The organism is Amycolatopsis sp. NPDC033938 (genome assembly GCF_055575975.1).
The window spans coordinates 143,010-226,819 of the sequence record NZ_JBVIRO010000011.1 but is presented as its reverse complement, the minus strand read 5'-3'; the positions used below and the strand labels follow the sequence as shown (position 1 = coordinate 226,819).

Here is an 83,810-nt window from a genome sequence, read left to right as displayed (position 1 = left end):
GGCGGGGGGGGTGGGGGGGGTGGGGGGGGTGGGGGGGGGGGGGTGGGGGGGGGGGGGGGGGGGGGGGCGGGCCGGGTCTCACCCCCCCCCCCCCCCCCCCCCACCACCTGTACCGACCGCTCACCGGAAGCCTCTGCCCTATCTCTCGATAATTCGGTTGCGGACGCGGAAGAGCGTCCGCCATGATCGTGCGCGATCCGGCAGGAGCCGGTGGATGCGATTGGGAGGTGCCTCGTGCTGATGACTGTCCGGGGCCTTTGCCGCCCCCATCCACTCGCCCCTCGAGGCTGAGCGCGACCACGCTCGCCCGGTGGGGCATCCTGACTAGGAGAACCCACCAGTGCGCAAGCACGAACTCGAAGAATCCCACGCTTACGAAAAGACCGGCCGTCCTCGTCGTGCCCGGCGCGGCCGGTTCGACGACGAACCCGCACCCGAGCGCGGCGGCCGGCTCACCGAGGCCGAACGCGTCCGGCTCGCCAGGCTGCGTGAAGACGCCTACACCGAAACCGCCATCCCCGGTGGCGGCGACCGCTGGAGCACCTGGGGCGAAGCCGAGCACGGGCCGTATCCGCGGCCGGACTGGGTGATCACCGAACTGGCGGCGGTGGACACCGAACTCGGCATCCTCAAGACCGGCAAGGAGGCCGACGTCCACCTCGTGCGCCGCGGCCTGCCCGACACGCCCGGCACGGTGCTGGCCGCCAAGCGGTACCGCAGCGGGGAGCACCGGCTGTTCCATCGCGACGCGGGCTATCTCGAAGGCAGGCGGATGCGGCGGTCGCGCGAAATGCGGGCCATGGAGTCGCGCAGCAGCTTCGGCCGCAACCTCATCGCCGAACAGTGGGCGGTGGCCGAATTCTCCGCGCTGAGCAAACTCTGGGCGGTCGGCGCGCCGGTGCCGTATCCGGTGCAGCGCGACGGTACCGAACTGTTGCTGGAGTTCCTCGGCGACGGCGAGACGGCCGCGCCGCGGCTGGCGCAGGTCCGGCCGGAGCCGGAGCAGCTGCGGGAACTGTGGTTCCAGACCTCGGCGATGCTGGAACTCCTGGCGTCGCAAGGGCTCGCGCACGGCGACCTGTCGGCATACAACCTGCTCGTCCACCGCGAGCGGATCATGGTGATCGATCTCCCGCAGGTGGTCGACATCGTGGCCAATCCGGGCGGGCTCGAGTTCCTCGCGCGTGACGTGCGGAACATCGCCACCTGGTTCCACTCGCGAGGACTGCCGGAGCGGCTGACGGCCGTTCCGGAGCTGATCGAGGAACTGCGGGAGATCGCCGGACTGCGCTGACGTGTCATGAGGGGTCCCCATGGGACCGATTTCGTCCCACGGGGCTCCTCATGACCCTCTCGCTGTGCCGGTCACGACCGGCGGCTGTGCGACTTGCCGAGACCCTGTTTCGAGACAGCTGAAAGCTCTTCCGCACCACCCGGAAGTGGCTTACCCTCGTTACTGGGAGCGCTCCCATACGCACCGGCCGCCACCGTCAGGCGGCCATGTCCGCATGGGAGAAGGGCGAAGCCGACCGTGACGAAACAACGAAGTACCGTCCTGGCCGTCGTGACCGTGCTACTGGCGAGCGTGTTCGCCGTGGTGCTGAACACCGGCACCGCCGCCGCGCACGGCGCGATGATGAAACCGGGCAGCCGCACGTTCCTCTGCTGGAAGGACGGCCTGTCCCCGACCGGCGAGATCGTCCCGCACAACCCGGCGTGCTCCGCCGCCGTCCGGACGAGCGGCGCGAACTCGCTCTACAACTGGTTCGCCGTCCTGCGTTCCGACGGCGCCGGGCGCACCCGCGGCTTCATCCCCGACGGGCAACTGTGCTCGGGCGGCAATCCCGGGTACGCCGGTTATGACGGCGTCGGTGACTGGCCGCTCACACATCTGACGGCGGGCGCGACGTTCGACTTCTCCTACAACGCGTGGGCAGCGCATCCCGGCTGGTTCTACACCTACGTCACCAAGGACGGCTGGGATCCGAACCGGCCGTTGCGCTGGGACGACTTCGAGGACCAGCCGTTCCTGACCGTGGACCACCCGCCGGTGACCGGTTCCGTCGGCACGGTCGAAGGCCAGTACAAGTGGAGCGGCGCGCTGCCCGCGAACAAGACCGGGCGGCACGTCATCTACTCGGTGTGGAAACGCTCCGACAGCGCCGAGACGTTCTACGGCTGCTCCGACGTCGTCTTCGACGGCGGCAACGGCGAAGTGACCGGCATCAACGAACCGGGCACGCCGCCCTCGTCGACAACGCCCACCTCCCCGCCGCCCACCGGCGGTTCGTGCATGGCGATGTTCGCCGTCACGAACTCGTGGTCGGGCGGCTACCAGGCGACCGTGACGATCATGAACCACGGCACGGCCGCTTACGGCGGGTGGCTGGCGGGCTGGGTGCTGCCCGCCGGGCAGCGGATCGCCAGTGTGTGGAACGGGACGCTGAGCCAATCGGGGAACGTGGTGAACGTCCGGAACGCGAACTGGAACGGCGTGGTCGCGCCGGACGGCGAGACGACGTTCGGTCTCGTCGTCGAGTCGGCGGGCACGAATCCGGTGCAGCCGTCGGTGACCTGTCAGGGAAGTTGAGCGACTGTCCACAATGTCATGAAGGGGTCTTTCAGGACGGAATCCGTCTTGGGAGACCCCTTCATGGCGTCTACTGGACGAGCACCGTCGTGGAGACCCTGCCCACAATCGGTCCCTCCCGTTGGGAGCCCGGATAACGGTCCGGTACAGTAGTGCTAGACCGCAACCGGCGGCGTGGATGAGTGGTGTCCGTCGCCTCCAAAGCCAACCGAATGGCTCGCGGTATCCGTATCAACCAATTGGCGCGCGGTGTCATGCAGACGCGGTGTGCCGGGTTCGTCCCTGTGAACGCCCATCTGTGCACACCATCTTGCCCTGCCTTGCGTGCGGGCAGCCCCGGGCCTCCTTGTGACGTACCACGTCCGAGAGGCATTTGTGACAGTCACGTTCAACTCCGGCCCCACCTCACCGTCGGCAAGGCAGCACCGCAAGCCGCGTACCCGCCCCGCGGGTGACGCCATGCTGCACAACGACGCCGTCGAGAGTGTCAAGGCCACGACCTGGGCGGAGCTCGGGCTTCCCGACCCGCTGCTGAAGGCCTTGGCCGAGGGCGGGATCACCACCCCCTTCCCGATCCAGTCGGCGACCATCCCCGACGCGCTCTCCGGCCGCGACGTGCTCGGCCGCGCGCAGACCGGTTCCGGCAAGACCCTGGCCTTCGGCCTGGCGATGCTGACCCGGCTCAACGGCGGCAGGGCCCGCCCGAAGCACCCCCGCGCGCTGATCCTGGTGCCGACCCGTGAGCTGGCCATGCAGGTCGCCGACTCGCTGACCCCGCTGGCCAAGTCGCTCGGCCTGTGGTGCCGCACCGCCGTCGGCGGCATGGCCTTCACCCGTCAGGCCGACGCGCTTTCCCGCGGCGTCGACCTGCTGATCGCCACGCCGGGCCGGCTGTCGGACCACGTCCGCCAGGGCACCGCGTCCCTGTCGGAGTGCACCTTCATCGCGCTCGACGAGGCCGACCAGATGGCCGACATGGGCTTCATGCCGCAGGTTCGCGAGATCCTCGACCTGACCCCGCGTGACGGCCAGCGCCTGCTGTTCTCCGCCACCCTCGACGGGGACGTGGACCGCCTGGTCCGCGCGTATCTGACCAACCCGGTCACGCATTCGGTCGCCCCGTCGACCGCGAGCGTCACCACCATGGACCACCACGTGTTCCAGGTGTCGCACCAGGACAAGCAGGACGTCATCACCGAGATCGGCGCCCGTGAGGGTCGCACGATCATGTTCGTCCGCACCAAGCACCACGTGGACCGCCTCACCGAGCGCCTGCGCGAAAAGGGCGTCCACGCGGCCGCACTGCACGGCGGCAAGACCCAGGGCCAGCGCAACCGGGTCCTCGCGGACTTCAAGGAAGGCTTCGCCCCGGTCCTCGTCGCCACGGACGTCGCCGCGCGCGGTATCCACGTCGACGACATCTCGCTGGTGCTGCACGTGGACCCGGCCGCCGACCACAAGGACTACCTGCACCGCGCGGGCCGCACCGCGCGCGCCGGGGCGTCCGGTGTCGTGGTCACGCTGGTCACCCACGACCAGCGCCGCATGGTGCGCCGGATGACCGACCGCGCCGGTGTCCGCGCCGAGCAGACCACGGTCCGCCCCGGTGACGCCGAGCTCATCCGCATCACCGGTGCGCAGCAGCCCAGCGGCGAGCCGGTCATCGAGCGTCGTCGTGAGTCCCCGCGTCGCGGCGGTGGCCGTGGCTACGGTGGCGGCGACCGCGGTGGCTACCAGGGTTCGCGCGAGGGTCACGGTCACCGCGAAGGCGGCCGTCCCGGCGGCTTCCGCGGCCGCCCGCGTCGTGGCGAGTCCGGCGGCGGCAGTGGTCGCCCGCAGCGTCCGAGCCGCGGCCCGCGTCGCAGCTTCGACAGCTGAAGTAACTGAAGCCGGTCCACCCGGCGGCTAGTGCCATGAAAGGTCCTTTCCTTGCAAATTTTGCAAGGAAAGGACCTTTCATGGCGTTCGGGGTCGTCCTGGGTTCCAGGGGTCGTGAGCTGAAGGGGACTTTCCCCGCATCTCACGCGGCGAAGGGCGCTTTCGCCGCATGCGATGCGGGGAAAGCGCCCTTCAGCCGCGAGCCCGTTCGCTGTGGGGACCACCACGCCCGGCGCCGAAGCTCGGATGGGAGACTGCGGGACGTGAACTCTCCCGCCTCCGCTCCGCAGAACCTCCCTCCCGACCAGGTCTTCGACTGGCTCGACGTGGAGGCGGAGAAGCGGGCCGAGGCCGGGCTGGTGCGCAAGCTGCGCATCCGGCAGGCGCAGGAACCGGAGCTGGATCTCGCGGGCAACGACTACCTCGGGCTCGCCCGTGACAAACGCGTCGCCGGTGCGGCCGCGGCCGCCGCGTTGCGCTGGGGCGCCGGGTCGACGGGATCCCGTCTCGTCTCCGGCACCACCGAGGTCCACGTCGAACTCGAGCACGAACTCGCCCGCTTTTGCGGCGCGCAGGCCGCGCTGGTCTTCTCGTCCGGTTTCACCGCGAACCTCGGCGCCGTCACGGCCCTGTCCGGCGCGGATTCCGCGATCGTCACGGACAAGTACATCCACGCCTCGTTGATCGAGGGCTGCCGGCTGTCCCGCTCGGACATCGCCGCGGTCGCCCACAGCGATCCGAACGCTTTCAAACACGCCCTCGCGACCCGCCGCAAACCGCGCGCGCTCGTCGTCACCGATTCCGTGTTCTCCGTCGACGGCGACATCGCGCCGCTGGAGCGACTCTCGGCGGTCTGCCGGGAACACGGCGCGTCACTGCTCGTCGACGACGCCCACGGCTTCGGTGTCCTCGGCGAGGGCGGCCGCGGTGCGGTCAACGCGGCGGGGCTCTCCGGCGCACCGGATGTCGTCACCACGATCACGCTGTCGAAATCCCTTGGGGCGCAAGGCGGAGCGGTACTCGGGCCGCGTCGCGTGATCAAGCATCTCGTGGACACCGCGCGCAGTTTCATCTTCGACACCGCGCTCGCGCCCGCCAGTGCCGCCGCCGCGCTGGCCGCGCTCAACGCGTTGAAGGCCGAGCCGGAGCTGGCCACCAAGGTGACCGACGCGGCCGGAAACCTTGCTATGCAACTGAAAGCGGCGGGGTTCCGGGTCGGTCTCCCGGACGCCGCGGTGATCTCCGTGCAGGCGCCGTCCCCCGAAGCGGCCGTCGCGTGGGCCGCCGCGTGCGCGGATCAGGGCGTCCGGGTCGGCTGTTTCCGCCCGCCGTCCGTACCCGACGGCATCTCCCGCCTGCGCCTGACCGCGCGGGCCGACCTCACCGAGGCCGATGTGGACCGCGCGGTCGGGGTGATCACGGCTACCGCACCTCCCGGCGCCACATCGTGATGTGCGGGATGCCGTCCTCCAAGAACTCGTCGCCTTCGGCCACGAAGCCGTACTTGGCGTAGAAGTCCTTCGCGTACGTCTGCGCGTCGAGGACGCACGGCGCGTCCCCGATCCCCGCGAGGGCGGTCTCCATCAGCCGTCCCGCGAGTCCCTTGCCGCGTGAGCGGACGGCCGTGCACACCCGGCCGATGCGGAAGGTGCCGCCGGCGTCCTGCAACACCCGAAGGTACGAGTCGACGGCGACGGAACCACCGATCCAGAGATGCCTCGTGCCGGGCAGGAGATCGCGTCCGTCGATCTCGTGATAGGCGGTGTTCTGCTCGACGACGAACACGTCCACACGCAGGCGGAGGATGCCGTGCAGCTGTGCGGCGGTGATCTCGTCGCCGGCGACGGACAGCGGGAACGACGTGGTCTCGGTGATCGGGGTGTCGGTGCTCACGTCCCACTTGTTAGCACATCGGACGTGAAGAAGGCATCGATCAGCCGATCAGCCCTCGGCTGTTCTGCTGGGAGATCTCGTTGGCGTAGTGCGAGACACGGGTGTAGACGCCCGGCTTGTTCGGCTTCGCGCAGCCTTCGCCGAACGAAACGATCCCGATCAGCGTGTCACCCACGACGAGCGGGCCACCCGAATCGCCCTGACAGGCGTCGATCCCGCCTTCGGGGTACCCGGCGCACACCATGTCGCTCGGGTCGTAGCCCGAGTACGCGTTCCGGCAGGTCTTGTCGCTGACCACCGGGACGACCGCGCTGCGCAGGTAGTCCGAACGCGCGCCGCCGTCGGCGACGCGGCCCCAGCCGAGGACCGTCGCCTTCGTGCCTTCGCTGTACAGGTCGGCGTCACCGTTGTCCGCGACCTTCGCGGGCCGGTACGGCAGCTGGCCGCTGACCGTCATCACCGCGATGTCGTCGCCCTTGCCGGGATCGCCGCTGTAGTCGGGGCTGACCCAGACCCGGGAAACCCGCAGTTCCACGCCGTCCCGCGAACGCTTGTCCTGCCGTCCCGCGATCACCCGGACGTCGGAGCGTTTGACCGCGACCGCGCAGTGCGCCGCCGTCGCGACCGTCGTGGAGCTGACGATCACCGCCCCGCAGTACTGGTTACCGCCGCGGTCGGCCAAGTAGACCGCGTAGGGGTACTGCGAGACCGAAGCCTTTTCGCCGCCCACGATCCTCGGTTCGGCGGCCTTGTCCGGTCCGCTCACCGCACTGTCGTCCGCCGACGCGCTGGTGAGGCCGATCGGCACTATGACGGCCGTCGCGAGCACCGCTCCGACAGCGAGCAGCAGGGTGCGACGTGACTTCTTGGGCATGTTCTGTCCCTTCACCGGGGCGTACGTGCTGCCATCTGGTGGCAGGGGCCGGGGCGCCGCGGCACTGGGCCATCGCGATCATCGTGGCCGTGATCAAACGACTCCAGCGCGTACACAAGCGATCGCGAATACCCTAATCGGAGAAGGCCCGATGCGGTGTCACTGAAACGGGTGGACCTTCGTTCGCGACCGGGAACAACCGGTCACCGTGACAGGTTGGCTAGAGTCGGAACCACCCGCTCCCGCCGCAAAGGAAGACAGCGTGCCCCACTACGACCTGGTGATCGTCGGTACCGGATCGGGCAACTCGATCCTCGACCCGCGTTTCGCGGACTGGAACACGGCGATCGTGGAGAAGGGCACGTTCGGCGGCACCTGCCTGAACGTGGGCTGCATCCCGACGAAGATGTTCGTGCACGCCGCCAACGTCGCGGCCACGCCGGCGTCGTCGGCGAAGTTCGGCGTCGACGAGGAACTGACCGGGGTCCGCTGGCGCGACGTCCGCGACCGGATCTTCGGGCGGATCGACCCGATCGCCGCCGGCGGCCGCGAATACCGCGTCGAGCACGAGGACAACAAGAACGTCACCGTGTACGAGGGCGAAGGCCGCTTCACCGGCCACAAAGAACTCCGGGTCAGCTACTCCGACGGCCGCCCGGCCGAGACGATCACCGCCGACCGGTTCGTGCTCGCCGCCGGCGGCCGCCCGGTGGTCCCGGACATCCCCGGTCTCGCCGAAACCGGCTACCACACCTCCGACACGGTGATGCGGCTCGACGAACTGCCCGCCGGCATCGTGATCCTCGGCGGCGGCTACATCGCGGCCGAGTTCGCGCACGTCTTCGCCTCGTTCGGGGTGAAGGTGACCGTGGTCAACCGGTCCGGCGCGCTGCTGCGTTCCGAGGACGACGACGTCAGCGCCCGGTTCACCGAACTGGCCTCGCAGCGGTTCGACGTCCGGCTCGACCGGAAGACCGTCCGTGCCCGCAAGACCTCGTCGGGGATCGCCTTGGACCTCGAAGGTCCTCAGGGCGCCGAGACCGTCGAGGCCGAGGTGCTGCTGGTCGCCACCGGCCGCACGCCGAACTCGGACCTCCTCGACGTCGCCGCCACCGGCGTGACCACCGGCGAACGCGGGCACGTCGTGGTCGACGAGTACCAGCAGACCGTGGTCGACGGGATCTACGCGCTCGGCGACATCTCGTCGGCTTTCGAGCTGAAGCATGTCGCGAACCACGAACAGCGCGTCGTGCAGCACAACCTGCTGAATCCGGACGAGCGGATCGAAGCCGACCACCGGTTCGTCCCGCACGCGGTCTTCACCTCACCGCAGGTCGCTTCGGTCGGCCTGACCGAACGCGAAGCGCGCGAGCGGGGCGTGTCGTACGTGACGTCGCACCAGGACTACGCCGGTATCGCCTACGGCTGGGCGATGGAGGACACCACCGGCTTCGCGAAACTGCTCGCCGACCCGGCCACCGGGCAGCTGCTGGGCGCGCACATCATCGGCCCGCAGGCGTCGTCGGTGATCCAGCCGCTGATCCAGGCGATGAGCTTCGGTCTCGACGCGAAGAGCATGGCGCGCGGGCAGTACTGGATCCACCCGGCGATGCCGGAACTGGTCGAGAACGCGCTGCTGAACCTGCCGCTGGACTGAGGTCCGGCGTGAGATGAACGGGACTTTCATGGCAAATTTTGCGATGAAAGTCCCGTTCATCTCATCCTCCGGGCCTCAAACGACGCGTTCGCAGCTGCGGGCCCCGTGCCGCACCGCGAGGTCGCTCACCGCGTTCATCTCGGTGTCCGAGGCACCCATCAAGGCGGCCGAGCGGGCCCCGTCCTTCAGGAACCGCTCGCCCGCCTCGACGTACCGGTGGACGGCCGCCAAGAACTCCTCACGCGCCGATGCCGCTTCTCCCGGCACCGTGCGGACCCCCGTCGCCCCCTTGAGGACGTCCTTGGCGTCGTCCACCTTCGTCGCGAAGAAGTGCTGCCACTTGCGCAGCTCCGTCGCGACGTCCCCCTCCGGGTCCGGCCAGTAACGCTCGATCGCCGCGCTGCTGTCCTCCCCCACCCGTACGCACACCCGATCCACGGCGCGGTAGAACTCGAACGACGAACCAACGGGTGCCGTCCGGGCCGGTGCCACCGCCACGCACACGGCGGCGAAGCAGGCCAAAGCCGTCCCCAACGCCAGTTCCTCCACCACGCCGACCCCCAGAACCGAGTTTTTGAACAGGTTCAACTCGCTCAGCGTATGGCTCCGCCAGGCGTGGGGTCAAGAAGTTTTTTGAACGCGTTCAGACGAAGCGGCGACGTCCGGCGAAGGCACCGAAGGTCATCTGCGCGGCGAAGACCACGAGCATCATGATCCAGGGAACGGTCCAGTCGTGGGTGAGGTCGTGAAGCAGCCCGAACAGGAAGGGCCCGACGGCCGCCATCAGGTAGCCGATGCCCTGCGCCATCCCGGAAAGCCGCGCGGTGTCCGCTCCGGTGCGCGCCCGCAGCGCGATCACCGTCAACGCGAGGGAGAAGACGCTCATCCCGAGGCCGATCAGGATGCTCCAAAGCAGCGGCGAGGCGCTCGGCGCGAGCATCATGCCGACCATTCCGGCGAAGCCGAAGACACCCAGCCCGACGATCCACGCGCTCTGGCTGCGGTGCCGCGCGGCCATCGGCGCGACCACGAGGCTGATCGGGACGGCGATCAGCGAGATCAGCCCGAGCAGCAGGCCGGAGTCACCCTTGCTCACCCCCGCGTCGATCATCACCTCCGGCAGCCAGCCCATCACGACGTAGGCCAAAAAGGCCTGAGTGCCGAAGAAAAGCGTGACCATCCACGCAAGCGGGCTACGCAACAGCGATCGCCCGCTACCCTGCTTGCCTGCCTCGTCGACGGTCGCACGCCCCGTACCGCGGGCTGCGAGAATCCAGACGAGGAGTGCGAGCACCGCCAGAACCGACCAGGCGCCGAGACCTTGGCGCCAGCCGCCGAACGCGTTCTCCAAGGGAGGGGTGAGCGCGGACCCCAGTGCGCCTCCGCCCTGAAGAGCGGCGGTGTACACGCCGGTCATCATGCCGACACGCGCCGGGAAGGAGTCCTTGATGACGACTGGGATCAGCACGTTCGCCAAGGCGATTCCGGCCGTGGCCACCAGGGTTCCCCCGAGTACGACGTACGGTCCGTCGAGCACCCGCAGCACCAGGCCGACGGCCAGGATCGACAGCGCGGAAGCGATGGCGGCGCCGACGCCGAACCGGCGGGCCAGCACGGGAGCGGCGAGACCGGCGGCCGCGAAGCAGAGGCCGGGGAGCGTGGTGAGCACGCCTGCCCAGGTCGCCGTGGCGCCGAGGTCGGCGCGCATGTCGCCGAGCATCGGGCCGACACTGGTGATCGCCGGGCGCAGGTTCAGCGCGACCAGGATCACCGCCACACCGAGCAGCAAACCGCCGGTGATCACTCCCGGCCGCCATTCCGTTTCGATCGCGCCTTCGAGTTCAAGACGCTCGTCGAACGGGGAAGCGGATTCTCGGGAGTCGACACGCACGTCGGCTAGTATCACATACATAGGATGATTGGATGAAGGGACAACGCTGTGCCATTGGCCACCACGCGCCGTGCCGGCCTGGTAGATCAGGTCATCGAGCAGCTGCGTGACGCCGTCACGCAGGGAGAATGGCCCATCGGGCAGCGGATTCCGACCGAACCGGAGCTGGCGGGACAGCTCGGGGTCGGGCGCAACACCGTCCGGGAGGCCGTCCGCGCGCTCGCGCATACGGGACTGCTCGAGGTCCGGCAGGGCGACGGCACCTACGTGCGGGCGACGAGCGAGGTCTCGGGCGCGATCCGGCGGTTGTGCGGTTCGGAGCTGCGCGAGGTACTGCAGGTGCGGCGCATCCTCGAGGTCGAAGGCGCCCGGCTCGCGGCCGTGTCGCGGACCGAAGAGGAGGTGACCGCTCTCCGGTCGCTGCTCGAACGCCGCAACGAAGAGCTGCGGGAGCGCCGTTGGGAGGAATTCGCCCGGCTCGACGCGGAATTCCACTTCGCCGTCGTCCAAAGTGGACATAACACGCTGCTGACCGAGATGTACCGCGGGCTCACCGAGGTGATCACGGCCAGCGTGGCCGCGACGTCGAACGTGACGCCGGGGCGCGAGTACCTGCCGGAGATCGGCCACGAGGGGCTCGCCGAGGCCATCGCCGACGGCGACGCCGACCGGGCGGCCACCGAGGCGTGCGGTTTCCTGGACGAACTGCTGGCCCGGGTGGAGCGAGACGAGGACTGACGAGGAGCGCGTGAAGGCCCCCTTCCCTCGGCTGAGCCGAGGGAAGGGGGCCTTCACGCGCAAGCCGCAAGACCTACGGCAGGGTGAGGATCTCCGCGCCGTCCTCGGTGACCACGAGGGTGTGCTCGAACTGGGCGGTCCACTTCTTGTCCTTGGTGGTGACGGTCCAGTCGTCGGCCCAGATGTCGTAGTCGATGGTGCCGAGGGTGATCATCGGCTCGATCGTGAAGGTCATGCCCTGCTCGATGATCGTGTCGACCGACGGCTCCTCGTAGTGCAGGACGGTCGGCGCGGTGTGGAACGCCGGCCCGACGCCGTGGCCGGTGAAGTCACGCACGACGCCGTACCCGAACCGCTTCGCGTACGACTCGATGACCCGGCCGATGACGTTGAGCTGCCTGCCCGGCCGGACGGCCTTGATGGCGCGCATGGTCGCCTCACGCGTGCGCTCGACCAGCAGCCGCGCCTCCTCGGAGACGTCACCCGCCAGGAACGTCGCGTTGGTGTCGCCGTGGACGCCGCCGATGAACGCGGTGACGTCGATGTTGCAGATGTCGCCGTCCTCGATCACCGTCGAGTCCGGGATGCCGTGGCAGATCACCTCGTTGAGCGAGGTGCAGCACGACTTCGGGAAGGCGCGGTAGCCCAGTGTCGACGGGTAGGCGTGGTTGTCCAGCAGGAACTCGTGGATCACCTTGTCGATGTCGTCCGTGGTCGCGCCCGGTTTGACAGCCTTGCCGCCCTCCTCGAGCGCCTGCGCCGCGATCCGGCCCGCGACGCGCATCGCCTCGATCACCTCGGGCGTGCGGACCCCGTTGCCCGTGTCGCGTTTCGGCGCCGGCCTGTCGACGTACTCGGGGCGGGCGATGCTGGCGGGGACGAGTCGCCTCGGCGTCTGGACGCCGGGCTTCAAGGGGGAACGAACGGACATGAGCCCAGCCTACGACCTGCTCGCTAGCCGAGTCCCGTCAGGAAGCGCTGCGCCGCTTCGACCGCCGGTTTGGACGTCCCGCCGTCGGTGACCAGTACCGCGAACGCCAGGTCACCGGTGTAGCCGACGAACCAGCCGTGCGCATGCGTCCCGTCGCCGAACTGGGCGGTCCCGGTCTTGCCCCGGACTTCGGGCAGCGGCTTGAGCAGTGTCGCCGTGCCGTCGGTGACGACCTCGCGCATCATCCCGCGGACGGCGTCGAGCACCTCCGGCCGGATCGGCTTTCCCAGGCCGGACGACGTCGCGGCCATCCCCCGCACCAGCGTCGGCACCGGGACCTTCCCGGACTGGACCGTCGCGGCGGCGACCGCCAGCCCGAACGGGCTCGTCACGACGGTCCCCTGGCCGAAGCCGTTTTCGGCGCGCTGCGCGACGGTGTTCGCGGGCGGCACCGAGCCGGTGATCGTGGTCACGCCGGGGATGACGAAGTCGGCCCCGATGCCGAGGTCCCGCGCCGCGTCGGTCAGCGCCGCGGGCGGGAGGTCCGTCGCGAGCTTCGCGAACGTCGTGTTGCACGAATGCGCGAACGCCTTCGACAGCGAGATGACGCCGAGGGCGAATTTGCCCTCGTTCGGCACTGTCCGGTTCTCGAAGGTGGCCGTGCCAGGGCAGTCGACCGGGCTGCCCGGCTGCACCACGCCCGCGGACAACGCCGCGACGGCGGTGGCGACCTTGAACGTGGAACCCGGCGGGAACCGGCCGCTGAGCGAGATCGCGCCCTGCGCGTCGGCCGGGGCGTTCTGTGCCACGGCGAGGAGTTCGCCGGTCGACGGCTGGATCGCGACCAGCGCGGAGGCCGTCGGGAGCGGGGCGAGCGCCCGCTCCGCCGACCCCTGTGTCTTCACACTGAGCGTGCTCACCACCGCGGGTGCCGGTTTGGGCTGTTCGTTGTGCAGATCGATGATCTCGCCGCCGCTCACGTCGAGCGTGACGACGCGCCAGCCCGCCGCACCGTCCACCTGGTCCTCGACGAGCGAGCGGACGGCGGGCAGCACCTGCTTGCCGGAGTTCTTGTCGTCGGGCAGCAGCCTGTCCTGCTGGCTGAACCGGACGCCGGGCAGGTCGTAGATCTCGGGTTTCACCTGCTGGTAGTCGTTCGCCCGCAGGATCATCACCGGATAACCGGCTCCGGGCTTGACCGCTTTCACCCCGTCGCGAATGGATTGCCCGGTCACCGAAGGTTCGAAGCGATTGAGCGCGGCGCCGAGCTTGTCGGAGACCGCGACAAGATCCCCGGCCTTCGCCGGGTCGAGGACCACGCTGACGACGGTCTGCGGGCGCAGCAACGGCAGTCCGTCGCGATCGAGGACCGGGGCGAGATCCGGCGGCTCGGACTTCAGCGCGATGGTCTGCTGCGCGGCCAGTTGCGGGTGAAGCGCCGTCGGCAGCCACCGCACCTTCCAACCGTCCTGAGTGGAATGCACCTGGGCGTCGGCCTGGTAGGTCCAGACCCGGCCGCGGGGGAGGTTCCAGGTGAGCTCGTAGGTCGCCGTCCCGTCGTCCGCGCCGGACGCGTGCTGGACATTCTTGGCCGCGACCTTGATCGACTCGGGGGAAAGCGCTCTCCGCGCCATCTCCAGCGACGACCGCGCGGCGTCCGGCGAATCGGTGAAGAAGGCCGCGGCCGCGGTGTCACCGGAGGCGAGGCCGTCGAGGAAGCCGGTGATGGCGTCTTCGGGGCCGGAATCGGCGAACAGGCCGCAGCCGGCGGCGGCCAGGCCGACCACTCCCGCGAGCATGACGACGGAGACACGACGACCTGCTGGCATGCACCGGATCCTGCCAGCCCCGCCGGTTTCCGACCGGACGAAACGCCGACTCAGAAAAGAACCGTCGCGTACTGCCCGACCTGCTGGAAGCCGATCTTGCGATAGGCGGCGAGCGCCGGGCCGTTGTAGGCGTTGACGTACAGGCTCGCGGTGCGGTTCATCCCGCGGACGAGCCTGGTCACCACGGACGCCGTCCCGGCCGTGCCGAGACCGCCGCCGCGTCGTTCCGGATGCACCCAGACACCCTGGATCTGGCCGACCGTCGAAGACATCGCGCCGATCTCGGCCTTGAAGACGACCTCACCGTCCTCGAACCGCGCGAACGCGCGACCGGCGGCGATCAGTTCCGCCACCCTGGCGCGATAACCGGCGCCGCCGTCACCGTTGCGGGGGTCGACCCCGACCTCTTCGATGAACATGGCGATCGCGGAGGGAAGGTATCGGTCGAGTTCTTCCGGGCGCACCGGGCGGACCAGCGGATCCGAGGCCACGGCCGGGATCCCGTCGAGCGCCATCAGCGGCTGGTCGTGCCGGACTTCGCGGGCGGGGCCCCATTCCGGCTCGAGTTCGTCCCACAGCCCGAGGACCTGTTCGGCCGGGCCCACCAGCGAGGAGCAGCTGCGCTGGCGGCGCAGGGCGCGATCGGCGAAGGACCGCAACGCGGAGGCGTTGCCGCGCAAGGGGATCAGATTCGGCCCGGAAAAGCACAGGCCTTGGAGCCTGCCGGCGCGAACCGGACGGGAATCGGCCGCCCAGAGCTCACCACCGAGCCGCCAGGGGTCGAGACCCGCCGTCTCCACCCTGGCACTGACCATGCAGCTGCTGACCGGGTCTGCGGCGAGCGCGGCACGGACCGCCGGATAGTCCCGATCATCGAGCAGCCGTGCACCTGCAAGCCGCAACACCACTCCAGAGTGCCAGATGAGCGGCTTAAACGGAACGCAAGCTTTACGACACGCTGAGAGAACCTTGGCTGGTGGAGGCCCCCATGCGCCAGGAAAGGTCCTTTCCTCGCAAATTTTGCGAGGAAAGGACCTTTCCTTGCGTGGTCTCGACCACTCAGCCGACGCTGACGATGGGCTCCCCCTCGCCGATCGTCTGGCCCGACTCCTCGGCGATGCGCATGGCCTCTTCGATCAGCGTCTCGACGATGGCGTGCTCGGGCACGGTCTTGATGACCTCGCCCTTGACGAAGATCTGGCCCTTGCCGTTGCCCGACGCGACACCGAGGTCGGCCTCGCGCGCTTCACCGGGGCCGTTGACGACGCAGCCCATGACCGCGACGCGCAGCGGGACCTCCATGCCCTCCAGCCCGGCGGTCACCTGCTCGGCGAGCGTGTAGACGTCCACCTGCGCGCGGCCGCACGACGGGCAGGACACGATCTCGAGCTTGCGCTCCTTGAGGTTGAGCGACTGCAGGATCTGGATCCCGACCTTGACCTCTTCCACCGGGGGCGCCGAGAGCGACACCCGGATGGTGTCCCCGATGCCCTGCCGCAGCAGCGCGCCGAAGGCCACGGCCGACTTGATGGTGCCCTGGAACGCTGGGCCGGCCTCGGTGACACCGAGGTGCAGCGGGTAGTCGCACTGCTCGGCCAGGATCTCGTACGCGCGCACCATGACCACCGGGTCGTTGTGCTTCACGGAGATCTTGACGTCGTGGAAGTCGTGCTCGGCGAACAGCGACGCCTCCCACAACGCCGACTCCGCCAGCGCCTCCGGGGTCGCCTTGCCGTACTTGTCCATGATCCGCTTGTCCAGCGAACCCGCGTTGACCCCGATCCGGATCGGCGTGCCGTGGTCCTTCGCCGCCCGCGCGATCTCTTTGACCTGGTCGTCGAACTTGCGGATGTTGCCCGGGTTCACCCGGACCGCCGCACAACCGGCCTCGATCGCGGCGAAGACGTACTTCGGCTGGAAGTGGATGTCGGCGATCACCGGGATCTGCGACTTCTTCGCGATCGCGGGCAACGCTTCGGCGTCGTCCGCCGACGGGCACGCGACGCGGACGATGTCACAACCCGCGGCGGTCAGCTCGGCGATCTGCTGCAGCGTCGCGTTGACGTCGGAGGTGAGCGTGGTCGTCATCGACTGCACCGAAATCGGGTGCTCGCTACCGACGCCGACCGGCCCGACCTGCAGCTGTCGGGTCTTGCGACGCTCGGAGAGGACGGGAGGGGGAAGCGCTGGCATACCAAGAGCGACAGTCACGCCTTCAAGCGTACCTACCCCGATCGGCGGACACGCACGACGTCAGCCGTCACGGTGAGCAGCATTACCTGGGCAGCCCAACGGTACTGACAGCGCGCTCCGTAATCGACGGCCGCCGTCACTGGAACAGCTTGACCGGGTTCACGATGTCGGCGGTGACGGTGAGCAGAGTGACCGCGCCGCCGATGAAGACGAGCACCATCGTGACCGCGGAAAGCTTCGTGTAGTCGACCGGACCACCCGCCGCCTTGCCCCGCATCTTCCGGAACCAGTCCCGGACCCGCTCGTACCAGACGACCGCGATATGCCCGCCGTCGAGCGGGAGCAGCGGCAGCAGGTTGAACACACCGATGAAGAAGTTCAGGCTCGCCAGCAGGAGGACGAAGATCTCCCACAGGCCGCGCTCGGCGGCCTCGCCACCGATCCGGCTGGCGCCGACCACGCTGACCGGGGTGTTCGGGTCGCGCTCGCCACCGAAGATGGAATCCACCACAGCGGGGATCCGCGAGGGGAACTCGATCAGCCGCTTGGCGGTCTCCGAGAACATCGTGCCGGTGAAGCTGAGGGTGCCGCCGATGGCGTCGACCGGGCCGTAGGTCAGCAGTGCCGGTGCGGTGTTCTGGACCGGCGAGGCACCGATCATGCCGACGTCCTTGACCGTGGTCTTGTTGGTGCCGTCGGCGACCAGCCGCTGCACCCTCGGCACGTCGACGGTCAGATCGATCCGCTGCCCGTTGCGCTCGACCACGAACGGTGTCGGGCCACTCGCGACCTGGACGGCCGCGAGCATTTCGCGCCAGGTCTTGATCGGTTTGCCCGCGACGGAAACCACCTTGTCGCCTGCCTGCAGGCCGGCGGTCTTCGCCGGCGTCGGGGCGCCGGGCGGGCAGGACGTGTCGTTGAGCTGTTCCATGGTCGTCGCGGCGCGGGCGCACGACGTGGCGCTGATCACGGCCTCGGTGGGGGCGGCCTGCGCGGCCGGGTTCGGCAGGCCCATGGTCACGGCCATCAAGTAGAGGATGATGAAACCGAGGATGAAGTGCATCGCCGAGCCCGCCGACATGACGACGGTGCGCTTCCAGGTCTTGAAGCGCCACATCGCGCGCTTCGACTCGTCCGGGGTGACCTCGTCGAGCGCGGTCATCCCCGCGATGTCGCAGAAGCCGCCGAGCGGGATCCACTTGAGACCGTATTCGGTCTCGCCACGCCGGAAGGAGAAGATCGTCGGCCCGAAGCCGATGAAGTAGCGCCGGACCTTCATGCCGAAGGCCTTGGCCGCCCACATGTGACCGGCCTCGTGCAGCGCGACCGACAGGCAGATGCCCAGCGCGAACAGCACGATCCCGAGAATGAAGACCACGCGCTACTTCCCCTTACCGATCAGCGCACCGGCACGCGCGCGAGCCCAGCGCTCGGCAGCAAGTACGTCATCCACGTCGCGAGGTTCGCGACGCCATTCGTCGGCGGCTTCCACCACCTGGGCAATAGTGTCCACAATCGAGGTGAAGCCGGTGTTCTGTGCCAGGAAAGCGGCGACCAATTCCTCGTTCGCCGCGTTGTACACCGCCGGGACGCAGCCACCGACGGTCCCGGCGTGCCTGGCCAGCTCGACGGCGGGGAACGCCTCGTTGTCGAGCGGCTCGAAAGTCCAGCTCGCGGGCTTGTCCCAGACACACGCGGCCGCGGCGCCGGGGACGCGGTCCGGCCAGTGCAGGGCCAGCGCGATCGGCAGCCGCATGTCCGGCGGGCTGGCCTGGGCGATCGTGGAGCCGTCCACGAAGGTCACCATCGAGTGAATGATCGACTGCGGGTGGACGACCACGTCGATGCGGTCGGTCTCGATGTCGAAGAGGAGCTTCGCCTCGATCAGTTCCAGGCCCTTGTTGACGAGGGTGGACGAGTTGATCGTGATGAGCGGCCCCATCGACCAGGTCGGATGCGCCATGGCCTGCTCGACGGTGACGTCGGCCAGCTCGGCGCGCTTGCGGCCACGGAACGGCCCACCGGAGGCGGTGAGGACCAGCCTGGCGACCTCGGCCTCACGACCGGCACGCAGGGCCTGGGCGATCGCCGAATGCTCGGAGTCGACCGGGACGATCTGGCCGGGCTTGGCCGCGGCCAGCACGAGCGGCCCGCCCGCGATCAGTGACTCCTTGTTGGCGAGCGCCAACGTGGCACCGGTGGCGAGCGCGCGCAGGGTCGGCGGGAGCCCCTGTGATCCGGGGAGCGCGTTGAGGACGACGTCGACCGGGGTGGTGTCGATCATCTCGATGACCGCGTCGGCCCCGGCGAAGATGCGCGGGAGCTTGAAGTCGCCGCTGGAGTAGCCGCGTTTCTGTGCCTCGGCGTACAGCGCGAGCTGCAGGTCTTCCACGGCCGTCGGCCTGCTGATGGCCACGGCGTCGACCTGGTGCGCCAGGGCCTGCGCGGCCAGCGCGGCGGGGTCGGAGCCGCCCGCGGCGATCCCGGCGACCCGGAACAGCTCCGGGTTACGGGCCGCGACGTCGAGGGCCTGGGCGCCGACCGAACCGGTCGAACCGAGCACGAGCACACTTCGCGAGGTAGTCATCGGGTGTCATTGTCGCGCGGGCCCCGTCGGGCGCGTGCAGCCAGGTGTGGGATCATTCGCGAGCAAGCGAACCATCGGGTTTTGAGGAGTTGATCGTGGCGAGCAAGGCGGTCGAAAAGCGCGGCCGGGTGGGCGTCGACACCGTTGACCCCCGCGACGAGCCGTCGGCCGAGTGGGGCTGGCACGGTTCCTTCCCGAAGGCGACGCGGGTCGCGGGCTGGCTGACCGCGATCATCCTGCTGGTGATGCTGTACGGCAACCACCACGGCTGGACCGAGAACCTGTGGCTGATCGGCCTGTCGCTGACGGTCATGTTCGCGCTGGTGCTGGACATCCGCAAGCGGCGCACGGCCTGGCGCAAGTAGGTCCGACGCGGCTTCAGCGGCCCCCGCTCTCCTTCGAGGACGGGGGCCAATTGCCGTCCTGGGCCCAAAGTTCGTTGACGATCACGACGGCGTCGGGCGCCTCGACCCCGTAGCGGTGACGGTACTTCGGCGCCGGTCGCTGCACCGCCGCCGCGACGTCCCCGATGGAGGCGGCCTTCCACGAGTCGTTCGGGTAGAACTGGCGCATCACCGCGAGGAACTTTCCGGTCGCCCAGACCGGGTCGGTCCGCTGCGCGAAGGAACCCCAGCTCGCACGCTGCTGGAAGAGCCCGACCGAGTCGCCCATCCCGCCGTCGAGGTTGGCGATACTCGATTCGACGATGACCGTGGCGATCGCGATGGCCGCGGCGTGGTCGTCGAGGCCCGCTCTCCGGACGGATTCCACGACGACTCTGGCGCACGAAGTGTTGTAGGGGTTCATGTAGCCACGCATCTTGGTGCCGAGTTGCTGGTTGAGCGCTTTGGCGGTGTCGCCGTCGTCTGCCGACGGGCCTGCCTGGACGCAGGGCAGGGCGACGTGGTCGACCTGGTCGGGCCGGATCTCGGTGGGCGGGAGCAGGACGAGCGTGAGGGCGAGGCAAGCGGCGGTGATCATTGGGCTCCGTTGGTCGTGAGTGGCGATTCGGGTTCTAGCCCGAATCGCCGGTCACGACCACCTGGACCGATGGCTCACGGCTACCCTCACCCGCACGAAGTACAGGAAGGTCCTCCCGTCGGGGCGTTGTGGCGATCGCCGAGGTCGTGAAGGCCTCCTTCACTACCTTCAGGGTAGGCAAGGAGGCCTTCACGGACCGACCACGCGGCAGGTCCAGCGCGACCCGCGTGAAGCGCTACCCGATGACCACCCTTTTGGGTTAAGTTCCCCCTCATGAAGCTGCGCTGGGGTGTCACCGCTGTCGTTTCCGCACTCGCCGCCGTCCTGCTGCCCGGCGTGGCCACCGCCGCGCCCGCCCCGGCGTCTCTGCCGATCGTGCGTTGCGAGTTCACGCCGACGCCGGAAAACCCCGCGGCCCGCCCGGTCCTGCGCCCGCTCCCCTTCGCCTTGACCCGCGGCACCGTGGACGTCACGTTCCGCTTCAACTACGGCCCGGTGACCGTGCGCCTGAACCGTGCGGGCGCCGCTCCGTGCGCCGTCCACAACCTGGCGAGCCTGGCGCTGCAGCGCTTCTACGACCACAGCCAGTGCTGGCGGCTGACGAACTCCGCGCGCCTCGGCGTCCTGCAGTGCGGCGACATCTACGAAGCCGAAAAGGGCGGACCGGGCTACAAGTTCCCGGACGAGGTCGACGGCACCGAGACCTACGAACGCGGCACCATCGCCATGGGCAACCAGGGGCCGGGAACCAACGGCAGCGAGTTCTTCATCGTGCACTCGTTCGCGAACATCCCGAAGAACTACTCGGTGATGGGCAAGGTCGTGCGGGGCATGGAGGTGCTGGACCGGATCGTGGCGAACGGGATCATCCCGACGGATCCGAACGGGCCCGCGGATGGGCTGCCCGCTAAGCCGGTGAAGATCCAGAAGGCGACCGTGGGTTTCTGATCTGGAACTGGAGTTGAGTGGCCGACGGTAGAGCGTCGAGTGGCGGTGGTCGTGAGTGGCGATTCGGGTTAGAGCGAACCCTCTCTTAGGTACCTACTCGTGTCCTGCGGCCTTGCTGACGTGAGGTACATGATGGCCCCCTTCCTTGCGCTAGGCGCGGGGAAGGGGGCCATCATGTACTGGGGAAGGTGTGAAGGTCGAGTTTCCTCGGCTGAGCCGAGGGAAGGGGTCCTTCACGCGCAGCTGTTGTGTCTGGTGGTGCTGCTGAGGCTCGTGATGGTCGTCCGCGACGGGTGAGGGGAACTTTGAGGGACTCTGGGTCCCTCAAGGAGTCCTTCACGGCCCGGCCGTCACCGGACCCACCCGCCGCAGGTACCTAAAACACCCTTGGCCAGAACCCGAAACGCCACTCACGACCCCGGCCTCGCGAATTCAGGACCACGCCGTTGCCGAAATCCGGTAACGGCACCACCCGACGCTTCCGTTTGGCGACCAGGGCACGCTTCCCGTCACATCAAGCCGTTCCCGCGAACTCGCTTTAGGCACATCGAGTGCCACACATCCGGGTAGTTCGCAAATCTCCAACAGGCATGGTCGATCGACACCGGCGAATCCATAGCCCCCTCACAGGTACCAGAAATTCACCCTTTAGAGTGGCGTGTCCTTGCCGGTCAGCAGCCGGTGACGTTCCTGGGGGTCCAGTGATGATGACTCATGAGCAGTATCTCGCCACAAAGAGATTTCCGGCCCTCGACGGCCTGCGCGCGATCGCCGCTCTCCTCGTGGTGGTGTACCACTACGGAGGGCCGACCTGGGCCATGGCCAACGGGTGGATCGGCGTACACCTGTTCTTCGTCCTGTCCGGCTTCCTGATCACCACGCTGGCCCTCCGCGAAGAGGACCGAAACGGCAAGATCTCGCTCGCCGACTTCTATATCCGTCGCGCGTTCCGCATTCTCCCGGTGTATTTCGCCGTGCTAGCCATCGTCGTGGTGTTCACGTACTTGCGTGGCCAGTACACCTCGAGCGGGCTTTCCAATGCGATGCCGTACTTCCTGACCTTCACGAACGAATTCGCGCAAAACGGAACATTCGGTCAGTCGTGGACGCTGGGTGTCGAGCAGAAGTTCTACCTCGTGTGGCCGTTCCTGGCCTTCGGCATCGCCGCATTGAGCTTCCCGAAACGACTGGGCCTGGCGATCGGCCTGAGCGCGCTGATGATCGCGCTGATCCCGGTGGTGCCGTACGCCGGTGCCTATTCGCCGATCCTCATCGGCTGCGCTCTCGCCATCGGTCTCCACCACCGCAAGGGTTTCGCGATCCTGCGCGTCTTCACCCACCCCATCGCCGGCTTCGTGCTGCTGGTGGCGCTCGTCGTACTCCAGACCCACGTCACGGACGTGGAAGCCTTCCTCCAGGACGGCGGCACGGTCGGCGGCACCACCTACGCCGTACTGGTCGCCTTGTTCATCACCTCGCTGATTCCGCGCGGCCCGATCGCCTGGCTGTTCTCGACACCGCCGATGCGGTTCATCGGCGAACGGTCGTACTCGGTGTATCTCCTGCAAGGGGTCGCCGCGTCGGTGGTCATGCTGTCGATTCCCCAGCTGGGTACCCACCGGACACTGACCGCGCTCGCCGTGACCGTCGTCGCCCTCATCGTTTCCGACGTCCTGTACCGCTGGGTCGAGGTGCCGATGATCGACGTCGGCCGCAAGGTGGTCACCTGGCGCAGGACCCGCGGTCGCGGCGAGCCCGAGCCGTCGAATCCCACAGTCCGGGAGGCCGAACCCGTTCTGGCCAGCGGCTGAGCAATTCCCGCGAAGGCCCTTGTGTGAGTCCGGTAAGCTCGTCGCCAAGGTCGAGAGGCGCTGCAACGGACCACGGGTCCGCCACGCTCGGCCCCGGACTTCATCGCAAGGGCGCCTCCCACCACATGGGAGGAGCGCTGGATGGAAACGACCGCCCTGCGAAAGCTGCTGGATGAGCGCATCGTCGTGCTCGACGGCGCGTGGGGGTCGATGCTCCAGAACGCCGGTCTCAAACCCGAGGATTACCGCACCGCGCGGTTCCAGGATCACCCCCGCGACATCACCGGCGACCCCGACCTGCTGAACATCACCCGGCCGGACGTCGTGCGCGACATCCACCGCCAGTATCTCGACGCCGGCGCGGACATCACGACCACGAACACGTTCACCGCCACCACGATCGGCCAGGCGGATTACGGGCTCGAGGATCTCGCGTACGAGATGAACCTCCGCGGCGCCCAGATCGCGCGTGAGGCCGCGGACGCGGCGGGCGGGAAGTTCGTCGCCGGGTCGGTCGGGCCGCTGAACGTCACGTTGTCGCTGTCGCCCAAGGTCGAGGATCCCGCGTTCCGCGCGGTGACCTTCGACGAGGTGTACGCCGCGTATGCCGACCAGATCAAGGCGCTCGCCGAGGGCGGCGTCGATCTGCTGCTGATCGAGACGATCTTCGACACGCTCAACTGCAAGGCCGCGATCTCCGCCGCGCGCGACGTCGCGCCGCATCTGCCGCTGTGGATCTCGGTCACGATCGTCGACCTGAGCGGCCGGACGCTGTCCGGGCAGACGGTCGAGGCGTTCTGGAGTTCCATCGAGCACGCGGAACCGTTGCTGGTCGGCGTCAACTGTTCGCTGGGCGCCGAGGAAATGCGCCCGCACATCGCCGAATTGTCCCGCCTGGCTGGGACCTACACCGCTTGCCACCCCAACGCGGGTCTGCCGAACGCCTTCGGTGGCTACGACCAGACGCCCGAGGAGACCGGCGGGCTGCTCGGCGACTTCGCCACGGCGGGGATGGTCAACGTCGTCGGCGGCTGCTGCGGTACGACTCCCGCACACATCAAGGAGATCGCCGACGCCGTACGCGGGATGGCGCCGCGGGTGGTCCCGCAGCCGCGGCCGAGTACCCGGTTCAGCGGGCTCGAGCCGTTCGAAATCGGCAAGGACACCGGGTTCGTCATGATCGGCGAGCGGACCAACGTCACCGGATCCGCCAAGTTCCGCAAGCTGATCGAGGCCGACGATCATCAGGCCGCCGTCGACGTCGCACTGGAGCAGGTCCGAGGCGGGGCGAACCTGCTGGACGTCAACATGGACGCCGACCTGCTCGACAGCGAAAAGGCGATGACCACGTTCCTCAACCTCATCGCCACCGAACCCGAGGTCGCGCGGCTGCCGATCATGATCGACAGCTCGCGCTGGACGGTGCTCGAAGCCGGGCTGAAGTGCGTGCAGGGCAAGGGTGTCGTCAACTCCATCAGCCTCAAGGAAGGCGAGGAGCAGTTCCTCCAGCAGGCCCGGCGCATCCGCGACTACGGCGCGGGCGTGGTCGTGATGGCCTTCGACGAACAAGGCCAGGCCGACACGGCCGACCGCAAGGTCGAGATCTGCGGGCGTGCCTATGACCTTCTGACGCAGAAGGCCGGTTTCGCCGCCGAGGACATCATCTTCGACCCGAACGTGCTCGCGGTCGCGACCGGCATCTCCGAGCACAACGGGTACGCCAAGGCGTTCATCGACGCGCTGCCCCGGATCAAGGAACGCTGCCCCGGGGTGCGCATCAGCGGCGGTATCTCGAACCTCTCGTTCTCCTTCCGCGGCAACAACGTCGTACGCGAGGCGATGCACTCGGCCTTCCTCCTGTACGCGGTGCGCGCGGGACTGGACATGGGCATCGTCAACGCCGGCCAGCTCGCGGTCTACGAGGACATCCCCAAGGATCTGCTGGAACTGGTCGAGGACGTGCTCTTCGACCGCCGCGAGGACGCCACCGACAGGCTGGTCACGTTCGCGGAAACGGTCAACGGCAAGGGAACCCAGCGGGTCGTCGACCTTTCCTGGCGGGAGAAGCCGGTCGCGGAGCGGCTCAGCCACGCGCTGGTGCACGGCATCGTCGACTTCATCGAGGAGGACACCGAGGAGGCGCGGCAGCTGCTGCCGAAGCCGCTCGAGGTCATCGAAGGTCCCTTGATGGACGGCATGAAGATCGTCGGGGACCTGTTCGGTTCCGGCAAGATGTTCCTGCCGCAGGTGGTCAAGAGCGCGCGTGTGATGAAACGGTCGGTGGCCTACCTCGAACCGTTCATGGAGGCCGAGAAGGAGAAGGCTCGCCTCGAAGGCCGCGTCGAAACCCGCCAGGGCAACGGAAAGGTCGTCCTGGCGACGGTCAAGGGCGACGTGCACGACATCGGCAAGAACATCGTCGGCGTGGTACTCGGCTGCAACAACTACGAGGTGATCGACCTCGGCGTGATGGTCCAGGCGTCGGTCATCCTCGACACCGCCGTCGCCGAGGGCGCCGACGCCATCGGACTTTCCGGCCTGATCACGCCGTCGCTCGACGAGATGGTCAACGTCGCCACCGAAATGCAGCGGCGCGGACTGAAACTGCCGCTGCTGATCGGCGGCGCGACCACGTCACGCCAGCACACCGCGGTCCGTATCGCGCCCGCGTACGAAAGCACGACGGTGCACGTCCTGGACGCCTCGCGCGTCGTAGGCGTGGTCGGTGACCTGCTCGACGCGGACCGCGCCGAGATCCTCGACAAGAACAACCGCGAGGACCAGGAGAAGCTGCGGGAGCAGCACGCGAACAAACAGCGGACGCCGCTGCTCACGGTCGAGCAGGCGAGGGCCAACCCGGAGAAGGTCTCGTTCGACGAGATCCCGACGCCCGCCTTCACCGGTGTCCGGTACGTCTCGCCGACCCTCACCGAGCTGCGCGAGATGGTCGACTGGACCTTCCTGTTCCTGGCATGGGAGCTGAAGGGCAAGTACCCGGCGATCCTCGAGAACCCGGTGGCGCGGGAGCTGTTCGACGACGCGAACACCCTGATGGACCAGATCATCGCCGAGGAACGGTTCCAGGCCAAGGGCGCGTACGCCTTCTGGCCCGCGCACTCCGAGGGCGACGACATCATCCTGGAGTCGGGCGTCAAGTTCCCGATGCTGCGCCAGCAGACGAAGAAGCCACTGTCCCGGCCGAACCGGTGTCTGGCGGACTACATCGCCCCGGCGGGCGCGGGCGACCACCTCGGTGGTTTCGCGGTCACCATCCTCGGCGCCGAGGACTTCGCCGCCGAGTTCGAGGCGAAGCAGGACGATTACCGCGCGATCATGGTGAAGGCCCTCGCGGACAGGCTCGCCGAGGCGTTCGCCGAGTACATCCACCTCAAGGCGCGGCGGGACTGGTTCGAGCCGGACGCCCAGCCGAAGCTGGAGGATCTGCACGCCGAGAAGTTCCGCGGTATCCGTCCCGCGCTCGGCTACCCGGCGAGCCCGGATCACAGCGAGAAGCAGGAGCTGTTCGACCTGCTCGACTCCGACCGTCTCGGGATGTCGCTGACCGAATCGTTCGCGATGACACCGGCGGCGAGTGTCAGCGGCCTGATCTTCGCCCACCCCGACTCGCGGTACTTCACCGTCGGACGGCTGGGCAAGGACCAGGTCGAGGACTACGCCGCCCGGCGAGGCCTCGAACTGTCCACTATGGAGCAATGGCTGCGCCCGAACCTCGCCTACGAGCCCGAGTGACACAATGATCAGGTGACTGCCGAGGGCTCGGACTTCCTGCAGCTGGACATCGGGGACGCACCACCGGGGCGCCGGTCGGACTGGCTGGCGTCGCGGCTGCGGCACGCCATCTCCGACGGCCGCCTGCCGGTCGGCAGCAGGCTGCCCGCGACCAGGGCGCTGGCCGCGGACCTGCGGGTTTCCCGCGGCGTGGTCACCGAGGCCTACCAGCGCCTGGTCGAGGACGGCCACGTCGCCGGGCGTGGCCGGGCGGGCACGGTCGTCGTCGCCGCGCCCGCGCGGACGAAGGAACAAGCGACGCCCGGACCGCCAGCGGCGGGCACGATCTTCCAGCCCGCCCCGGGGATCGGCGTCTTCGACTCGCTGCGGTCGACCCCGGCGAGGATCGACCTGTCCCCCGGCGTACCGGATCTGACGGCGTTCCCGAGGACGGCTTGGCTGCGCGCGGAACGCACCGTGCTCAACGACCTTTCGGCGGCCGCCTTCGGCTACGGCGATCCGCGGGGCGCGCCCGCGCTGCGGCTGGCCATCGCGCACTGGATCGCGCGCACCCGGGGCATCACCGCGGACGCCGACGACGTCCTGATCGTCGCCGGGGTCGCGCAAGGCCTCGGACTGCTGGCACAGGTGCTGTGCGACAACGGGATCTCCGAGATCGCCGTCGAGGATCCGAGTTCGCTGGGCGCGCGGCAGCATCTGCACGACCGGCGGCTGGCGACGCCGCCGATCCGCGTCGACGACGAGGGCATCGACGTCGCCGAGCTCGTCCGCAGCGGCGCGCCCGCCGTGCTGCTCACGCCCGCGCACCAGTTCCCGACCGGCGTGGTGCTCGGCGGGGAACGCCGTCGCGAGCTCATGCGCTGGGCCGCGGACGGCGGGCTGATCATCGAGGACGACTACGACGCCGAGCACCGCTACGACCGCCCGCCGGTTCCCGCGCTGCGCTCGATGCTCGCCGAACAGGTCTGTTACGCGGGCAGCGTGTCGAAGTGGCTCGCGCCCGCGCTCCGGGTGGGCTGGATGCTGGTGCCGCCGCGCTACCGGGACGAGGTGGTCGCGGCCAAACGGTTCGCCGACCTCGGCAACGCCGTCCTCCCGCAGCTGGTGCTCGCGCATCTCATGGAGTCCGGCGAGATGGAGCGGCAGCTGCGGTTCGTGCGCAAACGGCACCGGAGGCGGCGGGACGCGATGATCGACGCGCTCCGGACGCATCTCCCGGACGCCGTCGTGCACGGCGCGGCCGCCGGGCTGCACCTGACGATCACCTTCGACGGCGAGTTCTCCGACCTCGACTTCGCCGCCGCAGCGCTGGAGGAGGGCGTGAAGGTGCAGCCGCTGTCGTGGCACTGCCAGCGGCCGATGAATCCCGGACTCGTCCTCGGCTACGGGGCGAGCCCGGCGAGCGACATCGCCGAAGGCATCGCCGTCCTGGGCCGCATCCGGCGCTAAAGACTCCCCGCGTTCAGAGGACGAATTGCCGGAGGAAGGCCAGCAGCACGGCGGGGTCTTCGACATGGGCGTTGTGGCCCAGCCCGGGAAGCTCCGCTGAAGCCGGGCTGAGGGCGCGAAGCTGGTCCACACTGCTCATCGGGTCGTGTGTCCCGGCGGCGAGGGCGACCGGGCAACGCGCCGCGCCGAGCAGGCCGGGCATGTCGGGCGCGCCGACGGCGAACGCGCGAGGGTCCAGGGTCAGCCGCCACCCGCCTTCGGTTTCGACGATGCCGTCGGGGTCCGCTTCGGCCAGCCCGGTCAGGCCGGCGATCTTGAGAAACGCTCGTTCGGCGTCCTCACGGGTCAGGAACACCCTGGGCGGTTTCGCCGCCATGTCGGCGGCCTTGGCGAGATCGGACTCGCTCCATTCGACCTTGACCCCGATCGCGAGCATCCCGTCGATCCGGAGCCCGAACCAGCCACTGGCCAGCGCGAGCCCGACCACTCCGCCAAGGGAGTGACCGATCACCAGCAGCGGACCGCGTTCCGGGAGCGCGTCGGCGACCGCCCCGGCGAGGCTGCCGAAGGAATAGTGCGCCAACCGCGGTGAGGCGCCGTGCCCTGGCAGATCGGGTGCCAGCCAGCGGTAGCCGGGCTGCAGCATCAGGCCGTCCCACACCGCGCCCGTCGCGCCGAGGCCATGCAGCAGCAGGACGGCGGGGCCGTCGGTTCCGGCGGTGCGCATCTTCAGTGTCTCCACAACCACTGATCTTTCCCCAGCCACCCGGCCGCGAGCTAGTCTCGGGGTCGTGATCACCGATCCGGACACCTACACCCGGGGCGTTCCGTACGAGCACCTCGCGTCGCTGCGCCGGGGGTCACCGGTGGTGCGCGTGGACGATTTCTGGGCCGTACTGCGGCATTCGGACGTCAAATACGTGCTGAGGAACCCACAACTGTTCTCCTCGTACCTCGGCGGGACGCAGATCCGGGATCCGGCGACCGGACCGGACCTCGAGTACGTCCGCCGGATGATGCTGAACATGGATCCGCCGGAGCACGCCCGGCTGCGTGGCCTGCTCACCAAGGCGTTCACCCCGCGCGCGGTCGGCAGGCTGACCGCGCGGATCCACGGCTGGGCAAGGGAGCTGATCACCGCGGTCGCCGCGGACGGCCGATGCGACTTCGCCGCCGTCGCGGCCGATCTCCCGCTGCTGACGCTCGCCGAGGTCTTCGGGATCCCCGAACAGGACCGGCGGCTGATGTACGACTGGAGCAATCGCGTGATCGGCTACCAGGACGCCGACTACGCGGTGAGCGCGACCGTCGAGGCGGACCAGGTCACCGATCTCGCGCGGGAGGCGCTGGCCGTGCGACCGGTTCCGGGGCCGGACGGCGCGATGCCCGATCCGCGCACCCGCGCCGGGATGCCGGACCTCTACGCCTACGCCACCGCGCTCGGCGAGTACAAACGGCGTCACCCCGGCGACGACGTGATGAGCAATCTCATGAGCCACGTCGACGACGGCGGACGGGTGTCGATCGCGGAGTTCGAGAACCTGTTCTGGCTCTTTTCCGTGGCGGGCAACGAAACGCTGCGCAACGGCATTCCCGGCGGGATGCTCGCGCTGCTGTCGCATCCGGAGCAGTACCAGCGGCTGTTGGCCGACCGCTCGCTGCTTCCCGGTGCGGTGGAAGAGATGTTGCGCTGGTGGACGCCGGTCATGCACTTTCGCCGGACCGCGACCGAGGACGTCCGGCTGTCCGATGTGGACATCCGGGCTGGGGACAAGGTCGTCGTCTGGTTCTCCGCCGCGAACCGCGATGAGGCCGTTTTCCAGGATCCGGACCGTTTCGACATCGGCCGTACGCCCAACGACCATCTGACCTTCGGGCACGGCCCGCATTTCTGCCTCGGCGCCCAGCTCGCGAGGGTGCAGCTGCGGGCGATGTTCGAAGCGGTACTGGACCTGCTCGGCGAGGTGGAGCTCGCCGGTACTCCGGTGCGGTTGCGGTCGAACTTCCAGAACGGGCTGAAGTCCTTGCCGATCCGCTGGTAGCGATGAGCCCCTTCCCGCGCCCCCGAGCGCGGGAAGGGGCCGATCACCCCTCGATCATTCGGCCGCGGCGAACTCCGGCTCGGCGACGGCGGAGCGGGCTTCGGCCTTGCGCAGGCCGATGACTCCGGACAGCGCCACCAGGAGGCTGATCACGGCGATACCGGTGACGACGGTCAGCGCGGGCGCCAAACCGTTCAGCAGTGCGGCCGGGCCGGTCGCCCCACCCGAGTTGCCGGTCAGGACGGCGGTCACCACGGCGAGGCCGATCGCGCCGCCGACCTGGATCGACGTGTTCAGCAGACCGCCGGCGAGACCCTGCTCGTCATCGGAGATGCCGTTGGTCGCCTGGATGTTCAGCGAGGAGAACGCCAGCATGAAGCCGAGACCCAGCAGGAGCATGCTCGGCAGTACCGAACCGGCGTAGCTGGAGCTCTCGTCGATCCGCAGGAACAGCGCGTAGCCGATGACGTGGGCGACGACGCCGGCGAGGATCGTGCGCGGGGTGCCGAGGCGGTCGATCAGCGGCTCGATCCTGGGTGAACCGAAGGCCACGATCAGCGCGGCCGGCAGGAAGCCGAGCGCGGTCTGGAGCGCGGACCAGCCCAGCACGGTCTGCAGGTACAGCATGACGACGAACTGGAAACCGATGTAGGCGCCGAAGAACGTCGCGCCACCGAGGTTGGCGCGGGCCAGCGGACCCGAGCGCAGGATGCCGAGGCGGAGGAGCGGGTGCTTGCTGCGCTTCTCGATGAACACGAAGGTGGCCAGCAGGGCGAGCGCGAGCGCGAACGAGATCAGCGTCCGCGGCGCGGCCCAGCCGATTTCCGGCGCCTCGACCACGGCGAAGACCAGCAGGAGCGAACCGGCGGCACCGGTGATCGCACCGGGGAAGTCATAGCCGCCACCGGTCTGCGGCTGGTAGGACGGGATCAGCTTGATCGCGGCGGCCAACGCGGCCAGCGCGATCGGCACCGGCAGCAGGAACGTCCAGCGCCAGCCGACCTGGGTGAGCAGTCCGGAGAAGACGAGGCCCGCGGAGTAACCACTGGCACCGAACACGGCGAAAATGCTGATCGCGCGGTTACGGGCGGGGCCTTCGTGGAAGGTCGTGGTGATGATCGACAGCGCCGCGGGCGCGGTGAACGCGGCCGCGAGACCCTTGATGAAGCGGGTGGCGATCAGCAGCGCGCCGTCGTCGACGAGGCCGCCGAGCAAGGAAGCGACCGCGAAGACCGCGACGGCGACCAGGAAGACCCGGCGCCTGCCGAGCAGGTCGGCGGTGCGCCCGCCGAGGAGCAGCAGCCCGCCGTAGCCGAGCACGTAGGCGCTGATGATCCACTGCAAGGCACCGGTGGAGAGGCCGAGTTCGGCCTGGATGGACGGGAGGGCGACGGCGACCATCGACACGTCGAGCGCGTCGAGGCCCACGACGACGGACACAGTGAGCAGGACACCCCAGAGGCGCGCGTCCCACCTTGTCGAGCTGGTGGACAGCTGCACGGAAGAACTCATGATCCGTACACTACATGCACGCGCATCTAATGCAAGTGCATTTAATGTCTTTGCATAAAATTCATGTGCATGCTATATTGGGCCGCGTGAGCGACGTCGCCGAGCAAGACCTGCTGCAGGAGTGGCACGCCCTGTCCGCGCGGCATGCGGCGGTCTTCGGTCTGCTCGAGTGCCGTCTCCAGGAGCGCCACGGCCTCGGCGTCACCGAGTTCGAAGCCCTGGAACGCCTGGTGACCTGCGTCGTCGGCAAGTGCCGCGCGGCGGATCTGACCGAGGTCGTGCACCTGAGCCAGAGCGCCACGTCGCGACTCGTCGCCCGCCTCGAACGGGAAGGGCTCGTCCAGCGCGCGCTCTGCGAGTCGGACAGGCGCGGGATCTTCGTCGTCGTGACAGACGAAGGGCGCCGCCGCTACGAAGAGGCGAAGCCGACCCATCGCTCGACTCTCGAAGAGACCCTCGCCGTCGACGCCTGATCCCCACGAGTCCGTGAAGGCCTCCTTCCCTGCGCTCAAGGTCAGGGTGGCGGCGAAGTCGAGACCTTGCCATAGGTCCGGTTTCGGAGGAAGGCCGTGAGTGGCATTCGGGTGAGGGCCACTCGTGTCCAGACACCTATTCGGACGCCACGCGTGATCAGACAGAGGGCACGCGTGATTGAACGGAGAGCACGCGTGTCCAGCCGGACAACTCATGCGCCGTCCATCCAGCCACGCGAAACCACCCACTCGGCCCAGGCCTTCACGGACCGTCCACTGTGGTCAGTCGCGGGCGAGTGCCTCACGGACCGCCGGGACGATCTCGTTTCCCCAGCGGCCGAGCGCGGAGTCGGTGGACGTGCCGTCGTCGACCGGGAAGTAGATGAACCCGGCCGCGGCGTGGTCCCGCACCGCCGAGGTGAGCTCCTCCACCCATTGCGCCACCGAACCGCCGACCCAGCGGCCGTCGTCGTCCCGCGTGGCGGCCAGCGGGTTTTCCGTTATCCGGCCAGGGAAGTTGTAGATGGTCGCGATCTCGCCCGGGTCCCGGCCCGCCTCGACGGCAGCCTTGTCGATGATCGGGCGGGATTCCGCGAACCGGGGGCTCAGCCAGTCCGCCGCGTGGCCGGGGAGCCAGCCGTCCGCCAGTTTTCCCGTCACCGCGAGGGATTTGGGCCCGACCGCGCCGGTCCAGACCGGCGGAGCCGCCGCGGCGGCAGGCTCCAGGCCGGTGACGGAATAGAACTCGCCCTCGAAGGTCACCGGCGCTCCCCCGCCGGAAAGCGCCTTGACCAGGGTGATCGCCTCGGCCATCGCACGGACGGCCTCCCCCGGAGTCCGGTGCGGGACACCGAGTTTCTCGATCTCCCGCCAGAGCCCGCCCGCGCCGATACCGAACGCGACCCGGCCACCCGACAGCACCGAAAGCGAGGTGAGCGTCCTCGCCAGCATCGGCGCGGGGCGGCTCGGCAGATTGGTGACGTTGACCGCGGCCGTGACGTTCGACGTCCTGCCGAGGATCACGCCCAGTGCCGCGTAGGCGTCCAGCCGGTCCGCGAAGTACGGGTGGTCGGACAGGCTGACCACGTCGAGCCCGGCGCGATCCGCCTGTTCCGCGTGCCGCAGGAGCTCGTCCACCTCACCGACGCCGATCTCCAGCCCGAATCCGAACAGTGTCATCATCACTCCCCAAGTTCGTAGTACGTACTATTCATATCACGAACTAATTGCCCGTGTCGAGGTAAAGAATATTTGACACGGTGTCTAAATATCTTTACTTTGAGCAGGTCAGCTCGATCCGAACCGAGAGAAGACGACGTGGCACTGGAAGAAAAACGCGCGTGGATCATGGCCGTGGTCACGATCCTCGCCTACGCGGTCTACCTGGTCGTCATCCTCGGCCGTCCGGATTCCGGCCCGCTCGTCGACGTCGCCTACGTGGCGCCGTTGCTGTGGACGGTCGGCGCGGCCATCGTGGCCTCGATCGTGCTGCATATCGCCGCGTCGCTGCTTTCACCGGAGGACGCGGGCCGCAAAGACCAGCGAGACCGCGAGATCGGCCGGTTCGGCGAGCACATCGGACAGTCGTTCGTCGTGATCGGTGCTGTCGCGGCACTGGTCATGGCGATGGCCGAACTCGACCACTTCTGGATCGCCAACGCCGTGTACCTCGCCTTCGTCCTCTCGTCCCTGCTCGGTTCGATCGCGAAGATCGCCGCGTACCGCCGGGGATTCCAGACATGGTGAAACCGACCAAGGTCACGAACTCCATCCGCGCCCTGCGGTTCGCCACCGGCGAGATGACGCAGGCAGAACTCGCGGACCGGATCGGCGTCACCCGCCAGACGGTCATCGCCATCGAACAGGGCCGCTACTCGCCGTCCCTGGAGATGGCCTTCCAGATCGCCAGGGTGTTCGGCGTCGGGCTCGACGACGTTTTCCAGTACCCAGACTAGAAAAGAGGCCGCCGTGAAGGCGATCGTCCAGAACGAGTACGGCACGACAGCTGTCCTGGCGTTGAACGACCTGCCGGAACCCGAAGCCGGACCGGACGGCGTGGTCGTCCGGGTACGCGCGGCAGGCGTCGATCCCGGCGTCTGGCACCTCATGACAGGAACCCCGTACCTCGTGCGGCTGATGGGATTCGGGGTCCGCAGACCGAAAGCACGTGTCCGCGGGCTGGACTTCGCCGGGATCGTGCACACGGTCGGCGAGAACGTCACCGCGTTCCAGCCTGGCGACGAGGTTTTCGGCACCTGCCAGGGTTCCTTCGCGGAGTACGCACTGACCACAGTGGACAAGATCGCCCGCAAACCCGGGCGGCTCGGATTCGAAGAGGCCGCGGCCGTCCCGATTTCCGCGTTCACCGCACTCCAGGCACTTCGCGACAGAGGCGGCGTCCAGCCCCGGCAGAAGGTCCTCGTCATCGGCGCGGGCGGCGGCGTGGGCACCTACGCCGTGCAGATCGCCAAGGCGTTCGGCGCGGAGGTGGACGGCGTTTGCGGCCCCGGCAAGGTGGACCTGGTCCGCTCGCTCGGCGCGGACACCGTCTTCGACTACACCCGCGAAGACATCACCGGAAGCTACGACCTCATCCTCGACACCGCCGGGAATCGGCCGCTGAGTTCGTTGAGGAAATCCCTTACCCCGCGCGGAACCCTCGTGATCGTCGGCGGTGAAGGCGAGGGGAAATGGATCGGACCGGTCGGCCGTAACCTGCGGGCGCTGCTCATCGGCCCGTTCGTGAAGCACCGGCTCCGCGGCCTGTTCTCCACCGAGAATCACGAGGATCTCGAAGCGCTGCGTGCGCTCATCGAGGAGGAGAAACTGACCCCGGTCGTCGATCGGACTTACCCGCTCGTCGACGTTCCCGAAGCCATCCGCTACGTGAGCGAAGGCCACGCGCGCGGCAAGGTCGTCATCACCGTCTGAACTCGGCCGACAAGAGTTCGCCCGCGTGTTCACCGCCGGCCATCTCGGCGGTGTTCGGTGTCGGAGAGCGATCCGCCGAACGCCGAGGAGACCACCGATGTCCGTCAACCGCCGGGACCTGTTACGAGGCGCCGCCACCGCCGGTGCGCTGGGGCTGGCCTGGCCGTTGAGCTCGCGGATGACCGTCGCGCAGGCGGAGGAGGCCGCCGCGCGACTGGGCGCGAGCTGGGACGAAGCGCCCTTCACCCTGGGCGTCGCGTCCGGCGACCCGGTCCCGTACGGCATCGTGCTCTGGACGCGGCTCGCGCCGAAACCGATGGAGTTCGAGCAGCCGCTGGACGACACCGTCGAGGTCGGCTGGGAGCTCGCCACCGACCGCGGTTTCCGCCGCCGGGTGGCGAGCGGGACCGTGGCGGCCACCGCGGGGCTCGGGCACAGCGTGCACGTCCCGGTGTCCGGGCTGGAGCCCGGTTCGCAGTACTACTACCGCTTCCACGCGCTCGGCAAGGTCAGCCGGATCGGCCGGACCCGGACCGCCCCGGTCGGGCCGGTCCGGCGGGTGCGGTTCGCGTCGGCGAACTGCCAGGCCTTCCACGACGGGTTCTACGCGGCGCATGCCGGGATCGCGCGGGAGGACCTCGACTTCGTCGTCCACCTCGGTGACTACATCTACGAGCACGGTCAGGTCGGCGGGAACCCGCTGCGCGATCACGAAGGCCCCGAGGTGCTGACCCTGCCCTCGTACCGGCGGCGGCACGCCCTCTACAAATCCGATCCCTCGCTGCGGGACGCCCACGCGGCCCACCCGTGGTTCATCACCTGGGACGACCACGAGGTGGCCAACGACTACAGCGGCACCACGCCGTCGCTGCGGGCGCGGCGATCGGCGGCGTACCAGGCCTGGTTCGAGCACCTGCCGGTGCGGCCGGACCACCCCTCGACGCCGAGGATCCACCGGCAGCGCCACTGGGGCGACCTGCTCGATCTGTCCATTTTGGACCTCCGGCAGTACCGGTCGGCACAGAATCTGCCCGACGGCACGATCCTCGGCGCGGACCAGAAGGCGTGGCTCAAGGACCAGGTGACCGGGGCAGGCGAGGCGTGGCATTGCTGGGTGAACTCGATCATGCTGAGCCAACTGGCGAAGCCGGGCGGCGGCTACATGTTCACCGACCAATGGGACGGCTTCCTCGCCGAACGCGAGGAGGTGCTGACCCATGTGGCCCACAGCGGTCTCGAAGACTTCGTGGTGATCACCGGCGACTGGCATTCCGCGTTCGTCGACGACATCCGCCCCGACTTCGCGGATCCGGCCACGCCGGTGATCGGGACCGAGTTCACCGCGCATTCGGTCTCCTCCGGTGCCTACTCCCCCGAATGGAACGCCACGAACGGGCCGAAACTGGGCGCGGCGAACCCGCACCTCAAGTACTTCGAAGGCAACCGGTACGGCTACGACGTCTACGAGGTCACCCCACGCCGCTGGAGTACCCACATGCGGGTGATCGGCGACAGGCGCGACCCGCGTTCACCGGTGAGCACCCTGACCACCTTCCACGTCGACCGCGGCAGGCCGGGGTCCTATGAGGACCGGGCGACGATCACGTCTCCGGCGCACTATCGGCGGCACTAGGCCAAAAGAGTAGACAGGGAACTCAGAAGAGGGGCGGGGGACGCTCTTTTGGAGCAGCGCGGTTCACCGCACGCGTTTTCGTTTCACCTGCCCGATGAATTCACGGCAATTCTTCCGTGCGGCTAATCTGAGCTTTCCATTGGGAACGATCCCCGGGAGAAAGCAATGAAGAAGAAAATCGCCGCTTTAGTCTTGGCCGCCTTTTCGGCGGCCGGATTCCTGGCCGCGACACCGGCCTCCGCGGCGACCGACAGCCAGTTCCCGCCCTACGGCTGTGACAGCGGTCGCTACGGACTCGTCTTCGGCGAGGGGATTTCCATGACCTGCTTTTCCCTGCCTCACCCGTCACAGACCTACCGGGTGGTCGCACACTGCGCGTCGGGATCGTCCTATTGGTACACCGTGGGACATTGGGTTCCGCTCGGCTTCGGCCCGTCGAGCGCGGAATGTCACGGCGGACTTCTTTCGAGCGCCTACGTCGCCGGATATCACGTAGACGATTACTAATATTTCAATGACACGATGTTGATCTTTCCCAGCGTCCGCCGGTCCAGCTGAAAAGCGCCCTGGTGGTGCCGCGCCACGATATGCCGTGACGCGGCACCACCAGTGCGCCTTCACCGCTCACTCGGGCAGATGCAATTCCGTATGCCGTTTGGACAGCATCTCCGCCAGTTCCCGGAGTTTGACGTTCATGTTCTGCGACGTATGCCGCAGGACTTCGAACGCCTCGGCCGCGTCGATCCCACGCCGCGCCATCAGGATGCCCTTGGCCTGCCCGATCGCGTCCCGGCTGTCCAACGCCTGCTGGAGCTGCTCCTCCTGGAGCTGGCCGCGCGTGACGGCCTGCGTGGTCGCCAGTGCCAGCGACGCGTGCGTCGCCAGCAGCAACAGCACGTCCCGGTCTTCTCTCGCGATGCCGTGCGGACGCCGCGAGTAGACGTTCAAGGCTCCCGACAGCTGCGAACTCGACGCTTCCGGCAGCAGCGCCGTCGAAACCAGCGAGTGGAACCCGAGCGTCGCGGCGGCGGGCCCGAACCGCGGCCAGCGGGCGTCTTCGGCGAGGTTGTCGCTGAAGGCCGCCGCCGGTCCCGAAACCCGCGCCGCTTCGACGCAGGCACCTTCGCCGTACTGATACTGCAACTGGTCCAGTTCACCGGCGATCTCGTCGGTCCGCACCGGCGTGTGGAACCTGCCGTCGGGATCGAGGAGGGTGACACTCACCAGATCCGCCCCCGGAACCAGGTCCCGGGTCGCGAAAACCACGCGCTCGAGCACCGCCGCGACCGAGCCGGAATCCAGCAAAGCCCTGGTCAGGGATACGAACTGCGTTACCAGTGGCCCGGCGACGAGCCGGGGACCGTTCTCAGGGGTCACTGGCAGTTCGCCGACATCCTCGACGAATCGGTTCTTGTCCTGCTGCCAGTCGATTTCATTGGCCAAAGCCCGCCTCTCCCACTTCTGCACATCGGCGTGATGCACCGCGGGAGCCGCCGGCGGGAACCGGCGCCGAGCGCGCACCATCAACCGCCGCAACCAACCCGGTTACCGGCGGATCGGCGCTAACTTCTCAACGCTCAGAACCGCTTCTGCAGCCGACCTTACCGAATGCGATCACCCCGCCTACCGCGACCCACGTGCCGGCCACCTCTCGTGAGTGGTAATGACGGTTATCCGAGGGGTAAACCAAGCGTGTCGTGATGGCGGGCGGCCTGTTCGCAGGCGTAACTCGCGTGTCTGAGCACGCGAGTGCGGAGACCCGCGGGTTACGCTGGCCGGGTGGAAGCTGGGGAGTTCGTCCACTACCGGTGTCATCCGTGCTCACCCGAACTGGGTGTCCTGCACGCCCGCTATCGCCGCCACGTCTTCGGCAGGCACGCCCACGCGACCTACACGATCGGCGTGGTCGAACACGGGTCGGAGGAACTTTCCTACGGCGACGATCGCGAGTACGTCGGCCCCGGCGACGTCGTCCTGATCAACCCCGAGACGATCCACACCGGTCGGGCGATGACCGGCGAGGGCTGGACCTACCACGCGTTTTACGTGCCCGTGGAGTTCGTGCGGTCCAGTCTCGGCGGAGCCCCGGCACTCACCAGGAGAATCGCGGACGATCCCGTGGTCCGCAACGCGCTCCGCACGGCGGTCCGGGCGATGGACGAGGACGTCTGCACGGCGGACACACTGCTGTGCGCCGCGCTCGCCCACGTCTTCGGCCGGTACGGCGGGCTCCCGAGCGAGCGGGTTCCCGCGCGGCCGGTCGCCGCCGCGGCCCGCGACATCCTCAGCGACGAACACCTCGCCCCACCGAGCCTCGGCGAACTCGCGGAACTCCTGGGCACGACCCGGTTCGCGTTGTTGCGCGCCTTCCGCGCGACCTACGGCCTCCCGCCGCACGCGTATCTGACCCAGTACCGCGTACGGAAGGCCTGCACCCTGATCCGGCGCGGAGCCGGTCTCGCGGGAGCGGCCACGGCCGTCGGCTTCGTCGACCAAGCGCATCTGAGCAGGCATTTCCGCAAGACGCTCGGCATCACCCCCGGCCAGTACCGCCGGGCGGTGCAAGAACGTACAAGAACGGCGGGCCGGACATCGCTTGACTGCGGGACATGCTCCCTCTCGAACCCTCCGACGCCGAACTGCGCGAACTCGGGAACGCGGCGCTCGAGTTCGTCTCCTCCTTCGTCGCCGGGCTAGCCGACAGGCCCGCGCACGATCCCTCCGCCTTCGAGGGCGACGTCTCCATCACCGACGACGCCCGGCCGCTGGGCGAACTGCTCGACACCGTGGGCGCGGCGGCCGCGCTCGGTGTCGAGACCGCCGGACCGCGCTACCTCGGGTACATCCCGGCGGGTGGGCTGGTCACTTCCGCGATCGCCGGGCTGCTCACCCTGACGATGAACCGGTTCGGCACGGTCGCCGACATGGCACCCGGCCTGGTCGCGATCGAGGAAAGCGTCCTGCGGTGGCTGTGCGCGGAGTTCGGCCTTCCCGCCGGTTCGGGCGGGGTGCTGACCTCCGGCGGTTCACTGGCGACGCTCACCGCCGTCGTCGCGGCGAGACGCACACCGGACGGCACGCTGTACGTCAGCGAGCACACGCATGTCTGCGTCGCCAAAGCCGCGTCGATCGCCGGACTGCCCCCGGAAAACGTGCGGGTCGTCCCGGTGGACGACGAGCTGCGGATGGATCCGCTCGCCACCGCCCGCATGATCGCCGAGGACCGGCGTCGTGGACTGACTCCCTTCCTGATCGCCGGAACGGCGGGAACCACGGATACCGGCGCCGTCGACCCGCTGGCCGAACTCGCCGACCTCGCCCACCGCGAAGACCTGTGGTTCCACGTCGACGGCGCGTACGGCGGCGCGTTCCAACTGACCGAACGCGGACGTGCCCGCTTCGCCGGGATCGAACGGGCCGACTCGATCACCCTCGATCCGCACAAGGGCCTGTTCCTGCCCTACGGGATCGGCGCGGTGCTGGTGCGGGACACCACGACGCTCGATCGCGCGTACCACCGGCAAGCCGCCTATTACCAGGACCTCGGACAGCGCGAGGGACTGCCCGACTACGCCCATCGCGGCCTTGAGCTGACCAGGGAGCATCGAGGGCTCGGCGTCTGGCTTCCGTTGCGGCTGCACGGCGTCCAATCCTTCCGGGACGCGTTGGACGAGAAACTCGACCTCGCCAGGCGGGCTTACGAGGAGCTTCTCCGCATCCCCGGGCTCGAACTGCCCTGGCCGCCACGACTGTCCACTGTGGTCTTCCGATCGAAAGCGGGCGACGGTCCCACAGAACGGCTTTTCGACGAGATCCGCGCGCGGGGACGGTACCTGCTCACCAGTACCAGGATTCGCGGGCGGTTCTTCATCAGGCTTTGCGTGCTCAGTCACCGCACGCACGCCGAACACGTACTGGGCGCGGTCGAGGAGATCCGGTCCCTCAGCTGAACACCGCCAGCCCGTCGAGCAACCTGTCGACGTCCTCGGCGCTGGTGTACGGCGCGAGCCCGACCCGGAGTGCCGGGTCCTCCAGTTTCAAGGCCGCGAAGAGTTCGTGGGCGTAGAAGGATCCCACCGGGGCGACGACGTTCCGTTCGGCGAGCCGCCGTTGGGCCTCGCGTTCCCGTCCGCCGAGGCTCATCAGGATGGTCGGGGTCCGGTCGTGCGCCTTGCAGTGGACGGTGATGGCGCCTCCCAGTCCCTTCTCCAGCCTGGTGCGGAGCGAGAGTTCGTGGTCGTGCAAGGAGTTCAGCGAACTCGTCAGCCGGTCCCGCCGCGATCCGCCCGCTCCCGGGTCGACGGCGGCGAGGAAGTCCACCGCGGCGGTGGCGCCCGCGAGGATCTCGTAGGGCAGGGTGCCGAATTCGAACCGTTCGGGCACGGTGGTGGGCGCCGGTACGAGCTTGTCCGGTTCGACGGTTTCGAGTATCGCGGGCGACGCGCCGAGCACTCCGCAGTGCGGGCCGAGGAACTTGTACGGCGAGCAGACTAAGAAGTCCGCTCCCAGCGCGGGAACATCCACCTGATCGTGTGCGGCGTAGTGCACGCCGTCGACGAACACCAGCGCCCCGACGTCGTGGGCGAGATCGGCGATCCGGCGGATCGGCGGTTTGGTGCCGAGGACGTTCGAGGCGGCCGTGACCGCGACCAGCCGCGTCCGCTCCGTGAGGACGAGGGAATCGAGGTCGAGACCGGTGGTTTCGGGATCGACCTCGATCCAGCGGACGGTCACCCCGGCCCGTTCGGCGGCCTGGATCCAGGGCCGGACGTTGGCGTCGTGGTCGAGGCGGCTGACCACGATCTCGTCGCCCTCCCGCCAGGTTTTGGCCAGGTGCCGCGAAAAGTCGTAGATCAGCTGGGTGGCGCTGCGGCCGTGGACGATCCCCTCGGCCGGAACGCCGAGGAAGTCGGCGTATGCGGCGCGGAAGCCCGCGACCACGTTCTCGGCGTTGAGTTCGGACGGGCTGACCGTGCCACGGTTCGACAGCGGACCGGTCAGCGTCGCGGCGATGGCGTCGCCGACTTGCCGCGGGGTCTGTGTGCCCGCGGGTCCGTCGAAGAAGGCGGTTCCGGTGGCGAGAGACGGGAAGTGGGTCCGGAGAGCGGCGACGTCGATGGCCATGTCCTCGACTCTGACATCCGGTGGTGGACCGAGCAAACGCTTCGTGGCCGGAACCTTCTCCGGCCACGAAGCGCCTCGGCTCAGTACAGCGTCAGGCGGTACGCGCCGGACTGCGCGGTGCCGGCGAACAGGTACCGGCCGTCCGAACTGGACGTCAGGGAGAGCACCCTGGCGTCGGGAAGGGCGCCGGGCATCGGCGACCAGGTGCGGCCGGAGTCCGTGCTGCGCAGCACGCCTTCCCCGGTGGAGCTGCCGGCGAACCACACCCGGAAATCGAACGGATGCGGCAGGATCCGGCTGATCTCGCGCGGATCGTCACCGTCGCGGACCCGGCGGAACGTCCGGCCGTTGTCCTCACTGAGCAGCAGGCCCGCCCCACCGACGAGAACGCGGCCGCCGCCCCAGCGGCTCACCGAGATCGAACTGACCGGCTCGTCGGACACGTGGGTCCAGGTCCTGCCGCCGTCGTCGGACCGGGACAGGCCACCGGAGTCCCCGCCCCAGACGCGATCCGCGTTCCACGGGTCCCCGGCGAAGGCGATGAAGCCGTTGTCGGTGGGAAGCTTTTCCCAGGTCTTCCCGGCATCGTCGCTGCGGTACAGGACGTAGCCGCTGGGGGCGAAAGCCGAGACGAGCAGCCTGTCCGGGGCCGCCGGGTGGGCGAAGATCGTCCTGGGGAGGCCTTCCTTCGCCTTCGCCGCGAATTGCCAGGTGCGGCCGCCGTCGCCGCTGCGCAGCACGTCGAGCGCGAAACCGTTCCGGGTGACCTGCCAGACGACGTCCGGACGGCTCGGCGAGACGGACAGGCGCGCGTCTTCGTGCAGCCGGTCGGTGGGGTGCGACTGCCAGTTCCTGGTCGTCGCGGTGACCTTGCCGCGCGGCAGCGGGGTGTTGTAGATCTCCTGCACCCCAGCGGCCACGACGTGCTCGCGAAGAAGGTTCCCGGTGGTCACGAGGTCGCGGATGGACTCACCGGGCACGCCGATCTGCTGGTAGCCGTTCCTGCCGCCGTCGGCGTACACCCCTCGGTAGACCGAGGAGATCAGGGTGGTGGCGGGTTTGCCCGCCACGGCCGGGAGTTCGGCCATGTCGCTGACCCCTTCGCCCGGCGCGGGCACCGGCTTCCGGGTCCAGGTACGACCGCCGTCCGAGCTGACGTCTATGTCGTCATACGTCGCGACGTACAGGCGGCCGCCGACGAAGTGCGGTTCGCGCAGCGGCTGCCCGCCGGGATCGCGGCGCAGGACCGTCCAGGTCTTCCCGCCGTCGGTGGAACCGTGGAGTTCGGGGCCGACCGTGACCACGAACCGCTTGCCGTCCGAAGCGACCTGCCCGATCTCGCCGTTGACGCGGTAGACGAGTTCGGCCTTCGGCTCCTTGCCGCTTACTCCGCGGACCACCCACAGCGAGTACTCCGGGTAGACCGTCGTGAAGTACGCGTCGTCGCCGACCATGGTGAGCTTGAGCGCGCCGACCGGGGCGGCGAGGCCTTCGCGTGGCCACGTCCTCGGTACGTCGTTCCAGTTCACACCGCCGTCGGTGCTGACGCTCAGCGAGTCGAGGTTCTGCACCACGACGACGCGACCGGTCGGGTCCGTCGCCATGCCGAACGCGCCGTCGGGATACCACTCGCGCAGGGTCTCCCAGGTCTGGCCGCCGTCGGTGGTGCTCAGCAGCAGGCCGCGCCACTCGCCCTGCACACCCGCGGGTTTGTTGCCCACCGCCAGCATCCGGGCGGGGTTCACCGGATCGGCGAAGAACCCTTGGATGGCGGTCTCCGCCGGGAGCCCTCGGCGCGCCGTCCACGAGGCGCCGCGATCGCCGGAGAGCCACAACGCCGGCGGGCTGGGCTGCATCATGAGGAGGCCGGCCGGGGAAACGGCCAGCAGCCCGCCGATGCTGTTCGGACCGACCGGTTCCCAGCCGCCACGCGGCAGGCCGGTCGCGTTCACCTCCGGGGAGCCGGGCAGCGGGTCGGCGGTGGCCGCGGACGGGATCCCGGTGGTCCCGGTGGTCCCGAGAACCGTCAACAGCCCGAGAACGAGCATGCGTTTGGTGATCGATCTCAGCTTCATGCGGAGAATCTTGGCGCAAGACGCGGCAAAGGGGTAGAGGATTCATCGGACCTATTTTCCGCGAGGCTCGCTTTTGTCCACCAAGACAGCACGTTTGAGACCGACTCATCGGATCACTAGCGGAGGACGATCGCGATCAACGCGGCGGCGAGCAGGGTGAGGTACGCGATCGCGTGTCCGCGGTCCGGGATCCGGCCGACCACCCGGCGGGTCACGGCGATCGCCGGCAAGGACCCGCACAACAGCGTGGCCGCGGCCACCAGATCGATGTATCCGAGGTGAGCGGCGCCCAAAGAAGCGCCCGTCGCCGCGAAGGCGTAGACGGCGGTGCCGATCACCGCCACCGGCAGGCTCAAGGGGTTCGCCAGCGCGGCCGCGTCGGCCATCGGCAGCCCCTTGCGCCGCATCAGGGGCACGGTGAGCACGCTGCCGCCGACCCCGAGAAAACTCGCGACGGCGCCGATCCCCGTTCCGCCCGCGGTGGTGGTGAACCCACCGAGCGCACGGGGTCGCGCGTCGTCTCCCCTGCTCACGAACCCTTTCCGGAGCACACTGTCGGCGATGGTCAACGCGAGGTAGGCGACGAAAAGCCAGCGCAGGACACCTTCGTCGGCGACGGTCGCGGCGAAGGAGCCGAGCACGGCGCCCAGCCCGATGAAGGCGATGAGCGGCCACAGGTAGTCGCGGCGAAGCCGCCCCGACCGCAGTTGCGCGAGGGTCGCGCTGCCGGCGTTGACCACCATCACCGCGGTCGAAGTGGCCACCGCCACGTGCATCGCGCCCGACCCGTTTCCCGGTCCGGCGAGCGCGAAGGAGTAGACGACGGGCACGGTGACGAAGCCACCGCCGAATCCGAAAAGGACGGTGGTGACGCCGCTCAGGCAACCGAACCCGAGCAGCAACAGGATCTCGATCAGCACTTCTTCGACGGTAGGCGTTCCCAGGGCGGCGGGCATTCGAAGGGACGCCACTTTCTTTCGCGTATCGGACAAGCTCGGGTAGCCTCGGTGACGTGCGTGACATCCCCATCGACCAGGTCGACCACCTCGACCGGGCGGTGGTGGCGATCCGCACCGATTACCCGCCGGGGCACCGGATTCCCCGCCACCGGCACCGGCGGGCACAGTTCCTCTACAGCGCGACGGGGTCGATGCGGGTCGAGACGGCCGACGGCACCTGGACCATCCCGACCCGGCGCGCCGTGCTCGTCCCGCCGGAGACCGATCATCAGGTCTTCACCACGACCGTGAGCACCAGGAGCCTGTACATCGAGCCCAAGGCGGTGCCGTGGTTCCCCCGACGTTGCCAGGTCGTCGAGGTCTCGGCGCTGCTGCGGGAACTGCTGCACGAGGCCGTCGACGTGCCGTCGCTGTACTCCCCGCGCGGCCGGGACACCGCGGTCATCGGCCTCACCCTGCACGAGATCCGCCGATCCGCCCCGATCCAGCTCGATCTCCCGCTGCCGAGGCACGAACGGCTACGAGCCCAATGTGAGTCCTTTTTGGACGATCCGGACATCCACGATCCGATCGGCGACTGGGCTTCCCGGCTCCATGTGAGCGAGCGGACGGTGAACCGGCTCTTCACCGCCGAGACCGGGCTGAGTTTCGCCCGCTGGCGGCAACGGGCCTGCGTCCTGCATTCCCTGTCGCTGCTTTCGGACGGCCGGCCCATCGCCGGGATCGCCGCCTCGCTCGGCTATGAGAGCCCCGCCGCGTTCTCCACCATGTTCACCCGGCTTCTGGGCACCTCGCCGAGGGACTATCGCGCGGCGTCCGCGCTCTGAACGCGGTGGGCCTCGTCAGTTCCGCAGCCAGCGGTCGAACCAAACGAGGTTCTGGTTCATCGCCGCCGCCCGGTGCCGCGGCTGATGGAAGACATGCGTCTCGTCGCCGAAGAGCACGAATTCCGCGGGCACGTTCTTCCCCTTGACGAACTGGTGGATGCTCAACGTGAGCGAACCGGCGGCGGGTCCCACCTGCTGCAGCACCGGGCCGTTGACGCGCTCCGATGTCTGCCCGGAGCCAGGGATCAGCGACGGGCTGCCGCCCTCTCCGGCGGACGCGGCCTTGAACACGGTCGAGCGCGCGATCGCCTCCTCACTGACGAAAGCGCCCCGGCTGTAGCCCATGATGCCGACCTTGCCCTGATCGGCGGTCCCACCGTCCACTTCGGACTTGACCGCGGCTTCCATGGCCGCGACGGCGTCCCCCGGATCCTGCGTCGACCGCGACTCGTTGACCAGCAGGACGACATATCCCTTGGCGGCGAAGACCTGTGACGGATACTGCCATTCGTTCTCCTCCGCCATGAACCGCTCGGTGGCGTCGTAGCCATGGGTGATCACGACGGCCGGGCAGCGGCTCTCCCGGCCACAACGCTCGGGAACGAGGCGATAGCCCGTCGCCCGATTCCCGGAAGGCAGGGTCCACTCCGCGCGCTGCGGGCGGGTCAGCCGGACACGGGTGGCCCAGCCGTTCGGGTCGTGACCTTCGCGCACGGCCCCGGTCGAGGCGTCCACGACGACGAGCCGGGGCGGCGAGGCGACGTCCTCCCGGACGCAGAGAGCGAGACTCCTGGCCGTGTCGAACGAGCAACCGGACAACGTACCGTCAGCCGGGGAAACGGGCGCCAAGGTGCCCGGACGGGTTGCCGCGTAAAGGGTTTCGCGCCGATCGTCACTCGCCATGGCGAACACCCGGTCGCCCGTCGCCGCCCACCACGCGCTGCCCGACGACGACATCCGCGTTCCGGCGGGCAAGGTCGCGACCGGTTCCGGAGTCCCGCCGCCGACGGGGACGGCCAGCAGCTTGTCGTCCTTCGACGCGAGGAGGGAACGTCCGTCCGGAGACCAGGCGGACGGCAGCGGACGCGCCTTCGCGGTGTCCACAATGGTCACTTGGCCGGTTACCGCGTCCAGTATCCGCGCCGTGTCGAGATTGTCGGTGGGCCGCTGGCTCTCCCTGGTCACGAACGCGAGCCGGGTACCGTCGGGGGACCACGCCATTCCCGGTTTGCCAGGGACGGCGAGCGGGCCCATCACGAAGTCGGCGATATGCCGCTGCTTCCCGGTCGCGGTGTCCAGCAGCCAAAGCCCGTTCCGGGTCAGGTCGTACTCCCCCGTCTCCAAGGTCCGCAGATCCATCGTCCGCTCGTCGAAGACGACACCGTCGGCGGTCGGCCTGCCGCCGGGCCGCGGCGTGGTGAACGCCAGCCGCCGCCCGTCCGGTGACCATTCGAACGCGAGGATCCTCGCCGGATGCGGCGGCACGTTGGCCAGCCGGAACGCCTCGTGCTTACCGCCGATCAGGACGGCGGGACCGGCGAAATCGAGCGGTTTCGCCGGTTTCCCGCCTCGCGCCGGCACCTGCCAGATCTCGTCCGCGCCGTCGACGGCCGCGAGGTAGGCCAGCGAGGTCCCGTCCGGCGACCAGCGCAGGTTCGTGATCCGGGCGGTCGTCCCGGTCACCGTCGCGACCGTCCTGACCTCCGCCGGTTTCGCCAGCGGCAGCACGAGAACCCGGCTGGTGACGGTGTTGTCCGCGACCGAAGGCTCGGTGACGACGGCGGCGCCGGACCGGCCGTCCGGAGAGATCCGGAGTTCGCTGATCCGACGGGTCTGCACCACGTCCGGCACCCCGATATCGGGTATCGCCGCCACTCCGGGCGTCGAGCCCGCCACCACGATCGTCGTCGCCACGGCCAGCGCCGTCGCGGCCTTGCCCAGTCTTTTCCCCATCGCCGTTCCCCTTCGCCCAGTGGAAGATCACTGCGACGTCAGGCTAGGAACGGCGCTCCTGCGCGCACATCGTCCGGCGGGGCCGGGCGGAGTCGACTTCAGGAGGAGGGTGTGCTGTCCCCCAGAGCGGACTCAACCGCGCTGTGCCCGTGCCGCTCCGCCGCAATAGACACCGAAAGCGGCGACTCCCACCGCCACCACGAAGAGCAGCGCCGTGCCGAACGGCTGAGCGGCCAAGGTGCGCAGGGCGGCGTCGAGCCCGCCCGAGCGCGACGGGTCATGCGTCAGCGCCGCGTAACCGAGGAGTACCGAGACCACGCCGAACACGACACCCCTTGCCACGTAACCGATCTGCCCCAGCCGCTCGACCCAGCGCCGGGTACCCGACGGCAAGGACGAGAGGTCGAGATCCTGCACGAAGGTCCGCCGTACCCCCTTCACCACGGAAGCGACGGCGACCCCGAACACGATGACGGCCACCACGATCACCAGGAACGGGCCGGCGGGCAACGCGAGCAGCCGCGCGGTGAACTCCTGCTGCTTCTGGTCACCGCTCTGCTCCCCCGCCCCCGCGGCCAGCCTCGCCGCGTACAGGCCCAGCCCGATTCCCACCACGCAGCGCACTCCGGACGTCACCCGCTTGACGGTGCGGCGCCATTCCTTGTCGATCCAGGTGTATCCGACCGCGGCCAGCAGCGCCTGCCACAGCGCGTACGCCACCAGCCCGGCCGCGAGCACCCACAACAGCCCGCCACCGAGCGGCGTCGAGCCGACCTCGGTGATCGCGCCGCGCCCGTCGGCCTCCTGACCGCCGCCGCCGACGGCGATCCGCACCGCCAGGTACCCGATCAGCAGGTACACCAACCCATAACAGCCCATCCCGATCCGCCCGAGCACCTGCACGGTGCCGCTGTGGCGGACCTGTCTCGCCTTCGTCCCGGACATCCTGCTCACCTCCGCCGTCGACATCCTCCGAGTGTCGCGGCCGACGGCCGGATCCGCCGCGCGACTGGGCCATCCGGCCCAGTGCGGTGAGAACGACGCCGAACGCCGGTCAGGGCTCGAGGGCGGTCATTCCTTTACCGCTCGCGATGTCGAGCGGGACCGAAACCTGATCGTGGACGATCAGCCAGCGCCCGTCGATCTTCCGGAAGCCGAAGGTCCCCCGGACCCACATCCCGCCGACCGCGGTCCCGTCGTTCGTCGCACCGCTGAGCCGCCCGAAGCAGTGTCCGAACGCGACACTTTCGTCCACCGTCAACCGCAGATCGCGAACCTCGTAGGTCACGTCGTGGAAGAACACGAACACCCTCGCCCAGTTCTTCAACTTCGCGTCGATGCCGACATGCTGCAATGGCGGGTCGATGTCGAAGGACACGACGTCCTCGGAGTAGAGCCGCCGGAGACGATCCAGATCCTTGGCCTTGATTCCTTCGACGATTTCGCCGATGTGCCGCCTGAGCTCGGCTTCGTCCATTTCCCGCATCATCAGTCCTTTCCAGGGAGTCAAGCCACCGCGACCGGGGTCACGGCACGCAGCGGCGCGAGGGCGGTGCTCCAGGCGACGACCTGGTCCAGCATCTTGTCCAGCGAAGCGACGTTGTACTCGCCCGGCCGGAAGGCCTCGAAGTTCTCGAACTCGGTCACCAACGACAGCGTCACCTGTGCGGTCACGTCCGCCATCTCCAGCGCCCCGCACATCAGCCGCAGCTGCTCGACCGCGCGGGCGCCGCCAACGCCGCCATACGACACGAACCCGATCGCCTTGTCCCGCCACTCCGCGTGCAGGAAGTCGATCGCGTTCTTCAGCGCCCCCGGCGCCGAGTGGTTGTACTCGGGCGTCACGACCACGAACCCGTCGAACGACGCGATCTTCGCCGCCCAGGCCCGGGTGTGCTCGTTCTTGTACTCGCCAGGCAGTTCGTCCAGATGCGGCAACGGGTGGTCGAGCAGGTCGACCACCCCGAACTCCGCGTCCTGGCGCAGCCCGGCCCGCTCCTCGACCCACCGGGCCACCTGCTCGCCCCGGCGCCCCGGACGGGTGCTGCCGAGGATGATTCCGATCCTGATCATCGGTCTCCTTGACTCGTAGTGTCCACTTCCGAGCACTACGACGACGCAGCCCTGGAAAACGTCAGGCTCCATCCCACCCTGACAATGCGACACGGTGTCTCGTCGAACAGAGCGGAGACACCGGACCGACGGGAGCACCGATGACCGACGCGATCCTCAGCGAGCGCCGCCACCTGATCAACCTCGCCTACCGGCTGCTGGGCTCCCTCGCCGAGGCCGAGGACGCTGTTCAGGAGGCCTACGCTCGTTGGTACGCGCTGACCCGGCCACGGCAGGACGCGATCGCCTCGCCCGGCGCCTGGCTCACCACCGTGACCAGCCGCATCTGCCTCGACCTGCTCGGCTCCGCACGCGCCCGGCGCGAACGCTACGTCGGCGAGTGGATCCCCGAGCCGCTACCCGGCCACACCGAGGGGCGCACTGCCGATCCGGCCGACAGCGTCACCCTGGACGAGTCGGTCAGCATGGCCTTCCTCGTGACACTCGAAGCGATGACTCCGGCCCAGCGCGTCGCGCTCATCCTGCACGACGTCTTCCATTACTCGTTCGCCGAAATCGCCGAGATCACCGGCCGCACCCCGGCCGCCTGCCGTGAGCTGGCCTCCTCGGCGCGTCGCCGGGTCCGCGCGACCAAGCCGACGGCGGCGCCGACCGTCCATCAGGCCGATCTGGTCCGCGACTTCAAACAGGCTTGGGAAGCCAAGGACATCACCGCGCTGGTCGGTCTCCTCGATCCGGCCGCGACCTTCACCGCGGACGGTGGTGGTCTGGTCACCACCGCGCTGCACCCGATCGAGGGTGGCGAGCGGATCGCCGAGTTCATCGTCACCGTCGCCACCCGGGTGCCCGGCGACTTCACGATCCTGGAGCGGACCGTCAACGGCCAGCCCGGACTGCTGATCCAGCTCGACGGCGCGATCTCGTCGGTCTACGCGTTCGACGTCGCGGACGACCGGATCACGCGGATCTGGGCGATCCGCAACCCCGAGAAGCTTCGCCCGTGGGCAGGCGAATGATCAGTTTTCTTCGGCCGCGAGCTGCCCGCAGGCCGCGGCGATCTCCTGGCCGCGCGTGTCCCGCACCGTGCAGGCGACCCCGCCGGCGTTGACCAGGCGGACGAACTCCCGCTCCACCGGCTTCGGCGACGCGTCCCATTTGCTGCCCGGAGTCGGGTTCAACGGAATCACGTTCACGTGCACCAGCTGGCCGAGGTGCTTGCGAAGCCGCTTGGCGAGCAGCTCGGCACGCCAAGGCTGGTCATTGATGTCCCGGATCAGCGCGTACTCGATCGACACGCGGCGGCCGGAGGTATCCGCGTAGTACCGAGCGGCCGACAGAACCTCGTCCACCGACCACCGCTCGTTCACCGGCACGAGCGTGTCCCGCAGCTCGTCGTCCGGCGTGTGCAACGACACCGCGAGCCGGACCTGCATCTTCTCGTCCGCCAGCTTACGGATCGCGGGGGCGAGACCGACTGTCGACACCGTCACCGAACGCTGGCCGATACCGAGACCCGCCGGCGAAGGATCCGTGATCCGCCGCACCGCCGCCACCACCCGCTTGTAGTTCGCCAGCGGCTCACCCATGCCCATGAAGACGATGTTCGAGAGACGACCGGGGCCGCCGGTCATCGCACCGTCGCGCATCACGGCGGCGGCCGCGCGGACCTGGTCGACGATCTCGGCGGTCGAGAGGTTCCGGTCGAGGCCGCCCTGTCCGGTCGCGCAGAACGGGCACGCCATACCGCAGCCCGCCTGGCTCGAGATGCACAGGGTCGCGCGGTCCGGGTACCGCATCAGCACGCTCTCCAGCAGCGTCCCGTCGTGCGCGCGCCACAGGGTCTTGCGGGTGGCACCGTCGTCGCAGGCGAGTGCCTTGATCTCGGTGAGCAGCGTCGGCATCAGATCGGCGACGAGCTTCTCCCGCGACGCGGCCGGGATGTCGGTCATCTCCTCCGGGTTCACCGTGAGCCGCGAGAAGTAGTGGTTCGACAGCTGCTTCGCGCGGAACGGCTTCTCACCCAGCTCGGCGACGGCCTCGGCCCGCTCGGCGGCGGTGAGGTCGGCGAGGTGGCGCGGCGGGAGGCCGCGCTTGGGCGCGTCGAAGACGAGAGGGAGGGCAGTCATAGCCCACTCAGTCTCCCATGTCCACCTCCGACGCGCCCGGGCCGCCCTCCATCGCTGTTCCCCAGGTCACGTGACCTCCGCACAGCCCAGGGCGGGTGGATCGCATACGAGGAGACGCCCGCACGTCACGGCTCGTCCGAGACTTGGCCACGTCAGGGCCCGAGTGAACGCACGGCGGCGCGGAGGTGGTGGCAGATCATTCCCGGAACGGCTGTTCTCCTCACCGGATCCCCGGCGCTCACCGAGCCGCTCGGCGAAATCCTCGCCGTCAGCGGATACGCCGTCGTCGAAACCGTCCCGTCCGCACCCGATCTGTCCGAAGTGGACAGCGAGAACACCGTCGTGGTCGCGGCTTTCGACCACCCCGCCTACGCCGAGCTGATCGACCTGGACGCCCGGTGCGCCGCGGCCCGGGTGCGCTGGCTGCCGATGCGCCGGGAACACGACCGGGTGATCGCCGGGCCCGCGTTCACGCCCGGCGGGATCGATTTCGCCGACGTCGTCGCCCGCCGGCGTTCCGCCGCCTCGGATCCTCATTCGATCTACGTGCCCGGGAACGGACCGTCGCTCGCGCCTGGCGACGTCCGCTGGGTACTGGCGACTCTCACCGCCCATCTCGAACGCTGGCTCTCCGGCGGAAGCTCCGCCATCACCGGTGGCGAAATCGACCTGAATCCGGCGGACCTGACCGAGACCCGCCATCCGGTCCTCCCCGTTCCCGACCGCGCCCGCCCCGTCCCCGCCCTGACCGACCCCGCCTGGCTGGTCGACGATCAGACCGGGATCGTGACCGGAATCGAGGAAATCCCGACGGCGCCGGGGATGCCCGCCCGGCTGCGCGCCTGCGCGGTCGACGTCGCGGACATGCGGCGCGTCACGAATTGGCCCAACGACCGGCAAGCCTTCGGCACGTCGTGGCACGACTTCGACCTCGCCCGCCAGTCAGCCATCGGAAAGGCCGTGGAGCGCTACTGCGGCAGCTGGCTCGCCCCGGAACGCGAAGTGCGCTTCGGCAGCTACGAGCAACTCACCCGCTACGGCGTCCCGGCACTCGATCCTCGCCGGCTGAACCTCTACTCGGCCGGCCAGTACCGGTCCTCCGGCTTCCCCTTCGAGCCGCTGACCACGGGGACGGACTGCTCGTGGGTCGAGGGCTTTTCCCACACCACCAAGGATTCCCTCTGGATTCCGGCCTTCCTGGTGTCGCACGAACGACAAGCGGGGGAAGCCCGCTTCGCCGATCCGCCGAGCACGGGCCGCGCCGCGGGAATCTCCGAAGAGCACGCAGTCACCTCAGGCCTCGAAGCGGTTCTCGAAGGCGACACCACCATGCTGTGGTGGGCGAACACACCTCGACTCGCTCGACTCCCGATCCCCGAGGAGATCCGCTCGCTCATCGCCGACACCGTGGACGGCTACGAGGTCACGCTCATCCATCTGGACAACGAATTCGAGGTCCCGGTGATCGCGGCGGCGGTGCTCGACCGGGTGACGCGCTGGCTGTCCCTCGGTTTCGCCACCCGTCCGGACGCACTCGAAGCAGCCAAGAAGGCGCTCGCCGAAGGGTTCACGCTGCAGCGCACCTGCCGCGCCCTCGACAACGAGCGCGAACTGGCCGCCCTGCGACAGGAGTGCGGCGTTCTCAAGCCGTATCGAGCCGACCGGCGCTACCTCGGCTCCTACCGCGACGACTTCGCCGACGTCACGGATTTCCCGTGCCGGCAACAGATCTACCTCGATCCCCGGGCCGCGAAGCGGGTGACCCCGTGGGTCCGCGACCTCCCGGAGGGCAGCTGGGCCGTCCTCCCTTCACTCGGTGAGCGAGGACTGAAGGCCTACCGGGACCGGGTCGAAGCGCGCGGGTTCGAGGTGATCAGCGTCGACCTCACCACCTGCGACGTCGCGGCCGCCGGATTCCACGTCGCCCACACACTGGTACCGGGGCTCGTTGCGGGTTCCCCCGCCGGATTTCCGTTGTGGGGCAACGGAAGGATCTCCGACGCCGCCGTCGCGCTCGGCTGGCGCGACGAACCGCTCGCCGAGCGGGACCTCAACGCCTTCCCTCTGCCCCGCGCCTGAGGGAGGCGACGCCGGGCTGTGGCGTGGCGCCCGCGGTTCTGCCGGAATGGCTGCGTGACGAAGCGACCTTCTACGTTCGCTCTCGACCTGAGCTGAGACCTACGTCACGAAGATTCGGTTGCCGTACGACTGGTTCCGATATATCGTGAACGTGTCGGAACATTACGTAGAGAGGATTCACATCATGCGAGGACGACCTTTTCCTCCAGAACACGGCCGACCCGCCTTCGGGCCATGGGCACGCGGCGGCTTCGGCGAATTCCCCCCGCCGCCCGGCTGGGGACCCGGCGGACCCGGGCACCGGCATCGGCACGGCCGTCGCGGTGGCCCCGGTGGCCGTCGCGGTAAGCGCGGTGACGTCCGCGCCGCGATCCTCGCGCTGCTTTCCGAGCAGCCGAGGCACGGTTACGAGATCATCCGCGAGATCGGCGAGCGCAGCGGCGGCTTCTGGAAGCCGAGCCCCGGCTCGGTCTACCCGACGCTGCAGATGCTGGCCGACGAAGGCCTGGTGACCAGCAAGGACGAGGGCGGCAAGAAGCTGTTCGAGCTCACCGAATCCGGTCGCGCCGCGGCCGAGCAACAGGACGCCGTCCCGCCGTGGGAGCAGATCGCCCACGACGTCGACCCGGTCGAGGTGAACCTGCGCAAGGCGGGGGCGACCCTGGCGGCCGCGGTCATGCAGGTCATGCACGCCGGCAGCGAGGCACAGCAGTCCCGCGCCGTCGACGTGCTCAACGAGGCACGCCGGACGATCTACGGCATCCTCGGCGAGGCCGACGACGACACCGCTCCGGACGAGGCGTCCCCCGGGGACGCGGAGTGACCTGGTACGACGAGGCCGGTGGGCTTGGTGCGCGTATGCACGCGATAGCCCACCGGCAACGTCATCCGCTTCTCCCCGGCTCCTGACGAAACCTCGTTGAGGCGCCGGACCTCCGCGATCGCCTTCGCCGCGACCGGAGCGCTGAACTCGATCTTCAGCACCGCTTCCATCACGGCGGCGTCGTCGAACAGCCACCGCGTCATCACCTTGCGGCAGCCGAATCCCTGACGGGCGAAGAACTTCTCGACGCCGGGCGGGTCGTAGTGCGGCAGGTCCTCTCGCATCCAGCGTCCGTAGGGCTCACTCGTCACATCGAGATCCACGATCATCAACGTCCCGCCGGGTCGCAGCACCCGCTCCGCCTCACGGAGGCCGGGTTCGCAGCCGGGGCCGAAGAAGTACGCCGTCCGCGCGTGGACGACGTCGAAAGCCGCGTCCGGCACCGGAAGCCGCTGCGCACGGCCTTGCCGCACCTCGACGTTGCCCAGTTCCCCGACGCGGTGCCGCGCGTCACGGACGAGCGGCTCATGGGGTTCGACCCCGAGCACCGACCGCGCCGTCGCGGCGAAGCGGGGCAAGTGGAAACCGTCACCGCAGCCGATGTCGAGCACGTCCGCCCCGGACCAGTCGCGATACCCGGCGAGGACCCGCCAGATCTCGTCGTCGGCGTCTTGCGCGCGGTTCTCGATCTCGTAGGCCTTTTGGTAGTACCAAATGTTCGGGCTCGGCAGCACTTCCTCGCCACCGCGGCGGAAGGAGGAGACGGATCGGGGAAACCAGCGCACGGAAACTCCAACGACGGGACACCGGGCCGGGTTCCTGATCACCGGGTCCAAATCTTTAACGGAAACAATGCGGAAAGCGACTAGACTTTACCCCCACCGGTAAGGGAGAACCGCATGTCGCTTGGCTCGGCCGCTCACACTTCCGTCATCCCTTCAGGAATCCCGTGCTGGATCGAACTCGCCTGCAGAGACGAAGCGGCCGCACAAGCCTTCTACAGCGGGCTTTTCGACTGGGAGTTCACCGTCCAACGTGATCCCGCGACGCCGACCGGACGGTACTCGATCGCGACATTGAACGGTGCCCCGGTCGGTGGTCTGTACCGCTCGGGCACCGGCGGGCCGAGCGGATGGAGCGTCCACCTGTCGACCCATTCGGCGGCCGCGGCGGCCGAATGGGTCGACAGCCTCGGTGGGCGGGTCACCCTCGGGCCGGTGGCGATTCCCCAGCGCGGCACCATCATCCACGCCATCGACGCTTGCGGGGCGCACGTCGTCTTCTGGGAACCGCCGGTCACCTGGGAGTTCGCGACCGGTATCCCCAACACCTTCAGCGGCGCGGATCTCAACACCCACGACGGCGCGGCGGCGGACCACTTCTACTGCCGCCTCTTCAACTACACCAGCCACCAGATCGGTGACGGCACCTCGCTCGACTACGCCGAATGGCTCATCGAGCACGAACCCGTGCTGTACCGGTACGTGATGGGCACGGAATACCGGCCGGACACTCCCCCGCACTGGATGGTCTATCTCGCACTGGATCCCGCCCGCGGCACGGACGCCGCCGCGGGACAGGCGTTGATGCTCGGTGGCGCCGTCGTGGTCCAGCCCTACGACACCCCGTACGGGCGCGTGGCGATCCTCGCCGACCCCGACGGTTCCGTGTTCGCCGTGATCGACCACTCCCGGGTCGTCGAAGGCTGGGGTACCGCCGAAGTCGACGATCCTTACGACGACTGAGCCGGGGTGAGGAGGTCCGTCACCCCGGCCCTTTTCGTCAGAGACCTGCCCAGAAACCGCAGTTGTGCTCGGCGGCGTAGCCGACCAGACCGATCCTGTCCGGTGCCAGCGACTGCACCTTCGGCGCCGGGCGCCACTTCGGCAGCGCTTCGCCGTTCGGATCGCCGGTCCTGGCGAACCGGGTCCAGTACTGAATCATCCGCGCCGCGAGTTTCTTCTGCGCGGGCGTCAACTTCGCCGGAGAACCGGCCAAATCAGACAAGTACACCAACTCTGAACCGTGGGAAGCCCCCGGGTCGATCCCAGGCGGGAAGGGGAACAGCGGCGGAGCGCCGCGGTCGGCGAATTCGTAAGCGAACGTCCGTGTCCTGGCGGCGAGGTGACGCTGAGCCTCGACCTCCGAGCACGCCCACACCCGATCGGTCATGACGTCGGCGAAGGCGTTGCCCGGACTACCGTGCGCGGCCGACGGATACTTGGCCGCGACGGTGGATGCCTTGTCTCCGAAGGCTTCACGCAGCAGCTGCTGATAGCGCGCTTCGGTGATCGGCTGGTCCGGGAAGAGCGCCGCGAACAACCTGCCCTCGTCACGCGTGGTCCCGGTCATCACCGGCACCTTCGCGAACCGGCCCGCCCGGAACGCCTCCGCCGGATCGGTCGGCAGGAGGCCGGTGTCGAAGGCCGGGGCGTTGAACGGCAACGGCAGCAACGTGCCGGCAGGCAAGCGGCGCAGGCACTCCACGTCGGCACAGCCGAGCTTCTGCCCCTCGGCGCGGCCGAACGCCTCGACGTCCGAGCGGTGTTGGAAGAGCTTCCCCTCGGAAGCACCGGGGAAGATCCCGTTGGCAGGCCAGTCGATCGTGCAGGGGCCGCTCTGGATGATCGCGCGGGTGACCAGGCCCGCCACCGAGGGCGAGGTCAGCTGGGCGCAGGTGCTCATCGCGCCCGCGGACTCACCGAACAACGTGACGTTCCCCGGATCTCCCCCGAAGGCGCGGGCGTTGCGCTGAACCCAGCGAAGGGCGGCTTGCTGGTCCTGGAGGCCGAAGACGCCGGAGTTTTTCCCGAGTTCGGGATGACCGAAGAAACCGAACACACCCAGCCGGTAATTCACGGTCACCACGACGACATCCCCACCGAGAGCGAGACGTTTGAAGTCGTAGTCACTGCCGGCGCCGGAAGTGAAACCGCCGCCGTGGACCCAGACCATCACCGGGCGCGGTTCGGGCGCCGGTTCGGCCGGGCTGATCACGTTGAGATACAGGCAATCCTCGTCGACGCTCGGGGCTGAGCCGATACCCGCCCCCTGCGCGCACCGCGGCCCGGGTTTGCTCGCGTCCCGCACGGCGGTCCACGGTTCAGGTCTCCGCGGTGGCGCCCAGCGCAGTTCGCCGACGGGTGGCGCGGCGAACGGAATGCCTTGGAAACTCCGGTATTCGCTGGTGCTCACCCCGCGAACGGGGCCGGAATCAGTGCGGACGACCGGGCTTTCGCCCGCCTCCGCCACGGATGTCGTCAGGGCACCGAGCGTCAGGACGCTCAGCGCCAGGGTCAGAAGCCGCTTACTCATCCTTTGAGTTCGCATACTCCGACCTTGGCCCAACGGCGAAGGCTTGTCACATGGCTTTCGCCGCTGTCTAAACAGGGACGAAGGCGGAGAGCAGCAGCCAGGAGACGACGGCGGAGGGGAGCAACGAATCGAGCCGGTCCATCAGGCCACCATGCCCCGGCAGCATGTTCCCCATGTCCTTGACGCCGAGATCGCGCTTGATCAGCGACTCGACGAGATCGCCCAGTGTCGCGGTCAAGACGATCGCCGCCCCGAACAGCACACCCTGCCAGGCGTGGCCGTCGAGCAGGAGGCTCAGCGTCAAGGCTCCGGCGACCACACCTGCCACGAGCGAACCGGCGAAGCCTTCCCAAGTCTTCTTCGGGCTGATGCTGGGCGCCATCGGGTGCTTGCCGCCCAGCACACCGGCGATGTAGCCGCCGGTGTCCGAGGCGACGACCCCGATCATGAAGGCGAGGACGCGGCCGACCCCGTCTTCGGGCGGCACCAGCATCGCGGCGAAGGCACCGAAAAGCGGGATGTACGCGGCGGCGAAGACCGACGCGCTGATGTCCCGCAGATACCCTTCCGCCCCGCCGGGCAACCGCCACAGCAGGCAGACCAGCACCGTCAGCACGAACGCCGTCAGCGCGCCCTCACGACCGAACGGCCACGCCAGCCAGATCATCGCCTGACCGCCGACGAGCACCGGGACCAGCGCGATCCGGATGTCCGCCGCACGCTTCAGCGCCCCGGCCAGCTCGATCGTGCCGACCGCGATGGCGATCGCGATGATGCCGATGAAAAGAAACCGGACGGTGAGCAGGGACGTGATGATCGCCGCCCCCAGCAGCAGCCCGACCCCGATCGCGGCGGGCAGGTTGCGGCCGGCGCGGGAAACCTTCCGCGCCGGTTCCGGCACGGTCTCTGGATCCGGCACCGTGGCCGGAACCGGTTCCGGGTGCTCCACCCGGTCCTCGCGTTCCTCGCTCACCTGGCTCATCAGACCTCGAGTAGCTCGGCTTCCTTGTGTTTCACCAGCTCGTCGACCTTGTGCGTGTAGGTGTCGGTGAGGTTCTGGAGTTCCTTCTCGGCGTGGACGACCTCGTCCTCGCCTGCCTCGCCGTCCTTCTTGATCCGGTCGAGCTCTTCCTTGGCCTTGCGGCGGACGCTGCGGATCGAGACGCGGGCGTCCTCACCCTTGGCCTTGGCGACCTTCACCATTTCCTTGCGGCGCTCTTCGGTGAGCTGCGGGATGACGATGCGGATCACGTTGCCGTCGTTGCTCGGGTTCACACCGAGGTCCGACTCGCGGATCGCCTTCTCGATGGCGTTGAGCGAGGTCTGGTCGTAAGGCTTGATCAACGCCATCCGGGCCTCGGGCACGTTGACGCTCGCCATCTGGTTCAGCGGGGTCGGCGCGCCGTAGTACTCGACGACAATGCGCGAGAACATCCCCGGGTGGGCCCGGCCGGTGCGCACCGACGACAGGTCCTCCTTGGCGACGGACACCGCTTTTTCCATCTTCTCCTCGGCGTCGAGGAGGGTCTCGTCGATCACGGCAACTCCCGTTGTTGTGTATTCGTACCGGTTGCGAAGAGCAGAGCAGGACTACGCGGGCACCCCGTCGGCGGGGGTGTCGACCAGGGTGCCGATCCTCTCACCACTGACCGCACGAGCGATGTTCCCCTCGGTGAGCAGATTGAACACGATGATCGGCATGTTGTTGTCCATGCACAGGCTGAACGCGGTGGCGTCGGCGACCTTGAGGTCCCGTTCCAGCACCTCGCGGTGGCTGATCTCGTGGAACATCTCCGCGGTCGGGTCGCTCTTCGGATCCGCGGTGTAGACGCCGTCGACGGCCTTCGCCATCAAGACGGCTTCGCAGCCGAGTTCGAGCGCGCGCTGCGCCGCGGCGGTGTCGGTGGAGAAGTACGGCATGCCGACCCCGGCACCGAAGATGACGACGCGCCCCTTCTCCAGGTGACGCTCGGCGCGGCGCGGGATGTACGGCTCGGCGACCTGTCCCATGGTGATGGCGGTCTGCACGCGGGTGGGCAGGCCCTCCTTCTCCAGGAAGTCCTGCAGTGCCAGGCAGTTCATGACGGTGCCGAGCATCGCCATGTAGTCCGCGCGATCGCGGTCCATACCGCGTTGCGACAGTTCCGCGCCGCGGAAGTAGTTGCCGCCGCCGATCACGACGGCGATCTGCACGCCTGTCCTGGCGACGTCGGCGATCTGCTGAGCGACCGAGTGCACCACATCCGGATCAACCCCGATGGAACCGCCGCCGAACATCTCGCCGCCCAGCTTCAGCAGCACCCGCCGGTATCCGCCTTCGACCCGGACACCCATGTCGCCCTCCCTAATGCTCTGGACCCGACTGTGCCCCGTCCCCGATGGACGGAGACGGGGCACAGTGGTGACTCTTGTGTTCCGCGGCCTGGATCAGGCCTGGCCGACCTCGAACCGGGCGAACCGGCTCACGGTCACGCCGGCCTCGTCGAGCAGGGCCTTGACGGTCTTCTTGTTGTCCTTGACCGACGGCTGCTCGAGCAGGACGTTGTCCTTGTAGTAGGCGTTGACCTTGCCCTCGATGATCTTCGGCATGGCCTGCTCCGGCTTGCCCTCTTCGCGGGCGGTGGCCTCGGCGACGCGACGCTCGTTCTCGACGACGTCGGCCGGGACCTCTTCACGCGTGAGGAACTTGGCCTTCAGCGCGGCGACCTGCATGGCGGCGCCACGGGCGGCCTCGGCGGCGGCCTCGCCCTCACCGGTGTACTCGATGAGCACGCCGACGGCGGGCGGGAGGTCCGCACCGCGACGGTGCAGGTAGGTGGTGGTGGTGCCCTCGAAGACGGCGACGCGGCGCAGCTCGAGCTTCTCGCCGATACGGGCGGCCATCTCCTGGACGGTCTCGTCGACGGTCTTGCCGTCGAGCGAGGCGGCCTTCAGCTTCTCGACGTCGCTGGTCTTCTCGGCCTTCGCGACCTCGACGATCTTCGCGGCGAGCTCCTGGAAGTCCTTGTTCTTCGCGACGAAGTCGGTCTCGGAGTCGAGCTCGATCAGCACGCCGCCGTCACCGGCGACGAGGCCCTCGGCGGTGGCGCGCTCGGCGCGCTTGCCGACGTCCTTGGCGCCCTTGATGCGCAGGAACTCGACGGCCTTGTCGAAGTCGCCGCCGGTCTCTTCCAGCGCCTTCTTGCAGTTCATCATGCCGGAGCCGGTCAGCTCGCGGAGACGCTTCACGTCTGCGGCGGTGTAGTTCGCCATCGTGGGTGTGTCCGTCCTTTTTCAGGTACGAGAAAAGTCTTTGGGGAAGTTACCCGTGGGGCCGCCAGGAGGCGGCCCCACGGGCGGGGTGCATCAGGAGGAGGCGGTGGCCTGCTCGGCCTGGGCCTCGGCAGGCGCCTCGGTGGCGCTCTCGGTCGCGGCGGCGGCTTCCTTGGCGTCCGCGGCGGCGGTCTCGGAGCCGGCGAGCAGCTCCTTCTCCCACTCGGCCAGCGGCTCGTCCGTGGCGACGCCCGCCTCGGGCTTGGCGTCGGCGGAGGAACCGTTGCGGCTGGAGCGGGCCATCAGACCGGCGGCGGCGGCCTCGGCCACGACCTTGGTCAGCAGCGCGGCCGAACGGATCGCGTCGTCGTTACCCGGGATCGGGTAGTCGACCTCGTCCGGGTCGCAGTTGGTGTCCAGGATCGCGACGACCGGGATGTTCAGCTTGCGAGCCTCGCCGACGGCGATGTGCTCCTTCTTCGTGTCGACGATCCACACGATGCTCGGCACCTTGGCCATGTCGCGGATACCGCCGAGGGTCTTCTCGAGCTTGTCCTTCTCACGGGTGAGCGTGAGGATTTCGCGCTTGGTCAGGCCGGCGAAACCGCCGGTCTGCTCCTGCGACTCGAGCTCCTTCAGGCGGAGAAGACGCTTGTGCACCGTCTGGAAGTTGGTCAGCATGCCGCCGAGCCAACGCTGGTTCACGTAGGGCATGCCCACGCGCGCGGCCTCGGAGGCGATGGCTTCCTGAGCCTGCTTCTTCGTGCCGACGAACATGATGGTGCCGCCGTGCGCGACGGTTTCCTTGATGAACTCGAACGCACGGTCGATGTAGGTCAGCGTCTGCTGCAGGTCGATGATGTAGATGCCATTGCGCTCGGTGAAGATGTAGCGCTTCATCTTCGGGTTCCACCGACGGGTCTGGTGCCCGAAGTGCACGCCGCTGTCGAGCAGCTGCTTCATGGTGACGACGGCCATTGCCGGAATCAACCTCTTCTGTGTCGTGCGCGCCCGGCTCCGCCGGGACGCGCTTGCTCGGTTCGTCGCTCTCGGCCGGGTGGCCGATCGCCCTGGTGCAGATGCTCGGGCCCGGACCCGGAGGCGAAGTGACCCCAAGGACCGCCGGACCGTGTGCCCCCGGTTGTCCTGACCCTCCGTGAGGAGATCGGCCATCGGAAGCGCGCACGTGCACGCGAAGTCAGCCCGCTGCCGCGGACCGCGCAAAAGAGTCTACTCCCTGTCGCCGCCGCCTACCGCACCGGCAGCCCCTGATGAGAGCGGTTGTCCACAACCGCCTCGGTTATCCACAGATTCCCCCGGCGCGTCCCACGCGCCACGCCGGTCGCCCAGGCTGGAACGCATGACCATGACGAGCTGTTCCCGCCCTGTCACCAGGCATTCCTTCGCGATCGACCGCACCGGCGGCAGGCATCGCCGTCCCGGACGGCCGAGGCGCCTGCCCCGCGTCGCGATCCTCGCGGCCACGTTCGCGCTCGTGGCGTCGTTCGCCGCGCCGGGCACCGCACGGGCCGCCTTTTTCCCGCAGGGGCGCCTTTCTTGGCCGCTCTCACCGACACCCAGCGTCACCAGGTACTTCGAGCCGCCGGCGACGCCGTACGGCCCCGGGCATCGCGGTGTCGACCTCGTCGCCGCACCGGGCACGAACGTGCTCGCCGCCGCCGAAGGAGTGGTGATGTTCGCCGGGCAGGTGGCGGGCCGCGGGGTGGTTTCGATCGATCACGAAGGCGGTCTGCACACGACCTACCAACCCCTCGCGCCGACGGTCACCGCGGGTGACCAGGTGTACCGGGGTCAGGTACTCGGGACGCTCGCGCCGGGACATCCGGGCTGTCCGGAGACGGCATGCCTGCACTTCGGCGTCCGGAAAGGGGACGAATACGTCGATCCGCTCGCACTGATCGGTGAACCGTCGGAGATCCGCCTCAAACCGTGGGAGGGAGGCTAGCTTTTCAGGCCTGCTCGACCAGCTTCGCGCGCAGCCGCATGACGGCGCGGGTGTGCAACTGGCTGACCCGCGACTCGGTGACGCCGAGGACCTTGCCGATCTCGGCCAGCGTCAGGCTCTCGAAGTAGTAGAGGCCGACCACGATCCGGTCGCGTTCGGTGAGCTGGGCGATCGCCTGTGCCAGCTGGCGGCGGTTGTCCTGGTCGACCAGGACGGCCACCGGGTCGACGGCGCCGTCGTCGGGCAGGGTGTCGACCAGCGAACCGCTGTCCTTGCCCGCGGCGACGAGGTCCTCCAGCGCGATGACGCTGGTGAGCTGCAGCTGTCCGTAGAACTCGCGCAGGTCGTCGACGCTGATTTCGAGCTCGGCCGCCAGTTCGGCGTCGGTCGGCGTGCGGTTGAGCCGGGCGCCGAGGCGTTCCAGCGCGCGTTCGGCCTCACGGGCCTTGCTGCGCACCGCCCTCGGGACCCAGTCCTGGGAGCGGAGGTCGTCGAGGATCGCGCCGCGGATGCGCTGCATCGCGTAGGTCTCGAAGCGCAGGCCCCTGGCAGGCTCGAACTTCTCGATGGCGTCGACGAGGCCGAAGATCCCGGACTGGATCAGGTCGCCGACGTCGACGTGGGTCGGCAGGCCGGTGCCGACCCGGCCGGCGACGTACTTGACCAGCGGGGCGTAGTGCAGCACGAGCCTGTCGCGCACGACCTGGTCCGGGGACTCGGTGAACTCACGCCACAACGCCTGGATCCCGGCGTCCACCTCGTAACTCGTCCGCGCTTCGGGCGCGACGGCAGGACCGTCCCCGCCGGAACGGTGTTTCCCGGCGGCTTCGGTGACATGTGGGTCGGCGGTCATCGGACCGCCGTTCTCAGCATGCGACTCAGGATGGTCTCCGTGCTCGTGCGGATGCGCGTGCGCCGTCGGTTCGGGCCGCCGGGTCACCTGCCGAGTCTTCCCCGGCATCATCGGGCCCGGGGGTGCGCGCGGTCGTGGATCGCCTTCAGCCGATCGACGGTCACATGAGTGTAGAGCTGCGTCGTAGCCAGCGTAGCGTGACCAAGCAGTTCCTGAACGCTCCGAAGATCGGCGCCGCCTTCGAGCAGATGGGTGGCCGCCGAATGCCTCAGGCCGTGCGGTCCCATGTCGCTCGCGCCCGGCACCGAGCCGACGGCGTCGTGGACCACCCGGCGGGCCGCCCGCGGATCGAGCCTGCCGCCTCGCGCCCCCAGGAAGAGCGCGGCTTCCACCCTGCCCTTCGCTTCGACGGCGAGCTTGCCCCTGCCCTCGTCCAGCCAGGCACGCAGCGCGGCTTCGGCCGGGACGCCGAAGGGCACGACGCGTTCCTTGCCGCCTTTGCCCAGCACGAGCACGACCCGGCGCGAGAAATCGACATCGTCCAAGTCCAGCCCGCACAGTTCGGAGACCCGCACACCGGTCGCGTAGAGCAGTTCCACGATGGCACTGTCCCGCAACGCCACCGGGTCCCGCTGTTCGGCACCGGCGGCTGAGGCCCGCATGACCTCACTCGCCTGCTCCGCCCGGAGGACCCCGGGGAGCTTGCGATGCGCGCGCGGCGCCACCAGCCGCCCGCCGGGATCGGTCGCGAGCGCCCCGCCGCGGTGCGCCCATGCGGTGAACGTGCGGGCCGCCGCCGCTCGTCTGGCCAGCGTCGTCCGGCTGGCCCCTTCCTCGCGTTGCCGGGCCAGCCAGCCGCGCAGCGTCGCGATGTCGAGGTCGGCGAACCGGCCACCGTTCCCGTCCACGAAGCCCATCAGCGACACCACGTCGCCGACATAGGCGCGCACCGTATGCGCGGACAGCCCGCGTTCCAGGGAAAGGTGCCGCTCGTAGTCGTCGATCAGCTTCCGGACAGGTTCCGGCAGCGCGGCACGGGCGGCGCGCAGATCGGGCCTGCGGGCGCGTTTTCCCGTGCCGTGGGGACCTTCGGTCGACGGCATGCCGATCACGCTGCGCGATGTACGGCGGATGGTCAAGTATCGCCGCACCCTGTTGCGGTGTCCGTGGTCGGATCGTGCCGGGATGGCGTCTCAGGTGTAGGCCAGTCAGGTCTTGGCTATCCGTCTTCGCCACCCTGAGTCACCTCTTTCCGCGAAGCCGTCGAGTTCCAGCTCGGGCAGCAATGAGCGGATCCGCTCCACCGGAACGCCGGACTCGACCGCGATCCGTTCCTCCGGTTTCGCCGATCGTTCGGACAGCGCGTCGTGCACGCGCAGTGCCTCCGGGCCGAGCCGGTCGGTGCGGCGGCTCGGTTTCCGCGGCTCCTCGCCCTGCTGCCCGAGCCGTCCGGCGGTCTCGAGGATCTCGTCCACCGAGGTCACCAGCGTGGCCTCACCTTCGCGGATCAGCGCGTGGCAGCCGGCGGACATCCCCGACGAAACCGGTCCCGGCATCGCCATCACGACCTTGCCCAGTGCTCCGGCCGTACCCGCGGTGTTCCGCGCACCGCTGCGCCTGCCCGCCTCGATCACGACGGTCCCTTCGGTGAGTGCCGCGATGAGCCTGTTCCGGACGAGGAAGCGATGCCTCGCGGGCGGGGTTCCTGGCGGATACTCGCTGACCACCGCGCCTGTCTTCCCGATGGTGCGCAACAAGGTCGTGTGCTGGGCCGGGTACCCGGCGTCGATCCCGCAGCCGAGCAGGGCGACCGTCGTGCCGGACGCGCTCAGCGCACCCCGGTGGGCCGCGCCGTCGATGCCGTACGCCGCCCCCGAGAACACCGGGATCCCCCGGCTCGCGAGGTGATAGCCCACCTCGGCCGCGTGGTGCTCGCCGTACTCGGTCGCCGCGCGGGCGCCGACGATCGCGATCGCCTGGTCCACCGCCTCGTCGAGCCTGACCGGCCCGCGCACCCACAGCGCCAGCGGTGATGCCACTCCGGAGACGCCCCTGCCTCGGGCGACGGCCAGCGAAAGCAACGGCCAAGCTGGCCATTCACTGTCTTCCGGGATGACGAGCCGGGTCTCGCTTTCCGCCGCGCGCTCCAGATCCCGCTCGGCGTAGTCATGCGCCCGCCGCGCGGCCGTCTCATCGCGCACCTTCGGCGGGCAATCGGCTCGGCGCACCCGTTCCGCGGCGACGACCGGTCCGTGTTCGCCGACGAAGTCGGTCAAAGCGGGCGCCGGCGGCTCGGCCACCCGCACCAGATACGACCGGGCGATCCGTTCAGCCTCGAATTCACCCATCAGGATGACCTCTCCCGGAAGTTCAGGGCCGCCGCGACCTCGTCGGTCTCGGGTCTTTCGGCGCCCTTCAGATCGGCCAGCGTCCATGCGATACGAAGACAGCGGTCCGCGCCGCGCGCGGTGATCGCGCCCCGCTCCAGCGCCCGGTCCAGCAACGCCGTGACCTGCGCGGGAAGCGCGAATTCGCGACGCAAAGCCGGACCCGGCACCTCCGCGTTCGTCGGCCAGCCATGGTCCGCCCAGCGTTTCCCGGCTCGTTCGCGAGCTTCCAGCACCCGTTCCCGGACGGCCGCCGACGCCTCGGGCACCTCGCTCAGGTGTGCGCTCAGCGCGGAAAGGGGCCGGAGCCGAACCCGCAGATCCACCCGATCGAGTAACGGTCCGGACAATCGCCCCAGGTACCGTCTCCGCGCGGCCGCCGAACACGTGCAATCGGCGTCTTTCGTCGGCGCGCAAGGGCAAGGGTTCGTCGCGAGGATCAGTTGGAAGCGGGCCGGGTAGCAGACGGCGCCCTTGACCCTCGCGATCCGCACTTCGCCCTCTTCGAGCACCGTGCGCAGCGATTCCAGCCGTTCCGGTCCGAATTCACAAACTTCGTCGAGGAACAAAATGCCCCGGTGCGCCCGGCTGATGGCGCCGGGTACGGCCAGGCCGCTGCCGCCACCGATCAGGGCGGGCACGCTGATCGAATGATGTGGTGCGACGAACGGCGGCACGGTGACCAGCGGCGCGGACCTGGACAGTGAACCGTCGATCGAATGGATCGCGGTGACCTGCAACGATTCTTCCGCGGTCAGGCGCGGGAGGAGGCCTGGCAGCCGTTTCGCGAGCATCGTCTTGCCGACCCCTGGAGGCCCGGTCATGAGCAGGTGATGCCCGCCCGCCGCGGCCACCTCCAGCGCCCACCGCGCTTCCGGCTGTCCCACGACGTCGGCGAGATCAGGCACCTTCGCCGGCTCCTGGACCACGGACGGCTCCGGCCGGGCGAGTTCGCCTTCACCTTTGAGCCAGTCCACGAAGTCGCTCAGCCGGGCGACCCCGCCGACTTCCAGGCCGTCCACGAGAGCGGCTTCGAACAACGACTCGGCGGGGACGACTGCCCGCCGGTATCCGGCGTTTCGCGCGGCCAGCAGTCCTGGCAGGACCCCTCGGACGGCCCGTACCCGGCCGTCGAGGGCCAGTTCGCCGAGCAGCACGGTGTGGAGCAGCTTCGTGGCCGGAACCGACCCCGTCGCGGCCAGGACCGCCGCCGCGATGCCCAGGTCGTAGCCGGAGCCCACCTTCGGCAGGTTCGCCGGGGACAGCCCGAGGATCACGCGTTCGTCGGGCCAGGTCTGCCTCGAATTGCGGACGGCCGAACGGACCCTGTCCTTGGCCTCCTTCAATCCCGCGTCGGGCAGGCCGACCATCGTCACCCTCGGCGAGCCACCGCCGATATCGGCCTCGATCTCGATCATCTTGCCGTCGACGCCGAGCAGCGCGACGGACCACGCTTTCGCCAGTGCCACTCAGAACGCCGCCTTGATATGCCGAACCTGCGGCCGGGCGCCGGGCCGGGCGACGATCGCGATGATGTCGTAGCGGACCGGGCACCAGCGGAGCATGAACGCGCGCTGCCACTGATGCGCGAGACGGCGGATGCGGTCCGCCTTGTCCGGGGTCACGGCCTCGGCCGGTGTGCCGAAGCCGAGGCCGGTCCGGGTCTTCACCTCGCAGAAGACGAGACGCTTCTTGTCGGTCGCGACGAGGTCCAGCTCCCCGTCGCGACAGCGCCAGTTACGGCTCAGGACGACATAGCCCGCCTTCTCCAGATGCCGGGCCGCGAGGTCTTCTCCCCACCGCCCCAGCTCGATGTGCGGTGCGCCGGTGGACGGCTTTTCGGTCGTGTCCATCATCTCGATCCCCCTCAGCGATCGTCACGGTGCGTGTGCGATTAACGCTGCCAGGGTGATCGGGCGCCGACCAGGCTCGATTCGCCCGCCTGTGGATAACCGGGGTGTTGTGGATGATTCGACCGCGACCGGGCTCCGGCGACCACGATCCGTCGGAGTCTCGTGCTAGGGGCCTCGCCACAGCGGCCTGACGCCTTTCACGACCATCCCAAAGGCCGCTTTTCACGGGGAAGCTGTCCGTCGTGAGTGTTGATGACGGTTCTCTGGAGGGGTAAGGCGAAGGTGGCGTGTCCGGGCGAGACGGTGGCCTGGGCGGCTTGGCACACCGCACTCACGTGCCCAGAGCCGTAACTCGCGCGTGAAGGCCCCCTTCACTGCGCTAGACGCAGTGAAGGGGGCCTTCACGTAGTTGGGAGAAGACGGCTCAGCCGGAGAACGGACCGTCTTCCGGCAGGCGGAGATCCGGCTTGTCGAGCTCTTCGACGTTGACGTCCTTGAACGTGATGACCCGGACGTGCTTGACGAACCTGGCTGGCCGGTACATGTCCCAGACCCACGCGTCGGACATGCGGACCTCGAAGTACACCTCACCGCCACCGTCGCGCACCTGCACGTCGACGGCGTTGGCCAGATAGAACCGCCGCTCGGTCTCCACCACGTACGAGAACTGGCCGACGATGTCGCGATACTCGCGGTAAAGCGAGAGCTCCATCTCGGTCTCGTACTTCTCGAGATCCTCTGCGCTCATGAAATCCGCGCCCCTCCTCGCGATTCTGCTGCTACTCCAGCGGCGGAGCGTTCATTGTTACCCACGTAGGGGCTGAGGGCACGTATCGGCACGCTCGGGTTTTCCAGCGCCGCGACGGTCAGCACGACCGGGTGAGGCGGCCGCGCCCGGTGCGCGGCGGCCGCGGTGGCCACATTCGCGTACGACCAGCGATGGACCGGGCTCGGGCCGTGCGTGTTCAGCGCCGCGCTGTGCTCCGTGGTGCTGTAGCCCTTGTGCACGTCGAAGCCGTAGTGCGGGTGGACGTCGTGCAGATCGCCCATGATCCGGTCCCGCGTGACCTTGGCCAGCACGGAGGCCGCCGCCACGCACGCGACGGCCTTGTCCCCCTTGATCACCGGCACGCTCGGGGCGGGAAGCCCGGAGACGCGGAATCCGTCGGTCAAGACGTAGCCCGGCGTGCTTCGCAACGCCGAAACAGCGCGCCGCATGCCTTCGAGGTTCATGACGTGGATACCGAAGAGGTCGACCTCGGCCGCCGGGATGACGATGACCGAATAGTCGAGCGCGCGCTGGACGACCCTGTCGTAGACCCGGTCGCGGGCTTTGGCCGTGAGCACCTTCGAATCGGTGAGCTCGGGCAGCCGGGCGGCGTCTCCGGAACGCAGGACGCACGCGGCGACGACGAGCGGGCCGGCGCAAGCACCGCGCCCTGCCTCGTCGACTCCGGCGACGGGTCCGAGCCCGCGCCGGTCCAGCGCACTCTGCAACCCCCAGAAGAGGTCGCCACGCACCACTGCTCTCGGCGGCCGAAGCGGCTCGGCCGGTGTGAGCGGTACAGGAACTCTCAAGGCCTTACCGCCTCCGGTCGACCGCCTTGCGCACTCCGGACGACATCCGCCTGCCGAGGAAGACCACGGGCCACGCCGCGGCGACGCCGACACCCAGGGGAAGCCCCTGCTGCCACGCCGGCGCACCGAGTGCCACCGGCTGAGCGGTCGCCTGCGGGTTGTGGTCCGAAACGCCACCCCAGCGGCCGGGCGGGAGCACGATGACGCGCGCCTTGCCGATGATGTTGTCGACCGGGACGGCGCCGTTCACGCCACCGCCGCCCTGGAACCGGGAGTCGCTCGAGTTGTTGCGGTTGTCGCCCATCACCCAGACGTAGCCGGCGGGCACCTTGACCGGGTCGAACGTCTTTTGGGTGGGGGGCATGCCCTCTTCCCAGTGGATGTACGGCTCGTCCAACGCCTTGCCGTCCACGACGACGCGGTTGTTGTCGCAGCACTGCACCGTCTGACCGCCGACCGCGATGATCCGCTTGACGAAGTCACGCTCGTCCGGCGGCGCGAAGCCGATCAGGGATCCCAGTGCGCGGAAACCGCTGACGAAGATGTTGCTGGACTCCGGCGTCTCGATCTCGCCCGCCCAGGCCGGCGGTCCCTTGAAGACCACCACGTCACCCGGGCCGGGATCGGTGAAGTCGTAAGTGATCCGGTCGACCAGGATCCGGTCGCCCGTGCATCCCGAGCAGCCGTGCAGGGTGGTCTCCATGGATCCCGAGGGGATCATGTAGACCTTGGCGAGGAACTGCTGGATCAAGATCGTCAGCACGAGTGCGACGACGATCAGGATCGGCAGTTCCTTCCAGAACGACCGCTTTTTGTTGACCTTGCCGAATTTCTTGGCTCCGGATCGGCCCCGGCGGGAGGCCCGGGTAGGGCGCTCCTCTTCGGGGCGATCGGGCTCGTCTTCGGAGGTGTTCTGGGACACGGGTTCGACCACGACGCCAGGTTACCTGTAACCGTGTGACTACCTACTTGGCGGAGGTCGTCTCGCGGTTTTCGCGGCGTTCCTTGATCTTGGCGGCCTTGCCGCGCAGCTCGCGGAGGTAGTAGAGCTTCGCCCGGCGGACATCGCCGCGCTTGAAGACCTCGACCTCGGCGATGTTCGGCGAGTGCACCGGGAAGGTGCGCTCCACGCCGATACCGAACGACACCTTGCGGACCGTGAAGGTCTCGCGGATGCCGCCGCCCTGGCGACGCAGCACGACGCCCTGGAAGATCTGGTTACGCTCGCGGTTGCCCTCGATGACGCGGACGTGAACCTTGAGCGTGTCGCCCGGTCGGAAGTCCGGGATGTCGGAACGCAGTGACTGCGCGTCCAGCGCGTCCAGGGTGTTCATCGGTGGTCCGTCCTCGTCTTCGTATGGCTTACGTGCAGCTTGGGCGCGCAGTGTCGGGCACTGCGACCTACCCGGGGGCTGATGGCGTTCCGGCGGACCTCGCGGCTTTTACAACGGACACTGGCCGGTGTAAAAATTCGCGCGTCTGCTCACGCCAACCTGTCAAGTATTGCAGACCGGGACTCAGGTGCTTGACCCGGCCTGGCCGGTGTCCTCGTCCAACCGTTCGAGGACCTTGAGATCGTGCTTGTCGAGACTACCTTCCGGCAACTGGCCGATGAGTTCCGGCCTGCGCCGCACGGTCCGCTCCAGCGCCTGGTCACGGCGCCAGCGGTCGATCAGCGCGTGGTTGCCGGAACGCAGGACGTCCGGTACGGCCAGGTCCCGCCAGACCTCCGGCCGCGTGTAGCTGGGGCCTTCGAGGAGGCCGTCGGAGAACGAGTCCTCCTCGGCGGAGCGGGCGTTCCCGAGCACTCCGGGCAGCAGCCGGACGACGGCCTCGACCATCACCAGCACCGCGGCCTCGCCGCCGACCAGTACGTAGTCGCCGATCGAGACCTCGTCGACGGGCATCCGCCGCGCGGCGTCGTCGATCACCCGCTGGTCGATGCCCTCGTAACGGCCGCACGCGAACACCAGGTGCTCTTCCGCGGCGTACTGGTGCGCCATGGCCTGCGTGAACGGCCGTCCGGCGGGGGTGGGGACCACGAGGCGGGTGTTCTCGCCGCAGACGTCGTCCAGGGCGGGGCCCCAGATCTGCGGTTTCATCACCATGCCGGGCCCGCCGCCGTACGGTGCGTCGTCGACCGCGCGGTGGACGTCGTGCGTCCAGTCCCGCAGGTCGTGGACGCCGACCTCGATGAGGCCGCGGTCGATCGCGCGCCCGAGCAGCGCGGCGCGGAGCGGATCGAGGTATTCGGGGAAGATCGTGACGACGTCGAGGCGCATCAGGCGTCCAGCAGGCCTTCCGGCGGGTCGAGGACCACACGGCCGCCCGCGACGTCGACCGCCGGGACGATCGCCTTCACGAACGGCACGAGCACCTCACGTCCGTCGTGTTCGATCGACAGCAGTTCCCCGGCCGGCGAGTGCACGACTTCGAGCACCTTGCCGATGACCGTGCCGTCGGCGAGTTCGGCCCGCAGGCCTTCGAGTTCGTGGTCGTAGAACTCGTCGGGGTCTTCGGTCGGCGGCAGCGTCGAGGTGTCGGCGATCAGCAGGGCGCCGCGGAGGGTCTCCGCGACATCCCTGGTCAGCACCTCTTCGAAACGCACCAGCAGCCGCCCGCTGTGTTCGCGGGCGGCTGCGATGGTGAGGTCTCTGCTGCTGCCGTCACGCAGCTTCGTCGTGACGACCGAACCGACCGCGAACCGCTGTTCCGGCGAGTCCGTGCGCACGTCCACCGCGAGTTCACCGCGGATTCCGTGCGCCTTGGCGATCCGGCCGACTACGACGTCCATCCCGTTGGTTCCCCGGTCAGCGATCGGTGTCGACGACGTCCACGCGGACGCCGCGGCCACCGATGCCGCCCATGACGGTGCGCAAGGCGGTCGCCGTGCGACCGCCCCGGCCGATCACCTTGCCGAGATCGTCGGGGTGCACATGCACCTCGAGCGTGCGGCCACGACGCGTGGTCAGCAGCTCGACCCGGACCTCGTCCGGGTTGTCGACGATCCCGCGCACCAGGTGTTCGAGGGAGTCAGCGAGGAAGCTCACGCCTCGGCCTTGTCACCCTCGGCGGCCTCCGCCTTGTCGGCTTCGGCCTTCTTCGGGGCGGACTTCTTCTTCGGCGTGGTGGCCTCGGTGGAGGGAGCGTCACCGGCGGCGGCGAGCGCGGCGTTGAAGAGGTCCTGCTTCGACGGCTTCGGCTCGGCGACCTTCAGGGTGCCTTCGGCGCCCGGGAGGCCCTTGAACTTCTGCCAGTCACCGGTGATCTCGAGGATGCGCTGGACCGGCTCGGTCGGCTGGGCGCCGACGGACAGCCAGTGCTGGGCACGCTCGGTGTCCACCTCGATGAAGCTCGGCTCTTCCTTCGGGTGGTACTTGCCGATCGTCTCGATGGCCTTGCCATCACGGCGAGTGCGCGCGTCGGCGACGATGATGCGGTAGTACGGCGCACGGATCTTGCCGAGACGCTGCAGCTTGATCTTGACGGCCACGGGTGTGGGTACTCCTCAGTTCTCTCTGATGCAGGTGGAAGGCGCACGCCAGCCGTGTGGGGAACGGCCGCGCGCACCCGAAGGTCCGAAGCTCAGGCGCGGTGAGAGGGTCCGGCCAAAGCAGGCAAGCGTACATTCTGCCAGACGCCGACCGGCGGTCAGAACGCGGCTATCCCGAGTGAGGCGAGCAGGATCGTCACGGCCGGGAGGAAGTTGTTCACCTGGTGGGCGACCACGCTGCCGAGCAGCCGTCCGGTGAACACCCTCGCCAGCCCGATCGGGATCGCGATCACCAGTAGCAGCGTGGTGCGCAGCGGTTCGAGATGACTCGCCGCGAAAACGGCCGTCGAGACCAGGAACGCCGCGATCCGCCCCCAGCGCTCGGTGCGCCACTGCAGTCGTTCGACGGCGCCCCAGAGCAGACCGCGATAGATGATCTCCTCGCAGATCGGCCCGACCAGCCACAGGTAGATGAACATGACGACGGCTGCCGACACCGACATCCGCCGGTCTTCGACGAGCGCGCTGATCGCCGAGGTCGCGTTCGCGTCGCCGACGATCTGCGTCCAGACGTAGGCGGCGAGCGAGGTGAACCCGAGTCCGAGCACGCCGAGTTTGAGCCCGATCTTCACGTCGGCCCAGCTCCAGCCGATCCGCAGATCGAGGAACGGGCCGTTGCCGCGGAGGCGGGTGATCAGCAGCGCGACCCCGGCGGCGATCATCGTCGGCAGCATGGTGCCCAGCAGCACCATGCGCATCGGCAGCGGCTGGCCGGGCTGGACGTCGCCGAGCAGGACGCTGATGAACGCCGCCGAAGCGAGCAGGACGGCCTCCACCAGGAGAAAGGCCCCGAACCCCCAACGATGCGGCGGTGGCGTGTCGGGCGCGGCCACCTCACCTCCGGCAGTCAGCTCGTCCGGCGGCGCTGCCTCGGGGATCGGCTCCCTTGGCTGAGATACGGTCACGCCGATCCTCCGGTGATCGTTCGGTTACTCACAGACTCTAGCCGCCCGGAGGGGCGATCACTCCTCCGCTGAAGAGCAATACCGCCGGTGGGAGGTTGTTGGCCGCGTGCGCGATGACGGCCGCGCTCACCCGGCCGGAAAGGTAGCGGGCGAGGCCGATGGCGATGCCCTGGCCGAACAGCGCGATCGTGCGCGCGGCCTCCCCGTGCAGCTGGGCGAACATCAGCGCGGTGACCAGCAGGATCACCCACGAGGGCAACCGGTGGAAGCCCATCGCGTTCCAGAGCGTGCCGCGGAAGAGCAGTTCTTCGGTGACCGGGGCGGCGAAGACGACGATGGCCGCGGCCACCACCAGCCAGACGGTGTCGCCTCCGGTGGTGCCGGACAGTTCGGTGATCGGGCTGGGTGAGACGTCGGAAATGGTCCTGTCGGTGCTGTCGGTCCCGTAGACGGCGAGCAGGAGCAGGTTGAGGAGGTAGCCGGCGGCGAGCGCGGCCGCCCCGCAGGCGAGCCCGATCCGGACGTCACGCCAAGTGGGTTTGAGCCCGAAGTCCGCGCGGAATCCCTGTCCCCAGACCCGGGAACCGGCGACGGGACCGAGGCCGAGCACGAGGGTGGGCAGGAACGCGAGGATCAGCAGCGGGCCGACGTCACGGAGTTCGAGGGGGTCGTAGCCGCCGAAGCGGCCCGACATCAGGAAGCTCATGACGAGGGTGACGAGGTGGTATCCGGCGATGCCCGCGAAGAACGCTACGAATCCCCAGTGCGCTCCGAGTACCAGACGCTCGCGAGCCTGACCGTCGTCGTCCACCACGCCTCCACGCTAAGTGCCGCTCCGGTCACGGGTGGAGTCGGGTCAGGGAGCTGAAGGACGCTTTCCCCGCATGCGATGGGGGTAGAGCGTCCTTCACCTCGTGAGATGCGGGGAAAGTCCCCTTCAGCTACGCGTAGATCTTGCCACGCAGGACGATGTGGCTCGGATGCCGCAGCACCGCGAGATCCTCACGCGGATCGGACGGGTAGACCAGCAGATCGGCCGAAGCGCCGTCGACGATCCCTGGCACGCCAAGCCATTCGCGGGCCGCCCACGAAGCCGAAGCCAGCGCCTGTTCGGTGGACATGCCCGCCTTGTGGAGTGCCTCGATCTCGTCGACGAGCCTGCCGTGTTCGACCATGCCGCCCGCGTCGCTTCCGGCGTACACCCGCACGCCCGCCTCGATCGCCGTCGACACCATCTCCCCCACGCCGGCGTGCAGTGCCCGCATGTGGTCGGCGTACACCGGGTATTTGCCGGCCATGTCGGCGATTCCGGGGAAGTTCTCGATGTTGATCAGCGTCGGTACGAGCGCGATACCGCGTTCGGCGAGGACACCCAGCTGGTCCGCCGAAAGCTCGGTGCCGTGCTCCAGACAGTCGATGCCCGCGTCGATCAAGCCGGGCAACGCGGCCTGGCCGAATACGTGCGCCGTCACCTTGGCGCCCTCGGCGTGCGCGACGGCGATGGCCTCGGCGAGGACGTCGTCGGGCCAGAGCGGGGCGAGATCGCCGGCACCGCGGTCGATCCAGTCGCCGACGAGCTTGACCCAGCCGTCTCCGTCGCGGGCCTGCTCGGCGACCGCCCTCGGCAGTTCCGAAGGGTCATCGAGTTCGATGCCGAGACCGGGGATGTAGCGCTTGCGCAGGGCCAGATGCCGTCCGGCGCGGATGATCCGCGGCAGGTCCGCGCGTTCCTGCAACGGCCGGACGTCGATCGGCAGCCCACAGTCGCGGATCAGCAGGGTTCCGGCGTCGCGATCGGTGATCGCCTGCTCGGTGGCCTCTTCGAGCGTGGTCGCGCCGCCGACCCCGATCCCGGGATGGCAATGCGCGTCGACCAGCCCGGGTACGAGAAAGCCTTCCCGGACAACGGTTTCCGCTCCGGCGACCGGTTCACTCGTGAGCCGGCCGCCGGTGATCCACAGCTCGCGGTGGTCGCCGTCCGGCAGGACGACGCCCGCCAGGTGCAGCGCCTCCACGGCCTATTTGTCCTTCGGGAACTTGAACTTCTTGGGGTCGAAGCCCGGTACGTCGTTCATCCCGCCGAGCTGGGAAAGGTCGGGCATCCCGCCACCGGGACCGCCGGGCATGCCGCCCGGGGGCAGCATCGGCATGCCACCGGGGAAGCCGCCACGGACCTTGGGCTGCGTCGGACCGCGCCCCTTGCCCTTCTTCCCCTTCTTGCCCTTGCGGTTCTTGCTGCCGCCTCCACCGCCGAAGCCGAAGCGGCCCGCCATCTGCGCCATCATCTTGCGCGCCTCGAAGAACCGGTTGACCAGTTCGTTGACGTCGCGGACGGCGACGCCGGAACCCTTCGCGATCCGCAGACGGCGCGAAGCGTTGATCATCTTCGGGTCGTCGCGTTCGGCGGGGGTCATCCCGCGGATGATCGCCTGCAGCTTGTCGAGATGCTTGTCGTCGACCTGCGCGAGCTGGTCCTTCATCTGCCCGGCGCCGGGCAGCATGCCGAGCAGGTTGCCGATCGGGCCCATCTTGCGGACCGCGAGCATCTGCTCGAGGAAGTCCTCCAGGGTGAGCTGGCCGCTGCCGAGCTTGGCCGCGGTCTGCTCGGCCTTCTCCTGGTCGAAGTGCTGCTCGGCCTGCTCGATGAGGCTGAGCACGTCGCCCATGCCGAGGATCCGGCTGGCCATCCGGTCCGGGTGGAAGAGGTCGAAGTCCTCCAGCTTCTCACCGTTCGACGCGAACAGGATCGGCTGGCCGGTGACCTGGCGGACCGAGAGCGCGGCACCACCGCGGGCGTCACCGTCGAGCTTGGTGAGCACGACGCCGCTGAACCCGACGCCGTCGCGGAACGCTTCGGCCGTGGTGACCGCGTCCTGACCGATCATCGCGTCGACGACGAACAGCGTCTCGTCCGGCGACACGGCGTCGCGGATGTCCGCGGCCTGCTTCATCAGCTCTTCGTCGACACCGAGACGGCCGGCGGTGTCAACGAGGACGATGTCGTGCTGGGCGCGTTTGGCCTCGTCGATGGCGCGGCGGGCGACGTCGACCGGGTCGCCGACGCCGTTGCCGGGCTCGGGCGCGAACGTGGTGACCCCGGCCCGCTCGCCGACGACCTGCAGCTGCGTGACCGCGTTGGGGCGCTGGAGGTCACAGGCGACCAGCATCGGCGCGTGTCCCTGCTTCTTCAGCCACAGCGCGAGCTTGCCCGCGAGCGTCGTCTTACCGGCACCCTGCAGACCCGCGAGCATGATGACCGTCGGCGGGTTCTTCGCGAACGTGAGCCGCCTGGTCTCGCCGCCGAGGATGGTGACGAGTTCCTCGTTGACGATCTTGATGACCTGCTGCGCCGGGTTCAGCGCGCCGTGCACCTCGGCGCCCTTGGCGCGCTCCTTGATGCGGGCGATGAAGTCCTTGACCACCGACAGCGCGACATCCGCTTCGAGCAGCGCGATCCGGATCTCACGCGCGGTGGCGTCGATGTCGGCGTCGGAGAGCCTGCCCTTGCGCGACAGGGTCTGCAGGGCGGACGTGAGCCGATCGGAGAGGGTGTCGAACACGGGTGTGCACGCTCCAGCTGGGTCGTTTGTGGCGAGCCGGTACGGACCGGCGGCTTTCCAGGGTAGTCGGTGTGCGGGGCAGGCGTTTGACGCGGTTGCGGCCGCCCGCGGCTCAGGGCTTGCGAAGGTCGGCTTCGGTGAGGGCCCGGATCACGTCGGCGCGGGCGGTGCCGGACTCGCGGACGGTACGGCTCATCTCCACGTGCAAGAAGGCCGTGCCTTCCTCGGCCGCGGCCTTGCCCTGGACGTTCTTCATCCCTTCCAGCGCGCCGCACGACGAAACCCACGCCCGGCAAACGGAGAACCCGCCGCCGGCGAGCCGGTCCGCGGCGCGCCGGACGGGATCCCCGGCCGCCGACATGCCCGGCGACAGCACGATGTCGTCGTCCGGCATGTTCTGGTCGTCGAAGCCGTGCAGCTGTACCTGTGTCATCCCGCGTCCGGCGAGGGACGCCGCCACGACGTGGAACACGGAGTCCACTTCATGCGCGACGTCGGCGTGGCCGTCGTCGGCCTTCCGGTGCGCGCCCGCGATCAGCAGGACCGCGCCCGGCACCCGCTGGAAGTAGTCGAGGCCGAACAACTCCGTCCGCAGGTCCGACGCCGGATGCGGAACCTCGATGACCAGTGACGGCGGCGCGGAGCGGTCGATCAGGTACATCCCCCACGCCCGCTCGGTGCCGGACTCGTTCGTCGCGATCGTGTACGGCCGCCCGGTGTCCGCGTCCACCCCGTCCCGCACCGAAAACCCGAGCTTCTCGAGATCGGACGGCGTCGTGTGCCCGGCGTCCAGCAGGGTGGTGAAACCGGCCGCCGCTTCCCGACGTTCGTCGGCTTTCGGCGAACGGTAATCCTGCTCGGCGGACAGCTGCGAGGTGAATCCGGCGACCAGGGAACGCAGGCTGCCGTCCGGCGCCGGAACGGGCTTGGGTGACTCGTCGTCACCAAGGATCAGCACGAAGGTCAACACCAAGGCCAGTGCGACGGCGATACCGGTCACACTCAGCAACATCCGTTTTCGGCTGATCACCACCCGAAGCCTACTGGCTCACCCGAATAGGTAGCCTTATCCGCGCTTTGGCCCCTTTGAGGTGAGTTGTAACGTCACTGAGGGCAAATTTGATATCCGCGTGTAACCCGATTGGGTGCGGGTTGCGCTAGTGGCCGACCAGGGCCGCGATCACCCCCGATCTTCGAACTGAAAGGCCTGGGGGCCAGGTGAATCGGCAGAAGGACCAGCTCGACCCGGTGACGCGGCTTCGCGATCAGATCCCCGAGGCGGGCTTTCCGCGTGGCGTGGGAGTGGCGTCCGCCACGGGTTTCGTCCTGCTGTTGCTGATCACCGCCTTCACCGCCCTTTATCTGTCCACCTCCGGTCCGCTTTCGGCGATCGGCGGGAAATCCGGTGACCTCGTCCCGGACGAGGTCACCGAGGGCCAGCGGCGCGCGACCGTCGCCCTCGCGCAAGCCCTGGCCACCTCCGCCACCACCGCCGCCAGCGACCTGCAGGTCAGTACCGGTTCCGGGGTGTTCGACAACGCCGATGACGACGCCGTCCTCAACCGGCTCGGCGAGACCTACCCGGACTGGCGCGGCATCGTCGTCTTCGACCCCGCCGCCCGGAAGGTCCTGGCCACGCACGGCGAACCGGTGGCCGTCGAGAACCTCCGCGACGTCGCCGTCTCGAACCTCACGGTCCGCCCGATCGCCCGGCCCGGCGACTCCCCGCTCGTCCTCACGGCGCTCCCGCTCTCCGGTGCCCGCGCCGGCAAGCTCCTCGTCGTCTCGACCGCGCTGCGCGGAGTCCAGCCGGAGCTCGACAAGGACGCCAAACAGCAGATCCGGCTGGTCACCCCGGACGGTGCGCTGCTGTATTCCTACGGCGCCGAAGTACCCGAGACCGACCGGACGGCACAGGAACTCCTCACCCGCGCCACCTCCGCCGGGGCGGCCGGGGAGTCGGGCGTCTTCACCGGTGACGCCGCGGCCGAGCCTGCCAAACCCGACCGGCGGATCGCGCCGGTCGTGTCCTTCGCCCCCATCACCTCCGACGGCACCGCAGGCAGTCTCGGGCTGACCGCCGTCACCATCAGCCGCTACCCGGTCGAACCGGTACCCGCGCGCTGGCCGGGCCTGATCCCGGCGGCCGCGCTGCTGGTTCTCGCCATCGGCGGTTTCGTGCTGCTGCGGCGCACGGTCGTCGCGCCGATCCTGCGCCTGCGCGCCGACGCGCTCGCCGTCGCGGCGGGGGTGCTCGACCGGCCGGTCCGCCAATCCCGCGTCCATGAGGTGAACCGGCTGACCCGTGCCGTCGAGCGATACCGGTCGAAGCTCAGGCGGCGCAAGATCGGCGCCAAGGTCAAGCCGTTCATCTCCGCACAGGCCGTCGTCGCGCTCGTTTCCTTGGCGCTGCTCGGCTGGTCGGTCACCGTCGCCGCGACCCTCGGCCGCCAGAACGCCGCCGTCTCGCCCACCGTGCTGAGCGAGTACCACGGCCGCGTCACGCACTCCGCCGACACTCTCCGCCGAAGCCTCTCCCAGGGCCTCGGCGACCTGCGGGCCGTCGCGAGGCTCAGCGCTGGCAAACAACCGGATCAGCTGCGCGGCATGCTCGAGCAGCTCGCCATGAACGAAAGCCGGTTCCGCAGCGTCTACCTGACCGACGCCGACGGCGGGGTGCTCCAGTCCGCCGGGCGTGAGGCACTGCGCGATCCGGGCAAGCTGCCCGACGGCGCGGGCCTGCGCCAGCACAACACCAGTGGCCGGGTGCCCGTGGTCTACGCCTTCACGCGTCTGCCGGATTCGGCACAGGTCCTGGTCGGCGAATACGACGTGCCCCGGATGGCTTCGATGCTCGGCTCGGCGGGCGGGCGGGTCCGCGTGGTCGACGAGGGCAAGCGCACCATCGCCGACACCGAGGGCTACTTCGCCTTCTCTCAGCTCACCGATCCCGTCTTGGTCAAGAACGTCACCACCGCGCAGACCGGTGAGGACGCCCGTGAGACGACGCCGACGACCCTGGTCGCGGCGGAGCGCCTCGCCGACGAGGGCAGCGTGGCCGAGCTGAAGTGGGTCGTCGTCGCCGAGCAGCCGATCGGCTCGCTCGGCGTCGCGGACAACACCGTGCGGGCGGGTGCCCGCGTGGCCGCGCTCCTCACCGCCGTCGTCGCGCTGATGTTGTTCGCCTGGCATCTGCTGGTCGTCATCCGGCCGCTGCGCCGCGTCGCGGAATCCGCCGTGCCGATCGCCAAGGGCGTCGGGATGGGTGCCGTGGTCTATCCGCAGCGCCAGGACGAGATCGGCAGTATCGCCTCCTGCGTCGAGATCTGCCGCCAGGCCTTGACCGAGGGCAAGGCACGCCTCGGCGAGGTCCGCCGTCCGGCCGGCGCGGCGACCGACGAGACCGCGCTGCTCCAGCGGGTGAAGGACGCGCCCGAGACCGAACGGCGGCCGGAACCCCGGGTCGCGCCCCGTCGTCCGGCGCGACCGCGCCGCGACCTCCCCCGGGTCGCCCGCGACGAACCCCGGCCGGAACAGCCCCGGGCGCCACGGCGGCAGCGGGGGCCGGGCGAAGGCCGGCAACCACACCTGGCCGAACGGGGCCGGAGCCCGAAGTGACGTTTCTTTACCTCGTGCTGCTCACCGCGTCGGCGGCGATGCTGGCCGCCGGGATCGCCGAGCAACGCAATCACTACCGGAACCTGCACAGCATCCCGACGCGGGTGCTGGTCAACGGCATCCGCGGGAAGTCGTCGATCACCCGGCTCTGCGCGGGCGCGCTCCGCGGCGGCGGGCTGGTGACGACCGCGAAGACCACCGGCACCGCGGCCCGGTTCATCCACCCCGACGGCAGCGAAGAGCCGGTCTACCGCAAGTTCGGCATCGCCAACGTCGTCGAGCAGATCGGCATCGTGCGCCGCGCCGCCGCGTACCGGCCGGACGCGCTGGTGATCGAATGCATGGCCGTGATGCCGGATCTCCAGGAGATCAACCAGAGCAAGCTGATCCGGTCCACCATCGGCGTGCTCTGCAACGTCCGCGAGGACCACCTCGCCGAGATGGGCCCGACGCTGGACGACGTGGCGCGCTCGCTGAGCCGCTCGATGCCGATCGGCGGGATCTGCCTCACCGCGGAGAAGGACCGGCTGGCGATCCTCCAGGAAGAGGCGGACAAGCGGAACTGCCGTCTGATCGCCGTCGACCCCGAAACGGTCACCGACGAGGAGATGCGCGGGTTCAGCTGGATCACGTTCAAGGAGAACGTCGCCATCGCGCTGGCCGTCGCCGACCTGCTCAAGGTCAACCGGCGGCTGGCGCTCGAAGGCATGTGGGCCGCACCGCCCGACCCCGGCGTCCTCCAGGTCCACCACTACCGCGCGGGACGGCGGAGGCTCCGCTTCGCGAACGTCTTCGCCGCGAACGACCCCGAATCGACACTGATGAACATCGACCAGCTCCGCGCGCAGGGCGCGATCGCCGATCCGCTCCACGTGATCATCAACTGCCGCCCAGACCGGGTCGAGCGCAACGGCCAGATGGGCGCGCTGATCCCGCGGATCGCGCCGGAACGGGTGGTGCTGATCGGCGACCCGACGCGCAGCGCGCGGAACGCGATCCCGAGCGAATGGCAGGACCGGGTCCTCGACCTCGGTGGCTCACGGCCGCCCGAGGAGCTGCTGCGCAAGATCGTCGGCGGTATCGACCGGCAGGCGTCGCTGGTCGCCATCGGCAACATCCACGGTCAAGGCGAACTCCTCATCGACGAACTCGCCAAACTGGAAGCGGTCGCCTCCTGATGCTCACCACGTCCCTCTCCCCCGAGGTCGCCACCATCGGCCTCGCCATCGGGCTGCTGTTGTCACTGGTCTGCTACCTGACCACGAACCTGTCGCCCGGCGGCATGATCACCCCCGGCTGGATCGCCTTGACCATCGTCGAGGACTTCCGGCGGGCGGCGATCATCGTGCTGATGACCGCGCTGACCTACGCGGGCACGAAAGTCCTGCAGCGCGTGGTGATCCTGTACGGCAAAAGACTGTTCGCCGCGGTCGTGCTGCTCGGGGTCGTGCTGCAGACGACCTTGCTGCTGTTCCTCCAGGCCGACTTCCCGCTGTTGTTCGTGCACCAGACCCTGGGTTTCGTGGTGCCCGGCCTGGTGGCCTACCAGCTGGTCCGGCAGCCGCCGGCGGCGACCGTCCTCGCCACCGGAGGGGTGAGCCTCGGCTGTTACGCGATCCTGATCAGCGGAGTGCTGGTCGGCCTGGTCCCCGAGGTGTGAGGGCAGCGATGCGCAGGGCGATCCGGATCGGCGTACTGGCCGCGGTCATCGGCGTGTCCGGGACCGCCGCGGTCTACGTCGCGACGCAGGAAAAGCAGGACATCACCGCCATGTCGGCGTCCTTGGTCACGCCGGGTGCCGCGGCGACCGGCGAATATTCGTACGAGCGGCTCGCCGCCCCCGGCCGGACCATCGTCCGCGATTCCGCCGGCACCCAGCTGGCGTCGTTCACCGACGGCTCGCGCACGGTCATGCTGACCGGCCGGAGCCGGACCTTCACCGAACCGAGGTTCACCACGGTCACGGTCACCTCGTCGGCCTGGATCCGGTTCGCGCCGCAGGCCTGGAAAGAGGGCGCGGAGAAGGAACCGTGGTTCCGCGACTGGCTGCCCAAGGCCGTCGGCGACACCTCTCCGGACCTCCTCGCCATCGCGCTCCAGTACACCGACGGCTCGGCGCCTCAGATGGCCAAGAAGCTCCGGATAGGGGGCGACGCCAGCTTCGGTCCCGACAGCGCCGAAGGACGGCTTGAGAAGTCGGACTTCTACGACTACCTCGGCGTCGACTGGGATTTCCCCGACAAGCACGAGAAAGCGGAACCGGCACGGTTCGGTTCGCTCGACTGCTCCGGTTTCGTGCGGATGGTCTACGGCTACCGCGCGGGCTACCCGATGCTCGGC

78 protein-coding genes (1 of these 78 only partly in view) are annotated in these 83,810 nt (G+C 68.8%); 30 read left to right on the top strand and 48 right to left on the bottom strand.

Features of this window, described 5'->3' with window-relative positions; translation table 11 throughout:
* Window positions 1–340 precede the first annotated feature (340 nt).
* From ACZ5ZX_RS26405 to ACZ5ZX_RS26390, 4 genes are all read left to right on the top strand, one after another.
* Window positions 341–1,294, top strand: coding sequence for a serine protein kinase RIO (locus ACZ5ZX_RS26405; protein WP_465504659.1), 954 nt, complete (start codon window positions 341–343; stop codon window positions 1,292–1,294).
* Window positions 1,295–1,531: 237 nt separating this feature from the next.
* A complete protein-coding gene (locus ACZ5ZX_RS26400) occupies window positions 1,532–2,590 on the top strand; it encodes a lytic polysaccharide monooxygenase auxiliary activity family 9 protein (RefSeq protein WP_465504658.1) in 1,059 nt (352 codons plus the stop codon).
* 375 nt (window positions 2,591–2,965) lie between these two features.
* Window positions 2,966–4,468 carry a DEAD/DEAH box helicase gene (locus tag ACZ5ZX_RS26395; protein ID WP_465504657.1) on the top strand — a complete coding sequence of 501 codons (1,503 nt, stop codon included), beginning with the start codon at window positions 2,966–2,968 and terminating at the stop codon, window positions 4,466–4,468.
* Between the two features lie 263 nt (window positions 4,469–4,731).
* Window positions 4,732–5,919, top strand: a complete 1,188-nt coding sequence (locus tag ACZ5ZX_RS26390; RefSeq protein ID WP_465504656.1) for an 8-amino-7-oxononanoate synthase — start codon at window positions 4,732–4,734, stop codon at window positions 5,917–5,919.
* Here the strand turns inward: ACZ5ZX_RS26390 and ACZ5ZX_RS26385 are convergent.
* The gene (locus ACZ5ZX_RS26385; protein WP_465504655.1) at window positions 5,891–6,361 is read right to left on the bottom strand and encodes a GNAT family N-acetyltransferase; all 471 of its coding nucleotides are present in this window, start codon (window positions 6,359–6,361) and stop codon (window positions 5,891–5,893) included. The genes ACZ5ZX_RS26390 and ACZ5ZX_RS26385 overlap by 29 nt on opposite strands.
* Window positions 6,362–6,401: 40 nt before the next feature.
* Window positions 6,402–7,235: a S1 family peptidase gene (locus tag ACZ5ZX_RS26380; protein WP_465504654.1), complete on the bottom strand. Its 834-nt coding sequence runs from the start codon at window positions 7,233–7,235 to the stop codon at window positions 6,402–6,404.
* 262 nt (window positions 7,236–7,497) lie between these two features.
* Here ACZ5ZX_RS26380 and ACZ5ZX_RS26375 point away from each other — a divergent pair, with 262 nt between their 5' ends.
* Window positions 7,498–8,892, top strand: coding sequence for a mycothione reductase (locus ACZ5ZX_RS26375; protein ID WP_465504653.1), 1,395 nt, complete (start codon window positions 7,498–7,500; stop codon window positions 8,890–8,892).
* Window positions 8,893–8,967: 75 nt separating this feature from the next.
* Here ACZ5ZX_RS26375 and ACZ5ZX_RS26370 read toward each other — a convergent pair whose 3' ends face one another.
* A complete protein-coding gene (locus ACZ5ZX_RS26370; protein WP_465504652.1) occupies window positions 8,968–9,480 on the bottom strand; it encodes a hypothetical protein in 513 nt (170 codons plus the stop codon).
* A 55-nt stretch (window positions 9,481–9,535) separates the two neighbouring features.
* Window positions 9,536–10,783 (bottom strand): CynX/NimT family MFS transporter, encoded by a 1,248-nt coding sequence (locus ACZ5ZX_RS26365; protein WP_465504651.1) that lies wholly within the window; start codon window positions 10,781–10,783, stop codon window positions 9,536–9,538.
* A 48-nt stretch (window positions 10,784–10,831) separates the two neighbouring features.
* On the opposite strand from ACZ5ZX_RS26365, the gene ACZ5ZX_RS26360 reads away from it, so the two are divergent.
* Window positions 10,832–11,521, top strand: a complete 690-nt coding sequence (locus tag ACZ5ZX_RS26360; RefSeq protein ID WP_465504650.1) for a FadR/GntR family transcriptional regulator — start codon at window positions 10,832–10,834, stop codon at window positions 11,519–11,521.
* A gap of 73 nt (window positions 11,522–11,594) precedes the next feature.
* Here ACZ5ZX_RS26360 and map read toward each other — a convergent pair whose 3' ends face one another.
* The 6 genes from map to dxr all read right to left on the bottom strand — a co-directional run bounded on the left by map (window position 11,595) and on the right by dxr (window position 19,061).
* Window positions 11,595–12,452, bottom strand: coding sequence for a type I methionyl aminopeptidase (gene map, locus ACZ5ZX_RS26355; protein WP_465504649.1), 858 nt, complete (start codon window positions 12,450–12,452; stop codon window positions 11,595–11,597).
* Window positions 12,453–12,475: 23 nt separating this feature from the next.
* Window positions 12,476–14,281 carry a penicillin-binding transpeptidase domain-containing protein gene (locus tag ACZ5ZX_RS26350; protein WP_465504648.1) on the bottom strand — a complete coding sequence of 602 codons (1,806 nt, stop codon included), beginning with the start codon at window positions 14,279–14,281 and terminating at the stop codon, window positions 12,476–12,478.
* A gap of 50 nt (window positions 14,282–14,331) precedes the next feature.
* Window positions 14,332–15,186: a GNAT family N-acetyltransferase gene (locus ACZ5ZX_RS26345; RefSeq protein ID WP_465504647.1), complete on the bottom strand. Its 855-nt coding sequence runs from the start codon at window positions 15,184–15,186 to the stop codon at window positions 14,332–14,334.
* 154 nt (window positions 15,187–15,340) lie between these two features.
* Window positions 15,341–16,492: a flavodoxin-dependent (E)-4-hydroxy-3-methylbut-2-enyl-diphosphate synthase gene (ispG, locus tag ACZ5ZX_RS26340; RefSeq protein ID WP_465504646.1), complete on the bottom strand. Its 1,152-nt coding sequence runs from the start codon at window positions 16,490–16,492 to the stop codon at window positions 15,341–15,343.
* A 118-nt stretch (window positions 16,493–16,610) separates the two neighbouring features.
* Window positions 16,611–17,852 carry a M50 family metallopeptidase gene (locus ACZ5ZX_RS26335; protein ID WP_465504645.1) on the bottom strand — a complete coding sequence of 414 codons (1,242 nt, stop codon included), beginning with the start codon at window positions 17,850–17,852 and terminating at the stop codon, window positions 16,611–16,613.
* A 3-nt stretch (window positions 17,853–17,855) separates the two neighbouring features.
* Window positions 17,856–19,061 carry a 1-deoxy-D-xylulose-5-phosphate reductoisomerase gene (gene dxr, locus ACZ5ZX_RS26330; protein ID WP_465504644.1) on the bottom strand — a complete coding sequence of 402 codons (1,206 nt, stop codon included), beginning with the start codon at window positions 19,059–19,061 and terminating at the stop codon, window positions 17,856–17,858.
* Between the two features lie 95 nt (window positions 19,062–19,156).
* On the opposite strand from dxr, the gene ACZ5ZX_RS26325 reads away from it, so the two are divergent.
* Window positions 19,157–19,426 carry a DUF2631 domain-containing protein gene (locus tag ACZ5ZX_RS26325; protein ID WP_465504643.1) on the top strand — a complete coding sequence of 90 codons (270 nt, stop codon included), beginning with the start codon at window positions 19,157–19,159 and terminating at the stop codon, window positions 19,424–19,426.
* A gap of 13 nt (window positions 19,427–19,439) precedes the next feature.
* Here the strand turns inward: ACZ5ZX_RS26325 and ACZ5ZX_RS26320 are convergent, their stop codons facing one another.
* Complete coding sequence (locus ACZ5ZX_RS26320; protein WP_465504642.1) at window positions 19,440–20,042, bottom strand: hypothetical protein; 603 nt, start codon at window positions 20,040–20,042, stop codon at window positions 19,440–19,442.
* A gap of 273 nt (window positions 20,043–20,315) precedes the next feature.
* Here ACZ5ZX_RS26320 and ACZ5ZX_RS26315 point away from each other — a divergent pair, with 273 nt between their 5' ends.
* From ACZ5ZX_RS26315 to pdxR, 4 genes are all read left to right on the top strand, one after another.
* Window positions 20,316–20,990 (top strand): peptidylprolyl isomerase, encoded by a 675-nt coding sequence (locus ACZ5ZX_RS26315; RefSeq protein WP_465504641.1) that lies wholly within the window; start codon window positions 20,316–20,318, stop codon window positions 20,988–20,990.
* Window positions 20,991–21,694: 704 nt separating this feature from the next.
* Window positions 21,695–22,801, top strand: coding sequence for an acyltransferase family protein (locus ACZ5ZX_RS26310; protein ID WP_465504640.1), 1,107 nt, complete (start codon window positions 21,695–21,697; stop codon window positions 22,799–22,801).
* Between the two features lie 141 nt (window positions 22,802–22,942).
* Window positions 22,943–26,551: a methionine synthase gene (gene metH / locus ACZ5ZX_RS26305; protein WP_465504639.1), complete on the top strand. Its 3,609-nt coding sequence runs from the start codon at window positions 22,943–22,945 to the stop codon at window positions 26,549–26,551.
* A gap of 12 nt (window positions 26,552–26,563) precedes the next feature.
* Window positions 26,564–28,000 carry a MocR-like pyridoxine biosynthesis transcription factor PdxR gene (gene pdxR / locus ACZ5ZX_RS26300; protein ID WP_465504638.1) on the top strand — a complete coding sequence of 479 codons (1,437 nt, stop codon included), beginning with the start codon at window positions 26,564–26,566 and terminating at the stop codon, window positions 27,998–28,000.
* Between the two features lie 13 nt (window positions 28,001–28,013).
* On the opposite strand, the gene ACZ5ZX_RS26295 is transcribed toward pdxR, so the two are convergent.
* Window positions 28,014–28,742 carry an alpha/beta fold hydrolase gene (locus ACZ5ZX_RS26295; RefSeq protein ID WP_465504637.1) on the bottom strand — a complete coding sequence of 243 codons (729 nt, stop codon included), beginning with the start codon at window positions 28,740–28,742 and terminating at the stop codon, window positions 28,014–28,016.
* A gap of 49 nt (window positions 28,743–28,791) precedes the next feature.
* Between ACZ5ZX_RS26295 and ACZ5ZX_RS26290 the strand changes: the two genes are divergently transcribed.
* Window positions 28,792–30,042 carry a cytochrome P450 gene (locus ACZ5ZX_RS26290; protein WP_465504636.1) on the top strand — a complete coding sequence of 417 codons (1,251 nt, stop codon included), beginning with the start codon at window positions 28,792–28,794 and terminating at the stop codon, window positions 30,040–30,042.
* 54 nt (window positions 30,043–30,096) lie between these two features.
* Here the strand turns inward: ACZ5ZX_RS26290 and ACZ5ZX_RS26285 are convergent, their stop codons facing one another.
* Window positions 30,097–31,554, bottom strand: coding sequence for an MFS transporter (locus ACZ5ZX_RS26285; RefSeq protein WP_465504635.1), 1,458 nt, complete (start codon window positions 31,552–31,554; stop codon window positions 30,097–30,099).
* 86 nt (window positions 31,555–31,640) lie between these two features.
* Between ACZ5ZX_RS26285 and ACZ5ZX_RS26280 the strand changes: the two genes are divergently transcribed.
* Window positions 31,641–32,027 carry a MarR family winged helix-turn-helix transcriptional regulator gene (locus ACZ5ZX_RS26280; RefSeq protein WP_465504634.1) on the top strand — a complete coding sequence of 129 codons (387 nt, stop codon included), beginning with the start codon at window positions 31,641–31,643 and terminating at the stop codon, window positions 32,025–32,027.
* Window positions 32,028–32,309: 282 nt separating this feature from the next.
* Here the strand turns inward: ACZ5ZX_RS26280 and ACZ5ZX_RS26275 are convergent, their stop codons facing one another.
* Window positions 32,310–33,206, bottom strand: coding sequence for an LLM class flavin-dependent oxidoreductase (locus tag ACZ5ZX_RS26275; protein ID WP_465504722.1), 897 nt, complete (start codon window positions 33,204–33,206; stop codon window positions 32,310–32,312).
* A 138-nt stretch (window positions 33,207–33,344) separates the two neighbouring features.
* Between ACZ5ZX_RS26275 and ACZ5ZX_RS26270 the strand changes: the two genes are divergently transcribed.
* From ACZ5ZX_RS26270 to ACZ5ZX_RS26250, 5 genes are all read left to right on the top strand, one after another.
* Window positions 33,345–33,773, top strand: a complete 429-nt coding sequence (locus ACZ5ZX_RS26270) for a hypothetical protein (RefSeq protein WP_465504633.1) — start codon at window positions 33,345–33,347, stop codon at window positions 33,771–33,773.
* Window positions 33,767–33,982: a helix-turn-helix transcriptional regulator gene (locus ACZ5ZX_RS26265; RefSeq protein ID WP_061984426.1), complete on the top strand. Its 216-nt coding sequence runs from the start codon at window positions 33,767–33,769 to the stop codon at window positions 33,980–33,982. Before ACZ5ZX_RS26270 ends, ACZ5ZX_RS26265 begins: the two co-directional genes overlap by 7 nt.
* 13 nt (window positions 33,983–33,995) lie before the next feature.
* The gene (locus ACZ5ZX_RS26260) at window positions 33,996–34,958 is read left to right on the top strand and encodes an NAD(P)-dependent alcohol dehydrogenase (protein WP_465504632.1); all 963 of its coding nucleotides are present in this window, start codon (window positions 33,996–33,998) and stop codon (window positions 34,956–34,958) included.
* Between the two features lie 97 nt (window positions 34,959–35,055).
* The gene (locus ACZ5ZX_RS26255; RefSeq protein WP_465504631.1) at window positions 35,056–36,591 is read left to right on the top strand and encodes an alkaline phosphatase D family protein; all 1,536 of its coding nucleotides are present in this window, start codon (window positions 35,056–35,058) and stop codon (window positions 36,589–36,591) included.
* A gap of 165 nt (window positions 36,592–36,756) precedes the next feature.
* Complete coding sequence (locus ACZ5ZX_RS26250) at window positions 36,757–37,098, top strand: hypothetical protein (RefSeq protein ID WP_465504630.1); 342 nt, start codon at window positions 36,757–36,759, stop codon at window positions 37,096–37,098.
* Window positions 37,099–37,215: 117 nt separating this feature from the next.
* Here ACZ5ZX_RS26250 and ACZ5ZX_RS26245 read toward each other — a convergent pair whose 3' ends face one another.
* Complete coding sequence (locus ACZ5ZX_RS26245; protein WP_465504629.1) at window positions 37,216–38,034, bottom strand: GAF and ANTAR domain-containing protein; 819 nt, start codon at window positions 38,032–38,034, stop codon at window positions 37,216–37,218.
* 336 nt (window positions 38,035–38,370) lie between these two features.
* Here ACZ5ZX_RS26245 and ACZ5ZX_RS26240 point away from each other — a divergent pair, with 336 nt between their 5' ends.
* Together ACZ5ZX_RS26240 and ACZ5ZX_RS26235 are read left to right on the top strand one after the other, a co-directional pair.
* Window positions 38,371–39,288 (top strand): AraC family transcriptional regulator, encoded by a 918-nt coding sequence (locus ACZ5ZX_RS26240; RefSeq protein WP_465504628.1) that lies wholly within the window; start codon window positions 38,371–38,373, stop codon window positions 39,286–39,288.
* Window positions 39,201–40,541 carry a pyridoxal phosphate-dependent decarboxylase family protein gene (locus ACZ5ZX_RS26235; protein WP_465504627.1) on the top strand — a complete coding sequence of 447 codons (1,341 nt, stop codon included), beginning with the start codon at window positions 39,201–39,203 and terminating at the stop codon, window positions 40,539–40,541. Before ACZ5ZX_RS26240 ends, ACZ5ZX_RS26235 begins: the two co-directional genes overlap by 88 nt.
* Here the strand turns inward: ACZ5ZX_RS26235 and ACZ5ZX_RS26230 are convergent.
* From ACZ5ZX_RS26230 to ACZ5ZX_RS26220, 3 genes are all read right to left on the bottom strand, one after another.
* A complete protein-coding gene (locus ACZ5ZX_RS26230; RefSeq protein ID WP_465504626.1) occupies window positions 40,534–41,715 on the bottom strand; it encodes a cysteine desulfurase-like protein in 1,182 nt (393 codons plus the stop codon). The two genes, ACZ5ZX_RS26235 and ACZ5ZX_RS26230, sit on opposite strands and share 8 nt — an antisense overlap.
* Before the next feature lie 80 nt (window positions 41,716–41,795).
* Window positions 41,796–43,790: a peptidase S8/S53 subtilisin kexin sedolisin gene (locus ACZ5ZX_RS26225; protein ID WP_465504625.1), complete on the bottom strand. Its 1,995-nt coding sequence runs from the start codon at window positions 43,788–43,790 to the stop codon at window positions 41,796–41,798.
* A 116-nt stretch (window positions 43,791–43,906) separates the two neighbouring features.
* Window positions 43,907–44,710, bottom strand: a complete 804-nt coding sequence (locus ACZ5ZX_RS26220) for a sulfite exporter TauE/SafE family protein (RefSeq protein WP_465504624.1) — start codon at window positions 44,708–44,710, stop codon at window positions 43,907–43,909.
* A gap of 92 nt (window positions 44,711–44,802) precedes the next feature.
* Here ACZ5ZX_RS26220 and ACZ5ZX_RS26215 point away from each other — a divergent pair, with 92 nt between their 5' ends.
* Window positions 44,803–45,576: an AraC family transcriptional regulator gene (locus ACZ5ZX_RS26215; protein WP_465504623.1), complete on the top strand. Its 774-nt coding sequence runs from the start codon at window positions 44,803–44,805 to the stop codon at window positions 45,574–45,576.
* Between the two features lie 15 nt (window positions 45,577–45,591).
* Here ACZ5ZX_RS26215 and ACZ5ZX_RS26210 read toward each other — a convergent pair whose 3' ends face one another.
* The 4 genes from ACZ5ZX_RS26210 to ACZ5ZX_RS26195 all read right to left on the bottom strand — a co-directional run bounded on the left by ACZ5ZX_RS26210 (window position 45,592) and on the right by ACZ5ZX_RS26195 (window position 49,602).
* On the bottom strand, window positions 45,592–47,529 hold the full coding sequence (locus tag ACZ5ZX_RS26210) for a hypothetical protein (protein WP_465504622.1): 1,938 nt from the start codon (window positions 47,527–47,529) through the stop codon (window positions 45,592–45,594).
* Window positions 47,530–47,661: 132 nt separating this feature from the next.
* On the bottom strand, window positions 47,662–48,474 hold the full coding sequence (locus ACZ5ZX_RS26205; protein WP_465504621.1) for a DUF1206 domain-containing protein: 813 nt from the start codon (window positions 48,472–48,474) through the stop codon (window positions 47,662–47,664).
* Between the two features lie 109 nt (window positions 48,475–48,583).
* Window positions 48,584–49,006 carry a YybH family protein gene (locus ACZ5ZX_RS26200; RefSeq protein ID WP_465504620.1) on the bottom strand — a complete coding sequence of 141 codons (423 nt, stop codon included), beginning with the start codon at window positions 49,004–49,006 and terminating at the stop codon, window positions 48,584–48,586.
* Between the two features lie 29 nt (window positions 49,007–49,035).
* Complete coding sequence (locus ACZ5ZX_RS26195; RefSeq protein ID WP_465504619.1) at window positions 49,036–49,602, bottom strand: NADPH-dependent FMN reductase; 567 nt, start codon at window positions 49,600–49,602, stop codon at window positions 49,036–49,038.
* Window positions 49,603–49,742: 140 nt separating this feature from the next.
* Here ACZ5ZX_RS26195 and sigJ point away from each other — a divergent pair, with 140 nt between their 5' ends.
* Entirely contained in the window at window positions 49,743–50,618 is an 876-nt protein-coding gene (gene sigJ / locus ACZ5ZX_RS26190; RefSeq protein ID WP_465504618.1) for an RNA polymerase sigma factor SigJ, read from the top strand.
* Here sigJ and rlmN read toward each other — a convergent pair whose 3' ends face one another.
* A complete protein-coding gene (gene rlmN / locus ACZ5ZX_RS26185; protein WP_465504617.1) occupies window positions 50,619–51,728 on the bottom strand; it encodes a dual-specificity RNA methyltransferase RlmN in 1,110 nt (369 codons plus the stop codon).
* A 321-nt stretch (window positions 51,729–52,049) separates the two neighbouring features.
* Between rlmN and ACZ5ZX_RS26180 the strand changes: the two genes are divergently transcribed.
* Both ACZ5ZX_RS26180 and ACZ5ZX_RS26175 read left to right on the top strand, forming a co-directional pair.
* Window positions 52,050–53,807 (top strand): YcaO-like family protein, encoded by a 1,758-nt coding sequence (locus ACZ5ZX_RS26180; protein WP_465504616.1) that lies wholly within the window; start codon window positions 52,050–52,052, stop codon window positions 53,805–53,807.
* 184 nt (window positions 53,808–53,991) lie between these two features.
* On the top strand, window positions 53,992–54,630 hold the full coding sequence (locus ACZ5ZX_RS26175) for a PadR family transcriptional regulator (protein ID WP_465504615.1): 639 nt from the start codon (window positions 53,992–53,994) through the stop codon (window positions 54,628–54,630).
* Here the strand turns inward: ACZ5ZX_RS26175 and ACZ5ZX_RS26170 are convergent.
* Window positions 54,561–55,415 carry a class I SAM-dependent methyltransferase gene (locus ACZ5ZX_RS26170; RefSeq protein WP_465504614.1) on the bottom strand — a complete coding sequence of 285 codons (855 nt, stop codon included), beginning with the start codon at window positions 55,413–55,415 and terminating at the stop codon, window positions 54,561–54,563. The genes ACZ5ZX_RS26175 and ACZ5ZX_RS26170 overlap by 70 nt on opposite strands.
* A gap of 114 nt (window positions 55,416–55,529) precedes the next feature.
* On the opposite strand from ACZ5ZX_RS26170, the gene ACZ5ZX_RS26165 reads away from it, so the two are divergent.
* Window positions 55,530–56,375 carry a VOC family protein gene (locus ACZ5ZX_RS26165; RefSeq protein ID WP_465504613.1) on the top strand — a complete coding sequence of 282 codons (846 nt, stop codon included), beginning with the start codon at window positions 55,530–55,532 and terminating at the stop codon, window positions 56,373–56,375.
* 37 nt (window positions 56,376–56,412) lie between these two features.
* On the opposite strand, the gene ACZ5ZX_RS26160 is transcribed toward ACZ5ZX_RS26165, so the two are convergent.
* The 6 genes from ACZ5ZX_RS26160 to rpsB all read right to left on the bottom strand — a co-directional run bounded on the left by ACZ5ZX_RS26160 (window position 56,413) and on the right by rpsB (window position 62,175).
* The gene (locus ACZ5ZX_RS26160; RefSeq protein WP_465504612.1) at window positions 56,413–57,945 is read right to left on the bottom strand and encodes a carboxylesterase/lipase family protein; all 1,533 of its coding nucleotides are present in this window, start codon (window positions 57,943–57,945) and stop codon (window positions 56,413–56,415) included.
* 67 nt (window positions 57,946–58,012) lie between these two features.
* Entirely contained in the window at window positions 58,013–58,927 is a 915-nt protein-coding gene (locus tag ACZ5ZX_RS26155) for a phosphatidate cytidylyltransferase (protein ID WP_465504611.1), read from the bottom strand.
* Window positions 58,927–59,484 carry a ribosome recycling factor gene (gene frr / locus ACZ5ZX_RS26150; RefSeq protein ID WP_037303489.1) on the bottom strand — a complete coding sequence of 186 codons (558 nt, stop codon included), beginning with the start codon at window positions 59,482–59,484 and terminating at the stop codon, window positions 58,927–58,929. The genes ACZ5ZX_RS26155 and frr overlap by 1 nt, the downstream gene beginning before the upstream one ends.
* Window positions 59,485–59,535: 51 nt before the next feature.
* Window positions 59,536–60,279 (bottom strand): UMP kinase, encoded by a 744-nt coding sequence (pyrH, locus tag ACZ5ZX_RS26145; protein ID WP_005154669.1) that lies wholly within the window; start codon window positions 60,277–60,279, stop codon window positions 59,536–59,538.
* Window positions 60,280–60,372: 93 nt separating this feature from the next.
* The gene (tsf, locus tag ACZ5ZX_RS26140) at window positions 60,373–61,197 is read right to left on the bottom strand and encodes a translation elongation factor Ts (RefSeq protein WP_465504610.1); all 825 of its coding nucleotides are present in this window, start codon (window positions 61,195–61,197) and stop codon (window positions 60,373–60,375) included.
* A gap of 93 nt (window positions 61,198–61,290) precedes the next feature.
* A complete protein-coding gene (gene rpsB, locus ACZ5ZX_RS26135) occupies window positions 61,291–62,175 on the bottom strand; it encodes a 30S ribosomal protein S2 (RefSeq protein ID WP_061984463.1) in 885 nt (294 codons plus the stop codon).
* A 382-nt stretch (window positions 62,176–62,557) separates the two neighbouring features.
* Here rpsB and ACZ5ZX_RS26130 point away from each other — a divergent pair, with 382 nt between their 5' ends.
* Entirely contained in the window at window positions 62,558–63,163 is a 606-nt protein-coding gene (locus ACZ5ZX_RS26130; protein ID WP_465504609.1) for a murein hydrolase activator EnvC family protein, read from the top strand.
* A 4-nt stretch (window positions 63,164–63,167) separates the two neighbouring features.
* Here the strand turns inward: ACZ5ZX_RS26130 and ACZ5ZX_RS26125 are convergent, their stop codons facing one another.
* From ACZ5ZX_RS26125 to ACZ5ZX_RS26040, 18 genes are all read right to left on the bottom strand, one after another.
* The gene (locus ACZ5ZX_RS26125) at window positions 63,168–64,103 is read right to left on the bottom strand and encodes a FliA/WhiG family RNA polymerase sigma factor (RefSeq protein WP_465504608.1); all 936 of its coding nucleotides are present in this window, start codon (window positions 64,101–64,103) and stop codon (window positions 63,168–63,170) included.
* A 20-nt stretch (window positions 64,104–64,123) separates the two neighbouring features.
* Entirely contained in the window at window positions 64,124–65,119 is a 996-nt protein-coding gene (locus tag ACZ5ZX_RS26120; protein WP_465504607.1) for a tyrosine recombinase XerC, read from the bottom strand.
* A 105-nt stretch (window positions 65,120–65,224) separates the two neighbouring features.
* Window positions 65,225–66,364, bottom strand: a complete 1,140-nt coding sequence (dprA, locus tag ACZ5ZX_RS26115; protein ID WP_465504606.1) for a DNA-processing protein DprA — start codon at window positions 66,362–66,364, stop codon at window positions 65,225–65,227.
* Entirely contained in the window at window positions 66,364–67,872 is a 1,509-nt protein-coding gene (locus ACZ5ZX_RS26110) for a YifB family Mg chelatase-like AAA ATPase (RefSeq protein WP_465504605.1), read from the bottom strand. The genes dprA and ACZ5ZX_RS26110 overlap by 1 nt, the downstream gene beginning before the upstream one ends.
* Window positions 67,873–68,259, bottom strand: a complete 387-nt coding sequence (locus tag ACZ5ZX_RS26105) for a YraN family protein (RefSeq protein ID WP_465504604.1) — start codon at window positions 68,257–68,259, stop codon at window positions 67,873–67,875.
* A 421-nt stretch (window positions 68,260–68,680) separates the two neighbouring features.
* The gene (locus ACZ5ZX_RS26100; protein ID WP_003096226.1) at window positions 68,681–69,004 is read right to left on the bottom strand and encodes a DUF2469 domain-containing protein; all 324 of its coding nucleotides are present in this window, start codon (window positions 69,002–69,004) and stop codon (window positions 68,681–68,683) included.
* Complete coding sequence (locus ACZ5ZX_RS26095; protein WP_465504603.1) at window positions 69,001–69,780, bottom strand: ribonuclease HII; 780 nt, start codon at window positions 69,778–69,780, stop codon at window positions 69,001–69,003. The genes ACZ5ZX_RS26100 and ACZ5ZX_RS26095 overlap by 4 nt, the downstream gene beginning before the upstream one ends.
* Window positions 69,781–69,838: 58 nt before the next feature.
* On the bottom strand, window positions 69,839–70,768 hold the full coding sequence (gene lepB / locus ACZ5ZX_RS26090; RefSeq protein WP_465504602.1) for a signal peptidase I: 930 nt from the start codon (window positions 70,766–70,768) through the stop codon (window positions 69,839–69,841).
* 31 nt (window positions 70,769–70,799) lie between these two features.
* A complete protein-coding gene (gene rplS, locus ACZ5ZX_RS26085; RefSeq protein WP_005154717.1) occupies window positions 70,800–71,168 on the bottom strand; it encodes a 50S ribosomal protein L19 in 369 nt (122 codons plus the stop codon).
* Between the two features lie 183 nt (window positions 71,169–71,351).
* Window positions 71,352–72,116 (bottom strand): tRNA (guanosine(37)-N1)-methyltransferase TrmD, encoded by a 765-nt coding sequence (gene trmD / locus ACZ5ZX_RS26080; protein WP_465504601.1) that lies wholly within the window; start codon window positions 72,114–72,116, stop codon window positions 71,352–71,354.
* On the bottom strand, window positions 72,116–72,628 hold the full coding sequence (gene rimM / locus ACZ5ZX_RS26075; RefSeq protein WP_465504600.1) for a ribosome maturation factor RimM: 513 nt from the start codon (window positions 72,626–72,628) through the stop codon (window positions 72,116–72,118). Before rimM ends, trmD begins: the two co-directional genes overlap by 1 nt.
* Before the next feature lie 16 nt (window positions 72,629–72,644).
* Window positions 72,645–72,884: an RNA-binding protein gene (locus ACZ5ZX_RS26070; protein ID WP_003103110.1), complete on the bottom strand. Its 240-nt coding sequence runs from the start codon at window positions 72,882–72,884 to the stop codon at window positions 72,645–72,647.
* Window positions 72,881–73,327 carry a 30S ribosomal protein S16 gene (rpsP, locus tag ACZ5ZX_RS26065; RefSeq protein WP_061984478.1) on the bottom strand — a complete coding sequence of 149 codons (447 nt, stop codon included), beginning with the start codon at window positions 73,325–73,327 and terminating at the stop codon, window positions 72,881–72,883. The genes ACZ5ZX_RS26070 and rpsP overlap by 4 nt, the downstream gene beginning before the upstream one ends.
* Before the next feature lie 158 nt (window positions 73,328–73,485).
* Window positions 73,486–74,292, bottom strand: coding sequence for a lysostaphin resistance A-like protein (locus ACZ5ZX_RS26060; protein ID WP_465504599.1), 807 nt, complete (start codon window positions 74,290–74,292; stop codon window positions 73,486–73,488).
* A 37-nt stretch (window positions 74,293–74,329) separates the two neighbouring features.
* Window positions 74,330–75,106, bottom strand: a complete 777-nt coding sequence (locus ACZ5ZX_RS26055; protein ID WP_465504598.1) for a lysostaphin resistance A-like protein — start codon at window positions 75,104–75,106, stop codon at window positions 74,330–74,332.
* A gap of 127 nt (window positions 75,107–75,233) precedes the next feature.
* Window positions 75,234–76,307: an amidohydrolase family protein gene (locus ACZ5ZX_RS26050; RefSeq protein WP_465504597.1), complete on the bottom strand. Its 1,074-nt coding sequence runs from the start codon at window positions 76,305–76,307 to the stop codon at window positions 75,234–75,236.
* A gap of 3 nt (window positions 76,308–76,310) precedes the next feature.
* On the bottom strand, window positions 76,311–77,852 hold the full coding sequence (ffh, locus tag ACZ5ZX_RS26045; protein WP_465504596.1) for a signal recognition particle protein: 1,542 nt from the start codon (window positions 77,850–77,852) through the stop codon (window positions 76,311–76,313).
* A 112-nt stretch (window positions 77,853–77,964) separates the two neighbouring features.
* Window positions 77,965–78,882, bottom strand: a complete 918-nt coding sequence (locus tag ACZ5ZX_RS26040; RefSeq protein WP_465504595.1) for a hypothetical protein — start codon at window positions 78,880–78,882, stop codon at window positions 77,965–77,967.
* Window positions 78,883–79,070: 188 nt separating this feature from the next.
* Between ACZ5ZX_RS26040 and ACZ5ZX_RS26035 the strand changes: the two genes are divergently transcribed.
* The 4 genes in view from ACZ5ZX_RS26035 to ACZ5ZX_RS26020 are tightly spaced (at most 8 nt apart) and all read left to right on the top strand, a layout consistent with a single transcriptional unit that may run on beyond the window.
* Entirely contained in the window at window positions 79,071–81,470 is a 2,400-nt protein-coding gene (locus ACZ5ZX_RS26035; protein ID WP_465504594.1) for a HAMP domain-containing protein, read from the top strand.
* Window positions 81,467–82,648, top strand: a complete 1,182-nt coding sequence (gene pgsB, locus ACZ5ZX_RS26030; protein WP_037303514.1) for a poly-gamma-glutamate synthase PgsB — start codon at window positions 81,467–81,469, stop codon at window positions 82,646–82,648. The genes ACZ5ZX_RS26035 and pgsB overlap by 4 nt, the downstream gene beginning before the upstream one ends.
* Window positions 82,648–83,130 (top strand): poly-gamma-glutamate biosynthesis protein PgsC/CapC, encoded by a 483-nt coding sequence (locus ACZ5ZX_RS26025; RefSeq protein WP_037303515.1) that lies wholly within the window; start codon window positions 82,648–82,650, stop codon window positions 83,128–83,130. Before pgsB ends, ACZ5ZX_RS26025 begins: the two co-directional genes overlap by 1 nt.
* Window positions 83,131–83,138: 8 nt before the next feature.
* A protein-coding gene (locus ACZ5ZX_RS26020) for an NlpC/P60 family protein (RefSeq protein WP_465504593.1) crosses the window boundary here: on the top strand, window positions 83,139–83,810 show its 5' portion. 333 nt of this gene lie beyond the right edge of the window; 672 of the gene's 1,005 nt are visible here — the first part of the coding sequence; it begins with the start codon at window positions 83,139–83,141; its stop codon lies beyond the right edge, outside the window.

Bases quoted from the DNA above. Each gene is read 5' to 3' on its own strand.
- ACZ5ZX_RS26255 (WP_465504631.1), top strand. From the start codon at position 35,056: ATGTCCGTCAACCGCCGGGACCTGTTACGAGGCGCCGCCACCGCCGGT.
- ACZ5ZX_RS26195 (WP_465504619.1), bottom strand. From the start codon at position 49,602: ATGATCAGGATCGGAATCATCCTCGGCAGCACCCGTCCGGGGCGCCGG.
- ACZ5ZX_RS26250 (WP_465504630.1), top strand. From the start codon at position 36,757: ATGAAGAAGAAAATCGCCGCTTTAGTCTTGGCCGCCTTTTCGGCGGCC.
- ACZ5ZX_RS26165 (WP_465504613.1), top strand. From the start codon at position 55,530: ATGTCGCTTGGCTCGGCCGCTCACACTTCCGTCATCCCTTCAGGAATC.
- ACZ5ZX_RS26275 (WP_465504722.1), bottom strand. From the start codon at position 33,206: ATGACACTGTTCGGATTCGGGCTGGAGATCGGCGTCGGTGAGGTGGAC.
- ACZ5ZX_RS26235 (WP_465504627.1), top strand. From the start codon at position 39,201: ATGCTCCCTCTCGAACCCTCCGACGCCGAACTGCGCGAACTCGGGAAC.
- ACZ5ZX_RS26105 (WP_465504604.1), bottom strand. From the start codon at position 68,259: ATGATGGACACGACCGAAAAGCCGTCCACCGGCGCACCGCACATCGAG.
- rplS (WP_005154717.1), bottom strand. From the start codon at position 71,168: ATGAACACCCTGGACGCGCTGGACGCGCAGTCACTGCGTTCCGACATC.
- dprA (WP_465504606.1), bottom strand. From the start codon at position 66,364: ATGGGTGAATTCGAGGCTGAACGGATCGCCCGGTCGTATCTGGTGCGG.
- ACZ5ZX_RS26175 (WP_465504615.1), top strand. From the start codon at position 53,992: ATGCGAGGACGACCTTTTCCTCCAGAACACGGCCGACCCGCCTTCGGG.
- trmD (WP_465504601.1), bottom strand. From the start codon at position 72,116: ATGCGCCTCGACGTCGTCACGATCTTCCCCGAATACCTCGATCCGCTC.
- ACZ5ZX_RS26230 (WP_465504626.1), bottom strand. From the start codon at position 41,715: ATGGCCATCGACGTCGCCGCTCTCCGGACCCACTTCCCGTCTCTCGCC.
- ACZ5ZX_RS26265 (WP_061984426.1), top strand. From the start codon at position 33,767: ATGGTGAAACCGACCAAGGTCACGAACTCCATCCGCGCCCTGCGGTTC.
- ACZ5ZX_RS26320 (WP_465504642.1), bottom strand. From the start codon at position 20,042: ATGATCACCGCCGCTTGCCTCGCCCTCACGCTCGTCCTGCTCCCGCCC.
- ACZ5ZX_RS26120 (WP_465504607.1), bottom strand. From the start codon at position 65,119: ATGCCGTCGACCGAAGGTCCCCACGGCACGGGAAAACGCGCCCGCAGG.
- ACZ5ZX_RS26025 (WP_037303515.1), top strand. From the start codon at position 82,648: ATGCTCACCACGTCCCTCTCCCCCGAGGTCGCCACCATCGGCCTCGCC.
- ACZ5ZX_RS26100 (WP_003096226.1), bottom strand. From the start codon at position 69,004: ATGAGCGCAGAGGATCTCGAGAAGTACGAGACCGAGATGGAGCTCTCG.
- ACZ5ZX_RS26225 (WP_465504625.1), bottom strand. From the start codon at position 43,790: ATGAAGCTGAGATCGATCACCAAACGCATGCTCGTTCTCGGGCTGTTG.
- ACZ5ZX_RS26200 (WP_465504620.1), bottom strand. From the start codon at position 49,006: ATGGACGAAGCCGAGCTCAGGCGGCACATCGGCGAAATCGTCGAAGGA.
- map (WP_465504649.1), bottom strand. From the start codon at position 12,452: ATGTCCGTTCGTTCCCCCTTGAAGCCCGGCGTCCAGACGCCGAGGCGA.
- pyrH (WP_005154669.1), bottom strand. From the start codon at position 60,279: ATGGGTGTCCGGGTCGAAGGCGGATACCGGCGGGTGCTGCTGAAGCTG.
- ACZ5ZX_RS26205 (WP_465504621.1), bottom strand. From the start codon at position 48,474: ATGTCCGGGACGAAGGCGAGACAGGTCCGCCACAGCGGCACCGTGCAG.
- rlmN (WP_465504617.1), bottom strand. From the start codon at position 51,728: ATGACTGCCCTCCCTCTCGTCTTCGACGCGCCCAAGCGCGGCCTCCCG.
- ACZ5ZX_RS26130 (WP_465504609.1), top strand. From the start codon at position 62,558: ATGACCATGACGAGCTGTTCCCGCCCTGTCACCAGGCATTCCTTCGCG.
- rpsB (WP_061984463.1), bottom strand. From the start codon at position 62,175: ATGGCCGTCGTCACCATGAAGCAGCTGCTCGACAGCGGCGTGCACTTC.
- ACZ5ZX_RS26155 (WP_465504611.1), bottom strand. From the start codon at position 58,927: ATGAGCCAGGTGAGCGAGGAACGCGAGGACCGGGTGGAGCACCCGGAA.
- ACZ5ZX_RS26315 (WP_465504641.1), top strand. From the start codon at position 20,316: ATGAAGCTGCGCTGGGGTGTCACCGCTGTCGTTTCCGCACTCGCCGCC.
- ACZ5ZX_RS26210 (WP_465504622.1), bottom strand. From the start codon at position 47,529: ATGGGGAAAAGACTGGGCAAGGCCGCGACGGCGCTGGCCGTGGCGACG.
- ACZ5ZX_RS26350 (WP_465504648.1), bottom strand. From the start codon at position 14,281: ATGCCAGCAGGTCGTCGTGTCTCCGTCGTCATGCTCGCGGGAGTGGTC.
- tsf (WP_465504610.1), bottom strand. From the start codon at position 61,197: ATGGCGAACTACACCGCCGCAGACGTGAAGCGTCTCCGCGAGCTGACC.
- ACZ5ZX_RS26310 (WP_465504640.1), top strand. From the start codon at position 21,695: ATGATGACTCATGAGCAGTATCTCGCCACAAAGAGATTTCCGGCCCTC.
- rimM (WP_465504600.1), bottom strand. From the start codon at position 72,628: ATGGACGTCGTAGTCGGCCGGATCGCCAAGGCGCACGGAATCCGCGGT.
- ACZ5ZX_RS26380 (WP_465504654.1), bottom strand. From the start codon at position 7,235: ATGCCCAAGAAGTCACGTCGCACCCTGCTGCTCGCTGTCGGAGCGGTG.
- metH (WP_465504639.1), top strand. From the start codon at position 22,943: ATGGAAACGACCGCCCTGCGAAAGCTGCTGGATGAGCGCATCGTCGTG.
- dxr (WP_465504644.1), bottom strand. From the start codon at position 19,061: ATGACTACCTCGCGAAGTGTGCTCGTGCTCGGTTCGACCGGTTCGGTC.
- ACZ5ZX_RS26160 (WP_465504612.1), bottom strand. From the start codon at position 57,945: ATGAGTAAGCGGCTTCTGACCCTGGCGCTGAGCGTCCTGACGCTCGGT.
- ACZ5ZX_RS26285 (WP_465504635.1), bottom strand. From the start codon at position 31,554: ATGAGTTCTTCCGTGCAGCTGTCCACCAGCTCGACAAGGTGGGACGCG.
- sigJ (WP_465504618.1), top strand. From the start codon at position 49,743: ATGACCGACGCGATCCTCAGCGAGCGCCGCCACCTGATCAACCTCGCC.